This is a genomic window from Streptomyces sp. Ru73 (assembly GCF_002920575.1).
In the GTDB taxonomy this organism is placed as follows: domain Bacteria; phylum Actinomycetota; class Actinomycetes; order Streptomycetales; family Streptomycetaceae; genus Streptomyces.
Window position 1 is genome coordinate 1 of the sequence record NZ_PQSQ01000006.1, and the last position, 112,463, is coordinate 112,463.

At 73.5% G+C, this 112,463-nt stretch carries 101 protein-coding genes, 3 pseudogenes and 1 riboswitch (1 of these 105 running past the window's edge); of the genes and pseudogenes, 61 read left to right on the forward strand and 43 right to left on the reverse strand.

Translation table 11 applies throughout. The features are described from left to right. On the reverse strand, window positions 1-1,004 hold a 1,004-nt coding region (locus C3486_RS04175), incomplete at its 3' end, for a peroxidase family protein (RefSeq protein WP_308461217.1). Between the two features lie 391 nt (window positions 1,005-1,395). Between C3486_RS04175 and C3486_RS04180 the strand changes: the two genes are divergently transcribed. After that, on the forward strand, window positions 1,396-1,812 hold the full coding sequence (locus tag C3486_RS04180; protein WP_103831180.1) for a Fur family transcriptional regulator: 417 nt from the start codon (window positions 1,396-1,398) through the stop codon (window positions 1,810-1,812). A 202-nt stretch (window positions 1,813-2,014) separates the two neighbouring features. Here the strand turns inward: C3486_RS04180 and C3486_RS04185 are convergent, their stop codons facing one another. The 8 genes from C3486_RS04185 to C3486_RS04220 form a co-directional block, all read right to left on the reverse strand. Further along, the gene (locus C3486_RS04185; protein WP_103831181.1) at window positions 2,015-3,007 is read right to left on the reverse strand and encodes a carbohydrate kinase family protein; all 993 of its coding nucleotides are present in this window, start codon (window positions 3,005-3,007) and stop codon (window positions 2,015-2,017) included. Continuing rightward, a complete protein-coding gene (metF, locus tag C3486_RS04190) occupies window positions 2,965-3,969 on the reverse strand; it encodes a methylenetetrahydrofolate reductase [NAD(P)H] (protein WP_103831182.1) in 1,005 nt (334 codons plus the stop codon). Before metF ends, C3486_RS04185 begins: the two co-directional genes overlap by 43 nt. Continuing rightward, entirely contained in the window at window positions 3,966-4,823 is an 858-nt protein-coding gene (locus C3486_RS04195) for an enoyl-CoA hydratase/isomerase family protein (protein WP_103831288.1), read from the reverse strand. Before C3486_RS04195 ends, metF begins: the two co-directional genes overlap by 4 nt. Continuing rightward, window positions 4,820-5,560 (reverse strand): SDR family NAD(P)-dependent oxidoreductase, encoded by a 741-nt coding sequence (locus C3486_RS04200; protein ID WP_103831183.1) that lies wholly within the window; start codon window positions 5,558-5,560, stop codon window positions 4,820-4,822. Before C3486_RS04200 ends, C3486_RS04195 begins: the two co-directional genes overlap by 4 nt. Window positions 5,561-5,583: 23 nt before the next feature. Next, on the reverse strand, window positions 5,584-6,093 hold the full coding sequence (locus C3486_RS04205; RefSeq protein WP_181138437.1) for an iron-sulfur cluster assembly protein: 510 nt from the start codon (window positions 6,091-6,093) through the stop codon (window positions 5,584-5,586). Continuing rightward, window positions 6,090-7,241, reverse strand: a complete 1,152-nt coding sequence (locus tag C3486_RS04210) for a Phenylacetic acid catabolic protein (RefSeq protein WP_103831185.1) — start codon at window positions 7,239-7,241, stop codon at window positions 6,090-6,092. The genes C3486_RS04205 and C3486_RS04210 overlap by 4 nt, the downstream gene beginning before the upstream one ends. Next, window positions 7,241-8,137 (reverse strand): Phenylacetic acid catabolic protein, encoded by an 897-nt coding sequence (locus C3486_RS04215; RefSeq protein WP_103831186.1) that lies wholly within the window; start codon window positions 8,135-8,137, stop codon window positions 7,241-7,243. Before C3486_RS04215 ends, C3486_RS04210 begins: the two co-directional genes overlap by 1 nt. 65 nt (window positions 8,138-8,202) lie before the next feature. After that, on the reverse strand, window positions 8,203-9,243 hold the full coding sequence (locus C3486_RS04220; protein WP_258052586.1) for a 3-oxoacyl-ACP synthase III family protein: 1,041 nt from the start codon (window positions 9,241-9,243) through the stop codon (window positions 8,203-8,205). Window positions 9,244-9,376: 133 nt separating this feature from the next. On the opposite strand from C3486_RS04220, the gene C3486_RS04225 reads away from it, so the two are divergent. Next, a complete protein-coding gene (locus C3486_RS04225; RefSeq protein WP_103831188.1) occupies window positions 9,377-11,176 on the forward strand; it encodes an AMP-binding protein in 1,800 nt (599 codons plus the stop codon). A 64-nt stretch (window positions 11,177-11,240) separates the two neighbouring features. On the opposite strand, the gene C3486_RS04230 is transcribed toward C3486_RS04225, so the two are convergent. Then, window positions 11,241-12,239: a LysR family transcriptional regulator gene (locus C3486_RS04230; RefSeq protein ID WP_258052587.1), complete on the reverse strand. Its 999-nt coding sequence runs from the start codon at window positions 12,237-12,239 to the stop codon at window positions 11,241-11,243. Between the two features lie 396 nt (window positions 12,240-12,635). On the opposite strand from C3486_RS04230, the gene C3486_RS04235 reads away from it, so the two are divergent. From C3486_RS04235 to C3486_RS04275, 9 genes are all read left to right on the forward strand, one after another. After that, entirely contained in the window at window positions 12,636-13,700 is a 1,065-nt protein-coding gene (locus C3486_RS04235; RefSeq protein WP_181138438.1) for an aminotransferase class I/II-fold pyridoxal phosphate-dependent enzyme, read from the forward strand. A gap of 158 nt (window positions 13,701-13,858) precedes the next feature. Then, window positions 13,859-15,229 carry a helix-turn-helix domain-containing protein gene (locus C3486_RS04240; RefSeq protein ID WP_103831191.1) on the forward strand — a complete coding sequence of 457 codons (1,371 nt, stop codon included), beginning with the start codon at window positions 13,859-13,861 and terminating at the stop codon, window positions 15,227-15,229. A 447-nt stretch (window positions 15,230-15,676) separates the two neighbouring features. Continuing rightward, entirely contained in the window at window positions 15,677-17,584 is a 1,908-nt protein-coding gene (locus tag C3486_RS04245) for an FAD/NAD(P)-binding domain-containing protein (RefSeq protein WP_258052588.1), read from the forward strand. Then, entirely contained in the window at window positions 17,581-18,798 is a 1,218-nt protein-coding gene (locus C3486_RS04250) for an MFS transporter (RefSeq protein WP_103831193.1), read from the forward strand. The genes C3486_RS04245 and C3486_RS04250 overlap by 4 nt, the downstream gene beginning before the upstream one ends. Before the next feature lie 116 nt (window positions 18,799-18,914). Beyond that, complete coding sequence (locus C3486_RS04255; RefSeq protein ID WP_103831194.1) at window positions 18,915-19,955, forward strand: ketoacyl-ACP synthase III family protein; 1,041 nt, start codon at window positions 18,915-18,917, stop codon at window positions 19,953-19,955. 3 nt (window positions 19,956-19,958) lie between these two features. Next, window positions 19,959-21,020, forward strand: coding sequence for an isopenicillin N synthase family oxygenase (locus C3486_RS04260; protein ID WP_103831195.1), 1,062 nt, complete (start codon window positions 19,959-19,961; stop codon window positions 21,018-21,020). Continuing rightward, window positions 21,017-22,078: a DMT family transporter gene (locus tag C3486_RS04265; RefSeq protein WP_103831196.1), complete on the forward strand. Its 1,062-nt coding sequence runs from the start codon at window positions 21,017-21,019 to the stop codon at window positions 22,076-22,078. Before C3486_RS04260 ends, C3486_RS04265 begins: the two co-directional genes overlap by 4 nt. A 19-nt stretch (window positions 22,079-22,097) precedes the next feature. Next, window positions 22,098-22,865: an FAD-dependent thymidylate synthase gene (gene thyX, locus C3486_RS04270; RefSeq protein ID WP_103831197.1), complete on the forward strand. Its 768-nt coding sequence runs from the start codon at window positions 22,098-22,100 to the stop codon at window positions 22,863-22,865. A 73-nt stretch (window positions 22,866-22,938) separates the two neighbouring features. Further along, the gene (locus C3486_RS04275) at window positions 22,939-23,526 is read left to right on the forward strand and encodes a TIGR00730 family Rossman fold protein (protein WP_103831198.1); all 588 of its coding nucleotides are present in this window, start codon (window positions 22,939-22,941) and stop codon (window positions 23,524-23,526) included. Here the strand turns inward: C3486_RS04275 and C3486_RS04280 are convergent. Continuing rightward, window positions 23,453-24,019: a PadR family transcriptional regulator gene (locus C3486_RS04280; RefSeq protein WP_103831199.1), complete on the reverse strand. Its 567-nt coding sequence runs from the start codon at window positions 24,017-24,019 to the stop codon at window positions 23,453-23,455. The genes C3486_RS04275 and C3486_RS04280 overlap by 74 nt on opposite strands. Window positions 24,020-24,180: 161 nt before the next feature. Between C3486_RS04280 and C3486_RS04285 the strand changes: the two genes are divergently transcribed. The 4 genes from C3486_RS04285 (at window position 24,181) to C3486_RS04300 (ending at window position 28,150) form a co-directional block, all read left to right on the forward strand. Then, window positions 24,181-25,470, forward strand: a complete 1,290-nt coding sequence (locus C3486_RS04285; RefSeq protein WP_103831200.1) for an MFS transporter — start codon at window positions 24,181-24,183, stop codon at window positions 25,468-25,470. Between the two features lie 68 nt (window positions 25,471-25,538). Further along, a complete protein-coding gene (locus C3486_RS04290) occupies window positions 25,539-26,279 on the forward strand; it encodes a class I SAM-dependent methyltransferase (RefSeq protein ID WP_103831201.1) in 741 nt (246 codons plus the stop codon). A gap of 177 nt (window positions 26,280-26,456) precedes the next feature. Beyond that, the gene (gene metK, locus C3486_RS04295) at window positions 26,457-27,668 is read left to right on the forward strand and encodes a methionine adenosyltransferase (RefSeq protein WP_103831202.1); all 1,212 of its coding nucleotides are present in this window, start codon (window positions 26,457-26,459) and stop codon (window positions 27,666-27,668) included. A gap of 26 nt (window positions 27,669-27,694) precedes the next feature. Further along, complete coding sequence (locus C3486_RS04300; protein WP_103831203.1) at window positions 27,695-28,150, forward strand: PPOX class F420-dependent oxidoreductase; 456 nt, start codon at window positions 27,695-27,697, stop codon at window positions 28,148-28,150. Between the two features lie 55 nt (window positions 28,151-28,205). On the opposite strand, the gene C3486_RS04305 is transcribed toward C3486_RS04300, so the two are convergent. Next, window positions 28,206-29,222, reverse strand: coding sequence for a Gfo/Idh/MocA family protein (locus C3486_RS04305; protein WP_103831204.1), 1,017 nt, complete (start codon window positions 29,220-29,222; stop codon window positions 28,206-28,208). 242 nt (window positions 29,223-29,464) lie between these two features. Between C3486_RS04305 and C3486_RS04310 the strand changes: the two genes are divergently transcribed. Further along, the gene (locus tag C3486_RS04310) at window positions 29,465-30,460 is read left to right on the forward strand and encodes a LacI family DNA-binding transcriptional regulator (protein WP_103831289.1); all 996 of its coding nucleotides are present in this window, start codon (window positions 29,465-29,467) and stop codon (window positions 30,458-30,460) included. 46 nt (window positions 30,461-30,506) lie between these two features. Here the strand turns inward: C3486_RS04310 and C3486_RS04315 are convergent, their stop codons facing one another. Beyond that, window positions 30,507-31,727, reverse strand: a complete 1,221-nt coding sequence (locus C3486_RS04315) for an MFS transporter (protein ID WP_103831205.1) — start codon at window positions 31,725-31,727, stop codon at window positions 30,507-30,509. Window positions 31,728-32,105: 378 nt separating this feature from the next. Here C3486_RS04315 and C3486_RS04320 point away from each other — a divergent pair, with 378 nt between their 5' ends. Together C3486_RS04320 and C3486_RS04325 are read left to right on the forward strand one after the other, a co-directional pair. Continuing rightward, window positions 32,106-32,519: a hypothetical protein gene (locus C3486_RS04320; RefSeq protein ID WP_146074956.1), complete on the forward strand. Its 414-nt coding sequence runs from the start codon at window positions 32,106-32,108 to the stop codon at window positions 32,517-32,519. Window positions 32,520-32,713: 194 nt separating this feature from the next. Continuing rightward, entirely contained in the window at window positions 32,714-33,640 is a 927-nt protein-coding gene (locus tag C3486_RS04325) for a D-alanyl-D-alanine carboxypeptidase family protein (protein ID WP_103831207.1), read from the forward strand. Between the two features lie 85 nt (window positions 33,641-33,725). Here C3486_RS04325 and C3486_RS04330 read toward each other — a convergent pair whose 3' ends face one another. After that, on the reverse strand, window positions 33,726-36,272 hold the full coding sequence (locus tag C3486_RS04330; protein WP_103831208.1) for an ABC transporter permease: 2,547 nt from the start codon (window positions 36,270-36,272) through the stop codon (window positions 33,726-33,728). Window positions 36,273-36,448: 176 nt separating this feature from the next. Here C3486_RS04330 and C3486_RS04335 point away from each other — a divergent pair, with 176 nt between their 5' ends. The 6 genes from C3486_RS04335 (at window position 36,449) to C3486_RS04360 (ending at window position 42,387) form a co-directional block, all read left to right on the forward strand. Next, the gene (locus C3486_RS04335) at window positions 36,449-37,717 is read left to right on the forward strand and encodes a sensor histidine kinase (protein WP_103831209.1); all 1,269 of its coding nucleotides are present in this window, start codon (window positions 36,449-36,451) and stop codon (window positions 37,715-37,717) included. 5 nt (window positions 37,718-37,722) lie between these two features. Next, entirely contained in the window at window positions 37,723-38,457 is a 735-nt protein-coding gene (locus C3486_RS04340; RefSeq protein ID WP_103831210.1) for a response regulator transcription factor, read from the forward strand. Window positions 38,458-38,522: 65 nt separating this feature from the next. Next, a complete protein-coding gene (locus C3486_RS04345) occupies window positions 38,523-39,023 on the forward strand; it encodes a hypothetical protein (RefSeq protein ID WP_103831211.1) in 501 nt (166 codons plus the stop codon). Beyond that, window positions 39,020-39,601: a hypothetical protein gene (locus C3486_RS04350; protein ID WP_258052589.1), complete on the forward strand. Its 582-nt coding sequence runs from the start codon at window positions 39,020-39,022 to the stop codon at window positions 39,599-39,601. The genes C3486_RS04345 and C3486_RS04350 overlap by 4 nt, the downstream gene beginning before the upstream one ends. A 12-nt stretch (window positions 39,602-39,613) precedes the next feature. Next, the gene (locus C3486_RS04355) at window positions 39,614-40,825 is read left to right on the forward strand and encodes an MAB_1171c family putative transporter (RefSeq protein WP_103831212.1); all 1,212 of its coding nucleotides are present in this window, start codon (window positions 39,614-39,616) and stop codon (window positions 40,823-40,825) included. Next, a complete protein-coding gene (locus C3486_RS04360; RefSeq protein ID WP_103831213.1) occupies window positions 40,822-42,387 on the forward strand; it encodes an amidase in 1,566 nt (521 codons plus the stop codon). Before C3486_RS04355 ends, C3486_RS04360 begins: the two co-directional genes overlap by 4 nt. A gap of 267 nt (window positions 42,388-42,654) precedes the next feature. Here C3486_RS04360 and C3486_RS04365 read toward each other — a convergent pair whose 3' ends face one another. Beyond that, a complete protein-coding gene (locus C3486_RS04365) occupies window positions 42,655-43,365 on the reverse strand; it encodes a GntR family transcriptional regulator (RefSeq protein WP_219822185.1) in 711 nt (236 codons plus the stop codon). A 171-nt stretch (window positions 43,366-43,536) separates the two neighbouring features. On the opposite strand from C3486_RS04365, the gene C3486_RS04370 reads away from it, so the two are divergent. From C3486_RS04370 to C3486_RS04390, 5 genes are all read left to right on the forward strand, one after another. Further along, complete coding sequence (locus C3486_RS04370) at window positions 43,537-44,919, forward strand: MFS transporter (protein ID WP_258052590.1); 1,383 nt, start codon at window positions 43,537-43,539, stop codon at window positions 44,917-44,919. Window positions 44,920-45,001: 82 nt separating this feature from the next. Further along, window positions 45,002-45,913 carry a transketolase gene (locus C3486_RS04375; RefSeq protein ID WP_219822186.1) on the forward strand — a complete coding sequence of 304 codons (912 nt, stop codon included), beginning with the start codon at window positions 45,002-45,004 and terminating at the stop codon, window positions 45,911-45,913. Continuing rightward, window positions 45,910-46,908: a transketolase family protein gene (locus C3486_RS04380; RefSeq protein WP_103831214.1), complete on the forward strand. Its 999-nt coding sequence runs from the start codon at window positions 45,910-45,912 to the stop codon at window positions 46,906-46,908. The genes C3486_RS04375 and C3486_RS04380 overlap by 4 nt, the downstream gene beginning before the upstream one ends. Then, entirely contained in the window at window positions 46,905-47,774 is an 870-nt protein-coding gene (locus C3486_RS04385; protein WP_219822187.1) for a sugar phosphate isomerase/epimerase, read from the forward strand. Before C3486_RS04380 ends, C3486_RS04385 begins: the two co-directional genes overlap by 4 nt. Window positions 47,775-47,815: 41 nt before the next feature. Continuing rightward, a complete protein-coding gene (locus tag C3486_RS04390) occupies window positions 47,816-48,586 on the forward strand; it encodes an SDR family NAD(P)-dependent oxidoreductase (protein ID WP_103831215.1) in 771 nt (256 codons plus the stop codon). Between the two features lie 24 nt (window positions 48,587-48,610). Here C3486_RS04390 and C3486_RS04395 read toward each other — a convergent pair whose 3' ends face one another. From C3486_RS04395 to C3486_RS38720, 3 genes are all read right to left on the reverse strand, one after another. Further along, entirely contained in the window at window positions 48,611-49,831 is a 1,221-nt protein-coding gene (locus C3486_RS04395) for an MBL fold metallo-hydrolase (RefSeq protein WP_146074957.1), read from the reverse strand. 169 nt (window positions 49,832-50,000) lie between these two features. After that, window positions 50,001-50,942 carry a TauD/TfdA family dioxygenase gene (locus tag C3486_RS04400; protein ID WP_103831217.1) on the reverse strand — a complete coding sequence of 314 codons (942 nt, stop codon included), beginning with the start codon at window positions 50,940-50,942 and terminating at the stop codon, window positions 50,001-50,003. Between the two features lie 325 nt (window positions 50,943-51,267). Continuing rightward, window positions 51,268-51,369: a putative leader peptide gene (locus tag C3486_RS38720; protein ID WP_374936836.1), complete on the reverse strand. Its 102-nt coding sequence runs from the start codon at window positions 51,367-51,369 to the stop codon at window positions 51,268-51,270. Window positions 51,370-51,636: 267 nt separating this feature from the next. On the opposite strand from C3486_RS38720, the gene C3486_RS04405 reads away from it, so the two are divergent. The 8 genes from C3486_RS04405 (at window position 51,637) to C3486_RS04435 (ending at window position 63,459) form a co-directional block, all read left to right on the forward strand. Next, complete coding sequence (locus C3486_RS04405; RefSeq protein ID WP_103831218.1) at window positions 51,637-52,899, forward strand: ROK family transcriptional regulator; 1,263 nt, start codon at window positions 51,637-51,639, stop codon at window positions 52,897-52,899. A 44-nt stretch (window positions 52,900-52,943) separates the two neighbouring features. Then, window positions 52,944-53,015 (forward strand): putative leader peptide, encoded by a 72-nt coding sequence (locus C3486_RS38725; RefSeq protein ID WP_374936837.1) that lies wholly within the window; start codon window positions 52,944-52,946, stop codon window positions 53,013-53,015. Between the two features lie 214 nt (window positions 53,016-53,229). Further along, the gene (locus C3486_RS04410) at window positions 53,230-54,816 is read left to right on the forward strand and encodes an ABC transporter substrate-binding protein (RefSeq protein WP_103831219.1); all 1,587 of its coding nucleotides are present in this window, start codon (window positions 53,230-53,232) and stop codon (window positions 54,814-54,816) included. A gap of 2 nt (window positions 54,817-54,818) precedes the next feature. Next, complete coding sequence (locus C3486_RS04415; protein WP_103831295.1) at window positions 54,819-55,763, forward strand: ABC transporter permease; 945 nt, start codon at window positions 54,819-54,821, stop codon at window positions 55,761-55,763. A gap of 5 nt (window positions 55,764-55,768) precedes the next feature. Continuing rightward, window positions 55,769-56,656 carry an ABC transporter permease gene (locus tag C3486_RS04420; RefSeq protein WP_103831296.1) on the forward strand — a complete coding sequence of 296 codons (888 nt, stop codon included), beginning with the start codon at window positions 55,769-55,771 and terminating at the stop codon, window positions 56,654-56,656. Next, window positions 56,653-58,551, forward strand: a complete 1,899-nt coding sequence (locus C3486_RS04425) for an ABC transporter ATP-binding protein (RefSeq protein WP_103831220.1) — start codon at window positions 56,653-56,655, stop codon at window positions 58,549-58,551. The genes C3486_RS04420 and C3486_RS04425 overlap by 4 nt, the downstream gene beginning before the upstream one ends. Continuing rightward, window positions 58,548-60,926 carry an arylsulfatase gene (locus C3486_RS04430; RefSeq protein ID WP_103831221.1) on the forward strand — a complete coding sequence of 793 codons (2,379 nt, stop codon included), beginning with the start codon at window positions 58,548-58,550 and terminating at the stop codon, window positions 60,924-60,926. The genes C3486_RS04425 and C3486_RS04430 overlap by 4 nt, the downstream gene beginning before the upstream one ends. Window positions 60,927-61,125: 199 nt before the next feature. Then, complete coding sequence (locus tag C3486_RS04435; RefSeq protein WP_258052591.1) at window positions 61,126-63,459, forward strand: molybdopterin-dependent oxidoreductase; 2,334 nt, start codon at window positions 61,126-61,128, stop codon at window positions 63,457-63,459. 28 nt (window positions 63,460-63,487) lie between these two features. Here C3486_RS04435 and C3486_RS04440 read toward each other — a convergent pair whose 3' ends face one another. Further along, on the reverse strand, window positions 63,488-64,063 hold the full coding sequence (locus tag C3486_RS04440; protein ID WP_103831298.1) for a TerD family protein: 576 nt from the start codon (window positions 64,061-64,063) through the stop codon (window positions 63,488-63,490). 229 nt (window positions 64,064-64,292) lie between these two features. Between C3486_RS04440 and C3486_RS37655 the strand changes: the two are divergent. Together C3486_RS37655 and C3486_RS37660 are read left to right on the forward strand one after the other, a co-directional pair. Further along, a pseudogene (locus tag C3486_RS37655) lies at window positions 64,293-64,517 on the forward strand (ArsR/SmtB family transcription factor); the annotation flags it as partial. A 162-nt stretch (window positions 64,518-64,679) separates the two neighbouring features. Next, window positions 64,680-65,093 carry a tellurite resistance TerB family protein gene (locus C3486_RS37660; RefSeq protein WP_219822190.1) on the forward strand — a complete coding sequence of 138 codons (414 nt, stop codon included), beginning with the start codon at window positions 64,680-64,682 and terminating at the stop codon, window positions 65,091-65,093. Window positions 65,094-65,148: 55 nt separating this feature from the next. On the opposite strand, the gene C3486_RS04450 is transcribed toward C3486_RS37660, so the two are convergent. Further along, the gene (locus C3486_RS04450) at window positions 65,149-65,412 is read right to left on the reverse strand and encodes a GlsB/YeaQ/YmgE family stress response membrane protein (RefSeq protein ID WP_103831223.1); all 264 of its coding nucleotides are present in this window, start codon (window positions 65,410-65,412) and stop codon (window positions 65,149-65,151) included. Between the two features lie 258 nt (window positions 65,413-65,670). On the opposite strand from C3486_RS04450, the gene C3486_RS04455 reads away from it, so the two are divergent. Next, window positions 65,671-65,889: a hypothetical protein gene (locus C3486_RS04455; protein ID WP_103831224.1), complete on the forward strand. Its 219-nt coding sequence runs from the start codon at window positions 65,671-65,673 to the stop codon at window positions 65,887-65,889. Window positions 65,890-65,901: 12 nt separating this feature from the next. Here C3486_RS04455 and C3486_RS04460 read toward each other — a convergent pair whose 3' ends face one another. Further along, complete coding sequence (locus C3486_RS04460; RefSeq protein ID WP_103831225.1) at window positions 65,902-67,449, reverse strand: peptide MFS transporter; 1,548 nt, start codon at window positions 67,447-67,449, stop codon at window positions 65,902-65,904. A gap of 100 nt (window positions 67,450-67,549) precedes the next feature. Between C3486_RS04460 and C3486_RS04465 the strand changes: the two genes are divergently transcribed. Further along, on the forward strand, window positions 67,550-67,846 hold the full coding sequence (locus C3486_RS04465) for a DUF2087 domain-containing protein (RefSeq protein ID WP_103831226.1): 297 nt from the start codon (window positions 67,550-67,552) through the stop codon (window positions 67,844-67,846). On the opposite strand, the gene C3486_RS04470 is transcribed toward C3486_RS04465, so the two are convergent. Beyond that, window positions 67,828-68,805: a DMT family transporter gene (locus C3486_RS04470; protein WP_103831227.1), complete on the reverse strand. Its 978-nt coding sequence runs from the start codon at window positions 68,803-68,805 to the stop codon at window positions 67,828-67,830. The two genes, C3486_RS04465 and C3486_RS04470, sit on opposite strands and share 19 nt — an antisense overlap. Window positions 68,806-68,881: 76 nt before the next feature. Here C3486_RS04470 and C3486_RS04475 point away from each other — a divergent pair, with 76 nt between their 5' ends. The 3 genes from C3486_RS04475 to C3486_RS04485 all read left to right on the forward strand — a co-directional run bounded on the left by C3486_RS04475 (window position 68,882) and on the right by C3486_RS04485 (window position 73,061). Continuing rightward, window positions 68,882-69,718, forward strand: coding sequence for an AraC family transcriptional regulator (locus C3486_RS04475; RefSeq protein ID WP_103831228.1), 837 nt, complete (start codon window positions 68,882-68,884; stop codon window positions 69,716-69,718). Between the two features lie 356 nt (window positions 69,719-70,074). Continuing rightward, window positions 70,075-71,604: a glycine betaine/L-proline transporter ProP gene (gene proP / locus C3486_RS04480; protein ID WP_103831229.1), complete on the forward strand. Its 1,530-nt coding sequence runs from the start codon at window positions 70,075-70,077 to the stop codon at window positions 71,602-71,604. A 254-nt stretch (window positions 71,605-71,858) separates the two neighbouring features. Beyond that, window positions 71,859-73,061, forward strand: coding sequence for a hypothetical protein (locus C3486_RS04485; protein WP_258052592.1), 1,203 nt, complete (start codon window positions 71,859-71,861; stop codon window positions 73,059-73,061). A gap of 71 nt (window positions 73,062-73,132) precedes the next feature. Here the strand turns inward: C3486_RS04485 and C3486_RS04490 are convergent, their stop codons facing one another. Together C3486_RS04490 and C3486_RS04495 are read right to left on the reverse strand one after the other, a co-directional pair. Further along, window positions 73,133-73,339: a DUF397 domain-containing protein gene (locus C3486_RS04490; protein ID WP_103831230.1), complete on the reverse strand. Its 207-nt coding sequence runs from the start codon at window positions 73,337-73,339 to the stop codon at window positions 73,133-73,135. Then, window positions 73,336-74,186, reverse strand: a pseudogene (locus C3486_RS04495) (Scr1 family TA system antitoxin-like transcriptional regulator). Before C3486_RS04495 ends, C3486_RS04490 begins: the two are co-directional and overlap by 4 nt. A gap of 169 nt (window positions 74,187-74,355) precedes the next feature. On the opposite strand from C3486_RS04495, the gene C3486_RS04500 reads away from it, so the two are divergent. Then, window positions 74,356-74,844 (forward strand): ATP-binding protein, encoded by a 489-nt coding sequence (locus C3486_RS04500; protein ID WP_258052593.1) that lies wholly within the window; start codon window positions 74,356-74,358, stop codon window positions 74,842-74,844. Window positions 74,845-74,940: 96 nt separating this feature from the next. Then, on the forward strand, window positions 74,941-75,633 hold the full coding sequence (locus tag C3486_RS04505) for a hypothetical protein (RefSeq protein ID WP_181138439.1): 693 nt from the start codon (window positions 74,941-74,943) through the stop codon (window positions 75,631-75,633). Between the two features lie 142 nt (window positions 75,634-75,775). Here the strand turns inward: C3486_RS04505 and C3486_RS04510 are convergent, their stop codons facing one another. Beyond that, window positions 75,776-76,552: a class I SAM-dependent methyltransferase gene (locus tag C3486_RS04510; protein WP_103831232.1), complete on the reverse strand. Its 777-nt coding sequence runs from the start codon at window positions 76,550-76,552 to the stop codon at window positions 75,776-75,778. A gap of 164 nt (window positions 76,553-76,716) precedes the next feature. After that, on the reverse strand, window positions 76,717-77,298 hold the full coding sequence (locus C3486_RS04515; RefSeq protein ID WP_103831233.1) for a TerD family protein: 582 nt from the start codon (window positions 77,296-77,298) through the stop codon (window positions 76,717-76,719). Between the two features lie 131 nt (window positions 77,299-77,429). Between C3486_RS04515 and C3486_RS04520 the strand changes: the two genes are divergently transcribed. Next, window positions 77,430-78,158, forward strand: coding sequence for a ribonuclease H (locus C3486_RS04520; RefSeq protein ID WP_103831234.1), 729 nt, complete (start codon window positions 77,430-77,432; stop codon window positions 78,156-78,158). Window positions 78,159-78,305: 147 nt separating this feature from the next. Here C3486_RS04520 and C3486_RS04525 read toward each other — a convergent pair whose 3' ends face one another. Then, a complete protein-coding gene (locus C3486_RS04525; protein WP_103831235.1) occupies window positions 78,306-79,148 on the reverse strand; it encodes an alpha/beta fold hydrolase in 843 nt (280 codons plus the stop codon). Window positions 79,149-79,377: 229 nt separating this feature from the next. Between C3486_RS04525 and C3486_RS04530 the strand changes: the two genes are divergently transcribed. After that, a complete protein-coding gene (locus C3486_RS04530; protein WP_103831236.1) occupies window positions 79,378-80,199 on the forward strand; it encodes an alpha/beta fold hydrolase in 822 nt (273 codons plus the stop codon). An 18-nt stretch (window positions 80,200-80,217) separates the two neighbouring features. On the opposite strand, the gene C3486_RS04535 is transcribed toward C3486_RS04530, so the two are convergent. Continuing rightward, window positions 80,218-80,703 carry an STAS domain-containing protein gene (locus C3486_RS04535; RefSeq protein ID WP_103831237.1) on the reverse strand — a complete coding sequence of 162 codons (486 nt, stop codon included), beginning with the start codon at window positions 80,701-80,703 and terminating at the stop codon, window positions 80,218-80,220. 209 nt (window positions 80,704-80,912) lie between these two features. Between C3486_RS04535 and C3486_RS04540 the strand changes: the two genes are divergently transcribed. Then, on the forward strand, window positions 80,913-81,350 hold the full coding sequence (locus C3486_RS04540) for a DUF3662 domain-containing protein (RefSeq protein ID WP_103831238.1): 438 nt from the start codon (window positions 80,913-80,915) through the stop codon (window positions 81,348-81,350). Between the two features lie 9 nt (window positions 81,351-81,359). Continuing rightward, the gene (locus C3486_RS04545; RefSeq protein WP_219822188.1) at window positions 81,360-82,127 is read left to right on the forward strand and encodes a dienelactone hydrolase family protein; all 768 of its coding nucleotides are present in this window, start codon (window positions 81,360-81,362) and stop codon (window positions 82,125-82,127) included. A 22-nt stretch (window positions 82,128-82,149) separates the two neighbouring features. Here the strand turns inward: C3486_RS04545 and C3486_RS04550 are convergent, their stop codons facing one another. Next, window positions 82,150-83,787 (reverse strand): penicillin-binding transpeptidase domain-containing protein, encoded by a 1,638-nt coding sequence (locus C3486_RS04550; RefSeq protein WP_103831240.1) that lies wholly within the window; start codon window positions 83,785-83,787, stop codon window positions 82,150-82,152. Window positions 83,788-84,728: 941 nt separating this feature from the next. Between C3486_RS04550 and C3486_RS38500 the strand changes: the two are divergent. Beyond that, a pseudogene (locus C3486_RS38500) lies at window positions 84,729-85,097 on the forward strand (GNAT family N-acetyltransferase); the annotation flags it as partial. A gap of 446 nt (window positions 85,098-85,543) precedes the next feature. On the opposite strand, the gene thiE reads toward C3486_RS38500, so the two are convergent. Further along, complete coding sequence (gene thiE, locus C3486_RS04560; protein ID WP_103831300.1) at window positions 85,544-86,218, reverse strand: thiamine phosphate synthase; 675 nt, start codon at window positions 86,216-86,218, stop codon at window positions 85,544-85,546. Continuing rightward, on the reverse strand, window positions 86,215-87,051 hold the full coding sequence (gene thiM, locus C3486_RS04565) for a hydroxyethylthiazole kinase (RefSeq protein WP_103831241.1): 837 nt from the start codon (window positions 87,049-87,051) through the stop codon (window positions 86,215-86,217). The genes thiE and thiM overlap by 4 nt, the downstream gene beginning before the upstream one ends. A gap of 3 nt (window positions 87,052-87,054) precedes the next feature. After that, a riboswitch (TPP riboswitch) is annotated at window positions 87,055-87,151 on the reverse strand. A 59-nt stretch (window positions 87,152-87,210) separates the two neighbouring features. Between thiM and C3486_RS04570 the strand changes: the two genes are divergently transcribed. Further along, a complete protein-coding gene (locus tag C3486_RS04570) occupies window positions 87,211-88,587 on the forward strand; it encodes a cytosine permease (protein WP_103831242.1) in 1,377 nt (458 codons plus the stop codon). Window positions 88,588-88,612: 25 nt separating this feature from the next. Here the strand turns inward: C3486_RS04570 and C3486_RS04575 are convergent, their stop codons facing one another. Further along, window positions 88,613-89,548, reverse strand: coding sequence for an AraC family transcriptional regulator (locus C3486_RS04575; protein WP_103831243.1), 936 nt, complete (start codon window positions 89,546-89,548; stop codon window positions 88,613-88,615). A 288-nt stretch (window positions 89,549-89,836) separates the two neighbouring features. Between C3486_RS04575 and C3486_RS04580 the strand changes: the two genes are divergently transcribed. The 4 genes from C3486_RS04580 (at window position 89,837) to C3486_RS04595 (ending at window position 95,471) form a co-directional block, all read left to right on the forward strand. Then, entirely contained in the window at window positions 89,837-91,048 is a 1,212-nt protein-coding gene (locus tag C3486_RS04580; protein ID WP_103831244.1) for a cytochrome P450, read from the forward strand. A gap of 2 nt (window positions 91,049-91,050) precedes the next feature. Next, entirely contained in the window at window positions 91,051-92,100 is a 1,050-nt protein-coding gene (locus tag C3486_RS04585) for a 2Fe-2S iron-sulfur cluster-binding protein (RefSeq protein ID WP_103831245.1), read from the forward strand. 219 nt (window positions 92,101-92,319) lie between these two features. Continuing rightward, window positions 92,320-94,560: an AAA family ATPase gene (locus C3486_RS04590; protein WP_103831301.1), complete on the forward strand. Its 2,241-nt coding sequence runs from the start codon at window positions 92,320-92,322 to the stop codon at window positions 94,558-94,560. A 137-nt stretch (window positions 94,561-94,697) separates the two neighbouring features. After that, the gene (locus C3486_RS04595; protein ID WP_103831246.1) at window positions 94,698-95,471 is read left to right on the forward strand and encodes an IclR family transcriptional regulator; all 774 of its coding nucleotides are present in this window, start codon (window positions 94,698-94,700) and stop codon (window positions 95,469-95,471) included. On the opposite strand, the gene C3486_RS04600 is transcribed toward C3486_RS04595, so the two are convergent. After that, complete coding sequence (locus tag C3486_RS04600) at window positions 95,437-96,732, reverse strand: MFS transporter (protein ID WP_219822191.1); 1,296 nt, start codon at window positions 96,730-96,732, stop codon at window positions 95,437-95,439. The genes C3486_RS04595 and C3486_RS04600 overlap by 35 nt on opposite strands. A gap of 134 nt (window positions 96,733-96,866) precedes the next feature. Between C3486_RS04600 and C3486_RS04605 the strand changes: the two genes are divergently transcribed. Next, a complete protein-coding gene (locus C3486_RS04605; protein ID WP_103831248.1) occupies window positions 96,867-97,325 on the forward strand; it encodes a helix-turn-helix domain-containing protein in 459 nt (152 codons plus the stop codon). A 42-nt stretch (window positions 97,326-97,367) separates the two neighbouring features. Here the strand turns inward: C3486_RS04605 and C3486_RS04610 are convergent, their stop codons facing one another. The 8 genes from C3486_RS04610 to C3486_RS04645 all read right to left on the reverse strand — a co-directional run bounded on the left by C3486_RS04610 (window position 97,368) and on the right by C3486_RS04645 (window position 106,235). Continuing rightward, the gene (locus C3486_RS04610; protein ID WP_103831249.1) at window positions 97,368-97,778 is read right to left on the reverse strand and encodes a VOC family protein; all 411 of its coding nucleotides are present in this window, start codon (window positions 97,776-97,778) and stop codon (window positions 97,368-97,370) included. A 218-nt stretch (window positions 97,779-97,996) separates the two neighbouring features. After that, the gene (locus C3486_RS04615; RefSeq protein ID WP_103831250.1) at window positions 97,997-98,824 is read right to left on the reverse strand and encodes an SDR family oxidoreductase; all 828 of its coding nucleotides are present in this window, start codon (window positions 98,822-98,824) and stop codon (window positions 97,997-97,999) included. Continuing rightward, window positions 98,821-100,488, reverse strand: coding sequence for an FAD-binding dehydrogenase (locus C3486_RS04620; RefSeq protein ID WP_103831251.1), 1,668 nt, complete (start codon window positions 100,486-100,488; stop codon window positions 98,821-98,823). The genes C3486_RS04615 and C3486_RS04620 overlap by 4 nt, the downstream gene beginning before the upstream one ends. Continuing rightward, window positions 100,481-101,179, reverse strand: coding sequence for a TetR/AcrR family transcriptional regulator (locus C3486_RS04625; RefSeq protein WP_103831252.1), 699 nt, complete (start codon window positions 101,177-101,179; stop codon window positions 100,481-100,483). The genes C3486_RS04620 and C3486_RS04625 overlap by 8 nt, the downstream gene beginning before the upstream one ends. Window positions 101,180-101,323: 144 nt before the next feature. Beyond that, complete coding sequence (locus C3486_RS04630; protein ID WP_103831302.1) at window positions 101,324-102,181, reverse strand: hypothetical protein; 858 nt, start codon at window positions 102,179-102,181, stop codon at window positions 101,324-101,326. After that, the gene (locus tag C3486_RS04635; protein WP_103831253.1) at window positions 102,181-103,473 is read right to left on the reverse strand and encodes a VWA domain-containing protein; all 1,293 of its coding nucleotides are present in this window, start codon (window positions 103,471-103,473) and stop codon (window positions 102,181-102,183) included. Before C3486_RS04635 ends, C3486_RS04630 begins: the two co-directional genes overlap by 1 nt. A 53-nt stretch (window positions 103,474-103,526) precedes the next feature. Then, window positions 103,527-105,449 carry a M64 family metallopeptidase gene (locus tag C3486_RS04640; RefSeq protein ID WP_103831254.1) on the reverse strand — a complete coding sequence of 641 codons (1,923 nt, stop codon included), beginning with the start codon at window positions 105,447-105,449 and terminating at the stop codon, window positions 103,527-103,529. 180 nt (window positions 105,450-105,629) lie between these two features. Further along, window positions 105,630-106,235, reverse strand: a complete 606-nt coding sequence (locus C3486_RS04645) for an alpha/beta hydrolase (protein ID WP_103831255.1) — start codon at window positions 106,233-106,235, stop codon at window positions 105,630-105,632. Window positions 106,236-106,307: 72 nt separating this feature from the next. Between C3486_RS04645 and C3486_RS04650 the strand changes: the two genes are divergently transcribed. After that, complete coding sequence (locus C3486_RS04650; protein ID WP_103831256.1) at window positions 106,308-106,691, forward strand: MerR family transcriptional regulator; 384 nt, start codon at window positions 106,308-106,310, stop codon at window positions 106,689-106,691. Here the strand turns inward: C3486_RS04650 and C3486_RS04655 are convergent. Continuing rightward, window positions 106,688-108,163 carry an APC family permease gene (locus C3486_RS04655; RefSeq protein ID WP_103831257.1) on the reverse strand — a complete coding sequence of 492 codons (1,476 nt, stop codon included), beginning with the start codon at window positions 108,161-108,163 and terminating at the stop codon, window positions 106,688-106,690. The genes C3486_RS04650 and C3486_RS04655 overlap by 4 nt on opposite strands. 144 nt (window positions 108,164-108,307) lie before the next feature. Between C3486_RS04655 and C3486_RS04660 the strand changes: the two genes are divergently transcribed. Together C3486_RS04660 and C3486_RS04665 are read left to right on the forward strand one after the other, a co-directional pair. Further along, window positions 108,308-108,940 (forward strand): TetR/AcrR family transcriptional regulator, encoded by a 633-nt coding sequence (locus C3486_RS04660; RefSeq protein ID WP_146074958.1) that lies wholly within the window; start codon window positions 108,308-108,310, stop codon window positions 108,938-108,940. Window positions 108,941-108,980: 40 nt separating this feature from the next. Then, window positions 108,981-110,945 carry an FAD-dependent oxidoreductase gene (locus C3486_RS04665; protein WP_103831259.1) on the forward strand — a complete coding sequence of 655 codons (1,965 nt, stop codon included), beginning with the start codon at window positions 108,981-108,983 and terminating at the stop codon, window positions 110,943-110,945. A gap of 122 nt (window positions 110,946-111,067) precedes the next feature. On the opposite strand, the gene C3486_RS04670 is transcribed toward C3486_RS04665, so the two are convergent. After that, window positions 111,068-111,838, reverse strand: coding sequence for a FadR/GntR family transcriptional regulator (locus C3486_RS04670; RefSeq protein WP_103831260.1), 771 nt, complete (start codon window positions 111,836-111,838; stop codon window positions 111,068-111,070). A gap of 136 nt (window positions 111,839-111,974) precedes the next feature. On the opposite strand from C3486_RS04670, the gene C3486_RS04675 reads away from it, so the two are divergent. Beyond that, on the forward strand, window positions 111,975-112,463 hold the 5' end (the start) of the coding sequence (locus C3486_RS04675) for a M20 family metallopeptidase (RefSeq protein WP_103831261.1). 750 nt of this gene lie beyond the right edge of the window; the window shows 489 of its 1,239 coding nt (coding positions 1-489); its start codon is at window positions 111,975-111,977; the stop codon falls past the right edge of the window.

Sequence of the window (112,463 nt, forward strand, 5' to 3'; positions counted from 1 at the left end):
CCCATGCTCCACTTGGTGGGCGTGCTGGTCCAGGTCACCTCCAGGCCGGAGGTGATGGCGTCCGCGCCCTTGCCGGTGCCGTAGGAGTTCTTCCAGCCCAGGCCCTGCTCCTCGAAGCCGGCGGCCTCCGGGTCGGCGCCCACGGCGTCGGCCGGGCCCGCACCGTGGGTCTTGCCGAAGGTGTGGCCACCGGCGATCAGGGCGACGGTCTCCTCGTCGTTCATCGCCATGCGGCGGAACGTCTCGCGGATGTCGCGCGCGGAGGCCAGCGGGTCCGGGTTGCCGTTCGGGCCCTCGGGGTTGACGTAGATCAGGCCCATCTGGACCGCGCCGAGGGGCTCCTCCAACTCACGGTCGCCGGTGTAGCGCTCGTCGCCGAGCCAGGTGGTCTCCGGGCCCCAGTAGACGTCGTCCTCGGGCTCCCAGGCGTCCACGCGGCCGCCGGCGAAGCCGAAGGTCTTGGCGCCCATCGACTCCAGCGCGACGTTGCCGGTGAGGATCAGCAGGTCGGCCCAGGAGATGTTCTTGCCGTACTTCTTCTTGACCGGCCACAGCAGACGGCGGGCCTTGTCCAGGTTGCCGTTGTCCGGCCAGCTGTTGAGCGGCGCGAAGCGCTGCTGGCCCGAGCCGGCACCGCCGCGGCCGTCGCTGATCCGGTACGTACCGGCGCTGTGCCAGGCCATGCGGATCATCAGCGGGCCGTAGTGCCCGAAGTCGGCCGGCCACCAGTCCTGCGAGGTGGTCAGCACCTCCTGGATGTCCCGCTTCACGGCGGCGAGGTCGAGGGACTCGAACGCCTTGGCGTAGTCGAAGTCCTCGCCCATCGGGTTGGCCACGGGCTGGTTCTTCGCCAGGATCTTGAGGTTCAGCCGCTCCGGCCACCACTGGCGGTTTCCGCCGCCCTGGGTCGGATGCGGGGCGCGCGCCGTGTGCGCGACCGGGCAGCCGCCTGCCTCACCCTCGGTTTTCGGGTCGGTGACGATCGCGTCGTGGTTCTCGGACATGGGGATCCTTCCGGGCCAACCGGGCACTGTGCCGGGCAGTCGGGGTGTGAGCAAGGGGATGGGAGAAGCCAGGGCGCCGGTCCCGTGGGCGGCCACTGCCTCGGCGGGCGAGTGTGCGGCCGTCGGTCACGGCGGTGCTGACTGCCGGTGCGGTGCGGCGTACGAACCCCGCCGCGGCGAGCACTTGAAGGCTTCGCCACGCGCCGTGAAGAGAGGTACGACCCACGCGATCGTCAGTCTCCTGCGTCCTGTCCTGTCCATTGGCGGGTTCCGGAACTGATCCTACGATGGACACAGTCCAAGTCAAGAAGCAGGCCAAACTCATGCGCAGAACCTGCGCACAGCCGTCCACGGACGCCGTGCACCAACCCATACGAAGAGGTGAACCGACTTGAGTGACCTGCTGGAGCGGCTGCGCGGACGCCGCTGGCGGATGACCTCCCAGCGGCGCGTGGTCGCCGAGGTCCTCAGCGGCGACCACGTCCACCTCACGGCCGACGAGGTGCACGCACGCGCAGCGGAACGGCTGCCCGAGATCTCCCGCGCGACGGTGTACAACACCCTCGGCGAGCTCGTCGCGCTGGGCGAGATCGTCGAGGTCTGCACCGAAGGCCGTGCCAAGCGGTACGACCCCAACGCCCACCGGCCGCACCAGCACCTGGTCTGCTCCGGCTGCGGCACCATCCGCGACGTCCACCCCGTCGGCGACCCTCTGGCGGGCCTCCCCGACGGCCAGCGCTTCGGCTTCGCCGTCTCCGAGGCCGAGATCACCTACCGCGGCCTCTGCCCGTCCTGCGCCGCCCGTTAGCGGCCCCCCACCGACCCACCGCCCGCACCCCGGCGGCCCGGGTGCGCCCCGGTGCGCGCGCCGGGGAACACGACCACGCGGTCGTCGGCGCGGGACCGGCCGGAAGTGTGAGCGCCCGGCGCCTGCTTGCCGCGGGGCGTTCGGCGCATCTGCGGGAGGCCGGGCGCGCCGACGCGGACGTGACCGCTCCGGCCTTCCGCCGTCAGGCCGCGGGCGCGGGAACGGCCAGGGCGCCGGACAGGGCGCGGGCCGCCGCCGCGCCGTACGCCGTGGCGATGCGGGACAGCAGCTCACGTGGGGTGACCGAGTACTCCTGGGGGCCGACGGCCTCCAGGGCCGCCGTGGCCAGCGCACAGCCCAGGCGGGCCGCGTCGGTCGGATCGGCGCCCCGGGCCGTCGCGGCGAGGAACCCCGCACGGAAGGCGTCGCCGCCGCCGGTGGGGTCGGCGGGGGAGGCGGTCGCCACGGCCGGCACCGCGGTCCGGCCGCCGGCCGCCGATTCGATGACCACGCCGGCGGCGCCGTGCGTCGTGACCCAGGTGCCGACGCGCGCGAGGACGTCCGCACGGCGCCAGCCGGTGACTTCGGTGAGCAGGGCGGCCTCGTAGGCGTTGGTGAACAGCCAGCGGGCGCCGGTGACGAGGCCGCGTGCCTGTTCCCCGTCGAGGCGGGCGAGCTGCTGCGAGGGGTCGGCGGCGAACGGCAGGCCGAGTTCACGGCACTGGACCGTGTGGCGCTCCATGGCCGCGGGATCACCGGCGGAGACCACGACCAGCCCCGGCCGGTCGGCCGATGCGGCCAGCGGCGCGAGGTCGAGGAGCGCGGACTCGGTCATGGCGCCCGCGTAGAAGGAAGCGATCTGGTTCTGGTCCAGGTCGGTGGTGCACAGGAAACGCGCGGTTCCGAGGTGGTCGGAGACCCGGACGTGCCGGGTGTCCACGCCGTGTGCTTCCAGCCGGTCGCGGTACGGCGCGAAGTCGGCCCCGACCGCGCCGAGCAGGAGCGGGTCCAGGCCGAGCGTCCCCAGGCCGTAGGCGATGTTGGCCGCGGTGCCGCCGTGCCGTACCCGGAGGTCGTCGACGAGGAAGGACAGCGAGACGTGGGCCAGCTGGTCGGGCAGCAGCTGGTCGGCGAAGCGCCCGGTGAAGGTCGTCAGGTAGTCGGTGGCGATGGAACCGGTGACGGCGATGCGCATGACGGCTCTCTCCCTTGGGGGCCGGCGGGCCCACACGCGGCGTACTCGGGCGTTCCCCGGAGGTTCCGGTGGATCTCGAGCGTGGCGGTGGACCGGTTGAGGGTGATGTAGTGCAGGCCGGGCGCGCCTTCGTCGAGCAGCCGCCGGGCCATGGCCGTGGCATGGTCGACTCCGATGCGGTGTCCGGCGGCCGGATCGCCGGCGGCCGCCTCCAGCCTCCGGGCGAGGTCCGCGGGGAAGCGGGCGTTGCTGAGCAGGGCGAAGCGGCGTACCTGCCGGACGTCGGTGGCGGGCATGATCTCGGGAATGATCGGGATGTCGCAGCCGGCGGCGGCCACCCGGTCGCGGAGCCGCAGGTAGTCCTCGACGTCGAAGAACATCTGGGTGACGGCGTAGTCGGCGCCGGCCCGGCACTTGGCGACGAAGTGCTGGATGTCGCTCTCCCAGTCGGGCGAGCGCGGATGGCGTTCGGGGAACGCGGCCACGCCGATGCTGAAGTCGCCCATGGACCGGATGAGTTCCACGAGCTGGGCGGCGTACCGGAAGCCCCGCGGGTGCGGCACCCAGGTGCCCTGCGGGTCGCCCGGCGGGTCGCCGCGCAGCGCCAGTACGTCCCGTACCCCGGCGTCGGCGTACTGGCCGATGATGTGGCGCAGTTCGGCGACGGAGTGCCCGACGGCGGTGAGGTGGGCGACCGGCCGCAGTGTGGTGGCCGCCGCGATACGCGCGGTCATCTCCACGGTGCGGTGGCGGGACGAGCCGCCGGCGCCGTAGGTGACGGAGACGAAGGCGGGCGCCACCGTCTCGACCCGGCGGATCGCCTGCCACAGCGTCCGCGTGCCCTGCTCGGTACGGGGCGGGAAGAACTCGAAGGAGTACGACGGGCGTCCGGTGGCGAGCAGTTCGCGGAGGCCCGGCCGGGCGGGGCGGGTCCGCTCCGGCCGGGCGGTGGCGCTCGTCATGCGGCCGCACCGTCGTCGTCGCCGAACTCCGCCCGTCCCGGGCCGTTCGCCACGAAGGACCGCATGCCGGCCGTACGGTCGGGGGTCGCGAACAGCCCGGCGAAGAGGGACCGTTCGATCTCCAGACCGGCCGTCAGGTCGGTGCGGGTACCTCGGTCGACGGCGGCCTTCGCGGCCCGCAGGGCGTACGCGGGCCCCTCGGCGAGGCGCCGGGCCGTCGCCATCGCCTCGGCCACCACCCGGTCGTCCGGCACGACCCGGTCCACCAGTCCGATGCGCAGGGCCTCCGCACTGTCCACGGCGCGGCCCGACAGGATGAGTTCCTTGGCGCGGCCCAGGCCGACCAGCCGGGGCAGCCGCTGGGTACCGCCGGCGCCCGGAATGACGCCCAGCTGGATCTCCGGCAGTCCGAGCCGGCTGCTCTCCCCGCAGATCCGCAGGTCGGCGGTGAGCGCGAGTTCGCAGCCGCCACCGAGCGCGGCACCGGTGACGGCGGCGACCACCGGCTGCGGGATGTCCGCGACGGCGGTGAAGGCGGCCTGCAGCCGGGCCGAGTGGTGGATCATGTCGGGGTAGCTCATGGCGGCCATCTCTTTGATGTCGCCCCCTGCCGAGAACATCCGCCGACCGCCGACGAGAACGACGGCACGGACGTCCCGGCGGGCCGCCGCCTCGGCCGCTGCCCGCTCCAGGTCGGCCTGGGCGGCACGGTCGAGCGCGTTCACCGGCGGCCGGTCGAGCAGGATGCGGCCGACACCGCCGGAGACCTCCAGCCGGACGGCGGGGCCTCCCGCCGCGTGCGGCCCGCGGTCCTTCGCCTCCCGCGCGGCGGCGGCTTCCTTCGGGTACGTCATGCCCACAGCAGACCTCCGTTGACCTCCAGCACGTGCCCGTTGACGTACGTGGCCTCGTCCGACGCCAGGTAGACGGCGGCGTCCGCGACCTCGTCGGCACGCCCGGGGCGGCCCAGCGCGAAGCGCCGCCGGTACACCGACCACACCTTGTCGTTGCCGGTCAGGTCGCGGCCCATGCCCTCGTCGACGATGCCGGGGGCCAGGGAGTTGACGAGGATGCCCTTCGGCGCCAGCTCCATCGCGGAGACGCGGGTGAACATCTCCACGGCGGCCTTGGTGGCGCAGTAGCCCGCGGCACCGACGGCCACCCGGGTGGCCATGCTGGACGAGACGTTGATGATCCGGCCGGCTCCCTGGGCGGCCATGTACGGCAGGACGGCGTGGGTGCACAGGTACACGCCGTTGAGGTTGGTGGCGACCATCTCCTGCCAGGCGGCGGGCGCGAGCCGGCCTATTTTGCCGTCCCGGCTGACCCCGGCGTTGGCGACCAGGACGTCGATCCGCCCGAAGGCGTCCGCGGTCTCCCGCATGAGCTTCCCGACGGAGTCCTCGTCGGTCACGTCGGTGTAGCAGTACCGTGCGCGGCCCTGCGAGGACTCCAGCAGGGTGTCGATGTCGTGCGGGTTGCGCGCCGCGCACATCACCGACGCGCCCTCGCGCAGGTACCGCTCGGCGATGGCCCGCCCGAGTCCCCTGGTGCCGCCGGTGACCACCGCGACCTTTCCGTCCAGCCTCATCCGCCCCACCTCACTTGATGACCTCACTTGATGTCCCGGGCCGAGCCCAGTTCGTCGAACGCGGAGCCGCAGCTGCGGCACAGGAAGGGCGTCCGGCACACGCTGCCGCCGAACCGCCCCAGGCTCTCCACCACGCCGGAGCCGCAGTACGGGCAGCGGCGAAGCTGCACGGTGGCCGCTTCTCCGCACGCCGGTCCGCGGCCCGCGACGCCGTAACCGCAGCCGCGCAGCGTCCGCAGGCCGCGCTCGGTCACGTGCTCGGCCCGCCAGGCACCCGGCTGCCACACGACGTGCACGGCCGCGGCGGGCAGCACCGTGGCGACCGCTGCCCGCACCGCGCCTTCCATCGCGGCGCGCCCCGGACAGGCCGTCCGGGTGGGTGCGAGCACGAGGTCCACCGCGTCGTCGCGCACGGTCAGGGAACGCAGTACGCCCAGGTCGGCGAGGGTGACGTCGATCTCGGGGTCCCGGACCGCGTACACCGCGGCACGTACCCGGTCCGCCGCGTCCTCCCGGTGCCGTTCCCCCGTCACAGGAACGCCCCCTGCGGATATCCGGCGCGTACCGTACGCAGCTCGGCGAGCACCTCGCCGAGGCCGGTGCGTCCTTCACCGGTGGTGCGGCGGGGCGGGGACGCCGGGAGGGCCGGGACGAGTGCCGGCGGCAGGCCGGTGTCGCGCACCAGGGTGTCGAACTGCTTCGTCAGGCTGTCGGCGGGCGGTTCCGCCGCGGCTCCCCACCCGCTGTCCGCCGCGGCTCCCGGACCGGCGTCCGCACCCGGAGCGGGGAGCGCCGGGGCGCCGAAGAGGGCCGCCGCTTCCCGGCCGGCGGTGTCCAGCGCGGCCGCGATGTCCGCGGTGCGGCCTCGCCGGGCGTACTGGGTGACGCGCGCCGACCAGTGGGCGAGGTGCAGCCGCTGTTCGTCGGCCACCGCGGTCAGCGCCGCCGTGGCGGCGGGGCCGAGGCCCGGCACGTCGAGGGAGCACAGCGCCAGGGCCGCCGCGCCTGCGGCGACGCAGAGCCCGCGGGCGACGGCCCACGGGCGGCCGTCCCGCGCGCTCGCGGTGAGCGCCGTGGGCTGCCACAGGGCCGCCGGGCGGTCGAAGAAGTGCGCGTCGGCCTCCGCTTCGCCGTACCCGAGCAGTTCGAGGAGCGTCCGGGCGTGTGCCAGGTCCTCCTGCGCGATCGAGCCGACCGCGAGGGCCTCCTCCAGCTCCGTGTAGTCCACGGTCCGCTCGGCGAGCCGGTGCGCGTGCAGGAAGAGGTCGTCGGCGAGCGCCGGCCAGAGCGCCGCCGCACCGTCCGGCACGGTGGCGGGCGCGGGGGAGACGGCGGCGGCCGGTGTCTCCCCGGTGTCGCGGTGCAGGCCGGCCCGGCGGCGGCGCCGTTCCTGGGGGAAGGCCGGCAGCCGGTAGGGCATCCGGGACTTGCCGTTGAGCAGGCGGCGGCTGTCGGACTCGGCGGCGTGCACGTCCGCGCGCGGCACCACCCACAGCCGTACCGCGTTGTCGCGCCGGCCGTAGGTGTCGCGGGCCAGCCGCCAGGCCTGTGCCTCGTCCTCGGCGAGGAGCGAACCGACGTGGGCGAGGGGAGTGGTGCTGCCGCTCTGCAGGAACACCTCGAAGACCAGGAGGCCGTCCGGTGCCCGCCGCGTGCCGGGCGTCTCGGGGGAAACGGTCATCAGGCGGCCCTCCCTACGGTGTTGTCGGCGGTGTTCCGGTCGAGGACGCCGCGTACCCAGGCCAGCCGGGCCTCGGAGGCCGGCCCGCCGCCCGAGATCACCCGCTTCACCTCGGCCCAGTCGGGCATGTCGAACTCCCACTCGCCGGGCGCCGTCTCGCGCACCAGCGACGGGTCGACGTGGATGCCGAGGTCACGGAAGACCGGGACGATGCGGGTGAGCCAGCGCTGCCGCAGCTCGTCGTTGCCGTGCGGCTTCAGCCCGGCGAGGTACATCGGGTTGCCGGGCAGGGTCTCGGTGTCCGGGGGGCCGAAATAGGCGAGGACCCGCCGCATCCAGACCTCGAACGCCTCCTGGGTGCGGCGGCGCTGAGCGGCGTCGCCGGAGTGCATCACCTCGTGCGTCATGTCCAGCGCGTGCTGGTAGTGGAAGGACTCCTCGCGTTCGATCTTGCGGAGCGCTCGTGCGTACGGCAGGTAGACGCCCTGCATCAGGGACTGGAACTGCACGATCGCGGCGGAGTTCATCAGCAGCAGGCCGGGCCCGAACTCCTCCCAGCTCTCGAAGTCGTAGTGGAAGATGTTGTGCACCTTGGCGCGGCCCTCGACGTAGTCGACCAGGATGGACTCCCAGTCGGCGCCCAGGTCCTGGGCGACCCGGGCGGCGACGTGGCCGTGGCCGACCTCGTCCTGGACCTTGGCCATCAGCATCTGCTTGCGTGCGAGGCTCGGCGCCCGGCCGAGCCATGCGGCGAACGGCAACACGCCGACCAGTTCGTTGAGCGCCTGCACGGAGGCGAACTTCCGGGCCCCGGCGCGTACGTCGCTGGGCATGGGGTCATTGAGCTCGTAGAGGCGGCGCGGGGCGCTCTGCCGGGTGGGCGGGGATGCGGACATGAACGGACAGCCTTCCTGTCATCGGTGGCGCGAGCGGTGCGGGCGGCGGTGCGTCGGAGCCCGGCTCAGTACCAGGTCAGGACGGCGGCGCCGGCCGTCATGCCGCCGCCGACACCGGCCAGCACCAGGTGCTCGCCGCGCGCGAAGGGCCGGCGGTGGTGCTCGGTGGCGAGGGTGAGGGGGATGGACGCGGCGGCGGTGTTGCCGAAGACGGGGGCGGTCAGCGGCACCCGTGCCGGGTCCACCCCCAGCTCGGCCACGCAGGCCTCCACCAGGCGGGTGTTGGCCTGGTGGAGGATGAAACGGCCCACGTCGTGGAGGCCGAGCCCGGCCTGGTCCAGGGCCGCCGCGATGACCTTGGGCAGGGTGCGCAGCGCGTAGTCGCGCACCGGTCTGCCCTGCATGCGGAAGAAGTGTTCGCCGGCCTCCCGGGCCGCGGCGTCGGACGGCTTGCGGGTGCCGCCGGCGACCACCTCGACGTAGTCGCGGTACTCGCCGTGGGCCTGGAGCTCCAGGCCGCGCAGCCCGTAACCGTGGGGCACGGGACCGAGCACGGCCGCGCCGGCGCCGTCCCCGAAGAGGCTGACGGTGCGCCGGTCGGTCCGGTCCATCAGCGAGGAGTAGAGGTCGGCGCCGACGACCAGCCCGTACCGGCCGGGCATGCGGTGGCCGAGCATCGACTCGGCGACGGCGAACGCGTAGAGGAAGCCGCTGCACACGGCGTTGACGTCGAAGGACGGGACGTCGCTGAGGCCGAGTTCCTGCTGCGTCAGCACCGCGGTGGACGGCTGGGGCTGGTCGGGGGTGGACGTCGCCACGATGAGGACGCCGAGGTCGGCCGCTGCGTCCCCGCTCTCCCGCAGGGCCTGTGCGGCGGCCTCGGCGGCGAGCCGGGACGTCCGCGTGCCGGGCGCCGCGTAGCGCCGTTCGGTGATTCCGGTGCGTTCCTCGATCCAGGCCGGATCGGCCCCGCTCCAGGCGGCGATGCGGGCGTTGTCGACGACATCCGGCGGGACGTGCGCACCCAGGCCCACGATTCCGATCGGCTGCGGAGTGTCCATGGAGAGTTCGGCCCTTCGCGTCGGTGAGCGGTCGGCTGCGGTCATGCAAGCAGTCGTGAAACTGGGTTGTCAATATTGTCATTGACAGGAGGGAAAAGTAGTCAAGTATGGTGCGGGACCGTCAAGTCGCTGTCGCGCTTCCGCCCGTACGGGGGAGCGGAGCCCCAGGAGGCATCGGATGAACACGACCCAGTACGCGACCGGTTCGCCCCGGCCGCCAGCGGCCCTCAGCAGCAACCACGCCGCACACGAGGCCTTCCGGCAGGTGCGGGACGGCCTGCTGCGCCGGGCCGCGGCCGGCAGCGCGTCCGGCACCGCCGCCCTGGACCTGTCCGGGCTGCGCCGGGCGGGCTCGTTCAACTGGGCGCTCGACTGGTTCGACGTGATCGCCCGTGACAACCACAGCGCGGCGCTCCGCGTCGTGACCCACGCGGCCGACGGGCGCAGCCGCACCTCCCGGGTCTCGTACGCCGAACTCGCCGCCCGCTCCACCCGGCTGGCCGGACAGCTCGCCGCCCGCGGCGTCGGCCCCGGCGAACGCGTGCTGCTGATGACCGGCAACCGCACCGAGCTGTGGGAGACGATGCTGGCCGCCTTCAAGATCGGCGCCGTCGTCGTGCCCGTGAGCACCCAGCTGGGCCGGGAGGACCTACGGGACCGCATGCAGCGCGCCGGCGTCCGGCACGTCGTCGCGGAGTCCGCGTACGCCGAGCGTTTCCCGGCCCTGCCCGCGCTCCGCAACCGCGTCGCGCTGGACGGCGGGGTGCTGGGCTGGACGCCGTTCGCCGAACTGCGGCAGGACGGGGCGCCGGCCGCGCCGCGGCCCGAACTCCCCGCCGACGCGCCGCTGCTGTACTACTTCACGTCGGGTACCACCTCGCTGCCGAAGATCGTGCAGCACACGCACAGCAGTTACCCGGTGGGCCACCTGTCGACGATGTTCTGGCTCGGCCTGCGCCCCGGTGACGTGCACGTCAACGTCTCCTCGCCGGGCTGGGCCAAGCACGCCTGGAGCTCCCTGTTCGCGCCCTGGAACGCGCAGGCCACCGTCCTCGCGGTCAGCCAGCCGCGGTTCACGGCGCGCGGGCTGCTGCGCACCCTGAGCGAGGAGCGGGCCACCACGATGTGCGCGCCGCCGACCGTCTGGCGGATGCTCCTCCAGGAAGACCTCGGGCAGTGGCCCGTGACGCTGCGCGAGGCGGTCAGCGCGGGGGAGCCCCTCGACCCGGACACGGTGGAGAAGGTCCGGCGGGCCTGGGGCGTCACCGTACGGGACGGCTACGGACAGACCGAGACCACCGCCCAGATCGGCCACCCGCCCGGCCATCCGGGGCGCCCCGGAGCCATGGGCGTCGAGCTGCCGGGCTACCGGATCGTGCTGGCCGACCCGGTCACCGGTGAGCGGCGCACCGGCACCGCGGCGGAGGGCGAGATCTGCCTCGACCTGACGGACCGGCCGGTCGGGCTGATGGCGGGCTACGCCGATGCCGACGGGCGCCCGTCGGTCCCCGGCACCGACGGGCTGTACCACACCGGCGACATCGCGGTCCGGGACGCCGAAGGGTGGTTCACCTACATCGGCCGCGCGGACGACGTCTTCAAGGCGTCGGACTACCGGATCTCACCGTTCGAGCTGGAGAGCGCGCTGCTGGACCATCCGGCCGTGGCGGAGGCCGCCGTCGTGCCGAGCCCCGATCCGCTGCGCCTCGCGGTGCCCAAGGCGTACATCGAACTGGCCGCTGGGTACCGGCCCGACGCCGACACGGCCCGCGCGCTGCTGGCTCACGCGCGGGCCGGGCTCGCGCCCTACAAGCGGGTGCGCAGGCTGGAGTTCCGCACCCCGCTCCCGAAGACCGAGTCGGGGAAGATCCGGCGGGCGGTGCTGCGCGAGGAGGAGGCGGCCGCCGTGCGTGCCGGCGGTGCGCAGGACTGGTGCGAGGAGCAGTTCCCCGAACTGAGGGCCGCGCCGGCGAGCTGAGGAACGCGTACGGGGCCGCGTGCCCGCCGCTTGTGATGAGCGGCGGGCACGCGGCCCCGGCATGTCACGGTGTGCGACCGGTGCCGCGCCCCGCGCCGGGCCCGTCCGGGCCCGGCGCGGGGCGCCTGAGGTGCGCGGCGGCCGCCTGCTGCGCGATGGCGACGAAGGTGTTCACGAGCGGATGCGCGCCCTGCCGGGGCACGACCAGTTGCAGTTGCGTAGGCGGCGCGCCCACCAGCGGCACGAAGACCACCGAGGGATGCATGTGGGAGTGCGCGATGGATTCCGGTACCACTCCGATTCCGCGGCCCGCGGCCACCGCCTCCAGCCACTCGTCGAAATTGGTGCAGGTGGCCGCGGCGACCGGACGGTTGTCGGCGGGCCATTCGGAGAGCTGGGTCGTGCCGCTCACCGAATTCACCACGAACGGCAGTTCCGGCAATTCGGACCACCGGAGGAGTTCCCTGGAGCTGATCGGTGAGTGGGCCGCGACGGCCGCGATGCGCTGTTCCTCGCCCAGCACGACGACCCGGACGCCGTTCGCCTTGACCCGGCCGCGCACGATGGCCACGTCCGCGTCCCCGCGGTCCAGCCCGGCCAGCGCCTCGTCCTTGCGGATGGGGTCGACGCGCACCCCGGTCTCCGCATGGAAGGCACCCATCGCCTCATGTGCCCAGCTGGCCGGAAAACCCCAGGTGAAGCCGAGTCGCAGTACCTCTCCCGAGCGGTCGGGGCGCAGGGCCTCCTCCAACCGCGGCAGGATCGACGCCAGTTGCCCGTAGAGCCGGTTGCCGGCCGGGGTGAGATCGACGTGCCGGGTGGTCCGGGCGAGTAACCGGACGCCCATGTGTTCCTCCAGCCGCCGGATATTGCGGCTGAGGCTGGGCTGGGACAGATGCAGCTTTTCGGCCGCCCGCGTGAAGTGCCGTTCCTCGGCCAGCAGCAGAAATCCCCGCAGATGATGCAGCTCTATCCCCATGTCGAGGAGGTTACGTAACGACGCCAGGGCCGGGCCGTGCATAGCCGAATTTTTACCCTGCGCCCCGTCCCCGGCGTCGGCCATTTTCCTCACGCTGCGCTTCCTTTCTGGAAGTCCCCTTCCGTTCGGCGTACGGCACGGAGGCCGGGTCATTTTCCGTACGTGCCGGATTGTGCAGACCTGTCGGCATTGCGGATGCACGCTAGCCATTGCGGACGGCGGCAGGGAAATGACTCCCTGTAGCGATTCATGCGGTTCTGACATAAGCGCAGGTGATGGGGATCGGTGTCCGGTCGTGCCGGCGAACGCTCGGCGGCGCCCGATCCATTCGGCTTCCGCATAAATGCGGCGCGGTTGACATTTCCGTTCCGCAACGGGCCCTGCCTAGCATCCGAGGCGTCCGACCGGGACGCGCCTTCCGGCCCGGCGGGCACGAGCCGAGCCGCTACAGCGGATCGCCACAGGGGGAAGGGGAACTCGGTGCGGCACATCAACAGCCGGTCCTGCGACGGGACGTCCGACAGAAACGCGCACGCCCCGCTGCCCAGCGCCGTGCGCGCGGCCCAGGAAGCGCTCGGCTGGGCGGACCCCTCGCTGGGACCGCTCTGCGTGGAGCTCGTCGCGGAGGTCGCCCAGCGCATCGGCGTGGCGGAGGAGAGCGTCGTGCTCGGCACCGGCGGTCCCAGCCTCGCCTTCGCCCTGCTGCGGAGCGTGGCGTGCGGCGCGCCCGGTACCGCCCTCGAACTGATCGTCCCGCACGGCGGTTACGACCTGTACGCGGACCTCGCGCGGCGGCTGCCGGCCGCCGTGTGCACCCGCGTCCCGGCCACCGCCGACGGCCGCCAGGACCTGCCGGCCCTGGCCGCGCGCGCCACCGGCCGGAACTCCGTGATCCTCCTCGGCAATCCGCAGGACCCCACGGGCACGGTGATCAGAGGCGCCGAGCTGTGCCGGTTCCTCGACGCGGTCCCGCCCGAGGCGATGGTCGTCCTGGACGAGACCCACTGGGAGTTCGTCCGCGACCCCGGCTTCACGCCCGCGGCAGGACTGATCAACCGGTACCCGCGCCTCGTCGTGGTCCGCAACCTGTCGGTCGTGCACGGGCTGGGCGGGCTGCGCCTGGCCTACGCCGCCGGCGCCCCCGACCTCATCGAAGTGATGCAGCGCCAGATACTGCCGCACGACGTGAGCATGCTCGCCCAGCTCGTGGCGCTGGCGTCGCTGCGTACGCCCGCCGAGGTGCGGAGCAGGACGGACGCCATCGTGCGCGAACGCGAGCGGCTGCGCGAGGAGCTGCGGCTGCTGGGCTTCCAGGTGCCGCCGAGCGAGACGAACCAGCTGTGGCTGCCGCTGGGCCGGGAGAGCATGCGCTTCGCACTGGCCGGCCGGGCACAGGGCGCCGACATCGCGCTGCGCCCGGGGGAGGGGGTACGGATCACCGCCGGCCCGCCGGAGCACGGCGACCGCGTCCTGCGGGCCGCTGCGGCCTTCGCCTGCGCCTCCGCCACGCCGCGCTGCGACAGTGAGGTCATTGACCGTTTGTGACGTACGCGGCAGGGCAGAAGTGACACGATCAAGCGACGTGTGTGAGTTCATGTCAGCGCATTCGTCACGCGATAGCATGCGATGGGCTTCACAAGCTGGTGAGCGGGCGATCCGGAGCCCCGCCGCCGATACGTGACGAGCAGAAGTGAGGAGGGCCAATGGACCAGCTGTCCTTTGGCCGTCGGCTGCGTGCGCTGCGTCGCCAACAGGCGCTCAGCCAGGCCGAGCTGGGCGGCGGCGAACTGTCCGCCAGCTACATCAGCCTCCTGGAGAGCGGCAAACGCCCGCCCACGGACGAAGTCCTCCTCAAACTCGCCGCGCGGCTCGGCATCACGCCCGACGAACTGATCGGCGACACCGGCATCGCGCGGCCCCAGTCGCCGCTGGACGCCGCGCTGGAGAGTTCCTACGCGCTGTCCAGGGCCCGGCTCGCCCTGCTCACCGGCGACGCGCAGACCGCTCTCGACCGGTTCGCCGAGCTCGGCGGCGACGACACGGCAGCGCCCGCGCTCCTCGCGGACACCCTGCTCGGCAGGGCCGCGGCCCTGGAACGGCTGGACCGGCCCGCCGAGGCCGCAGCGCTCCGCGGCCAGTGGCTGGACACCTTCGGCAGTCAGAACGAGGACTGCGTCCTGCGCACCGAAGTACTGACCGGCCTGCTGCGCTGCCTCCGGGAGAGCGGCGAACTGCGCACGGCCGCCGCGCGGGCGGAGGACGCCCTGCGCGACGCGGAGAGCGCGGGGCTGGCCGGCACGCCGACGGGCCTCGAACTGGCCGGCGTGGTCGCCGAATACCGCTGGGATCTGGGGCAGGACGACGCGGCCGCCGAACTCTGCGAACGGGCCGCGGCCACCGCCGCCACGCTCGGCGGGCGGCGCGAGTGGGCGCTGGCGTACGACACGGCTGCCGAGGCGGCCAGGGCGGCGGGCCGCGGCAGGCACGCCGCCGCGCTCGCCGGACGCGCCGTCGACGCCTGCCGCGACGGAGCCGCCGGGCTGCCCGTCGCCCGGCTGCGCACCGCGGCCGCCGCCGTACTCGCGCGGACCGGCGGCGCGCAGGACGGCTCGCACGCCGACGGTCAGGACCATGATCTCCTGGCGGTGCGGGAGGTGCTCGACGAGTGGGGCACGCCCGTCGACGTCGCGTACGGCGAGGTCGTGCAGGCCGGCCGGCTGCTCGCGGCCGGGGACGCGGCGCGGGCACTGGACCTGGCCGGGACCGCGGAGAAGCGGGTCGGCACCTCCTGGCGGCGCGTCCGGGCCCATGCCCTGCTGGCGCAGGCGCGGGCCGGCTGGGCCCTGGGCGACCGCGGCTCCGCCGACCGGTTCGAGGAAGCGGCCGTCGAGCTCGCGGCCCTCGGCGCTGAGCGCCAGGCGGCCGGCGTCCACCTGGAGCTGGCGGAGCTCCATGAGGCCGACGGCGACGTGCGGGCCGCGCTCGCCTGCTACCGGCGCGCCTCTTCCGTGGCCGGACTCCTGCCGTCCGAGCAGCGGGACCGGCACGAGCAACGCGACGGCATGCGTTCCTGAAACCGGCGCAGGACCACCGGAACCCGTCCCACCGGTTTGCGGCCGGGCGCCTGCCGCCCGGCCCGCGGCCATGCCCCTTCCCTCGTCCGCACGCCACTCATGGCATCTGCTGATGCATTGATGCAGCCGCGCTATAAGTGCGTCTCAAGAGGTATTTCTGTCTCTCCACCGGGTCGGGCACGATGACCTGGAAATGCGATGCACGGGGGAGATGCATGGCGTCACCGGGGTGAAAAATCTGCCGCTCCACGACCGGGAGCAGCCCCTCATCCGCTGCGCACAGGACGCGAACCGCGCCGCGCGGCGGGATTCCGTTCCGCTCGACCACCGTGGCCTTCTCGCCCGGTGCACGTTCCGCCTCTGAGTACGTCCTCGCACCACGGCTCCGCACACGGACGCCGTTTCCGGCACGCCACCGGCACTCCCCCCTGAGACCAGGAGATCTGGGTGAGCACGAGGATGAATGTCGCCGTCATCGGTTCGGGTCCGCGCGGGCTGTCCGTCGTGGAGCGGCTCGCGGCCAGGGTCCGGGTGACACGGGACCGCCCCGGGTCCGTGACGGTCCATCTGATCGACCCCTGCCCCGCGGGGGCCGGTGCCGTGTGGCGGACCGACCAGTCCGGCGTCCTGCTGATGAACACGGTCGCCTCCCAGGTCACGGTGTTCGCCGACGGCACGACCGGGCGGGACGTACCGGTGCTCAGCGGCCCGAGCCTGCACGAGTGGGCCGCCCGCCGGGCCCCAGCCGGCGAGCCGGCGCCCGGACCGGACGACTACCCGACGCGTGCGCTGTACGGCCGGTACCTGCGCTGGGCGCTGCAGTACATCGTGAGCCGGCTGCCGCAGGGCATGACGGTACGGGTGCACGAGGACCGCGCCGTCGGCCTCTTCGAGGACGCGGCGGGGCAGGGCGTACGACTGGCCGGCGGCCCGGCGCTGACCGGCCTGGACGCGGTGGTGCTGGCCCAGGGGCACATCCCCATGACGCCGACGGACACCGAGACGGAGCTGGGCGTGTTCGCCGAGCGCAACGGCCTCCGCTACATCGGCCCGTCCAACCCGGCCGACGTCGACCTGACGGGCATCGCGCCCGGCACCGCCGTCCTGCTGCGCGGCCTCGGCCTCAACTTCTTCGACTACATGGCGCTGTTCACGCGGGGCCGGGGCGGGTCCTTCGTACGGAACGCACAGGACGCGCTGGTCTACCGGCCGTCCGGCCGTGAGCCGGTGCTGTACGCCGGCTCACGGCGCGGTGTCCCGTACCACGCGCGCGGCGAGAACGAAAAGGGCGCACACGGGCAGCACACGCCGCTGGTGCTGACCCCGGCACGGATCGCCCGGCTGCGCCGCCGCGCCGCCGAGCGGGGCGACCTCTCCTTCCGGCGGGACGTATGGCCCCTGGTCGCCAAGGAGGTGGAGGCCGTCTACTACGGCACGCTGCTGCGCGCGTGCGGCACCGCGCCGGCCGGGGTCCGCGCGTTCCAGGACCGGTTCGTGGCCACCGCGGGCTGCGGACCGGACGAGGCCGCCCTCCTCGACGCGTACGGGATCGCGGCGGCGGACCGGTGGAGCTGGCAGTGCCTCGCCGAGCCGTACGCCGGGCGCTCCTTCACCGGCGCCGCCGACTTCGCCGCCTGGGCGCGGGAGTACCTGCGGCGGGACGCCGAGAGCGCCGGGCGCGGCAACGTCTCCGACCCGCTGAAGGCGGCCCTCGACGTGCTGCGTGACCTGCGCAACGAGATCCGCCAGGTCGTCGACCACGCCGGGATCACCGGCCATTCCTACCGGGCCGAGCTGCGCGCCTGGTACACCCCGCTGAACGCGTTCCTCTCCATCGGGCCGCCCCGCCGGCGCGTCGAGGAAGCGGTGGCGCTGATGGAGGCGGGGGTCCTGCGGCTGCTCGGTCCTGGGCTGCGGATCGAGCCGGACGTCGAAGGCCGGGCGTTCCGCGCCACCTCTCCCGTGGTGCCGGGTGAGCCGGTACGGGCCGGCGCGCTGATCGAGGCGCGGCTGCCGGAGACCGACGTCCGGCGCACCGCGGACCCGCTGCTGCGGGACCTGCTGGCGCGCGGCGAGATCACCTCCTTCGTGGTGCCCGACCCGGACGGTCCTGCGTACGACACGGGAGCGCTGGCCGTGACCGGCCGGCCGGGCAACCTGGTCGGCGCCGACGGCCGGGCGCATCCGCGAAGATTCGCGCTGGGCGTCCCGACGGAGGGCGTCCACTGGGTGACGGCGGCGGGCATCCGGCCGTGCGTCGGCTCGGTCACGCTGGCGGACACCGATGCCGTGGCGAGCGCACTGCTGCGGCTGGGGGCGCGGCGTCCGGCGGACCGCGCGGAGGTGGCGGTATGAGCGGCGCGCTGCCCAGGACGGTGCTCGCCGGCCCGGCGGAACCCTCCTCGGACGGCCGGGACGCACGGGCCGGGTCAGGCCGCGGTACCGGCACCGCGTGGCACGTGGCGGTGGTGACCACGCTCACCTCGATGCCGGTCTTCCTGCCGGGCGCCGCCGACAGCCTGATCTGCCGGGAACTGCACTGGCACACGGGCACGTTCGGTGCCCTGCTGGCGGTCTACTGGCTGGGCTCGCTGCTCGGCGCCACCGCCAGCCGGTCGGCCCGGGCGCCGGTGGCTCCCGGCGCTGTGGTCGCGGGAGCGCTGCTGGCCACGGCGGCGGCGCTCGCGGCGGGTGCCGCGGTGCCTGGCGCGGGCCTGTGGGCGGGCGCGGTGCTCGGCGGGTGCGTCTACGGGTTCAGCCAGCCGTACACCAACGCCCTGCTGATGCGCCGCTGCCCGCCCGGTGTACAAGGGCGCGCCTTTGGCCTCAAGCAGGCCGCTGTGCCGGCCGCGACGCTGCTGTGCAGCGTCGCCGTCCCGGTGTTCGCCGTCCCGCTGGGCTGGCGGGCGGTCTTCGCGGGCGGTGCCGCCGTGTGCGGGGCCTATGGGGCGGTGCTGCTGGCGCGGGTACGGCGTGAGCGCGCACCGGAGCGGCGGAGCGGCCCGCGCGGGCCGGTTCCGTGGCACCCGCGGCTGCTGGCGCTGGCCGCCGCTGGGCTGCTGGGGGCGGCGATCGGCAACAGCCTCGGCGGGTTCCTCGTGCTGACGCTGGAGGGTGATGGCTTCTCCCTCGGCACGGCGGGCTTCCTGGCGGCCGGGAGCGCGGGGCTGTCCGTCCTGGCACGGCTCGGCGCCGGCTGGCTGACGGACCGGGCGGGGCACCGGACCTGGCGGCTGCTCGGCGCGATGTTCGCCGTGGGCACGGTGGGCACCGCGCTGCTGGCGGGCGGCGACACGGCCGGCAGCGCCGTCGGTGCGTTCCTCGCCTACGCGGGCGGCTGGGGCTGGGCCGGCGTGCTGCACCACGTCGCCGGTGCCGCGTACCCGGGCCGGGAGAAGCAGGCCACAGCGGTGACGCAGATGGGGGTCTCGCTCGGTGCCGCGGCCGGTCCGTTCGCCTTCGGGCGGCTGTACGAGCAGTTCTCGGGCGGGGCGTGGACGCTCCTGTCGGCGGCGGGGATGGCCGCGGTGGTGTGCGTCGTCGCGGCCCGCCGCGGCAGCCCCGTGTGACAGGTCGCCAGCCATATTTGACTGGCCCCGTATCTTGTCAATGACAGTATTGACAGGGTGCGGGGCCGGCTGCTTGCATAACGGTCGACGGCGGCCCGTTCCGGGAGGGAAGCGCGATGAGATTCGGCACCGACGTGCAGATACGGGCAGTGGGGGCATGGTTCCCGCCGGCCCTGGACACCGCCGAGCGGGCGGTGGCCGAAGGGCGGCTCCTCCCCGAGGTGGCCGAGCGCATGGGCATCACGGCGCTCCCGGTGGCGACGGACGTCTCCGCGCCGGACATGGCCGTACGGGCGGCCCGGACCGCGCTGGAGCGCGCCGGCTGGGAGGGTGGCGAACTCGACCTGCTGGTGCACAGCTGGATCTACCACCAGGGCCACGACATGTGGTCGCCCCCGCACTACATCGCCAAGCTGCTCGGCGCCGCCGACTGCCTGCCGCTCGCGCTCCACCAGGGCTGCGACGGCGGCGGGCTCGCCCTCCAGGACGCGGCCCTCCGGCTCACCGCCGACCCCGGCACCCGCAAGGCACTGGTCGCCAGCTCCGACCGGTTCGTCCTGCCGGGCATCGACCGCTGGAACTTCCAGCCCTCCATGCCGCTCGGCGACGCGGGCACGGCGATCCTGCTCGACCGGTCAGGAGAGCCCGGCGCCGCCTTCACGCTGCGCGCGGTCAACACCTACGTCGCGCCCGAGCTGGAGGTCCTGGTGCGCGGCGACCGGCCGTTCGCCGACATGCCGATGCAGGTCGAGCTGCCGTTCAGCGTCCTGGACTCCGCACGCGCCGGCGCCGACCTGCTCGGCTCGGTCGCGTACGACCACCTGACGAGCCTGGTCAAGGCGACCCTGGACGACGCCGGAATCGGTCCCGACGACCGCAGGCTGCGGTACGCGGTCCTGCCGCGCATCGGCGCCTCCGGGGTGGCGTCCCTCTACCTGCCGGCGCTGCGGGACCTGCTGGACGTCGAGTACCTGCGCTTCGACGACCTGACCGGACACCTGGGCTGCGGCGACTGGGGCGCCGACCTCAACGACCTCTTCGAGCGCCGGCTCCTGGCGCCGGGCGAGATGGCGCTGCTCATCGGCGCCGGCGCCGGTCTCACCTGGGTCTCCGCGATCGTCCAGGCCCCCGAACACGCCACTGAGCAAGGAAGGTGACACATGCTCACTGATTCGACAGCCGGCCCGGCCGGCGCCCCGGCAACGGACGACGCGCCCGTCACCCTCGCCCACGGCTACGTGCCCGTGATCGACACCTCCTCGGCCCGGCAGGGCGACCCGGCACGCCGGGCGCGGGTCGCCCGGGCGATCGGCGAGGTCTGTGAGACGAGCGGCTTCATGGCGGTCACCGGGCACGGGGTGCCCGAGGCCCGTATCCGTGCGGTGTACGAGGCGACCAGGCAGTTCTTCGCCCTCGCGCCGGAGGAGAAGCGCCGGCTGCTCGCCGACCCGGACGACCCGCTGATGCGCGGCTTCGGCGTCGAGGGCAACCTCGCCGCCGCGAACGACGGCGTGGATGCCGAGCAGGCCAGGAAGCTCGCCGACCTCTCCGAGACCTACACCTACAACAGACTCGGCGACGAGGGCGCGACCGGCATCCCGGACGACGCGGCGCCGGGCCTGCGCACCCCCAACAAGTGGCCGGAGCAGGCCGGCTTCCGCGCCGCCTACCTCGCGTACTACCGCGAGATGGAGCTGCTCGCCCGGGAGCTGGCCCGGCTGATGGCGCTGGCCCTCGACCTGCCGGAGAACTGGTTCGACGACAAGATCGATCACCACATCTCGAACATGACGGCCAACTACTACCCGGGCCAGGAGAACCCGCCGCGGCCCGGACAGCTCCGCAAGGGCGTGCACAGCGACTGGGGCCTGCTCACCATCCTTTACCAGGACGGTGCGCCCGGCGGCCTCCAGGTGCGGGACAAGGCGGGCCAGTGGGTGGACGTACCGGCCGTCGAGGGCACCTTCGTGGTCAACATCGGCGACCTGATGGCCGTATGGACCAACGACCGCTGGGTCAGCACCGTGCACCGGGTGGTCAACCCGCCCCGCGAGGTCGCCCACCGCGAGCGCTACTCCCTGCCCTTCTTCCTGCAGCCCAACTACACGGCACCCATCGAGTGCATCCCCACCTGCACCGGCCCTGACAACCCGCCGCGGCATGCCCCGACCACCTCGGGCGCGTACCTCGTCGGCAAGCTCAGCGCCGCCTACGGCATATGAGCGCCGGCAGACGGGGCGTCCGCGCGTGGCGCCCGGCGGCCGCTCCGGGCACGGCAGCGCCCGGAGCGGCCGCCGGCCGGGCGGTGGCCGTCCTCCTCGCCTTCGCGGCCGGTGCGGTGCTGTCCTGGCAGGCCTGGGTGAACGGCAGGCTGGGCGACCGGGTGCACGACGGGGTGGCCGCCGCCGCCCTGTCGGACGGCGCCGGGCTGCTGGTCCTGCTGCTCGTCTGCCCGTGGCTGCCCGCCTTCCGCGGCGGCGTACGCCGGCTGGCGGCGGCCCTGCGCACCCCGCGCGGCGCGCCCGGCAGCCTCCGCCCGCACCACTTCCTCGGCGGCCTCGTCGGTGGTGTCGTCGTCCTCTCCCAGGGCGTCAGCACCGGGGCCCTGGGCACCGCCGCCTACACGGTCGCGCTGGTCGGCGGCCAGACCCTGAGCGGCCTGTGGGTCGACCACTTCGGGCTCGGGCCCGGCGGCGCCTGCCGGGTCACGCCCCGCAGGATCGCCGGCGCCGTGCTCGCCCTGGCGGCGGTGGCCGTCCCGCTGCTCGGCTCGCTGGCCACCGGCGCCGTATGGCTCGCGGTCCTCCCCTTCCTGGCCGGTATCGGGCTGTCCTGGCAGATGGCCGTCAACGGCCGGCTCAACGTCGAGGCCCGCACCCCCTACCCGTCCGTGACCCTGAACTTCCTGCTCGCGGCCGTGGTGCTCGGCATCGCCCTGTGCGTCGACGTCGTGCGCGCGGGCCTCCCGCGCCACTGGCCCGGCGACCCGCTGCTGTACTGCGGCGGACTGCTCGGCCTGGTGTTCGTCCTGGCCTCGGTCCTTCTGGTGCGCCGCATCGGCGTGCTGGTGATGGGGCTGGCCATGGTGGCGGGGCAGACCGTGGGCGCGCTGGCCGCGGACGCGCTGTTCCCCGGCGACACCGGCACCGGACCGGGCGCCGTCCTCTCTTCCCTCGCAGTCCTGCTCGCCGCCGTACTGGCATGCCAGTCGCCGCACGCCACCGCGCGCCCGGCACGCGACGAGCGTCCCTCCCTCGAACCGGAGCTCACGGCTCCCTGACAGAACCAGGCGGACAACCATGACGTCCTTGACCGAATCCCCGGTGACCGTCCCGTCGTTCGACATCGACGCCGACACCGACATCGAGCTGTGCAGCGACATCACGGTCGAGCTGGTGGACCACCGGGCCGACGACATCGGTGTCGTACGGGCCGCTCGGGTGTCCACCGCCGGTGAGCGGGCGCACCAGGAGGAGCGCGGCGACACCTACGCCGCCGGGCTCATCAACTACCTGATGCGCAGCCGCCACGGCAGCCCTTTCGAGCACAACTACATGACGTTCCTGATCCACGCGCCGATCTTCACGGTGCGCCACCTCATGCGCCACCGCACCTGGTCGTTCAACGAGGAGAGCGCCCGCTACCGGGAGATGAGCCCCGTCTTCTACGTGCCCGACGGCGCCCGGCTGCTGCGCCAGGAGGGCAAGCCCGGCCACTACCACTACGTGCCGGGCGCGCCGGGCGACCTGGAGGGCGTGGTGTCCTCGGCCCGTTCCGTGTACGGCGCCGCGTTCCGCGAGTACAGCCGGATGCTGGAGGGCGGCATCGCCCGTGAGATCGCCCGCATGGTGCTGCCGGTGGCCACGTACTCCTCGGTGTACGCGACCTGCAACGCCCGGGCGCTCATGCACTTCCTGGGGCTGCGGACCAACCGGCCCGACGCCGCCTACCCGTCCTCGCCGCAGCGGGAGATCGAGCTGGTGGCGGAGGGCATGGAGGCGGAGTTCGCGCGGCTGATGCCGCTCACGCACGCCGCTTTCGAGAAGTTCGGCCGCGTCAGCCCGTAAGCACCGAACGAAGCGTCGCCGCGGGGGCCGGCGCAGCAGCTGCCCCGCGGCGGCCTCACCGAGGAGGTCAGATATGCGTGTCACGGTGTACGCCGGTTCCGCGCCGGGCAACCGTCCGGTCTTCGCCGAGGAGGCGGGCCGGTTCGCGGCCGGGCTCGCCCGGCAGGGCTGCGAGATCGTCTACGGCGGGGGCAGCGTCGGTCTGATGGGGGTGATCGCCGATGCCGCGCTGGCCCACGGCGGCAAGGTCACCGGGGTCATCCCGCAGTCCCTGGTCGACGCGGAAGTGGCCCACGGCTCCCTCACCGATCTGCGGGTGGTGGACACCATGCAGGAGCGCAAGGCGCTGATGGCGGAGCTGGGGGACTGCTTCGTCGCGCTGCCCGGCGGGGTGGGCACCCTGGAGGAGCTGTTCGAGGTGTGGGCGGGGCTGGTGCTCGGCCACCACCGCAAGCCGCTGATGCTGCTGGACACCGAGGGGTACTGGAACCGGCTGGTCTCGCTGGCGCTCAAGACCGCCAACTACGGGTTCATGAGCGACGAGGAGAGCCGGTCCCTGGTACCCATCCGTACCGCGGAGGACCTGTTCACGACCGTCCGGAACTGGACTCCGCCCCGGCCGCGCTGGTCAGCTCCGTCAGCGTCTGCCGCAGCCAGCTGAGCTCGGCCTTCGAGGTGGCCCGCGCGATGGTCAGCACGCCCCGGCGGAAGGGGTCGTCGATGTCCTGGGCGCGCAGCGGACGGTCGCCCTCGTAGAAGTAGCTGCTGGGCTCGTTCAGGAAGTCCAGCCGCCGCTGGAGGACCTCCGCCTGCGCCGCCGGGTCCGCCAGGTGGCGCAGGAAGGCCAGCAGCACGAACCAGCGGTTCTCGTCGGTGATGAACGGCTCCTCCGGCTTGCGCAGCAGCTCCATGAGCCGTTCCTCGCCCTGCCCGGTGAGGGTCAGCACATGGCGGGGCGCCGCCGCTGCCCCCTGCTCCGGCGAGCGCCGCAGCAGGCCGGCCTTCTCCATGCGCTTGATCGCCGGGTAGAGCGTGCCCTGACTGACCGCGCGCACGTGTCCGGTCAGCCGGGCGAGGCGGACGCGCAGTTCGTATCCGTGCAGGGGCTCTTCGTGCAGGAAGCCCAGGACGGCCAGATCCAGTGTGCTTGACATGGCTCACGAGCATACGACTAGACTCGCCATAGGTCGATACGACATACATAGCTGGCGACATACTCAGCTCACAGAATAGATCGCATCGACATACGCGCAGGCCGGGAACGACGGTCGGTCCGAGCGACCGCGGCCGGTCTCATGGCTAGGAGGTCACCCCCTTGTCCGCCTCATCGAATCCGCAACCCACGGCCCTGGCTCCCGACGACGGGGCCGGCGGCCCGGCGCAGCCCACGGCCGCCGCCACGGCTGCCGATCCGGCGGCCGAGCGGTTCTCCGTCGTACCGCTGCTCGCGCTCTCGCTCTCCGTCTTCGCCCTCTGCTCTGCGGAGTTCGCCCTGATCGGGCTGCTCCTCCACGTCTCCCACGACCTGCACGTGACGGTGGCGACGGCGGGCCAGCTGCTCAGCGCGTACGCGTTCGCGGTCGCCGTCGGCGGCCCCGTCGTCACCGTGCTCACCGCCCGGGTCGCCCCCAAGACCCTGGCCCTCGCGCTGCTCGCGGTCTTCGGCGTCGCCAACGTCCTCGGCGCGCTGGCACCGACCTTCGGCATCCTGATGGGCGCCAGGACCATCGGCGCGCTCACCCACAGCACCTTCGCCGCCGCGAGCATCCTGCTGGCCGTGCGGCTCTCGCCGCCCGGACGGCAGGCGTCGGCCATCGCCTGGGTCGCCGGCGGTCTGGGGCTGGCGACCGTGCTCGGCGGCCCCCTCGGCACCGTCATCGGCGAGGCGTGGGGCTGGCGGGCCACCTTCTGGACGGTGGCGGTCGCGGCCGTCATCGGCGTGCTGGCCATCGGCTTCCTGGTGCCCAACGGCCTGGGCGGCGGCGAGAAGGTGTCCTTCCGCGCCGAGGTCGGCGCGCTCGGCAGGTCCCAGGTCCTGTGGGCGATGGGCGTCACCGTCGTCTCGCAGACCGGCTGGTTCCTGCTCTACAGCTACATCACCCCGCTGCTCCGCCAGGTGACCGGCTTCAGCGAGGGCGTGTCCGCCGCCATGCTCTTCGTCTTCGGACTCGGCGGCTTCATCGGCAACGCGCTGGGCGGCAAGCTCGCCGACCGGTCCCTGCGGGGCACGCTCGCCGGGATGCTCGCCGTGCTCGCCGCGATGCTCCTGCTGATCGGCTTCGGTGCCGGCGCAGCGGTGCCCACCGTGACCGCCGTCCTGCTGATCGGCCTGGCCTCGGGCGCGCTCGTACCGCCGCTGCAGGCCTGGGCGCTGGGCGCGGCGGGCGGCGGCTCGACCCTGGTGCTCGCGGCCAACACCTCCGCGTTCAACCTCGGCAACGCCGCCGGCTCCTGGACCGGCTCGCGGCTCCTCGACTCCGGCACGGCCGTCAACACGCTCGGCTACGTGGGAGCCGCCATCGTCCTGCTCTCCCTGATCGGTGCCCTGGTCGCCCTCCGCGCCCGGCGCACCGCAGCAGTACCGGCCGACGGGGCCTCCGCCTGACGGCCGCATCCCACGCCGCACGCCACGGCCCGCGCGGGCCCCCTGCGGCCCGAGAAGAGAGAATCCACATGAGCGTTGACCAGTACGACGAGATCGGCGTGGCCTACGAGGGCTTCAAGTCGCTGCCGATGATCAGGTACTCCGAACTCCCCAGCTTCCTGGGCATGCTGGACGACGTGATCGGGCGCTCGGTCCTGGACCTGGCGTGCGGCACCGGGTTCTACACCCGGCGGATCAAGGCGCTGGGCGCCGCCGACGTGCTCGGCGTCGACATCTCACCGGCCATGATCGACGCGGCCCGCGCCATCGAGCGGGAGCGGCCGGCGGGAGTGCGCTACGCGGTCGCCGACGTGGCCGCCATGACGCTGCCCGACGCCCCCTTCGACCTGGTGACCGCCGCGTACCTGCTCAACTACGCGGAGAGCGGCACCGCCATGAAGCGGATGTGCGAGGGCGTACGCGGCGCCCTCGCACCCGGCGGCGAATTCCTCACCCTCACCCAGAACCCGGACTACCGCTTCGACGGCCCGTCCACCCGGAAGTACGGCTTCCTGCACGAGTTCGAGGAGCAGGCCGAGGCGGGCCCCCGGGCCTCGATCACCGCGCTCCTGGACCCGCCCGTCACGATCACCGCGCACTTCCCCCGCCGTGACGTGTACGAAAGCGCCCTGACGGCCGCCGGCTTCACGGACATCAGCTGGGAGCCGGTGCACATCGCCCCCGAGGGCATCGCCGCCTTCGGCGACGCCTACTGGGACGACTGGCGCGCCAACCCCACGCTCGAACTGCTGCGCTGCCGCGCGGCGTAGGCGGGGCGCGCCTCGGTCACCAGCCAGTACCCCCACCGGCACCCGCAGACCGCCGGAGTGCTCCGCGAACCCCCGCGACGGAGCACTCCGGCTTCCACCCACCGGTTTCCCCCCGCACCGCACCGTCTTACCCCCCCCCCCCCCGAGCCGGCAGCCGCCGCAACCCCATGGAGCGCCATGTCCCGCCGCCTCTTCACCTCCGAATCCGTCACCGAGGGCCACCCCGACAAGATCGCCGACCAGATCAGCGACACCGTCCTCGACGCGTTGCTGGCCCAGGACCCGGCGTCCCGGGTCGCCGTGGAGACGCTGATCACCACGGGCCAGGTCCACCTCGCGGGGGAAGTCACGACGCGCGGCTACGCCGACCTCGCCGCGCTGGTCCGCGAGAAGATCCTCGCCATCGGCTACGACGCCTCGGACAAGGGCTTCGACGGGGCCTCCTGCGGCGTGAGCGTCTCGATCGGCGCGCAGTCACCGGACATCGCGCAGGGCGTGGACGCCGCGTACGAGAAGCGGGTCGACGGGGACACGGACGCGCTGGACGGGCAGGGCGCCGGCGACCAGGGCCTGATGTTCGGCTACGCCTGCGGGGAGACCCCCGAGCTGATGCCCCTGCCGGTCCAGCTCGCGCACCGCCTCTCGCGCCGGCTCACCGAAGTGCGGAAGGACGGCACCCTGCCCTACCTCCGTCCCGACGGAAAGACCCAGGTCACCGTGGAGTACCTGGGCAGCAAGCCGGTCCGCCTGGACACCGTCGTCGTCTCCTCGCAGCATGCGGCAGGGCTCGACCTGGACGCCGTCCTCGCGCCGGACATCCGCGTCCACGTCGTCGAATCCGTCCTGAAGGAGCTCGCGGAGACGGGCCTGGACCTGGAGACGGACGGCTACCGGCTGCTGGTGAACCCGACGGGCCGCTTCGAGATCGGTGGCCCCATGGGTGATGCGGGGCTCACCGGCCGCAAGATCATCATCGATACGTACGGCGGCATGGCCCGGCACGGCGGCGGCGCGTTCTCCGGCAAGGACCCGTCCAAGGTCGACCGCTCCGCCGCGTACGCCATGCGCTGGGTCGCCAAGAACGTCGTCGCTGCCGGACTGGCGCGGCGCTGCGAGGTCCAGGTGGCCTACGCCATCGGCAAGGCCGAGCCGGTCGGTCTCTTCGTGGAGACCTTCGGCACGGCCACCGTCTCCCAGGCCCGCATCGAGCGCGCCGTCACCGAGGTCTTCGACCTCCGCCCCGCCGCGATCATCCGCGACCTCGACCTGCTGCGTCCCATTTACGCGCCGACCGCCGTCAGCGGCCACTTCGGCCGCGAACTCCCGGACTTCACCTGGGAACGCACCGACCGGGTGGACCTCCTCCGGAAGGCCGCCCACCACCTGTGACGGCACCACCCCCGAGGAGCGAACTCATGCACACCATGACCGACGCCGAATGGAAGGCCTTCGTCAGGACCGGCACCCGCACCGGGAAGCTGGCCGTGACCCGGGCGAACGGCGATCCCCACGTCACCCCGGTCTGGTTCCTGCTCGACGAGGGGGCCGGCACCACCGGGGACGGGACGGCCGTCGACGTGGTCTTCACGGTCTGGGGCGAGTCCTTGAAGGCCCGCGCGCTGCGGCGCACCGGCCGGTTCAGCCTCTGCGTGGACGAGCAGACGGCACCGTACAGCTACGTGCAGCTCAGCGGCGCGGCCACCCTGGACGCCACGCCGTCCGCGCTGCTCGCCTGGGCGACCCGGCTCGGCGCCCGGTACATGGGCCCGGACCTCGCCGAGACCTACGGCCGCCGGAACGCGATGCCCGGCGAGTACCTCGTCCGGGGGCGGGTGGAGAAGGTGGTGGCCCAGGTGGGCATCGCGGAGTGAGCGGCGGCGGTGTGCCCGGCCGCAGGCGCGCGCCCTGCGTGGCGCCCCCGTAGTCCTACCCGGCGCCCCCGTAGAACGCCGGGCGGGGCTTCAGGGCTGTGGGGATGACGTGGCCCGATTCGAGGGCTTCCACGGTGGCGGCGGTGATGACGGTGGCGGCGTAGCCGTCCCATGCGGAGGGGCCGGTGGGGGCCTCGCCCGCGGCGAGCCGGGCGATCCACTCGCGGAACTCGGTGTCGAAGGCGTCGGCGAAGCGGCCCACCCAGTCGGTGAGCACCGTCGTGCTGTGCTGTCCGGCCGTGCGCAGGCCCACCGAGGCCGGGTCGGGCAGCCGTACCAGGCCCTCCTCGCCGACCGCCTCGCACTGGATGTCGTAGCCGTACTGGCAGTTGACGAAGACCTCCAGGTCGATGCGGACGCCCCGGGCGGTCTCGAAGAGCATGATCTGCGGGTCCTTCAGGTGCGCGAACCGCTTGCTCGTGGCACGCGGCGTGACGACCTGCGCGGAGACGATCTCGTCGTCGAGCAGCCAGCGCAGTACGTCGATCTCGTGCACCGCCGTGTCGAGCGCGGCCATGTCGGAGGTGTAGGACTCGGGCACGGTGGGGTTGCGGTGGGCGCAGTGCACCACCAGCGGCTCGCCGATCCGGCCGGCCGCGATGACCTCCTTCATCTGCCGGTAGCCCCGGTCGTAGCGGCGCATGAAGCCGACCTGCACCAGGCGGCTGCCGTGCGCCGTCTCGGCCTCGACGATCCGCAGGCAGTCCTCGGCCGTGGTGGCCAGCGGCTTCTCGCAGAACACCGGCTTGCCGGCGGCGATCGCGCTGAGTACGTGCTCGGCGTGGGTGGGTCCCCACGAGGTGACGAGTACGGCGTCGACCTCGTCCGCCGCGACCAGTTCGGCGCCGGTGGCGTACACCCGGGCGCCGGCCGTGGCCGCTGCCTCCTCGGCGCGTGCGGCGTCGATGTCGGTGACCGCGGTGACCTCGGCACCGGTGACGACGTCGGTGAGGCGGCGGATGTGTTCCCGGCCGATCCAGCCGGCGCCGATGACGCCCACGCGCACAGTCATGGCAGTTCCCTTCTCGGAGTCCCCGGCCCGGTGCCGGCGGCGGCGTACGGGGACTGCCTGGCCCCCGGTCACCACGGAATTATCTAGCGCGCTCTACTAGCGCGCGCTAGGCGAGTACGATGAGCCTTGCGCAAATGTCATGTCAAGAGGTGGTTGCCGGGGGTCCGCGTGCCCGGCCATAGGGTGGGGCGGAGTCGAAGGGCGGTTCTCGGGTGGACAGAGCGGGCAAGCAGCGCCCCACGATGGCCGACGTGGCGGCGAAGGCGGGCGTGTCCCGGGCACTCGTCTCGATCGTCTTCCGCAACCAGCCGGGCGCTGGCCAGGAGACCCGCGACCGGGTGCTGCGGGTCGCCGCCGAGCTCGGCTACCACCCCGACAACGCGGCCCGGCTCCTCGCGCGCGGGCGCAGCCGCACGCTCGGCGTGCTCTTCACCGTGCACCAGCCCTTCCAGGCGGACCTCGTGGAGAGCCTCTACCCGGAGGCCGAGCGCCGCGGATACGAGATCCTGCTCTCCGCCAACGCCCCCGGCCGCGCCGAGGCCAAGTCGATCGAGGCGCTGATCAGCCACCGCTGCGGGGCGCTGATCCTGCTGGGCGCGGCGTCCGGCACCGCCGAACTGGACGCGCTGGGCCACCGCACGGTGGCCGTCTCGGTCGGCCGGCGGGTGCCGGGCGCGTACGTGGACAGCGTTCACACGGCCGAGGGCAAGGGCGTCCGGCAGGCGATGGACCACCTCGTCGCGCTGGGCCACCGGCACATCGTGCACGTCGACGGCGGCCGGCAGTCCGGCTCGGCGGAGCGGCGGCGCGCCTACCGGGACGCGATGCGCCGGCACGGCCTGGCCGACGGCATCCGGGTCATCCCCGGCGCCCACGACGAGGACGCGGGGATCGCGGCCGGCGGCCTCCTGCTCGCCGAGCGCGACCGGGGCCGGTCGTTGCCGACGGCGGTGCTCGCGGGCAACGACCGGTGCGCGATGGGGCTGTTGATGGCCTTCACCCGGGCGGGCGTGGACGTGCCCGGCGAGTTGTCCGTCGTCGGGTACGACGACAGCCACCTCTCCCATGTGATGCCGGTCGGGCTGACGACGGTACGGCAGGACGCGGCCCTGATGGCCGAGCACGCGGTGCGCTTCGCCGTCGAACGCCTGGAGGGCGAGGGCCTGGAGCCGCGCCAGGCGGTGATCGACCCGAAGCTGGTCGTACGGGGGACGAGCGGACCGCCGCGTACGGAGTGAGCCCGTGAGCGGACCACCGCGTACGGCACGAGCCCGGTGACGGGTTTCAGCGGGCTTCGGGCGGTGTGACCACCGTGGCCGCGAGGGCGCAGACGGCGGCGAGGACGAAGGCGGGCGCGTAGCCGGTGGCGGTGATGAGGGCGCCGGTGACCGGCGGGGTGAGCGAAGCGGTGAGGTTCTGGCCGGTGTTCTGCACGCCCATGGCGCGCCCTGCCCAGTCGGGGCCTGCCACCTCGGCGACCTGCGTGAACGACAGGCCGTTGGTGCTCGCTGACAGCCCGCAGGTGAGCACCAGCACCACCCCTGCGGCCCAGCCCGGCCGCAGTGCGCACGCGGCCAGACAGAGCGACAGGATGCCGACGACGAGGGCGAGTTGGCGCATCGGGCGCAGCCGGCTGCCGACCCGGTCCGACCACCTGCCCGCGCCGATCCGGCAGACGGCGCCCGTCAGCTGTCCCACGGCCATCAGCCGGCCGGCGTCCGTGGCCGACCAGTGCAGTACGTCGGTGAGGAATACCAGCCCGAACGCGCCCGCGGTGAACTGTGGCCACACCATCAGCGCGCTGCCGCCGTGGGTCCGCCACAGCCGCGGGTCGCGGTACGGGTTCGCGGCGCGTACGCCGGTCCGCGCGGCGGAAGCGGGCCGGGGCGGATCGGCGACGAACAGGGCGACCAGTACGGTCACCGCGCCGGTGAGCGCGGCGGCGAAGCCGAGCGCGCCGAGGACGCCGCTGCCCGCGGCCAGCGGCGGCACCCCCAGGGCCGCCAGGCCCATGCCGAGCGGGGTGGACGTCTGTCGCACCCCCATGGCCAGGCCGCGCTGTTCCGCCGGGAACCAGCCCAGCACCACCCGGCCGCTGGCCGCCGACACCGAGGCCCCGGCCGCGCCGGCGGCGACGAACATCGCGCCCCAGGACACCGGGCCGTGCACCAGCAGGGCGCCGAGCAGGGCGAGCGTCATCAGCCCCAGCCCGCCGGCCAGCACGCGGCGCTCGCCGTACCGGTCGGCGGCGGCGCCCCACAGGACGAGGGTGAGGAGCAGCCCGGCCGTCGGGCACGCCACCAGGACGCCCGACTGCGTGAGCGTCAGGCCGTCGTCGGCGCGCAGTGTGGGCACCAGGTAGGGCACGCCGTACACGAAGACGAAGGACGCCGTCTGCGCGGCTGTGCCCAGGACGAGCATCAGCCAGCGCCGGCCCGGGTGTTGAGCGGCGGCGGTGTCCTCTCGTGCGGCGGCGGGCCCGGCGGACGGGGTGGGCGAAGCCATGGCGCGTGCTCCTCGTGCTGCGGTCGGAGTCGGACAGTGTGCGGTGGCCGCCGGGCCGTACCCGCACCCCCGGTGCCCGGGCCCGACGACCGTCCAACGTACGCCTGAATCCGTATGGCAAGACGTACTGTCTCGTATTGTGGAAGCTCCTGCGGCCGAATTCCGGTCGGCGGACGGAAGTGCGGGGTGCGCATCGCGCCAATTCGCGGGAAAGGTGCTGGATCGGGGGTTTCCGGGGCATTGGATTCGGGGTGTCCCCGGAATGGCTCCGTGTCCGGGGCCCGGCCCCGGCTCGGAAAAGCGGCGGCCGCGCTTTTTCCCGAGGCTTCTTGTGGCTCACCGGACGGTTCACCGGAGGGGCGTGACGATATGCGGCGGATGGCGAGTGCCGTGGTGGTGGTGCTGGCGGTCGTACTCCTCGCGGGGTGCGAGAGGACGGAGGGCGAGGACCGGGCCGTCGGGTGCGCGAAGTTCGCGCTCGCGGTGTCCGACGCCATCGGCAATCTGGAGCGTTCCGTGCTGGAGTCCGCCCTCGACCAGGACGCGACCGCTTCGGTCAACGCCCTGGACCAGGCGGTCGACCGGCTCACGGAGCGGTCCTCCGGCGCCGAGGTGCAGCAGGCCGCGCTCGCCGTGCGCGAGGCGGCGGACGAGGTACGGGTGGCGCTCGACCAGGGCCGCAGGCCCGACCTGGCGCCGCTCCGGAGTGCTGGTCTGCGGCTGATCAGGGCCTGCCCCAACGGCTCGACCACAGGGGCCACTCCGCCGCAATCCCCGCCGTCCGGGACATGAACGAAAAGAAACGGATAAAAGGGTGTGCGGCGCGGATGTGCGTGCTGCCCGCGCGCATTCTTTGACGAGTCGTTGCTGAGGAGAGGCAACCGTCCGGCCGTGCCGTGGCGTTTTCCGTAGGGGACCTCGTTGTGTCTCATGGGTCCCTTGCGCACCAGCCATGAAAAAGCACGACGAATACGGAGCGTTCCTTCTTGGCCCCCACAAGACTGACCACACGCAAGACCCTCCTCTCCGCAGCGCTCGGCGGCGCACTGCTCGCCGCCTCTCCCTTCGTCGCCCAGGCCGTGGCGGCGCCCGAACCGCCGGCCGTCGCCGCCAAGGGCGCCGCCCTGGTCGACGCCACGAGCGGTGAGACGCTCTTCGCCAAGGACGCGGACACCGCCCGCCCCATGGCCAGCACGGCGAAGATCATGCTCGCCGACGTCGTACTCGACACGCCGGGCGTCGACCTGGAGCGCCGGGTGCCCGTCAAGCAGGAGTACCGCGACTACGTCACCGAGCACGGCTCCAGCCAGGCCGACCTGCAGACCGGCGACAAGCTGACGATCCGCCAGCTGCTGTACGGCGCCCTGCTCCCCTCCGGCGCCGACGCCGCCTACGCGCTCGCCGACACCTTCGGCACCGGCACCACCCCCACCGAGCGCGCGCAGTCCTTCGTCACTCAGATGAACGCGAAGGCTGCCGAACTCCACCTCGGCAAGACGGAGTTCACCACGTTCGACGGTGCGGACGGGGACAACAGCAGCCCGCTCGACCTGGCGAAGCTGGCCCAGCACGCCATGCAGCACGACGCGTTCCGCACGATCGTGGCGGCCAAGGAGTACAAGGGCGAAGCACCGGCGGCCAACGGCCGTACGCGCTACTACTCCTGGGCCAACACCAACCAGCTGCTCGGCTCCTACGACGGGGTCACCGGCATCAAGACCGGCACGACCACGCCGGCCGGCGACTGCCTGGTCTTCTCGGCCACCCGGGACGGCAAGACCCTGATCGGCACGGTCCTGAACGACAAGGACCGGTACACCGACGCGGCGAAGATCCTGGACTACGGGTTCGGTTCGGACACCGCCGAGGACATGAAGCTCCGCAAGCTCCCGGCGGACGCACAGCGCGACTGATCCACGGGGATCGACGGACGCAGCGGAGGGCGCGGGCTCGAAAGGCCCGCGCCCTCCGCATGTCCACGAAGCCGGCCCGCACCGCTCACTCGGTGTCCGTACCGAGCGCCTTGAGGACCGGTACGGTGGCGGCCCGGCGCCCCGGCACCAGCGCGGCCAGCACCCCGATCACGGCGGTCGCAACGCCGCACAGCAGTAGCCGGCCCCACGGCATGGTCAGTACCGCGCCCTCTTGGCTCGCTACCGCCACCGCGCCGACCGCGCTGCCGGCGAGCAGCCCGAGCCCCGCGCCCAGCAGGGACACCACCACCGACTCCAGCCGCAGCAGCCGGCCGACGCCCCGCCGGTCCAGGCCGATGGCGCGCAGCATGCCGATCTCCCGGAACCGCTCGGCGACGGCCATGCCCATGGTGTTGGCCACGCCCAGGGCACCGATCACCACGGTGACGCTGAGCATCGCGTACAGGGTGGTGAGCAGCGGCCCGTAGGCGCGGGCGGCTTCCCGTGCCGCGTCGGCGCGGTCCTGGACGAGCAGTGCCGGATTGCCGAGGGTATTCCTGATCTGCCGCTCGAGGGTGCCGAGTTGACCGGGTTCGGCCGTCACCAGGACGGACGTGAGGGCGTCGGAGGAGAGCCCGCCCGGTCCGGTGCGGCCGGCCCCGGGGAGGGCGCTGAGCGGCAGCAGCGCGGGGGACAGCGCCTCGGGCCCGTCGTACACCGCGACGACGCGGTGCTCGGCCCGCTTCCCGCGCGTCCCGTCGGCCTGTTCCGGTACTCCGGTCACCCGGTCGCCGACGTGCCAGCCGTGCGCGGCGGCGGTCTCCGCCGTGACGGCGATGCCCTCGTCGAGCCGGTCCAGTGAGCCCGCGCGCACGGTGAGGCCGCCGATCCGGCCGACCGTGCCGGGATCGACGCCGATGGCCGGGAGGAAGGAGTCGCCGGCGAGCCGCAGCGGCGCGTCGAGGGTGGGGGTGACGGCTGCGACGTGCGGCAGCCGCGCGACGCGGGCCGCCGTGTCGTCACCGATGTCCGCGAAGTCCACCGCGGTGATGCGCAGTTCGGCCGGCATTCCGGCCGCCGCCTCGCGCGCTGCCATGCCGCTCAGCGAGGACAGGGCGACCGTGACGGCGCTGACGAGGGTGAGCCCGACGGTCAGTGCCATGGCGGTGGCGGCCGTACGCCGGGGATTGCGGCGCACGTTGGCCAGCGCGAGGGTGCCGTGGACGCCGGCCAGCCGGGCCATCGGGGCGCGCAGCAGCCGGGTGACGGCCGGCGCGAGCAGCGGGGTGAGCAGCATCAGCCCGGCGAGCAGCACCGGCACGGCGACGGCGAAGAGGTTGGTGCTGCCAGTGGCGGCGAGCACGAGCAGCACGCCGGCGGCGGTGACGGCGCACCCCGCGCGGTTGCGGCGGCGCAGCGAGGCACCGGTCGGCGGTACGGACGTACGCAGCGCCGCGACGGGCGGCACGGCGGCGGCCCGGCGCGCGGGCACGTACGCCGAGAGACAGGTGACGGCGACCCCGACGCCGAAAGCGGCCAGCAGCGGGGCGGGGGAGAGGGGCTGCAGGGGAGCGGCGGTGGTGGTCACGTCGCCGGTGGCACCGAAGAGGCCGCCCAGCGCGGCGGCGACGCCGATGCCCGCGAGATACCCGGCGACGGAGGCGACCGTGCCGAGCAGCGCCGCCTCGGTCAGCACCAGCCGCAGGACGTACGCGCGGGTGGCGCCGACCGCGCGGAGCAGGGCGTGCTCGCGGGCCCGCGCGGCGCTGAGCATGGCGAAGGTGTTGCCGACCAGGAAGCCGGAGATCAGCAGGGCGATGCCGGCGAAGACCAGCAGCAGGGTGCCGATCTTCCTGGCGTCCGGGCTCGCGGCGGCCTCGGCGTCCAACTGCGCCCGGGGGACGGCCTGGAGACCGGCCGGCAGCAGCTTCGCGGCGCGCGCGGCCAGCACGTCCGGCGAGGTGCCGGGGGCGGCGGTGAGGGTGAGGGAGGCGTAGGCGCCGGGCGCGGGCGCGAACTGCCGGGCGGCCGTTGCGGTGTCGAACGCGGTGAGGGTACCGCCGCCGGCGAGCCGGGGATCGTGCGCGGCGAAGACGCCGACCAGCCGGACGCCGCGGACGTGCCCGTTGACGATGACGCGTACCGAGTCGCCCACCCGGTAGCCCGTCCGGCCGGCGGACCGCCGGTCGAGCGCGATCTCGCCGGGCGCGCGCGGGCCGCGCCCCGCCGTCAGCGGATAGCGCGGGTCGGTGCCGCGCCGGTCCGGTACGTAGCCGACGCCCCCGCCGGCCGAGGGCGGGCCGACCAGCTCGCCGTCCGGGCCCACGAGCAGCGCCCGGCCCTCCAGCGTGCCGCGTGCCGCCGCGGCGCCGGGCAGCGCGGCCAGCCGGCGCCGCAGTTCTTCGTCCGGCCGCGGCGGCCCGGCCGCGTCGTGCGCGGCGTCCGGGCCGGGGCGGACCTCGACGGACACGTCGGGCCGCGCGGCCGTCTGCGCCTCGGTCGTCGCCCGCCGTACGGACTCGCCGTACAGCAGGGACCCGCTGACGCAGGCCACGCCGAGCAGCACGGCGAGGAACGGCAGCGCGAAACGCGTCGAGTGGCGCCGGACGGAGCGCAGGGCGGTACGGAGCATCGAAGGGCCTTCGGTGGGGGAGCGGAACGGGGCGGCGGCCGTTCGCCGGCGCCTGCCGACCGATCATCGGACGCTCCGGAGGCCCGGCGGATCGGCCGGAACGCCGACCCGTTCCGCGGCCACTCGGCCGAATGGCCGAGGCGACGGGCGGCCCGCGACCCGTAGCGTGCCGTGCCATGAACCACTTCTTCGGTGACCGGCCCCGGCTGCGGCAGGCCGTGCGCTGCCTGGTGGCGGGCCTGCTGCTGACCGGCCTGGTCCTGGAGGGGCTGGACACCGGCTCCGTGCCACTGGCGGCGGCCTGGGTCGCCTCCGGCGGACTGGCCCTGGCGGCGCTCGCCGTACCCCGCCACCGCTTCACCCCGGCCGCCCTCGCCGCCGTCACGGCGTCCTGCCTGGTGACGCTGGTGAACACGCAGCTCGCCCAGCGCGCCGAGGTCACCTACGGCTTCCTCGAGACCTGCGCCCTGCTGCTGCTCATCGCCCGCGCGCTGTGGCAGCGGCCGCTGCTTCCCGCCTCGCTGGTGGCGGCCGGCGCGACCGCCGCCACCACGGTGATCTTCCTGCGGCTGTCGGCCGAACAGTGGAGCACCGTGGCCGACTTCGTCCTGCCCGCCACCTGGTTCGGCGCGCTCCTCATGGTGGCCCTCGGCCTGTACCTGCGGCTGCTGGACACCCTCCGGGCCCGTGAGCACGAGGCCGGGCTGCAGGAGCAGCGCCTGGAGTACGCCCGCGAGCTGCACGACTTCGTGGCCCACCACGTCACCGCGATCATCGCCCAGACCAAGGCCGTGCGCTTCGCGTCCGCGGCGGGCAACGCGCCCGAACCGGCCGAGCTGGACCGGATGCTGGCCGGCATCGAGCAGGCCGGGTCGCAGGCGATGGACTCGATGCGCAGCATGGTCTCGGTGTTGCGCGACCCCGTCCGGCCCGCCGCCACCCGCCCCGCCGGCGACCTCGGCGGACTGCGCGAACTGGCCGCCGGCTTCTCCGCAGCCGGCCCGGCCGCCACGCTGACGCTCGACCCCCGGCTCGCCGACCGCGGCCTGCCGCCCGGCATCGGCACCACCGTCCTGCACGTGGTGCGCGAGGCGCTGACCAACGTACGCAAGCACGCCCACGGGGCGACCGGCGTGACGATCGACGTCCGGCTGCACGAGGACGGCACCGAGCGGCGGCTCCGGGTGGCGGTGACCGACGACGGGCGGGGCCGGCCGGCGCCCGGCGAACGCCGCGTCACGACGGACCGGGACGCTCACGGGCAGACGGTCCGCGACGGCCGGCGGCCGGGGTTCGGCCTGATGGGGCTGGCGGAGCGGGCCGAGGCGCTCGGCGGGCGGCTCACCGCGGGCCGGGTGGCCGGCGGCGGCTGGACGGTGGGCGCCGACCTCCCCCTGCCGCCCGCGTCCGCCGAGGCCCGTACCGATGAGCCTCTGCGACCCTGACTGCCATGACGATCAGGGTGCTCCTCGCCGACGACCAGGACATGATCCGCTCCGCCTTCCGCATGATCCTGGCCTCCCAGCCGGACATGGAGGTCGTGGCCGAGGCGGCGGACGGCACCACGGCCGTGGCGGAGGCCCGGCGGCTGCGCCCCGACGTGTGCCTGCTCGACATCCGCATGCCCGGTCTCGACGGACTGGAGGCCACCCGCCTCCTGGCGGGCCCGGGCGTTCCCGACCCGCTGAACGTGCTGATCGCCACCACCTTCGACCTGGACGAGTACGTCTACCGGGCGCTGCGCAACGGTGCCTGCGGCTTCCTCCTGAAGGACGGCTCCCCGGCGCTCCTCGTGGAGGCCGTACGGGCGGCGTCCGCGGGCAACGCCCTGATCTCACCCTCCATCACGGTCCGCCTGCTGCGGCACATGACCCCGCGGGGCGCGGCCGCGGGCCCGGAATCCGGGCCCGCGCGCACGCCGAAGCCCGCACCGGCCGCGGAGGCGGCGGGGGCCGTGGGGCCCCGGAGGCCGGCCCGCCCGGCCGAGCCGCTGACCCCACGCGAGACGGACGTCGCCCGGCTGGTCGCCCGTGGCCGTACCAACGAGGAACTGGCCGCCGAGCTGTACGTCTCCCTCTCCACGGTCAAGACCCACCTCGGCAGCATCCAGCGCAAGCTCGCCGCCCGCAATCGCGTCGAAATCGCGGCCTGGGCCTGGGAAAACGGCCTCTGCGGCGGCGACTGAGGAACCCGGGCTTCCGTCCTGCCGATCGTCAACTATAGTTTAGGGCGATCGAGAGGGAGACGTACGTGGCCGCAGTGAACGACAGAGCCGAGGACGGGACGCCGGAGGAGCACTCCGGGGTCTCCGGTGCCGTGCCCGTGCCGGGCCCGGGGGCTCCGTTCGCCGACCGGCTGAACTTCCTCTTCGACCGGGTACGCGCCCCGGGCGCCAAGGAGTTCAGCAACGCGCACGTGGCGCGGACCATCTCCTCCTACGGCGACGACAGCTTCACCGGCGCCTACATCGGCATGCTGCGCAAGGGGGAGCGGACCCCGACGATCACCCTGGTGCCGCTCCTCGCGCGCTTCTTCGGCGTGGAGGCCGGCTACTTCGTCGAGGACGAGATCACGCGGAAGGTCGCCGACCAGTTCGCGCTGCTCCGCAAGCTCAGCGAAGCGGGCGTGCGGGAGATCGCCCTCCGCGCGATGGGACTGTCCGACACCAGCCGCCGCAAGGTCCTCGAAGCGATCGACGCCGTGCGGGAGTCCGAAGGGCTGCCCGGCGGCCCGGGGGAGGACTCGTCGTGAAGGGCAGCGGAGTGCCGAAGTGGAAGGGGAGCCGGATGTGGCGCAGCCGTCGTGACCGCACGGCCGACGAGGTCGAGCGCCGCAGCCGGGCGTTCGTCGCGGAACTGGACCTCCCGCCCGTCGACAGCGTCCTGGACCTGGTGCCGTTCATGGAGGAACGGTCCGGCCGGTCGCTCCGGCTCATGCCCTTCACCCCGGACCCCGCCGACCCCGACGCACTGGACTCCACCGCGCCCTGCGGCATGTGGCTCGCCACCGACACCACCGACTACGTCTTCTACGACACCGGCATCAGCCGCGCGCACGCCGAGATCATCGTCGGCCACGAGTTCGCGCACATGCTCAAGCGGCACCGCGGCACGACCCCGGCCGGCGCCGGGGACCTCGGCGGTCTGATCACCGGCATCGACCCCCGCACCGTTCAGCTCGTCCTGGGCCGCACCCGCTACAACGAACCCGAGGAGTTCGAAGCCGAAATGCTCGGTTCCCTGCTGCAGGAGCACGTGAGCGCCTCCCGCGCCGCGGCCGCCCGCACCGCGGGGGAAGCCGATCCCATCGCCCGTACGCTGCTGCGCTGACCGGACCGGACCGTGAAAGACATACTCCACCCCCTGTGCCTGGCGATCGCCGGCACCGGGTTCCTCTTCCTCCTCCGTGACCTCGGCCGGAGCCGCCGCGACCGCGCCCTGGTCGCGCTGGCCCTCACGTACGGCTTCTCCGCGATCAGTTACGCCGTCTCCCTCACCTGGGTGTGGGTGCGCATCGACGGGATCCTCGGCACCAACGCCTCCGTCCCGCTCGCCCAGAGCTGCGTGATCCTCGTCTTCGCGCTCCAGGCCACCGTCCTCGCGTACTGGTCGAAGCCGGCCGCCGAGGCCCGCCGCCGCAGCCGCGCCCTGCTCGTCGCGGCCGCCGCCGTCATCGCCGGCATGGCGGTGCTGTTCGCGCTGCTCACCCCGGCGACCACGCGCCCCGCCGACTTCGCGACGTACTACGCGCACGACCCCTTCTACCAGGCGTACGTGCTGCTGTACTTCGGCACGTACACCGTCGCCGAGTGCTACCTCGCCCGGTCCTGCTGGAAGTACGCGCGCACCGCGAGCCGCCCGTCGATCGCCTGGGGCCTGCGCCTCATCACCGTCGGCGCGGTCATCACCCTCGGGTACAGCACCATCCGCATCGGCGCGGTCGTCGGGGCCGAAGCCGGCTTCGGCGTCCGGCAGCTGGACCCGTTCGCCTGGGCCTGCGGCGACATCGGCGCCACCCTCACCCAGATCGGGTACTTCCTCCCCACGCTGGCCCGCCGCACCGCGGCCGCCCGCGACTGGACCACCGCGCACCTCCAGTACCGGCGGCTGCACCGGCTGTGGGCCGCGCTGGACCAGGCCGACCCCGGCATCACGCTGCGCCGCCCGGCCTCCCACCGCGGCGAGCTGCTGCGCGGCCGCAGCGCGCACTTCCCCCTGCTGCGCCGCCGCGTGGAGATCCGCCAGGGCCAGAAGCTGCTGCGCCGGTACCTCGACCCGGCAGCACGCGCCGAGTCCGAGACCCGGCGCGCGGCCGAGGGCCTCACCGGTGCCGACCTCGCCGCCGCCGTCACCGCCGACCAGATCAGCGCCGCGCTCCTGCGCCACCGCGCCGACGAGCCGGCCGCGGCCCCCGCCGAGTACGCCGACGCGGAGCTGCCCCTCGACACCACCGAGGACGAACTGGCCCACCTCCAGCGCGTCGCCGCGTACTTCGTCCCGCCGTCCGCGAGCCCGGCCGTCCCCGCCGGCACCATTTCGGGAGCCCGCTCGTGATCCTCCGCCGCACCCTGCTCACCGCCTCGGCGGCCGTCGCCGCCGCGGCCTCCGCCGTCACCCCGGCCGCGGCCCGTACGCGCACCCGCGCGCCCAAGGCCACCGGCGCGCACCTGTACCTGGCGCCCGCGCACGAGCAGCTGACCGCGCTGCGCCGGGGCACGGTCACCAGCCGGGCCCTGCTGGAGCAGTACCTCCGGCACATCTCCCGGGCCAACACCGGCCTGAACGCGGTCGTCACGCTGGACGCCGACCGCGCCCGCGCGGCCGCCGACGAGGCCGACCGCCACCTGGCCGCGACCGGCAGGCCGCTGGGCGCGCTGCACGGCCTGCCGATGACCGTCAAGGACGCGCTGGAGACGGCGGGGATGCGCACCACCAGCGGTTCCCCCGACCTCTCAGGCCATGTGCCGGACCGGGACGCGGACGCCGTCGCGCGGCTCCGCGCGGCCGGCGCGGTCATCGTCGGCAAGACCAACGTGCCGACGATGTGCCAGGACATCCAGACCTCCAACCCGCTCTTCGGCAAGACGAAGAACCCGTACGACGCGGACAGGACGGCGGGCGGCTCGTCCGGCGGCCCGGCCGTCGCCGTCTCCGCCGGCCTCACCGCGCTGGAGGTCGGCTCGGACCTCGCCGGGTCGCTGCGCCTGCCGGCCGCGTACTGCGGGGTGTACGCGCTGCGCACCAGCTTCGGCATCGTGCCGACCCGCGGCCACATCCCGCGCCCGCCCGGCTGGCTCACCAGCTCCGACATGAACACCCTCGGCCCGATCGCCCGCACCCCCGAGGACCTCGACGTCCTGCTGGACGTGCTCGCGGCCCCGGCCCCGGCCGACGCGGCCGCCTGGAGGATCGACCTCCCGGCGCCCCGGCACAAGCGGCTGCGGGACTACCGGATCGGCGTCTGGCGCGACGACCCGTACTGCCGCGTGGACCGGGACACCCGGGAGCTGCTGGACCGGGTCGCCGGGCTGGTCCGGTCCGCCGGTGCCACGGTCGACGACACCGCCCGCCCGGTGGACCTCGCCGACAGCGACGAGCTGTTCCAGCGCCTCATGTACGCCACGGCGAGCGCGACCGCCACCGACGAGGGGTTCGCCGCCGACGTCGAGGCCGCGGAGAAGACCCCGGCCGACGACCCGAACGGCCTGTACCTGCACGCGCGCACCATGCGGCACCGCGACTGGCTGCGCGCCAACGAGGAGCGCGAGAAGCTGCGCGTGCGCTGGGCCGACTACTTCGCGCGCCACGACGTGCTGATCACGCCGGCCACCCCGACCGCGGCAGTGGAGGACCAGACCGCGACCCCGGTCCCGCAGCGGTACATCACCGTGGACGGGGAGCGGCGGCCGTACTTCGACCAGACGGCCTGGCTGAACATGGCGGGCCACGTCAGGCTGCCGGCCGTCGTCGTCCCCGCCGGGCGGACCGCCGCCGGACTGCCGCTGGCCGTCCAGATCATCGGTCCCTACCTGGCCGACCGCACGGTCCTCGACCTGGCCAAGCACCTGGCGCGGCTGCTGCCCGAGCCGGTGCGGCCACCCTCGTTCACCGCGTGAACGGGGGCACCTGACCCGGGTCCGTCCGGCCTCCACGGGGGTGGGGCAGGACGGGCCCGCACGACAGAGGGCCCCGGGGAGACCCGGGGCCCTCTGTGCTGTCCGCCGGGCCGCGGGCACCTGCGTGGCGCCCGGCCCGTGACGGCACGGTAAGAGCCCGGATACCGACGGGGGATACGGCATCCGGGCAATGATCAGCTTAGCCGGGCGGACTCGGCCGCTGCCACCGGGTCGCGAGAAGTCGCCCCCTCGCGCGGCGCGCCGCGGTCACCGCCCGGCAGCGTCCACGTCCTCCGCGTCCTCCGCACCGTCCGTCGTCGGCCCCTGGAGCCGGGCCATGGCGGAGCTCATGTGCGCGTGCAGGATGGCCAGTGCCGCTTCGGTGTCGGCGCGTTCGATGGCGTCGACGATGGGCGCGTGGTGGGCCGCCGACATGGTGAGTTCGCGCTGTTCGCCGGCCGCGCTCATCACGACGACGCGGGTGGGTCCCTCCAGGTGGCGCCAGGTGGTCACCAGCATCGAGTTCTCCGACAGCTCGCACAGCCGGAGATGGAAGGCGAGGTCGGCCTCCATCTGCGCCGCGAGATCGCCGGGCGACTCGAACGCCTTCTCCAGGCGCTGCAGGGCCTCGCGCAGCGCGGACACCGCCGCGCCGCGGTCGGGGGAGGCGATGACCTGGGCCACGGCGAGCCCTTCGAGGGCCTCGCGGACCTGGAACAGCTCGCGTACCTCGCGCGGGGACAGGGCTCGCACCCGGAGCATGCCCCGGGCGCCCGCGACGACCAGCCCCTCCTGCTGGAGGTGGCGCAGCGCTTCGCGCACGGTGCCGCGGCTGACCGACATGCGGGAGGCGATCTCCACCTCGCCCAGGTGGTCTCCGGGCCGGTACTGACCGGTGGTGATCGCGGCGCGCAGGGCCACCAGGGCGCGTTCGCGCAGCGTCGACCGGTCGAGATTCGGCAGGGCCGGTACGGTCACGGCCGTTTCCCCCTTCAGCGTTGTACGGCTTCGAAAGTCTACTGTCAACAGTCAACTTCCGATCGTCCGAGGCGTTGACAAGCACCATCGCGGCACTCAGTATCGACACCGCCTGTTGACTGTTAACAGTCAACATTGCAGGCAGGTGCACTGCGATCAAGGAGGATCCGCATGGTCAGCTCCATGCCACCGCCCCCGCCACCACCCGCCCGGCCACGGGCCGAGGGCTCACCGGAACGCCGCAGGGTCGCCGTCGGCTGTGGTGTCGGCGCGGTCATCGAGACGTACGACTTCATCGGCTTCGGCACGGCGGCGGCGCTCTACTTCGGGGACGTCTTCTTCCCCGGGTCCGAACCGCTGGCCGCGCTGCTGCTGTCCTTCGCCACGCTGGGCATCGGCTTCGCCGCCCGGCCGCTGGGCGGCATCATCGCCGGCCACCTCGGCGACCGGATCGGCCGCAAGCCGGTCCTCGTCGGCTCCCTGCTGATCATGGGCGTTGCCACCGTACTCATCGGCTGCCTGCCCACGTATCAGATGGTCGGCCTCTGGGCGCCGGTGCTGCTGGTCATCGTGCGCGTCGTCCAGGGCCTCGCCTTCGGTGCCGAGTGGGGCGGCGCCATCCTGATGACCTTCGAGCACGCCCCCTGGCGCAAGCGCGGCCTCTACACCGGCATCACCCAGGCGGGCTTCCCCGTCGGCCTGCTGCTCTCCAACCTCGCCTTCCTGGTCAGCACCCGCACGCTGGACGGCTCCTGGGCCTGGCGGGTCCCCTTCCTGCTCAGCGCCGTACTGATCGCCGTCGGCATCGCCATCCGGCTGAAGATCGACGAATCGCCGGAGTTCGAGGAGCTCAAGGAGTCCGGCCAGGTCGCCAGGAATCCGCTGCTGGAAGTGGTGCGCGAGGACTGGCGCAACGTGGTGCGCGCCTTCTGCCTGCGGACCACCGAGACCGCCGGCTACGCGGTCTCCGTCACCTTCGTCCTGTCCTACCTCGACGACGGCACCGCACCGGACGTACCGGGCACCGTCTCCCTCACGGCCCTGGTGACGGCCGCCGCGCTCGGCATCCTCGCCACCACCGGCTGGGGCGCGCTCTCCGACCGCGTCGGGCGGCGCCCGGTGTACCTGCTGGGCTCGGCGGTCACCCTGCTGTGGGGCGTCCCGATGTTCCTGCTGGTCGGCACCGGGAGCGCGGTGCTGGTCCTGCTCACGTTCGTGGTCAGCTACTGCGTCTGCCAGAACGCACTGGCAGGCGTTCAAGGCGCCTGGTTCTCCGAGCTGTTCGCCACCAAGACCCGCACCGCCGGCACCTCCCTCGCGTACCAGCTCTCCGCGGTCGTCTCCGGCTTCACCCCCATGATCGCCACCGCCCTGTACTCCGCCACCGGCTGGGCGGGCCCCGCCGTCCTGTTCAGCGCGTACGGGCTGCTCGGTCTGCTGGCCACGCTGACCACCCGCGAGACCTGGGGCCCGGCGGACCGGGCGCAGGCCGGCCGTGCCGCGAGCGGAACCCCGGCAACGGTGGCCGCCTCCGCCGGCACCGGCGGCGGCTGACCGGCACCGCCCCGCACACCCGACGGCCCCGGCGCCCGGCGGCCCGGCCCGCCGTTCCCTCTTCACCAAGGAGCACGCAAGAGTGACCACCACCGACCCCGCACCCGCACCCGTGGCCGGCGCCGACGGCTCCGGACCGGCCGGCCGCGCACAACGCCTCGACGCGCTGCGCGACGCGGCGTACCGCATCCGGCGGCACGCCCTGGACATGGGCGAGGTCCAGGGCCAGGGCTACATCGGCCAGGCGCTCGGCGTCGCCGACATCCTCGCCGTCGCCTACAAGGACGTACTCAACCACCGCCCCGAAGAGCCGGGTTGGCCGGAGCGCGACCGCTTCCTGCTCTCCATCGGCCACTACGCCATCGCCCTGTACGCGGCGCTCGCCGAAGCCGGTGTCCTCGACACCGACGAGCTGACGACGTACGGCAGCGACGACTCACGGCTGCCCATGTCCGGCATGGCCTCCTACACCCCCGGCATGGAGATCTCCGGCGGCTCGCTCGGCCACGGCCTCGGCGTCGCGACGGGCATGGCCCTCGGCCTGCGCCACCGGGGCAGCCCGGCCCGCGTCTACAACCTGCTCTCCGACGGCGAGCTGGACGAGGGCTCCACCTGGGAGGCCGCGCTGGCCTGCGCCCACCACGGCCTGGACAACGTCACCGCCATCGTCGACGTCAACGCGCTCCAGGCGGACGGTCCCACCGCGGGCGTGCTGCGCACCGAGCCCGTCACCGCGAAGTGGGAGGCGTTCGGCTGGCGCGCGCTCCGCGTGGACGGCAACGACATCGACGCGCTCGTCACCGCCTTCGACGCCCTGCGTGCCCACCGCGGCTCGCCCTCCGTCCTGGTCTGCGACACCCGCATCGGGCACGGCGTACCCCTGCTGGAGACCCGGGAGAAGGCGCACTTCATGCGGGTCGGCGAGGACGAGTGGCAGATCGCGCGCGACCAGCTGGACCAGACCCACCGCACCCGGAAGGGAACCGACGCATGACCGCCCGCGCAACGGCCGCCCCGCGCAGGCTCACCACCTCGGCGATGATCGCCTCCATCGCGGAGGAGGGCCAGCGCACCACGAAGGCGCCCTTCGGCCACGCGCTGGCCCGGCTGGCCGAGGAACGCCCGGAGATCGTCGGACTCTCCGCCGACCTGGCCAAGTACACCGACATGCATGTCTTCCGCGAGGCCCACCCGGACCGGTTCTTCCAGATGGGCATGGCCGAACAGTCGATGCTGGGCGCCGCCGCCGGCCTCGCGGAGGTGGGCCTGACCCCCTTCGCCTCCACCTACTCCGTCTTCGCCACCCGCCGCGCGTACGACTTCCTCTGCCTGGACATCGCCGAGCCCGGCCTCAACGTCAACGTGGTCGGCGCGCTGCCCGGCCTCACCACCGGCTACGGCCCCAGCCACCAGGCCACCGAGGATCTCGCCATCCTGCGCGGCATGCCGGGGCTGACCATCGTCGACCCGGCCGACTCGGTGGACATCGAGCAGGCCGTACCGGCCCTGGCCGCCACCCCGGGCCCGACGTACCTGCGGCTGCTGCGCGGTGCCGTGCCCACCGTGCTCGACGAGTACGACTACCGCTTCGAGCTGGGCAAGGCGGCGGAGCTGCGCACCGGCCGCGACGTGCTCTTCATCTCCACCGGCCTGATGACGACCCGCGCGCTGACCGCCGCGCAGGAACTGGCGGCCGACCACATCGACGCGGCCGTCCTGCACGTCCCCACCGTCAAGCCGCTGGACACCGAGGCGATCCTGCGCGAGACGGCGAAGGGCCGCCTCGTGGTGACCCTGGAGAACCACACCGTCATCGGCGGCCTGGCCGAGTCCGTCGCGTCCTGCCTGGCGTTCGCCGGCGCGGGCGTGCGCATCGTGCCGATCGGCCTGCCCGACGCGTTCCTGGCCGCGGGCGCGCTGCCCACCCTGCACGACCGCTACGGCCTGTCCGTCGCCGCCATCAAGGCGCGCGTACGGGAGGAACTGTGACCAGCTCCCTTATTGCGGGTCTCGATCCGCGGGTCGGCTGCAGCACCATCACACTGCGCGGCCTTCCCCTGGACCGGGCCCTGCGGCACATCTCGGAGGCCGGTTTCGGCGAGGTGGATCTCGGCGCGCTGCCCGGAGTGTGCGACCACGTTCCCGTACCGCTGCCCGAGGACCACGTCGAGCCGCTGGCCGAGACGGTCCGGGCGAGCGGGCTGCGCGTACGCACCGTCAACGCGGACATCGGCCCGCCGGCAGAGCTGGCGGCGGAGCCCGCGCCCATCGAGGAGCGGCTGCGCCCGCTGGTGCGCCTGGCCCTGCTGGTCGGTGCCCCGGCCCTCACCCTGCCGTGCGGAGCACACGGTACGCACACCCCTGCCCACGAGGAGGGGCCCGCCATTCAGGCGGTCGCACAGGCCCTGTCCTTCGCGGCGCGGACCGTGACCGCCGAGGGACCGGCCCTGTACGTCGAGGCACCGCACCTGTTCCGGCTCTGCCACGACCTGCCCCGCGCCCGGCAGTTGGCAGAGGCCCTGGGCAGTGCGCCGGTCGGACTCGTCCTGGACACCAGCCATGTCGTGGCCGCCGGCGGCGACTGCGTCGAGGCCGCGCGTGCCTTCGGCGAGCGGCTGACCCACGTCCATCTGCGGGACGCCGTACCGGGCGACATCCACCGCAGCATCGGCCGCGGCGACGTGGACTTCGCCGCGCTCATCCACCACCTGGAGGCGGCCGGTTACGACGGCCACTACAGCCTCGAACTCGAAACCCACGACGTACCGGACGACCGGCGCCCCGCCGAGGCCGCCCGGGCAGGCGCGGCGATCTCCGGCCTGCTGCGGGCCGCGCCCCGCCCCACCACCCGCTGAACCACCCACTGAACCACCCACTGAACCCGGAGGACACCGCCATGAGCACCCCCGTCACCCCTGCCCGTACCGCCCTCGTCACCGGCGCCGGATCGCGGCGCGGCATCGGCCGGGCCACCGCGCACGCACTGGCCGCCGACGGCTACCACATAGCCGTCCTCGACCTGGACAAGGATGCCGCGCAGGAAGCCGCCGAGGAGGTGGCGGCGGCCCACGGCGTGCAGGCGCTGGGCCTGGCGGCCGACGTCACCGACGCGGAGGCGGTGCACACCGCCGTGCAGGCCGCCGAGGCCGCGCTGCCGCCGCTCGGCGCGCTGGTCAACAACGCCGGCATCACCTCGCCGACCCGCTTCCTCGACGTCTCGGCCGAGGAGTGGGACCGCATCTTCGACGTCAACGTCCGCGGCACCTTCCTCGTCACCCGCCGGGTCGCCCCCGGCATGGCCGAACGCGGCTTCGGCCGGATCGTCCACCTGTCGTCGGTCTCGGCCGAACGCGGCGGCGGTGTCTTCGGCGGCGTTGCCTACTCGGCCGCCAAGGCCGCCCTGCTCGGCTTCTCCCGCGCCCTGGCCAGGGAACTCGGCCCCGCCGGCGTCACCGTCAACTCCGTGGCACCCGGGCTGATCGACACCGACATCACCGCCGGCAAGCTCGACCCCGCACGCAAGGCCGCCATGATCGAGGACATCCCCGCCCGCCGCGCCGGCAGCGTCACCGACGTCGCCGACGTGATCGCCTTCCTCGCCCGCCCGGCCTCCGGCTACCTCACCGGCGTCACCTACGACATCAACGGCGGGTCGCACATCCACTGAGGTTGCGCTCATCGCCGGGGCCGGTCATGGCCGGGGCCGGCCTCCGGCCCGGTGGCGACGGAGCGGGATGCGGTCGAGGTCGTTGCCCACCACGACCCGGCCGCTGAACCCCCGTTGGGCGCGGCGTCTCCACGACGCGTCGGAGACCAGGAAGGTGTCCGCCGGGACGAGGTGGGTGAGCACCAGGGTGGCGACCCCGCAGCGTTCCGCGAGGGGGCCGATCAGGGTGACGTCGGTGTGCGCAGCGGCGAAGTGGTCGAGCAGCGCCTGGCCGTACCCCGTGCTGTTCCGGTAGAAGTCGAGGTCGATGACCTCGTGCACGAGGACGTCGGCACCGCGGGCCAGCCGTACGACGTTGTCGGACGGAGCGGTGTCCCCGGAGAACACCACCGAACCGTCCGGGGTGTCGAACCGGTAGGCGAAGCACGGGAAGACCAGGCCGTGCGGGACGAGCACGGCGGTGACGCGCACCGTGCCGTCGTCCATGACCAGGAACGGCTCCATGTCCGGAGCCCGGTTCCGCAACGGGTCGGCGCCCACGTCCGGCAGCTCGATCTCGTGCACCCGCGCGGCCCCGCCGGGGCCCGGCGCACCGGACTCGCGCAGGAAGATGTTGCAGCTGTAGGCGTTGGCCTCGACCGACTTGTCCGTCAGGCCCTTGAGGCCGGGGGTGGGGTCGGCCGGGTCGATGGTCGCCGGTGGTTGCGAGCCGTGGGCGGGCGGCAGCGCCCCCGCGGGGCCGGGACCGTAGGCGTCGAAGGGCGTGCGGATCGCGTCCCCGACGTCGTTGACGCCGTGCGCCGCCAGCAGCAGGAAGTTGGCGTAGTCGGCGGTGTGGTCGGCGTGCAGATGGGTGAGGAACACGGAGTCGAGGTCCCGGAACCGCAGCCCGGTACGGCCGTACTGGGTGACGGCCGAGCGGCCGCAGTCGACGACGTGGACCCGGCCGCGTACGGACAGCGCCGAGGCCGTGCCGGTACGGGTCGTGACGGGCGGCGGCCCGCCCGCCGTGCCGAGCAGGAAGAGTACGGACTCGGCGTCGTCGGGCGGCGCGGGGCGGACGGGCGCCGGTGCGGCGGCCGCTGCGGGCTGAGCGGTGCCGAGCGCGGCGGTACCACCGGTGGCGAGCGCCGCGGCCGAGGTGCCCAGCAGCCGGCGCCGGGTGAGCGCCGAGCCGTCGCGTGGGGCGGGGCCGGGCGCTGCGGAGAGTGGGCGGGCAGGCTGCGCACGCTGAGAAGACGACATGACCATGGCTCCCGGGAGGCGTGGACGGGTCCCGGCGAGCATAGAGATAGTTAAGCCCTTAGGGAATGCCCTTGGGGAACGGTCTTCACGCCTCCGGCTTCCGGCGCCGCGGCGGCCCACTGAGGCGTGGGGCCGCCGCGGTGTCGGGGCGGCGCGACCGGTCGGGGTCCTACGCCGCGGTGGTGGCGCCCGAGGCCGGGCCGAAGGCGGGGGCGGGGATGCGCTCGGGGGAGAGCAGGACCGAGGGCCGGCCGTCCACGCCCTTGGGCACGTCGCCGTCGACGGTGACCCGGCGGAGCTTGCGCGGGTGGTCGTCGGAGTCGTCGACGCCGTAGTGCTGCGTGGCGCGGTTGTCCCAGATCGCCACGTCGCCCACCTGCCACTGCCAGCGCACGGTGTTCTCCGGCCGCTCGACGTGGGCCTGGAAGAGGTTCAGCAGGGCGCGCGAGTCGGCGCCGGTGAGGCCGACGAAGCGCTGCAGGAAGTTGCCCAGCAGCAGCGTGCGTTCGCCGGTCTCCGGGTGCACGCGCACCACCGGGTGCTCGGTGCGGAACGTGGTCGAGGTGAAGACCTCGCGGTAGTGGGACAGCTGCTCGGGCACCGGGTTGGGGCGGAGCGCGGCGTAGTCGTAGTCGTTGGTGTGCTCGGCGCGGAGGCTGTCGGCCAGGGCGCGAAGCGGCGCGGGCAGGTTGCTGTACGCGGTCGCGGTGTTGGCCCACAGGGTGTTGCCGCCGTAGGGCGGGATGACGACGGCGCGGAGGATGGAGAAGGCCGGGTAGGCGGGGACGAAGGTGACGTCGGTGTGCCACTGGTTGGCCCGGCCGCCGTGGTCGGAGTCGATGCCGAGGGAGTAACGGCCGTCCGCCGAGGGGACGGTGGGGTGCGCGACCGGGTCGCCGAGGAGCCTGCCGAACGCCTCGTGGCTCTCCTCGTCCAGGTGGTGCTGGTCGCGGAAGAAGACGACCTTGTGCTCCAGCAGGGCGGCGCGGATGGCGGCCACCGTCTCCGGCGCGAGGTCGCCGCCGAGGCGTACTCCGGAGACGACGGCGCCGAGGCGGCCGCCGACCTTCTGCACGGTGAGCTGCGCGGGCGCGGACGTGGTGGAGGTCATGACGGGGGTCCCTTCGGGGAAGCGGGCGGGGGTGAGCGGGCAGGGGGCGGACGGGAGCGGTGCGGGCGGGCATCGGTACGTACGGGCACCGGTGCGGGCGGGTATGGGCGGTCCGGGCGGGTGCCGGTGGTCCGGGCGGTCCGGGCGGTCCGGGCGTCCAGGGTGGTGCGGGAGGTGCGGGCGGCCCGGGATTGATTCGACTCGGAGCGGAAGTAATTACGGCGCGCGGCGGCCGGGACGCGGACGCGCGATGAACGCGTGAGGGACGCGGTGTACGGAGCCGGAAGGAGCAGGGCGCTCAGCCGCAGTGCAAGGAGCAGGGCGCTCAGCGGCAGCGCGTCGCGCCGGAGCGGCTCGTACACGCCGCCGAGGCGAGGCGCCCCAGGTCGATGTGGAGCCGCGGGACGAGAACGGTCGTCGCGGTCATGACCGGGAGCGTGGCAGTGCCCGCGGAAGCGCGTCAAGCGCCGGTGGCCTCCCCGCAGGGCCCGCGCGGATGATTCAATCGGCGTCCGAGCCGGGGCAGTCGTGCCCCGCGCCCACCCCCGTAGAACCCGCTCCCACCTGCGGATACGGCCGGTGCTTACGGGTGGCGGGGGAGCGCGGCCGGCGCTCGGGCACCCGTCGCCGCACCGGCGGCGGAATTTCACACTGCGGCAATACGGCAGCCCGCGGGAACGAGGAAGGCCGACCGATGACGCTTGCCCACCCCGGTCCGCGCATGACGGGTGACGGACGCCGCGAGGCCAACGCCGCCGCCGTCCTGCGTACGGTGCTCGACCACGGCCCCGTGGCACGCAGCGGCATCGCCGGACTCTCGGGCCTGAGTCCGGCGGCCGTCTCCCGGCAGTGCACCGACCTCGCCCGGCTCGGCCTGGTGCGCGAGGTGCCGGGCCTCGCCTCGAGCGGTGCCGTGGGCCGCCCGCAGGTCCCCGTCGACCTGCACACCGCCGACGGCGGCCCGGTCGCCGCCGGGGTGCACATCGGCGTGCCCGCCTCGACGTTCGGCATCGTGGACCTGCGCGGCAGGGTGCTGGCCCGGCAGGTCTTCCCCCACGACGGCATCGCCGCCGAGCAGCTCCAGGACCAAGTACTCGGCGCGCTGCGGGAGTTCGTCACCGCGAGCGCGGCCGGGCGGCCGGTCCTCGGCGTGGGCGCGGCGATGGGCGGCTGGATCGAACCGGGCGGCGGCACCGTGGTCCGGCACGACCTGCTCGGCTGGCGCGGCCGCCCGCTCGGTGCCGCGCTCGCCGCACGGCTGGGGATGCCGGCCGGGGTCGACAACCACGCCCGCGCCATCGCCCAGTCGGAGATCCTGTTCGGACGGCCCGCGGCCCGCCGCAGCCTGGTGCACCTCTTCGTCGGCAACGTGGTGGACGCCGCCGTCGGCATCGCCGGTGTGGTGCACCGCGGGCCCCGCTCGGGCGCCGGTGACGTGGCCCATCTGCCGGTCCCCGACTCCACCGTGGTCTGCGGCTGCGGACGGGCCGGCTGCCTCGGCGCGACCGCCTCCGACACCGCGACGGCACACACCGCGGTGCGCCGCGGCATCCTCCCCGTACCGGATGCCGCGCTGCTGGTGGAGGCCGCGGCGGCCGGGGACGCGCGGGCGGACCGGCTGCTGCGCGAGCGGGCCAGGGCGGTCGGCCGGGCCGCCGCGCTGCTGATGGACGTGCTCAACCCCGACCTCGTGGTGGTCACCGAGATGTCCAGCCTGCGCGAACCGGCGTACCTGGAGGAGATCCGGGGCGCCGCCGTCGACCTCTCGCACGTGTGCGACGACCCGGAACGCGTCGTCGGTCCGCATGCCGGACGGGACGTACTGCCGGTGGCGGCGGGCACCGTCGTGCTCAGCCCGCTGTTCCGGCGGCCGCTGCGGACCGCCGGCGAACCGAGTGCACAGAGCGGCCACACACCCGAAACAATTGACGATGCGTCAGCAATGGGCGCCGGTTGACCTGCCGCGCGGGGCACTGTCATATTGCTCGCGTGAATCCGGACATGCGCCTCGTCGCCCGCAGGCACGTCGACCTCTGTCGGCAGGCCAGCGCGGTCTGTGCCGTCCGTAGCTGATTCCCCCACTTCCCCCTTCTGAAGGCCGGCCGCCCCGCCCGCTCGCACGCGGGCGCCGGGCCGCCGCGAGCCCACTGCGCCAGCGCCGCCGACCCGTCGTGCGTACCCCGGCCCATGCCGGTACACGTGCCGTCGGCCCGTGATTGCTGCCGCAGCGGAACGAACTCGTGGCGCCGGCCGCCCACCCCGCCACCCGACCCCAGGCAGGCCAGCCATGACCGAGCCGTACCCTTCGCCCCCTCCTCATCCGTCCCGGCGCGGCACCCTGCGTGCCGCCGGCGCCGGCGCCCTGCTGCTCGGACTGGGCCTGACCGGCTGCCGTTCGGCGGTGTCCGCTTCGGCGTACCGGGCCGAAGACGGCGGCCCCCGCCGGGGCGGCACCGTCACCGTGGCCATCAACAGCGACTTCACCCCCGCCCTGCTGTTCTCCCAGAGCTCCCAGGCCCTGCAGAACCGGCTGCTGTTCAACACCCTCACCCGGTACGACGACGCGCTGCGGCCGCACCCCGAACTCGCCACGTCCTGGACGTACGCGAAGGACGGCCGCAGCATCACCCTGCGGCTCAGGGACGACGTGACCTACCACGACGGGCGCCGGTTCACCGCCGACGACGTCATCTTCGCGGTGCGCAACCTCCAGGACCCGCAGCGCGCGGCGCAGTTGCGGGCGACCGCTGCCGCCGTCACCGGCTTCGAGAAGCGCGGCGACCACGAACTGGTGCTGAAGCTGGCCCACCCGGTGACCAACCTCTTCGACCTCTTCGAATTCATGATCATCCCGGACCGGCGCACCGTCGACCAGGCCGTCACCGGGCGGACCCTCAACGGCACGGGCCCCTTCCGGCTGAAGAAGTGGAGCCCCGGCGCCGGCCTGAGCCTGACCCGCAACGACCGGTACTTCAAGCCCGGCCGCCCCTACCTCGACGTGGTGGAACTCCGCGTCATCCCGCAGGCCGAGGCACTGATCTCCTCGCTCCGCTCCGGCCAGTCCCAGCTCTCCTACCAGGTGCCGGGCAAGAGCATCCGCACCGTACGGGACAACCCCGACCTGGTCGTCACCACCTACGACACCGGCGCAGGCGCCAGCTACCTCGGCGTGAACACCACCATCCCGCCGTTCGACGACAAGACCGTCCGCCAGGCCCTGGCCTGGGCGGTGGACCGCGAACGCATACTCGAGCAGTCCCTCGGCGGCTACGGCCTGGCCTCCGCGGCGCCCTGGCCCAAGTCGTCCCCGGCCTACACCGAGGCCAACCGCACCCACTACACCCACGACCCCGCCAGGGCCCGCCGGCTGCTGAAGTCCGCGGGCCACAGCAGACTCACCGCGCCGCTGCTCCACCTCGACTCGCCCGAGTCCACCGCCATCGCCGAGGCCGTCCAGTACGACCTCCGGCAGGTGGGCGTGCACGTCACCCTGCAGCCCACCGACCCCGCCACCGGGCAGAAGAAGCTCATCTCGCAGGGCATGCCGGCCCTGTGGACCATGGACCACGGCTTCGCCCAGATCCACCCTGCCACCCTCGCCGTCAGCGCGTACCCCTTCAACGAGGCCAAGAACACCTCCAAGTACCGCTCGCGGCACTACACGAAGGTGGTGCGGGAGGCATGGACCGCCGCCGGTGCCTCCACCGCACGGCAGCACGCACTGGCCCAGCGCGTCTCCGACGTCCTGCTCGACGAGGCGTTCCTCATCGACCTCGTCGTCCAGGGCAGTGTGCAGGTCGCCAGTGCCGAGCTGCACGGCGCCACGCTCAACAAGTTCTTCTACCTCGACCTCGACGACGCCTACCTGGTGTGATCATGCGCAGCTACCTCCTCAAGCGGCTGCCGTCCGCGCTCCTCGTCCTGGTCCTCGCCTCCGTCCTGATCTTCGCCATCCTGCGGCTGATCCCCGGCGACCCCGCCAGCGCCCTGGCCGGGCCCGACGCCGACGCCGCCACCGTTGCGGCCCTCCGCGAACGGCTCGGCCTGGACGAACCCCTGCTCGTCCAGTACGGCGCCTGGCTCGGCGGCCTCGTCACCGGCGACCTCGGCCCCTCGTACGTGATCGGCGGGGACACGGCGGACCTCATCACCGGCGGACTCGGCGCCACCGCCGAACTCACCCTGGGCGCCCTCCTGTTCACCGTCGTGCTCGGCACCGCCTTCGGCGTGCTCGGCGCCGCGTCCCGCAGCGGCTGGGTCCGCACCGCGGTACGCGTCGCCACCACCGGCGCACTGGCCGTCCCGCCGTTCGTGACCGGAGTGCTGCTCGTCCTGCTCTTCGCCGTGGCCGTCCGCGCCCTGCCGGCCGGCGGCCGGGTGCCCCTGCTGGAAGCCCCCGACCTCGCCGTGCAGTACCTGCTGCTGCCGTCACTGTGCCTCGCGCTGCCCAGCGCCGCCGTCGTCGGCCGCTACCTCAAGGACGGCATCGAGCGGGCCCTCGGCGAGGACTACGTCCGCACCGCCACCGCCGGGGGCGTCGCGCCGCGCCGGGTGCTGTGGCGGCACGCCCTGCCCAACGCACTGCCGCCCGTCGTCACCGTCCTCGGCATGCAGACCGGCCAACTCCTCGGCGGCGCCGTCCTGGTGGAGGCCATCTTCGCCTGGCCGGGACTCGGCCAGCTCGCCGAACAGGGCCTCATCCGCCGCGACTACCCGGTCGTCCAGGACCTGCTGCTCCTCCTGGTCACCGTCTTCGTCCTCGTCCAGCTGCTCACCGACCTCGTCTACGCCTGGCTCGATCCCCGGATCAGGTGGGAGTGACCGACATGACCACCACCACACCGGCCCCCGGCACCGCCCCGGCCGCCACGCCCGCCACCGGCAGGACCGCCAGGGCCCGCCGCCACCCCTACCTGGCGGCGCTGCGCACCGCGCGCGGCCGCACCGGCCTCGCCCTCGTCGCGCTGATCGTGCTCGGCGGGCTCCTCGCGCCCCTGCTCACCGGCCACGACCCCACCGAACAGAGCGGCCTGGGCCTGGCCGCGCCCGGCACCGCCGGCCATCCGCTCGGCACCGACGACCTCGGCCGCGACCTGCTCAGCCGGGTGCTGTACGGCATCCGCACCGACCTGGGCGTGATCGCCCTGGCGGTGCCGCTCGGCGCCCTGCTCGGCTGCCTCTGCGCGCTGCCGGCCGCGGCCCACCCGGTCGCCGACACCGTCGTACAGCGCGTCTTCGACCTGATCCTCGCCTTCCCCGGGCTGATCCTCGCGCTCGCCGTCACCGCCGTGCTCGGCCCCGGCCGGCTGCCCGTGATCCTGGTGATCGCCCTCGCTGAAATCCCCGTCTTCGGCAGGCAGTTGCGCGGCGGCATCCTCGTCCAGCGAGAGCGCGAGTACGTCGTCGCCGCGCGCGTCGGCGGCACCTCGGCACCGCGCGCACTGGTCCGCCACATCCTGCCCAACGCGGCCGACCCGCTCGTCGTCCAGCTCGCCCTCTCGCTCACCGTCGCGGTCTTCCTCGAAGGCGCGATGAGCTTCCTGGGCGTCGGCGTCCGGCCCCCGGAGCCCACCCTCGGCAGCGTGCTGAGCCAGTCCATGCCGTACCTCTCCGACGCCCCGCAGTACGCCGCGGGCCCGCTGCTCGCCGTGACCGCGCTCGTCCTCGGGCTGTCGCTGCTGGCCGACGCCCTCAACCGGGAGACCCGCCGATGACCACCGCCCAGACCGGCCCCCTGACCGAGGAGCGGCCCGCGCACCCCGATGCCGCACTGCTGGAAGTACGCGGCCTCAGCGTGGAGTTCACCGGGCCCGACGGCGAGCCCGTGCGGGCCGTGCGCGACGTCTCCTTCACCCTGCGGCGCGGCGAGACCCTGGCCGTCGTCGGCGAGTCCGGCTCCGGCAAGTCGACGACCGCGTTCGCGGCGGCCCGGATGCTGCCCGGCACCGGCCGCGTCACCGGCGGCTCGGTGCTCCTGGACGGCGAGGACCTGACGGCGGCGGGCGAGCGCCGGCTGCGCGCCGTACGCGGCGCCCGCATCGGCATGGTCTTCCAGGACCCGATGACCTCCCTGAACCCGGTGCTCACCGCCGGCACCCACCTGGATGAGGTGCTCCGCGCCCACGGGTACGGCGACCGCGCGGCGCGCCGGGCCCGCGCCGCCGAACTCCTCGGCCTGGTCGGCATCCCCGAGCCGGAGCGGCGGCTGGACGACCATCCGCACCGGTTCTCCGGCGGCCAGCGCCAGCGCATCCTCATCGCCATGGCGCTCGCCGGCGAACCGGACGTACTGATCGCCGACGAGCCCACCACCGCACTCGACGCCACCGTCCAGGACCAGATCCTCAGCCTGCTCACGGACCTGAACCGGCGCACCGGCACGGCCCTCGTCCTCATCTCGCACAACATGGGCGTGGTGGCCCGCACCTGCGAGCGCGTGCTCGTGATGTACGGCGGATCGGTGGTGGAGGACGGCCCCACCGCCGAGGTGCTGACCCGGCCGCGCCACCCCTACACCGCGGGCCTGCTCGCCGCCGTACCCCGGCTCTCCGCGCCCTCGGGCACCCGCCTGACCGGCATCCCCGGCAGCCCGCCCGACCCCGCGCGGCCGCCCGCCGGCTGCGCCTTCGCCGAGCGCTGCCCGCTCGCCGAGGACGGCTGCCGCACCACCCGGCCGCCCCTGGTCACCGTCGCCGAGGGGGTGCGCGCCGCCTGCCCGCCGGCCGCCGCGCGCACGGCACCGCTCGCCGCTCCGGTCGCGGCCGAGCGCATCGACCGCCCCGCACCCGGCGCGACCGTGCTGGCCGCCGAGGACGTACGCAAGGTCTACGGAGGGCGCGGACTCGCCCGGCGGACGACGGGCTTCACCGCGCTGGACGGGGTGTCCCTGACCCTCGCGGCGGGGGAGACCCTCGGCATCGTCGGCGAGTCCGGATCGGGGAAGTCGACCCTCGCCCGCGTCCTGGCCCACGCGCACCCGGCCGACGCCGGCACCCTGCGGCTGCACGGCCGGGACGTCACCCGGCCGTCCCGCGCCGGGCTGCGCGAGGTGCGGCGGTCCGTGCAGATGGTGTTCCAGGACCCGTACGCGTCCCTCAACCCCCGCATGACGGTGGGTCAGGTCGTCGCGGAACCACTGGCGGCCCTCGGTCTCGGCGACCGCCGGACACGGGAGGCGAGGGTCGCCGAGCTGCTCCGGCAGGTCGGCCTCGACCCCTCCGCGGCGGCCCGGCACCCGCGCGCCTTCTCCGGCGGCCAGCGGCAGCGCATCGGCATCGCCCGCGCCCTGGCCCCCGAACCCACCGTCCTCATCTGCGACGAACCGGTCTCCGCGCTCGACGTCTCCGTACAGGCCCAGATCGTCAACCTGCTCGGCGACCTCCAGCGCGACCTGGGCCTCGCCCTGGTCTTCATCGCGCACGACCTCGCCGTCGTGCGCCAGGTCAGCCACCGCATCGCCGTGATGCACCGCGGCCGGATCGTGGAGACCGGCCCCGCCGACGAGGTCTGCGAGAACCCGCGCGACCCCTACACCCGCGCCCTGCTCGCCGCGGCCCCCGAACCGGTCCCCGCCGCGCACCGCGCCCGCCCCGCCGGGACGCCCGCATGACCGGACACCGCAGCCACCACGCCCACCCCGCACCACACCCCACGGAGGCCCGTACCGTGACCACCCGCCGCGACCCGTACGAAGGCTTCCCCGGCCGCGTCGGCCGCACCTTCGCCACCTCCGAGCCCGCCTGGCCGGCGCGCCGCACGGCACCGGACGGTGCACCCAACATCGTCGTCGTGCTCGTGGACGACATGGGCTACAGCGACATCGGCCCCTTCGGCTCCGAGATCCGCACGCCCACCCTGGACCACCTCGCTGACCAGGGCGTGCGGCTGTCCAACTACCACACCATGCCGCTGTGCTCACCGGCCCGCGCCGCGCTGCTCACCGGCCTCAACCCGCACCGCGTCGGCTACGCGCACGTCGCCAACTCCGACCCCGGCTTCCCCGGTTACGGCATGACCATCGCCGAGGACGTCCCCACCCTCGCGGAACTCCTGCACGACCAGGGGTACGCCACCTACGCCGTCGGCAAGTGGCACCTCGTCCGCGACTCCGCCTCCAACGCGGCCGACGACCGCGCCAACTGGCCGCTGCAGAAGGGCTTCGACCGCTACTACGGCGTCCTGGAGGGCCTGACCAGCCTCTTTCACCCGCACCAGCTGGTCCGTGACAACAGCCCCCTCGACATCGACGAGCTGCCCGAGGACTACTACTACACCGACGACCTCACCGACCAGGCGCTCGCCATGATCAAGGGCCTGCGCGCCCACGACCCCGACAAGCCCTTCTTCCTCTACCTCGCGCACAACGCCGTGCACGGCCCCCTCCAGGCCAAGGAGGCGGACCTCGCACGCCACCGCGGCCGCTACGACGAGGGCTGGGACGCACTGCGCGAGGACCGCTTCGCCGCCCAGCTCGCCGCCGGGCTCTTCCCGCCCGGCACCGCACTGCCCGACCGCAACAGCGAGGCCGGGCTCGACGTCCCCGCCTGGGACTCCCTCACCACCGAGCAGCAGCGCCGCTACGCCCGCTACATGGAGGTGTACGCGGCGATGGTGGACAACATCGACCAGAACCTCGGCCGCCTCACCGCCACCCTCGAAGCGCTCGGCGAGCTGGACAACACCGTCATCGTCTTCACCTCCGACAACGGCGGCACCGGCGAGGGCGGCGCCGAAGGCACCCGCTCCTACTTCAGCCGCTTCGTGCACCATCCGCGGCTGCCCGGCGACTGGGAACCCGACGTGGACCGCGACCTGGACCTCATCGGCGGCCCGCGCAGCCTCGTGCACTACCCGCGCGGCTGGGGCATGGCCTCCAATACGCCCTTCCGGCTCTACAAGGGGCACACCTACGCGGGCGGGGTGCGGGTGCCGTTCGTGCTGTCCTGGCCGCGCGGCGTCCGCGAGGGCCGTCTCGTACCGGGGCTGCGCACCCAGTACCAGTACGTCACCGACATCACCCCCACCCTGCTCGACCTCGCCGGGACGCCGCGCCCGGACGCGCGCCGCGGGGTGCCGCTCCAGGAGCCGGACGGGGTGAGCTTCGCGCCGGTCCTCGCCGATCCGGCCGCCGGCTCCACCCACCCCGAGCAGTACTGCGAGATGACCGGCAACCGCAGCTACTACCGTGACGGCCACAAGCTGGTCACCCTGCACCGGCCCGGCACCCCCTACGACGACGCCGAGTGGGCCCTGTACGACCTGCGCACCGATCCCACCGAGATCCACGACCTGGCCGCCGAGCGGCCCGGCGTGGTCAAGGAGCTGTCCGCGGCGTGGGAGCGGGCCGCCTGGCGCAACGGGGTCTTCCCGCTGCCCGACGGCAGCGGCGCGCTCGCCCGCCGCCACCCCGCCGACGAGCGCTGCACCCGGGAGCTGCGGCTGCTGCCCGGCACGCCCGAGCTGGAGCGCTACCGCTCCTCCCGGCTGATCTCGTTCCGCTCCTTCGAGGTCGCCGTGCGGCTGGACCCGTACGCCGAGGGCGACCGGGGCGTACTCGTCTCGCACGGTGACCAGGGCGGCGGCTACAGCCTCTACGTCGAGGACGGCCGGCTGCACTTCGCGTACAACGAATACGGCCGGCTGCACGAGACGGACGCCGGGCCGCTGCCGCCCGGCACCCGCGACATCCTGCTGACCGCCACGGCCGAGGAGGGGCTGCGCTGGCGGTTCGCGCTCACCGTCGACGGCGAAACACGGCCGTCGCCGCGGAGTGTGCACCAGCTCATCGGCATGGCGCCCTTCCAGGGCATCAGCATCGGAGTGGACCGCAAGTCACCCGTTTCGTGGCCGCTCCACGAGCGCCACGGGTCCTTCCGCTACCGCGGCCGCCTGGCGTCGGTCACCTACCGCCCGGGCGCCCCGGGCCCCGACGCGCCGGAGGCCGTGGCGGAAGCGCTGCGGGAGGCGGCAGCGGCCTTCGAGTGACCGGCGGGAGGCGCTGAGGAGTGTCCGGCGGCCCGGTCGGGGGCCGCCGGACACCTACGCCGCACCCCACCCCGTACGCCCATCCGGGCGAGACCCATGCCGCACTTCTGATACCGGTCGCGAAAGCCGGGCACCCGGTCAAGACCACTTGACCTGCTGACCCGCTACCCGCACGACCGCACAGACGTGAGGCGAAACGGTGACCTCGAACACTGGTGACGGCATCCCCCGGCGTTCCCCCACGGCCACGCACTGGGGCAACTACGAGGTCGTCACGGACGGCGACGGCCGCGTGAAGGCGCTGGAGCCCGCCGCGTACGACCCGCGCCCCTCGCCCATCGGCCGGGGCGTGGCCGAGGCACACCACGCACCCAACCGGATCACGCAGCCGATGGTGCGCCGGGGCTGGCTGGAGCACGGCCCGCGGTACGACGGCGGCGGCCGGGGGACCGACTCCTTCGTCCCCGTCTCCTGGGACGACGCCGCCACACTGATCGCCACCGAGCTGGACCGGGTGCGCGAGACGTACGGCAACGAGGCCATCTACGGCGGGTCGTACGGGTGGGGGAGCGCCGGGCGGTTCCACCACGCGCAGAGCCAGGTGCACCGGTTCCTGAACGTCCTCGGCGGCTTCACCTCCTCCGTCGGGTCCTACAGCGCGGCGGCCATGGAGGCGGTGATGCCGCACGTCATCGGCGGCGGGCCGTGGCACGCCGTGGAGCAGGGCCCGCTGTGGCGGGAGATCGCCGACCACGGCGAGCTGGTCGTCTCCTTCGGCGGTCTGGCCGCCAAGAACGCCCAGGCCAACTCCGGCGGGGTCGGCCGCCACCGGTCCGTGGACGCTCAGCGGCGCTGCCGGGACAACGGGGTGGCGTTCGTCAGCGTCTCGCCGTGGCGGTCGGACGCGGACGCCGCGCTGGAAGCGGACTGGATACCCCTGCGCCCCAACACCGACGTCCCGCTGATGCTGGCCCTGTCCCACGTACTGATCACCGAAGGGCTGCACGACGCGGACTTCGTACGGCGCTGCTGCACCGGGTACGAGGTCTTCGAGCGATACGTGCTGGGGCGCAGCGACGGCGTCGTGAAGGACCCGGACTGGGCCGCAGCGCTCACCGGTGTGGACGCCGCCACCGTCACCGCACTGGCCCGGCGGATCGCCCGCCACCGGACCGTCATCAACGTCAGCTTCTCCGTCCAGCGGCAGGACCACGGCGAGCAGCCGTACTGGACGGCCACCGTGCTGGCCGCGCTCTCCGGCTCGATGGGCCGGCCCGGCGGCGGCTTCGCGGCCGCGCTGGGCATCTCGCAGACGGGCGTGGAACGCGAGCGGCACGCCGTCGCGTCCCTGCCGCAGGGCCACAACCCGGTCGAGACGTTCATCCCGGTCGCGCGCGTCGCCGACATGCTGCTGCACCCGGGCGAGCCGTTCGACTACAACGGCCGGCGCCTCACGTACCCGGACATCCGGCTGGTCTACTGGGCGGGCGGCAACCCCTTCCACCACCACCAGGACCTGAACCGGCTGGTCAGCGCCTGGCAGCGGCCGGAGACCGTCATCTGCCACGAGCCCTGGTGGAACCCGCTCGCCCGGCACTGCGACATCGTGCTGCCCGCAGCGACCATGCTGGAACGCAACGACTTCGCGGCCGGCAAGACCGATCTGTCGCTCTCCGCGATGCACCGGGCCGCCGAACCGCCGGGGGAGAGCCGCACCGACTACGACGCGTTCACCGCGATCGCCCGGAAGCTGGGGGTGGAGAAGGAGTTCACCGAGGGCCGCACCGCCGACGAGTGGGTCGAGGAGCTGTACGAGCGGACCCGCGACCGGCTGGCCGAGCGCGAGGTGGAGCTGCCGCCCTTCGCGGACTTCTGGGCCTCGGACCGGGGACACCTCGTCACGCCGCCGCTGCCCGACCGGCCGCACCCCTTCCGGCTGCTGCGGGAGGACCCCGACGCCCATCCGCTGGACACGCCCTCCGGCCGTATCGAGATCTTCTCCCGGACGGTCGCGGACTTCGGCTACGACGACTGCCCCGGACACCCCGTGTGGCTGGAGCCCCGCGAATGGCAGGGGGAAGCGCGCCGCCGCTACCCGCTCGACCTGATCTCGCCGCAACCCGCGAACCGGCTGCACAGCCAGTACGACCACGGCCCGCACAGCAGGGCGGGCAAGGTCGCCGGCCGTGAACCCGTCACGCTCAACCGCGCGGACGCCGAGGCCCGCGGCATCGCGGACGGCGACGTGGTGCGCGTCTTCAACGACCGGGGCGCCTGCCTCGCGGGCGCCGTGCTCTCCGACGACCTGCGCCCCGGCGTCCTGGCGCTGCCCACCGGCGCCTGGTACGACCCGGCCGACGCGGCCGCCGGCGGCCTGGACAAGCACGGCAACCCCAATGTGCTCACCCGCGACCTCGGCACGTCCCGCCTCGCCCAGGGCCCGACGTCCGGCACCACGCTCGTGCAGGTCGAGCGCTACGATGCGCCGCCGCCCCCGGTGACGGCCTTCGAACCGGCCCGCACCCGGCCCTGAGGGCGCGTTCCCAACGGCGTACCGGGCCTCAGACGTTGACGCCGAAGTCCGCCGCGATGCCGGCCAGACCGGACGCGTAGCCCTGGCCTACGGCGCGGAACTTCCACTCGGCGCCGTGCCGGTAGAGCTCGCCGAAGACCATCGCGGTCTCCGTGGCGGCGTCCTCGCTCAGGTCGTAGCGGGCGATCTCCTGGCCGTCCGCCTGGTTGACCACGCGGATGTAGGCGTTGCGCACCTGGCCGAAGTTCTGCGCGCGGGCCTCGGCGTCGTGGATGGAGACCGGGAAGACGACCTTGGCCACGCCGCCGGGCAGCGCCGCGAGGTTCACCTTGATCTGCTCGTCGTCGCCCTCGCCCTCGCCGGTGAGGTTGTCGCCGGTGTGCTCGACCGAGCCGTCCGGGCTCTTGAGGTTGTTGTAGAAGACGAAGTGCTGGTCGGAGACGACCTTGCCGGCCTCGTCGCACAGCAGGGCGCTGGCATCCAGGTCGTGGTCGGTGCCGGTCGTGGTGCGGACGTCCCAGCCCAGGCCCACGAGGACCGCGGTCAGGCCGGGCGCTTCCTTGCTGAGTGAGACGTTGCCGCCCTTGGCCAGGGAAATACCCACGTCGTTCTCCTCCATCGGTGGTCCGTCGTCATGGCCGTACGGAAAATCTACAGCACTGTAGAAGGTCGTTGCTGGGCCCGTCCCGAACCGCTGCCGCGGGCGAGACCGGGCAGGTGGCGGGCGTGCGGCCCATGAGAAGCTGACCTTTTCCGCGCGACCGCCGTGCCCACCGGGCACCGGCGGCCGGCGCGGCGTGCGACAGCGGTGACAGCGCCCTGAGGAGGCGACGATGGACGAGGCGACAGGGGTCTTCCTCAAGGCACTCGCGAGCGACACCCGGCAGCAGATGCTGGCCCAGTTCTCCGGCGTCGGGGAGCTGACCGCCGGGGAGATCGCCGAACGCAGCGGCCTGCGCCCCTCCACCGCCTCCGAGCACCTGCGGCTGCTGCACCGCGGCGGGCTGGTCGAAGCCCGCAAGGAGGGCAAGCAGATCTACTACCGCATCGACGGCCCGACCGTGGACCAGCGGCTGTCGGTGCTGCGCGACTACCTCGACGACTGCCGGCTGCCGCCGACGGACGCGGACGGCACGCCCCTGCCCGTGCCCGCGTACGGCCAAGGACGCCACGGCGGGCGCCCCACCGTCTGGGACCGGCTCAAGGAGTCCGTCTCGGCCATGCAGGCGCAGCTCGTGGCGCGCAAGAACGAGCTGCGCAGCGGAGCGTTCCGCGATGCGAGCATGGCGATGTGCGCGCTGGTCACCGCGGCCGACGGCATCATCGACCCGGCCGAGCTGCGCCGGGTCTCCCAGCTGATCGCCACCAACGAGGTGCTGCAGAACTTCCCTTCCGACGACCTGCAGCGCCGCTTCGAGGAGAACCTGGACCGGCTGACGCCCGACTTCGCCGCGGGCAGGGCGGCCGTGCTGCAGGAAGTGGCCAAGGTGCGGAAGCCGGACGAGGCCAGGGCCGTCATACAGATCGGCATCGTCATAGGCGGCGCCGACGGCCAGTTCGTCGAGAGCGAGCGGGCCGTGGTCCGCGAGGCGTGCCGGGCGTTGGGGCTGGCGCCGCGGGACTTCGATCTGTGAGCCGGGTGAGCCCGGTGCGCCCCGGACCGGGGCGCACCGCGCTCACGGCCGGTGGTCAGCGGCGGGCCAGGGCGCGGTCCAGTGCGGTCACGCCGAGAGCCGCCAGAGCGATTTGAATGATCCACTCGATCCAGTCGACGCCCCTGGTGTAGGCGACGCCCAGGCCCATCGCGATCCAGGCGCCGATGAAGGCGGCGACGATGCCGATCAGCATCGTCCACAGGATGCCGATGTGCTGGCGTCCCGGCACCACGAGCCTGCCCAGGGCGCCGATGACGATACCGATCACGATGGCGCCGATGATGCTTGAAGGTTCCATGCCCGATCTCCCGTCGCCCGGCGTGTGCCGTACGTATGCCCGCCGTACGCCGGGCCAGTCGGCCACCTTTCGGCCGCGCTGACGGCCGGCGCGGGGGCCGTGCCACCGCCCGGCCGCCCACCTCCACCACCGCCGGGCCGTCCCCCGTACGGAGCAGTCGGCGCCGCCGCGTCTCGCCGGGTGCGGCCGGCCGTGAGGGGATGGGGAGAGGCGGCGGCCGCCGTCGCCGGACCCGTTCGGCACAGAGCTGGAGGCAGCATGGCTGAAGAGCGCAGGGACGAGGCAGGCACGGACAGGGAGCGGGAGGCGCGGGAGCGCGACCTGGCCCCCGCCCAGAAGCGCGGGCCCGCCAAGCGCGGCCGGGACCGCAGTGCCGAGGAGGTCAACGCCGACCAGCCGTCGCAGCACGGGGAGCGCCCGGCACCCGCGCGGAAGCATCCCCCGTCGGGCAATCCGCGGCGCACGCCGGAGCAGTGAGCGCGGGCGCCGTCACGGAGCGGCCGGCGGGCTCGGGGCCGCGCCCCGGGCCGCCGTCACCCGGCGGGTGAGCGCGGGCGCCGCGGCCAGCAGCAGGAGGCCGAGGGCCGCGCTCACCCCGCCGACCACGCCGAAGTACTGCGCCGCGTGCTGCCGGTCGTAGAGCCGGACGACCTGCGCGGAGATGCCCTGCGCCGCCGCGTTGGAGGCGAGCCACAGGCCCATCGTGCGGCCGCTGAACGCCGCGGGCGCGAGGCTCGTCGTCACCGACAGCCCGATGGGGGAGAGCAGGATCTCGCCCGCCGTCACCACGGCGAAGCTGCCGAACAGCCACAGCGGACTGCTCCTGCCGGGCTGCAGCGCCGGGTACACCAGCAGCGCGTACGACAGTCCGGCCAGCACCAGCCCCAGCCCGAACTTCACCGGCGCGCCGGGCTGGCGCGGGCCGAGCCGCATCCACAGCGCGGCGGCGAGCGGCGTGAGGCAGATCAGCACGAAGGACCCGGTCGACTGGAACCACGACGAGGGGATCGGGAAGCCCAGCGCGTCCAGGTCCGTGCTCCGGTCGGCGTACTCGGCCAGCACGCTCGCGCCCTGTTCCTGGATGAGCCAGAAGAAGACGGCGGCGACGAAGAGCGGCAGGTAGGCGCGGACGCCGGCCCGCTCGCGCGCGGTCGTGCGGGAGCTGCGCAGCATGTGCGTGAAGAGCACGACCGGCAGCGCGACGGCCAGCACGCTGATGGTGTCCACGACCAGTCCGGCGGTGAGGACGCCCCGGGCGGCCAGGAAGAGGGCCGGTACGGCGAGCGCGACGACGGCCGCCGCCCCGCCCGCCACCGCGCCCGGACGCAGGTCCGCCCTGGTGAGCGGGTTGGCCGGGCGCAGGTCCACCGGGCTGAGGTGGCGCCGGCCGCGTACGTACACCAGCAGCCCGGCGGCCATCCCGACGGCGGCGACGCCGAACCCCAGGTGGTAGTCGTACCGTTGGCCGAGCGTGCCCACCACCAGCGGGGCGAGCACCGCGCCGACGCTGATGCCCATGTAGTACAGGCTGAACCCGGCGTCCCGGCGGGAGTCGTCGGCGGCGTACAGATTCCCCACCGACGTGGACACGTTGGGCTTGAGCAGGCCCGTGCCCGCGACGATGAACACCATCGACGCGTACAGCGCGGGCGCGCCGGCCGGCACCGCCAGGCAGAGGTGGCCGCACATGATCAGCACCCCGCCGCACAGCGTCCCGCGCCACGCGCCCAGCAGCCGGTCGCTCACCCAGCCGCCCGCGATGGCGGCCAGGTAGACGGAAGCGCCGTACACCGCGATCAGCGAGGCGGCGGTGGCGCGGGGGATGCCGAGGCCGCCGTCGGCGACCCGCTCGTACATGTAGAAGAGCAGGATGGCGCGCATCCCGTAGTACGAGAAGCGCTCCCAGGCCTCGGTGAAGAACAGCACGGCGAGCCCCCGGGGATGGCCGAAGAACCCGGTCTCCCGCCCGGTCCGCGTCCCGGCTCCGCCCGCCGGGCCGGGGGTCTGCCGCTGTTGTGCCGCGCGTCGTTCCGTCATCGCCTCGCCGCCTCCGTTCGACCGGACAGCCCCTCCAGTTCCCGTTCGGCACGCGGATATTGCGTTGCGGGGCGGTCTCCCGCGCGGGAGGGTGGCGGCCATGACGGAGACCACCTCGCCCCGGACGCAGGACGGACCCGGCGGCGCGTCGGACGTGACGGCCCTCTTCTCGCGCGGGCGCCTCACGGTCATTCCGCGCAAGACCGCCCGGCGGCAGCAGCTGCTCGCGCACCTCGCGGAGACGCTGTTCGAGCCGGACCGGGCCTACACCGAGCGGGAGGTCAACGAGGCGCTGCGCACGGTCCACGACGACTGCCCGGCGCTGCGCCGGTACCTGGTCACGGACGGGCTGCTGACCCGCGCCAGGGACGGCAGCAGCTACCGCCGCGTCGGCTGACCAGCGGGGGACGGCGCGGGCGACGGCGGCGGGCCGGCCGTCCCGCGCCGCGGCAGCCGCCCCTGCGTCGCGGCGAGTACGGCACCGCACAGCAGCACCGCGGCGCCCGCCGCCTGCACCGGGCCGAGGGACTCGCCGAGGAACAGCGTGCCGCAGAGGGTGTTGACGACCGGCACGGTGAACATCATCAGCGAGGCCGAGGCGGGCCCCACCGCGCCCACGCCGCGGTAGTACAGCAGGTTGGCGACGGCGGCCGCGCCCAGCGCCAGGTACGCCGCGTTCAGCCAGACCCCCGGCGGCAGTTCGCCCCACCGCACGTCCGGCAGGGCGGGCGCCGCGAACAGCCCCAGCAGCACGGCGCCCGCACAGGTGGCGTACGTCGTGGCGCGCAGCGGGTCGACACCGGCCAGCACGCGCGGTCCCGCGAGCGTGTAAGCGGCCCAGCACACCGCGCTGACCAGGAACAGCGCGTCCCCGGCGAGCCGCGAGGGGCCGCCCCCGGCGCTGCCGCCCGCGCCCAGGAAGAAGACCACCGCTCCGGTGAGCCCCGGCGCGAGCCCCGCGAGCCGCGCCCACGAGGCCCGTTCGCGCCCCGTGACCAGCAGGAACAGGCTGGTGAGCACGGGACTCAGGACGGGTATGAGGATGCCGGCGTCGAGCGAGGGCGCGAGCGAGAGCCCCCAGAAGAAGGCGCTGTTGTAGGCGAAGACCCCGAGGACCCCCGCCAGCGCGGCGCGCCGCCCCGCGCCCCGCGGCGCCGGCGCGGCCGCCCGCCGACGGCCGAGGAAGTACAGCGCGGCCAGCAGCGCGAGCGCGGCACCGCCGAAGCGCAGCAGCGCGGCGACCGAGTGCGGCACGTACGCCACCACCGACTTGGAACTGGCGAAGGCGCTGCCCCACAGCACCATCGTCACGGACAGCATCGGATACGGGCTCCGCACGCCCTTCTTCCCTGGCATGCCCCGACTCTGGCGCCCGGCCCCCGGGCCCGTCTTGAACGCTGGTGCGCGCCCGGCGGCGGGCGATAATACGGCCATGGGGAGGCAGGGCACCTGGGTGCGCTACTGGCGGGACGGCACCCGCCCCGTGGAGGCCATGCACGCGCACTTCCGCGACCACGTCTACCCGCCGCACAGCCACGACGGCTACTCCTTCGGCATCACCGACGCGGGTGCGCAGCGCTTCCGCTGCCGCGGCGGGGCGCACACCAGCGGCGCCGGGATGGTGATGGCGTTCAACCCGGACGAGGTGCACGACGGCCGGGCCGCTGCGGAACTGGGCTACCGGTACCGCATCGTGCACCTCGGCCCGTCCGTGGTGAGCGACGTACTCGCCGACGCCACCGACGGCCGGTCCGGAGCGCTGCCGCTGTTCCCCCACCCCGTACTGACCGATCCCGTGCTCGCCGACGCGCTCGCCCGGCTGCACGCCGCGCTGGCCGGCACCACCGACCCGCTCGTCCGCGACGAGCGGCTGACCGCCGCCGTCACCGCGATGACCCGCCGCGGCGCCACCACGGCCCGGCCCACCGCGCTCGCCGTCCGCACCCCCACCGACCGGGCGCGGGCCCAGGCGGCGCGCCGGGCGCGTGCGTACCTCGACGAGCGGTACTTGGAGCCCGTGCCCGCCGAGCGGCTGGCCGCGGCCGCGGGCTGCAGCCGGTTCGCGCTCTACCGTGCCTTCCGTGCCGAGTACGGCCTCGCGCCCAGTGAGTACCAGCGCCAACTGCGGCTGCGCCGCGCCCGGTCGCTGCTGCGGGCCGGCGCCACTCCGGCCGACGCCGCTGCCGCCGCAGGCTTCGCCGACCAGCCGCACTTCACCCGCTGGTTCCAGCGGGTGTACGGGGTGACCCCGGCGGTCTTCCGGGGCTGACCACCCGGTGCGGCGCGGCGCGTGCCCGGGACCGATCGGGTGACGACACGTCGGGCGCGCCCGCGAACTGGATCGTTTGGCTGAACACACGTGGGTAGACGGGGACCAGTGGGTGCTTACGGTACGCACGGCGCGCGAGCTGGCAAAGTATGCCCAGTGGGGCAAAACGGCAATAGGATGACGGCAGCGTGCCAGTCGCTGCGGTCATTCGCGCTCCGGACGGCACCCGCCCACGCCACCCGACCCGACGACGAGTACGCGGAGCCATGAAACACGGGCAGAACGAACGATCCAGGCAAGCGCGCAAGGGAACGCAGTCCGCCGGGTACGGATCGGGCAGCGTACGAACCGAGCGCATGGTGCGCACCCTGCTCCGCCGGCGCAAGCGGTCGGTGGATCCCGAAGACGTCACCGTCGTCGACAAACCCCAGGTCAGACGGGCGGTCTCGGCGGCCGCACTGGGCAACACCATGGAGTGGTTCGACTTCGGTGTCTACGCCTACGTCGCCGCCACCCTCGGCAAGGTCTTCTTCCCCTCCAGCTCGCCCGGCGCACAGGTGATCTCGACCTTCGCGACGTTCGCCGCGGCCTTCCTGGTGCGCCCGCTCGGCGGCCTGGTCTTCGGACCGCTGGGTGACCGCATCGGCCGGCAGCGGGTGCTCGCCGCCACCATGATCATGATGGCGATCAGCACCTTCGCGGTGGGCTTCCTGCCGAGCTACGACGCCATCGGCCTGGCGGCGCCGCTGCTGCTGCTCCTCTGCCGGCTGGTGCAGGGCTTCTCCACCGGCGGTGAGTACGCGGGCGCCACGACCTACATCGCGGAGTACTCGCCGGACCGCAAGCGCGGCTTCCTCGGGAGCTGGCTCGACTTCGGCACGTTCGTCGGCTACTCGCTCGGCTCCAGCCTCGTCACGGTGCTGACCGCCGTGCTCAGCGAGGACCAGATGCTCTCCTGGGGCTGGCGCATCCCCTTCTACGTCGCCGGGCCGCTCGGCCTGATCGGCCTGTACATGCGGATGAAGCTGGAGGAGACCCCGGCCTTCCAGGAGGTCGAGGCCAAGCACCAGGAGGCGCAGAAGGACGGCGCCCTCACCGAGGACCCGGTCGAGCAGGCCCGGATGTCCGGCAAGGGCCGGCTGAAGGAGCTGTTCACCCACCACTGGGAGGCCATGCTCATCTGCATGGGCCTGGTGCTGCTCTACAACGTGACCAACTACATGGTCACCTCCTACCTGCCCACCTACATGACCAGCACCCTCGGCGAACCGAGCCTGACGGCCCAGCTGCTGGTCCTCGGCACGATGGTCCTGGTCGTCCTCACCATCACCACCGTCGGCCGGTACTCGGACCGCTTCGGACGCCGCCCGATGTTCCTCTGGGCGGGCGCCGCGATGGTGGTACTGGCCATCCCCGCCTTCCTCCTCATCAAGCAGGGCGGCATCGTGCTGCCCGCCGTCGGTTGCGTGATCCTCGGCCTGCTGCTGGTCTGCTTCGCGGGCACGAGCGCGTCCACGCTGCCCGCGCTCTTCCCCACCCACCTGCGGTACGGCGGCCTCTCCGTCGCCTTCAACGTCTCCGTCTCGCTGTTCGGCGGTACGACACCGCTGGTCGCCTCGGCGCTGGTGGAGTCGACGGGCGACAAGATGGTGCCCGCGTACTACCTGATGGTGGCCGGCGTCATCGGCGTGATCTCGGCGCTGTTCCTGCACGAGACCGCCGGCAAGCCGCTCCGCGGCTCCTCGCACATGGTCGAGGACGAGCAGCAGGCCCGTCAGCTCGTCGCGCACAGTCGCGTCCGCGCGTCCCGCCGCGCCCGTGAGGTGTGGATCGGCCTCCGCCACGGCCGCCTGCCGTGGCACCAGGACCGGAAGAGCGACGAATAGCCCCATAAGTTCTCCCACTCCGTGCCCGCCGGTCCTGCCCGACCGGCGGGCACGGATGTACTCGAGGGCAGAGTGCGTACGGGTGACGCGGACGGGCGGGGCCGGGGCCCGGTCCAGGGACTACGGTGACCGGTGGGACCGCGGCGGCCGAACGGCATGTCGCGGTCAAACGCATGCGCCAGCAGGGAAGTGAGTGGGACTTGGTTACGCGTCGGCGTCTACTGGCACTGTCGGGCGGGGCACTGGGGGCTCTCGTGGCCGCGGGGTGCTCGACCGGTGAGCAACGCTCCGCGGGGCACGGCGCCGGGCAGGACACCGGCCACGACACCGGTCATGACGCCGCCGGAAGAAGCGCGGCCGCGGCGCCGAGCGGCGCACTGGGGGCCAACTTCAACGAGGACCCCGACAGCGTGACCTTCGACGAGCTGGACGACCTCACCACCGGCTGGCTCCGCGGCTTCGTGCCGATGCCCGAGGTCAAGGAGGACGCCGCCCAGCAGCGCGCGGTCAAGAAGCTGCTGGACGCCGAGCGGCGGGGCTACCGCACGGTGCTGTCCCTGAAGTTCCCGTACAACGACCGGCCGCTGCCCCGCCCGGACAGCCCCGCGATGACCGCGGAACTGGACCGGGTCGACAAGGTCCTGCACGCCGTCCTCGACACCGTCGACGTCCTGGCCATCGGCAACGAGCCGTTCATCGAGAGCGTCCAGGCGGACCGCGACTCGGGCGCGCTCAACGCCTTCTACGAGAAGGTCACGGCGCACGTCATCGCGTACCGCAAGGCGCACTTCCCCAAGGGCTGCCGCACCCGCCTCTACATGGGCGCGCTCAACTTCCTCGACCAGCCGGACAAGCGCACGAAGGCCACCGACCGCTGGCTGGCCCACGCACGCGCCACGCCGGAGATCGAGGGCGCGGACATCCACCCCCACGTGGACGGTCCCGAGAAGGTACAGGCCTACCTCGACTACACCCTGCCGCGGCTCCGCAAGGACCAGAAGTTCCTGGTCACCGAGTTCTCCCTGGTGCGGCTGTGGAAGCAGCACCTGAAGGACACCGTCCCGGCGGAGTACGCGAGCCGCTACCACCTCGCGCCGGACACCCGGGTATGGCAGGTGATCAAGGAAGCGCTGGCACACCCCGTGCCGGAGCGGCAGTGGCAGGACTTCCTCTCCATGAGCCCCTGGTTCGAGAACCACAAGCACTTCCTGCGCAACCAGGTGGGCCGGTTCCGGGACACCGGCCGGCTCGCCGTGGCGACGTACGGCGTGACCCAGGCCGCCGCGATGGCACGGGACTTCGGGCCCGAAAAGGACCCCTGGCTGCTGAACAGCCTCTACGCGAACCGCACCGTGCAACGCCCCGCCGGCGGCCTGCCGGCCCACAACTACGGCTTCTTCGACGACTTCCGCGCCCTCCAGCGGCCGCAGGACCGCCGCCCGGTCAAGAAGTCCTGACGCACGCGAAGGCGGCGCCCCGCCCCGGATCATTGCCGGAGGCGGGGCGCCGCCCGCTGTGCCGTGCGCGGTCAGCCCCGCGCGGCGAACTCCACGAAGGCCGCCCATCCGGCCGGGGCTATGGACAGCACGGGCCCTGTCTTGTCCTTCGAGTCACGGACGTGAATCGTTTCCCTGCTGCGCGCCACCTCTACGCATTCGCCGCCTTCGCCACTGCTGTAGCTGCTCTTGAACCAGGCCCGCTCGGGCAGTGCCCCGGCGCATTCGTTGACGCTCATCTCGCTCCCAGCAGCTTCTCGACGTGGGCCAGCGACTCTCGGGGGGTGAGAGCCTGCGCCCGGATGATTCCATACTGGGCTTCCAGTTCCCGGACACGCTGGCGATCAGTCAGGAGGCGGCTGATGCTCGCCACCTCCACGTACGCCACCCGTTTGCCCTCCAGTGTCTCGATCAAGGTGAAGGGGCCGCTGAGCCCTGCATGGTCCTCGCGGTTGGTCGGCATGATCTGAAGCTCGACGTTGCGCTTCTGTCCGGTCAGCAGGAGGTGCTCCAGTTGCCCCCGGAGGACGTCCTGCCCGCCCAGGGGCGATGGAGCACAGGCTCTTCGACGATGAAGCTCATCAGTGGCGTGGAGTCGCGGGAGAAGATCTCTTGCCGAATCAGGCGGGCGGCCACCCGTTGCTCGATGACCTCTTCCCTGAGCAGCGGGCGACGCATGGTGAACACTGCCCGCGCGTACTCTTCCGTCTGCAACAGACCGGGCACCACGTGGTTGGCGTAGACGTGGAGGTCAACCGCCTCCGCCTCCAACCGCGCCGCATCGCGGAAGAACGCGGGGTACTGCGCCCGCGCGACCTCCTCCTTGCCGGCCTTCAGGACGCCGCCCGCGTCCAGTACGTCGTCCACCTTGTCGATGAACTTCGGCGGCGGGATGCGGCGGCCCTGCTCGAACGAGGCGATCGTGGAAGCGGAGTACCCCGTCAGCGCCCCGAGCCGGGACCGCTCCATCCCCGCGCGCAGGCGGCACAGTTTGAGCTGCTGCCCGAAGACATGCAGCGTGCCCGAACCGGGTTCGTACTCGTGCTCGCCTCCGCCTTCGTGCCCCGACGGCTGCTGATCGTCCATGTGCCGGCCCTTCCGCGCCCTCGCGAGCCACGCTTCGTAGCTCCAACGCGCAGCTCCGTCCACCGGCACGCCGCGTGCCGCGTACAAGACCTCCGCCGACGCGTACAGCCCGTACCCGTCAGCGCGTCCCTGCTGGTCACCGTACGCACCCGCCGGGAGGGTCTTTCGCATGAACGGAGCGATTCCTCCTTACGTGGCAGCGGGGCGTCAACCCGCAGCCGATGGGCGCGACTTCGGCATGCGGTTCACCTCCACGCCCAGAGGCGCACGCCTCGCACGGCGGCTCGTCTCGCACCGGCTCGACGACTGGGGCCACCCGTACGGCTCGGCGGCCAACGAGGTGGTGACCCTCATCGCCGCCGAGCTGGCCGCGAACGCCGTGCGGCACGGACACGTACCGGGGAGGGACTTCCATCTCCGGCTCACCGAAGAGGGCGGCGACAGGCTGCGTGTCGAGGTGACCGATACCCGCGGTGAGCGGATGCCCGGTCCGGTGGCCCCGCTCGCCCCGGTCGTCGGCGGCGCGGCCGAGGCCCCCGCGGACGCCGAGTCCGGGCGGGGGCTGCTCCTGGTCGCGGCGCTGTCCGACGACTGGGGGACGCGACCGCGCGCCGGGGCACCGGGGAAGACGGTGTGGGCGCAGTACCACGCCCGCTGACCGGTCGTGCGCCTGATTCGCGCCCTTGTCGCACATCTCGGCATATGCCACACAGGAGGAGGCGGGGACGATGAGCCGATGGGGGAGGGACGTGCAATGTCGTACGCACGGAGCCAGGGCGGTGCGCGGGGCCACGGCGGCGGGGGACAGCGGGGAGACGGCCGGGGTGGCAGCGGTAGGGACCACGGCGGCGGCTCCGAACCCTCGTCGTGGGCCCGGCGCTGTTTCGGCGAAGCGGCTGCCGCCCTCGCCGCGGCCATACCCGAGCGACTGCTCCGGGCCCACGAGAGGGCCCTCGCCGCGCATCTGGGGGCGGGCCTGAAGCGGCACGGCCCGTACGGGCGGACCCTGCTGGAGGCCGCGCGCGAAGAACTTGCCGAGGCCGCTCAGGCCCTGGGCGGAGATGCCCGCGAGCTGCACGGATACACCTACGCCGTGCTCAACGACCACGTGCTGTTCCCGTACAAGTACGCGGACCGGCCACTTCCGCTGGACCGGGCGCGGATGCCGCACGCGTCCGTGACCCGGCAGCGGCTCTACCACGCGCACGGCCCCGAAGGGCAGGAGGGGCTGTTCCCGTTGGACGAGGAGCTGACCACCGAGGAGTACCAGCAGATGCACGAGGCGTTCGAGGAGCTGGGGCGGACGGCCCGGCTGGTGTCCGTGTTCTTCACGGCCGATCCGGAGGGCGGCATTCACGCCGTTCATTGGGGCAGCGCGCGGCTGGAGCCGGACCACACCTTTGCATGGGAGCCCTCGGAACAGCTGGACCTTCCTGCCCGGAGGTAGCTCTGGAACCAGCGCACCACCGTCACGGCCTGCCGGGGCGGCCCGCGACCCCGCGAGCCGCGCGGAGTGCCGATGGTGCGGCGGTATGCCAACGGGGGGCTGGGACAGGACAGCGGACAGCGGCCGCAGGACCGCCGCCCGGTCAGGGAGCCGTGACGCGGATCTTGGACTGGCCGTGGCGGCGGGTTTCCCAGTCGTCCATGAAGCGGGCCGCGAGGCCGTGCTTCCCGGCGAGGGCGACGAGGGTCTCGGTGCGGTAATAGAAGTCCTCGCGCAGGACGTGGTGTTCGGTCCCGGTCGTGCGGTCGAAGGTGAAGTCGAAGAAGCCGCCGGGGGCCAGTACCCGTCCGACGTGCGCGAGGCACTCCTCGATGACCTCTATCGGGGAGTGCGAGAAGACGCTGTGCGCGTGCACCACGTCGAAGTGCGCGTCGGGCAGGAAGTCCAGGGTCAGGTCCTGCGTGATGGTCAGGTGCGGCAGCTTGGCCTGGAGGCCGTGGCCGGTCAGCGTCTTCTTCGCCGCGACCAGGATGTCGGGGGAGATGTCGATGCCGTAGTAGTTGCCGGTGTCGAGGTAGTCGATGAAGAGCCGGCCGGCGCGGAGGTTGCCGCAGCCGATGTCGAGCATGCGGGACTCCGGCTTCAGGCCGTGCTCGCGGAGGTAGTCGAACTGCATCTCGCCCAGCGCCAGCCAGCGCTCGTGCGACTGGCTGCCGACGGCGGCCTCGGGGCTGCGCCGGGTGTCGGACGCCATGACGGCCCGGTAGTACCCGACGTGGTCGGGGTGCTTGAAGGCGAGCCAGCGGTCCCGGGCGGCCCGCTTCACGTAAGGGGCGATGCGCTGCGGGTGGCCGAGGGCGTACCGCACCTTGTGGGCGAGGGCGGCACGGTTGGCGACCAGGTTCTTCTTCGAGGCCATGGGTAGTACTCCGTACTCCGAGGTGCGGCGGGGTTCGCCGGTGCGTCGGACTATACATGGCGCGTATACATTGGGTGTATAGATGGTCGGAGTGAGGGAAGGAGGGGCGGCGGGGTGGCGGGGGCCGCGGGGTGCATGTTGCCCGGCGGCCCCCGCCCGCGGGATTACAGCAGGCGGCTGATGGCCGGCATCAGGTCCTGGAAGGTGCGGCCGGTGGCGGGCTCGCCGAGGGCCGTCATCTGCCAGGTGGTGCCGGAGCGGTACACCTTCGCCATGATCTGGGCGGAGTGCCGGCCGCCGCCGGTGAGCGTGTAGCGGGCCAGCTCCTGGCCGGTGGACTCGTCGATGAGGCGGCAGTACGCGTTCTGCACCTCTTCGAAGGTCTGGCCGGTGAAGGAGTTCACGGTGAAGAAGATCTGGTCGACATTGGCCGGAACCCGGCGGAGGTCGACCGCGATCGACTCGTCGTCGCCCTGTCCGGTGCCGCCGACGAGGTTGTCCCCGCTGTGCTGGACGGAACCGTCGTTGCTGGTCAGGTGCTGGAAGTAGACGACGTCGACGTACTGGCCGCCGGCGAAGAGCACCGCCGAGGCGTCCAGGTCGATCTCCTTGGTGCCGGCCAGCTTCGCGAAGAAGCCCTTGCGCTGCGCTGCCTGCCAGCCCAGACCCATGCGCACCGCGCTGAGCGCGCCGCCGTCGGACTTGCTCAGGCTGATCTGCTGGCCCTTGTTCAGGTTCACGGACATACGGAGAAGCCTCGCTCGTGTCGGGGTCCCGGCGGTGAGTGGAGCCAGGTCGGAATCTACAGCAGTGTAGAGATCCGGACCGCCGCGTACGGACACGGAGGCCCTGGCACCGGGCACTCCGCCGGGCTGGGATGATCGAGGGTATGGCTGAACGTGTGATCGCCGCGTGTGACGGGGCGTCGAAGGGAAATCCCGGCCCGGCCGGCTGGGGCTGGGTCATCGCGGACGAGTCGGGCGCGCCCGGCCGCTGGGAGGCGGGACCGCTGGGGACGGCGACGAACAACGTCGCGGAGCTCACCGCGCTGGAGCGGCTGCTGACGGCGGTCGGCCCGGACGTCCCGCTGGAGGTCCGGATGGACTCCCAGTACGCGATGAAGGCGGTCACCACCTGGCTGCCCGGCTGGAAGCGCAAGGGCTGGAAGACGGCCGCCGGCAAGCCGGTCGCCAACCAGGAGCTGGTCGTGCGCATCGACGCGCTGCTCGCCGGGCGTGACGTGAAGTTCGAGTACGTGCCCGCGCACCAGGTCGGCGGCGACGTCCTCAACGACTTCGCCGACCGGGCCGCCAGCCAGGCCGCCACCGAGCAGCAGGCCGCCGGCAGCGAGCACGGCTCCCCGCAGCCGCCGCCCGCCGCCGTCCCGGCCCGCCGCGCCGCTCCGAAGTCCGCCGGCGCCAGGTCCGCCGGCGCGTCCGCGGCCGGTGCGTCCAAGCGGCGCGGCGCCGGGTCCGGCCGCACGCTCAAGGCGAAGTTCCCCGGCCGCTGCCGCTGCGGGCGTTCGTACACCGCCGGTGAGACGATCGCCAAGAACTCCGAGGGCTGGGGTCACCCGGCCTGCCGCACCGCGGCGGGCGAGGGCTGAAACGCGGCGGGTGATCTCCGCGGGGGCGGTCCTGCGCCGGCCGGCCCCGGCGGGTGTCCCGTGCGGGCCCGGTCCTGTCGGCGTCCGGCCCCCGTGGGACCCTGTGCCCTCGCCGTGCGGCCGGCGCGGGCACCGGGCTCAGGTGCGTCACTCCGGCGCGGTGAGGAAGTCGAGCAGCGCGGAGTAGAGCGGTACGGGGGCGTCGAGCGGCACCAAGTGGCCCGCCCCCGGGATGAGTTCGAGTCGTGCCCCCGGGATCGCCGCCGCCAGTTCGTGCGCCCTGGCGACCGGGATCCAGGTGTCCTCCGTGCCCCAGCACACGGTGACGGGGATGTCGATGCCGCCGTACTCCCGCTGGATCTCGTCGGTGTAGCGCTGGTCCGCCTGCGCGATCTGCCGGTAGAAGGCCGCCTGGCCCGCCTCGTCGGTCCAGGGGCGCACCAGTTCCTCGGCGACGTCGTCGCGCAGCCCGCGATGGCTCGCCGAGCGGACGTACTCCCGCATCAGGCCGCGGTGCAGCGCGGGCGGCAGCTGCTCGAAGACCGCGGTGTGCGCGCCGACCAGCCGGAAGAACGGCGTGCCCCACGGGGCGAGCGCCACCGGGTCCACCAGGGCCAGCCGCCGGTACGCGGCCCCGTGCAGCAGATGGGCCCGCAGGGCCACGGCGCCGCCGAAGTCGTGTGCGACGACGGCCGGCCGGCCGAGCCCCCAGTGCGCCAGCAGTTCCGTGAAGACCCGGCCCTGGGCGGCCAGTGAGACGTCCTGTCCGGCGTGCTTCTCGGACGCGCCGTAGCCGGGCATGTCCCAGACGAACACCTGGTGGCGCCGTGCGAGCGCGGGCGCGATCCCGTGCCAGACGTACGACGAGAACGGCGTGCCGTGCAGCAGGACCACCGGCTCGGCGTCCTCCGGGCCGAGCCGTGCCCAGCGCACCGTTCCCGCACTGCTGCGGAAGGTCCTGTCCAGCTGCCATGTGCGCGTGTCGGTCAACGAACCGGTCCTTTCGCGGGGCGGCGGGACCCTCGGCGCGGCGAGGGCCACCGGGGGGCATAGCTAAGGAGTGTAAAACATTACAAGCCTTACCGCTGCGGTCCGGGGTGTGGCGGCGTAGGCAAAGTACGCCGGGTGTTCCGCCGTCCGGCCGTGGGCAGCGGCCGCACGGCCGTCTAGGTTCGGTCGTGCCTGCTCACGTCGGCGGACCGGACAACTGGAGGCAGACATGGGGACGTTCACCGCGGCCGACGGCACGGAGATCTTCTACAAGGACTGGGGGAGCGGACGGCCCGTCGTCTTCAGTCACGGCTGGCCGCTCAACGCCGATGCCTGGGACGGGCAGCTGCGCCTGGTGGCCGAGCACGGCTTCCGCGGCATCGCGCACGACCGCCGCGGCCACGGCCGTTCCGGGCAGCCGTGGCACGGCAACGACATGGACACCTACGCGGACGACCTCGCCCGGCTGATGGAGCTGCTGAACCTGCGCGACGCGGTCCTGGTCGGGCACTCCACGGGCGGCGGCGAGGTGGTGCGCTACCTCGGCCGGCACGGCACCGCGCAGGTCTCCAAGGCCGTACTGCTCGGCGCCGTACCGCCGTTGATGCTCCGCACGGAGCACAACCCCGAGGGCGCGCCCGTCGAGGTCTTCGACGCCATCCGGGAGGGGCTGCTGCGCGACAGGTCGCAGTACTACCGGGAGCTGAGCGAGCCCTTCTACGGCGCGAACCGGCCGGGCGCCACCGTGTCGCAGGGCACGCGGGACGCGTTCTGGCTGATGAGCATGCAGGCCGGGCTGAAGGCCGCGTACGACTGCGTCGAGCAGTTCTCCGCCACGGACTTCACCGAGGACCTGCGGCGCATCGACGTGCCCACGCTCATCGCCCACGGCGACGACGACCAGATCGTTCCGATCGGGGCCGCGGCACCGAAGTCCGCTGCGCTGGTCAAGAACGCGGTGCTGAAGGTCTATCCGGGCGCGCCGCACGGCCTCTCGGGGGAGTACGAGCAGACCTTCAACAGGGACCTGCTCGCGTTCCTCGAGGAGTAGCGGCCGGCCGGTATGCGGTCAGGCGGGCGCCGAGCCCGAGCGGTACGCGTACGCCGTGGCCGCGGCGCGGCCCTGCGGCGGGACGTGCGGCAGCTCGCCGGTGAGCCGGTGCCCGGCCGCGGGCGGCGGCCAGGCGGGGCGCTCGTCCGGGGGCAGGGTGGCCAGCGCGCGGGCGACGGTGGGGAAGGTGCGCAGGAGGCTGCCGGTGCCGGTCAGGTGCAGGACGCGCGCGACGTTGTGCCGGACCCCGGCCAGCAGCAGCCGGCCCTGCCGCCGCTCCAGCAGCCACTCCACGCTCAGCAGGCAGTTCAGGCCGCGCGAGTCGCAGAACGTGAGCGGGGAGCAGTCCAGGACGACATGGCGGTGGCCGCGGTCCAGGAAGGTGCCGACGGACGCGCGGAAGTGCTGCTCGGTACAGTGGTCGAGCTCACCGCTGATCTGCAGGACCGCTCCGTCGTCACAGGTGGCGAGCGCGGTCATCTCTAAGCCGTCGGGGAGCGGCATCTGGCTACCTCATCGTGCGGGGGAGATGTGAGCTACTCTCACGTTGGTGACAGTAGCGGGTCTTGTTCCGGGAAAGTGTGCGATTTCCTGCCAGGCACGCTAATGGCCGGAATGCGCGCACGGTGACCGGTCCGTAACGCCGCGATCAGGGCCTTGTGGGCCCCCTCCCGTGCTGCATGAGGCCCGGGGCCCCGGGCACCCGTCGGCGCATGGGACTGCTCACACAATGGGAAGACGCGGTGGAACACTGGGAACACACGCTGGTCAACAGGGTGTTCCGCAGTGATCCGGTGCTGCTGGTCGACGCGCTGCGCCGGGAGTGCGACGACCACGCCGTCGTCTGCAACGAGAACCGGATACTGGTGCCCAACGCCTACGACGTCGAACTCGCACCCTACGTCCACGAGCGGCTGGGTCAAGAGGACGAGGACGTCGCGCAGGCACTGACGGACACGCTCGCCCGGCACGCCGCCGAACACGACTACGAATGGGCGGGACCGCTCACCGTCCACGTCGCCGCATCCGAGGAACCGCTTCCGAACGGGCGCTACCGCATCACCAGCCAGGCTTTGCCGAACATCCCCCCGGATGCGTTCGCCACCCCGGCAAAGGTGCATGATGCACAGGAAGCTTCCGGGACCTCGTAAGGAGAACACGTGGCAGCGACAACGGAATCCGGGCCGGTGACGATCAGCACGGCGGACGGCTCGTGCGACGCCTTCGTGGCGCACCCGGCGGAGGAGGGACAGTACCCCGCGGTGCTGTTCTACATGGACGCCATCGGCCTGCGCCCCGTGCTGGAGGACATGGCGCGCGAGCTGGCCGCGCAGGGGTACTACGTCCTGCTGCCGAACCTCTTCTACCGCTCGGGCCCGGCGCCCGTGGTGGAGCTGTCCGACCTCTCGACCCCGGAGGGCCGGGAGGCATTCTTCGGCAAGGTCATGCCGCTCGTCCGCGAGCTGACCCCCGACCTGGCGCTGCGCGACGCCGAGAGCTACCTCGGCTTCCTGGCCGAGCAGGAGCGGGTCAGGCCCGGTGCGGTGGGCCTGACCGGCTACTGCATGGGCGGCGCGCTCGCGATGCGCACGGCGGCGCGGTTCCCGGACCGGGTGGCAGCGGCGGCGAGCTTCCACGGCGGCCACCTCGCCACGGACGCGCCGGACAGCCCGCACCGGCTGGCCGGCGACATCCGCGCTGAGCTGTACTTCGGCCACGCCTCGCAGGACGACTCCATGAACGCCGGGCACATCGCCGAGCTCGAGCGCGCCCTCGACGCGGCGGGCGTGACCTACCGCTCCGAGGTCTACCCGGACACCGTCCACGGCTTCACCATGGCCGACACCGCTGCGTACAGCGCGTCCGGCCTGGCCCGGCACTGGGAGGCCCTGCGGGACCTCTTCGGCCGTACGCTGAAGCAGGGCTGACGAGGCGCCGGCCGGCGCGGCGCTACCCGGCGCGCAGCACCTGCGCGACGACCGGGCCCGCCGCGTCGCCGCCGTGGCCGCCCGACTGGACCAGCGCGGCGGCCGCGAGGTCGTCGCTGTAGCCGGTGAACCAGCTGTTGGACCGGGTCTGCCCGTCCTTCTCGGCGGACCCGGTCTTCGCGCCCTTGTTCCCGCCGACGCCCGCCATCGCGGCCACGGCCGTACCCCGGCCGACGGTCGCCGCGTGCATCATCTGCCGCAGCTGCCGGGCGGTGGCGGGGGAGAGCGGGCGCGCGGTGGCCAGGGCCCGGTCGTCGAGCGACCGAGGCACCAGGACCGGCTGCCGGAACCCGCCGTTGACGACGGTCGCGGTGACGGACGCCATGGCCAGCGGTGACATCTGGACCTTGCCCTGCCCGATGTAGGAGGCGGCGGTCTCCACCCCGGAGGATTCCGGGACGCTGCCGTCGAAGGACGGCACGCCGGTGTGCCAGTCGGCGCCGAGGCCGAAGGAGTCGCGGGCCGTGCGGCCCAGTGCCGTGCCGGCGGCGCCCCGGTCGTTGAGCGGCTTGACCGCCTTGATGAAGGCGGTGTTGCAGGACTGCGCGAAGGCGTCGGTGAGGGTGCCGTCCGGGATCGAGAAGTCGTCGAGGTTGTGGAAGGTGTAGCCCTCCCAGCTCACGGTCGGCGGACAGGCGGCCTTGCCGGCCGCGTCGCCCACGCCGTTCTCGATCATCATCGCGGCCGTGACGATCTTCATGGTGGAGCCGGGCGCCACTCTGCCCAGCATCGCCGCGTTGTAGCCGTCCGTACGGTTGTTGGCCACCGCCCGGATCTCGCCCGTGCTCGGCCGGACCGCTACCACCGACGACTCCGGGTACGCCTGCACCGCCCGCTCGGCCGCGGCCTGCACGTCCGCGTCCAGCGTCGTGTGCAGCGTCCCCGCCCGACCCTTGCGGAGGGTGAGGAGGGTACGGCCGGGTTCGCCCTCCTCGTTCTCGATGCGCAGCTCGACGCCGCGGGTGCCGCCGGCCTGCTTGCCGTACTTCTCCCGCAGCTCGTCCAGCACCGGCCCCAGCGAGGGATACCGCTCCTTCGTCAGCGGCCGGCCCCGGTGGTCGACGGCCCGGATCTCCGGGTCCTCGGCCGCGCCGGTCACCAGGTACTCGCCCTCCTCCAGTTCCGGGTGCAGCACCGAGGGCCGCCAGTCCACCAGCGGCTTGTGCGTGGTCCTGCCCCGCACGATCCGCAGCTCCGAGGCGTACGACAGGGGAGCGGACCGCCCGTCGTACGACACCTCGGCCTTGACCGTGTACGGCACGGTCGTGCCCTTGCGCTCGCCCGGCGTGATCACCACATGGCTGAGGTGCGCCTGGTCATGGAAGCCGGCCAGCTCGGTCCGGGCGACCGCCCGGTTGTCGGTGAGCGCGGCGGCGGCCGTGCTCTCGCCCTTCGCCCACGCGGCGAGGAACGCCTCGGCCGTCTCGGTCGTCTCGTCGGCGCTCGGCGGTCCGGTCCGCACCGGTGCCGCCTGCGCGGTGCCGCCCGTGCCGCCGTACCCCATGATCCCGTGCACCAGGTTGTAGCCGCAGTACAGCGCACCCCCGGTCACCACCGTCAGCACCCCGCCGACAAGGGTGATCTTCACCCCGCTGCGCATCCGCGCTCCCTCCCCCAAGGGCTCCTTGAACGAGTTCAAGGACGCCATGGGACGCACGGTACGGGGCGGACCGGGTGGACGAGCCGTTCGAACGCAAATCCGTTATCAGATAGCGATCATGGACATTACCGGAACGAGGCGGTCCATGCGGCGGCGCGGCCCGTCTGCTCGGTGCCGAGGGGGCGACGGCGTCCTCCGCCGGATGCGGCACGGCCGCCGGCGGCGCGTCGTACTCCACCGAGCAGTCCACCTCGTGGTGCGCGCACAGCACTTCGGCCAGCCGGACGAGCGCCGCCGTGTCCCCGGTCCGCCCCACCCGGTGCAGATCGACGACGACCGTGCCGCTGCCGGGGCGGATGACGGCGTTGAGCAGCCGCCCCAGATGGGGCTCGGCCACCGGGCGGATCGGGCGGTGCACTTCGATGACGGTGCGGTCGTCGTACCGGCGTACCGCGACCGGCGACGGCCCGGTCCCGTCGGCCGCCGGACGGGCCGCCGCGGCGCCGCCCGCCCCGGCCGGAACCGGCGGCGTACGGAGCCGGTGGCGGACGGAGGCCCACAACGGGTGCAGGGAAGGAGCGGTCCACGTCATCGCGGTCTCCCTCGGCATCAAGACCTGCTGGAACAAGCCGTCGCGGCCCGCCGTGGGGCGGCGCGGGTGGCGACGCGGGAGCGACTGGGATTCTGCCACCGCGCGCGGCCGGCGGGCAGGGCCTGTCGGCCTCTGGACAAGACCGGGAGCGCCTGTTGGGCCCGGCACCGGAGCGCCGCGGGGGCCGCGGCCGGACGCCCGGCGCGAGCGGTGGCTTTCGGCCGTTGCCCGGCCCCGGCGGCCCCCGGTGGCTTTCATGGTCCAGCGGCGCGCCGGCGGCCCGGCGTCCGGTGCGCCGCCGGGCTTCCCCGCCGGCGCCGGCTGTCCCCAGGAAGGGAGAACGTTGTTCATGCTCTCGGTACCCACCGCCTCGGCGGCCACCGGTTCGTACGCCACGTCGATCGCAGACACCGCCGAGCAGGTACGGGCGGCCCGGCGGCTGCGCCACCGGGTCCTCGCCGAGGAGGCGGGGGCGTCGCCGCGCACCCGGCTCGCGGGCGCCGACGCCTTCGACGCGTCGGCCGATCACCTGATCGTGACGGACACGACGAGCGGCGAGGTGGTCGGCACGTACCGGCTGCTGCCGCCGGGGCGCACCGAACGGCTCAGCTCGGAGGGCGCGTTCGACCTGGGGGCCCTGCACGCGCTGCGCGGCCGGCTGGTCGAGGCGAGCCCTTCGTGCGTCCACCCGGACCACCGGACCGGCGCGGTGACCGACCTGATGTGGGCGGGGCTCGCGCGGTACGTCCTGCTGTCCGGTGCCCGCTACCTGGCCTGCCGCGCCGCCGTCCCGCTGGACGACGGCGGCCGGGCCGCCTCGGCCGGCTGGCTGCTCGGCAACGTCAAGCACTGCGCCCCGGCCGACCTGCGGGTACACCCGTACCGGCCCTGGACGCCGCGGGGCGTGAGCGAGCACGAGCCGAGCTACGCGCTGCTGCCGCCGCCGCTCCGCGGCTACCTGCGGGCCGGCGCCTGGATGTGCGGAGCCCCGGCGCACGACCCGGAGTCCGGCGTGGCGGACTTCTTCGTGCTGCTGGACACGGACCGGCTCGACGACCGTTACCGGCACTCCTTCGCGGGGGATAGGGGCCCGTGCGGGGCGGCCGGGCCGGGCCGCACGCGGCGGGTGCGCGGAGCTGCCGTGCCCCGCCGGGCCCCGGCGTGTCAGCTCCGGCCGGCCCAGGCCCCCGCGTACGCGCGCGCCGCGGCACGCGGGTCGGCGGCCGCGCAGATGCCGGAGACGACCGCGCCGCCCGCCGCGCCCGCGGCCCGCAGCAGCGGCATGTCCGCCACGGTCACCCCGCCGATCGCCACCGCCGGGAGCGGGGTGGGCAGCGCCAGCCGGCCGAAGCCCTCGATGCCCAGCTCGGGCGGTGCGTCCGCCTTCGTACGGGTGGCGTGCAGCGCGCCGATGCCGACGTAGTCGACCCGCGCGGGCTCCTTGGCGGCCGCCCGCAGCTCCTCCTCCGTCGCGGCGCTCAGCCCGATCACCGCGTCCGGCCCGACGAGCGCGCGGACGGCGGCCACCGGCAGGTCCGACTGGCCGACGTGCACCCCCGTCACCCGCGCCCCGGCGGCGCGGGCCGCCAGGTACACGTCCACCCGGTCGTTCACGAACAGCGCGACCCGCTCCGGCAGCGCAGCGGCGATCCGCACCACCGTGTCCAGGAAGCCCCGCGCGTCGGTGTCCTTCTCGCGGACCTGCACGGCGGTGACCCCGCCGGCCACGGCCTCGGCGACCGTGCCCGGCACGTCCCGGCCGCACGCGGCGGCCTGCGCCGCGTCCGTGACCAGGTAGACGGAGAGGTCGGGCCGCCCGCCGGCCGGCGTGCCGTTCACGCCCACGAGACCGCCGCCCGCTTGCCGAGCGTCTCCTCGTCCAGGCCGTACAGCGCGTCCAGGAAGGCGGCGGCGAAGCTGCCGGGCCCGGCGCTGCGCTCCGCCGCGACCTCGGCGGCCACCGTGTAGACGGCCACGGCGGCGGCCGCGGCGGCGAGCCGGTCACCCTGCGCGGCGGCGTCCGGCGTGGTCCGCGGGGCGAACGCCGCGAGCACCGCGCCGAGCGCGCAGCCCCCGCCGGTCACCCGGGTCAGCAGCGGGTCCCCGTTGGCGATCCGCACGGTCCGCTCGCCGTCGGTGAGCAGGTCGACGGCGCCGGACACCGCGACCACGGCACCGGTGGCGCGGGCCAGCTCGCCCGCTGCGGCGGCCGCCGACTCGACCTCGTCGGTGGCGTCCACGCCGCGTCCGCCGTCCCCGGTCCCGGCGACCGCGATGATCTCCGAGGCGTTGCCGCGGACGACGGCGGGCCCCTGGGCGAGCAGCTCCCGGGCCAGCGCGGTGCGTACCGGCAGCGAGCCGACGGCCACCGGGTCCAGCACCCAGGGCGTGCCCGCCGCAGCCGCTCCGGCGACCGCCTCGGTCATCGCGGCGCGCTGCTCGGCGTGCGGGGTACCCAGGTTGACCAGTACTCCGGAGGCGGCCCCGGCGAACGGTCCGGCCTCCTCGGGAATGTCCACCATGGCCGGGGCCGCACCCAGCGCGAGCAGGACGTTGGCCGTGAAGTTGGCGACCACCTGGTTGGTGAGGCACTGCACCAGTGGTGTTTCATGGCGTACGCGGTTGAGGGCCTGCCAGGTGACGGCGAGCAGGTCGTCGGCCGGACGCGTCATAGGGGCATTCCTCCGTGACATTCCCTTCGCTGGTGCGATCCAGATCAGGTTCGACGGGTGTGATCTCAGCCCTTGAGATGGGGCACCCCGTGTCTCGTGTGCCTCACCATGCTACCCGCACCCCGTTCCCGAACCGGAACCCCGACCTCTGGAATCCCCATGACCATCGAGAGGCCCGTCTTCGACGGGCGCATGCCCGCCGGCGCCGGCGACCTGTCCGTCGAGCGGCACGGCATCGGCCCGGTGCCCGAGGGCAACCGCTACGGCCGGCCCGGCCGCCTCTTCACCGTCTGGTTCGCGCCCAACCTGACCATGACCGGGGTCTTCACCGGCACCGTGGGCATCGGCCTCGGGCTCGACTTCTGGACGGCGTTCGCCGCCATGGCGCTCGGCACGCTGCTCGGCGCCGCCCCGTCCGCGTACCTCGGCACCTGGGGAAGCCTCACCGGCACCGGCCAACTCCCGCTCTCCCGGCTCGCGTTCGGCAACGGCGTCGTACTGCCCGGCGTCCTGCAGTGGCTGTCCTCCATCGCCTGGGACGCGCTCATCGGGCTCTTCGGCGGGGACGCGCTGGCCCGGCTGCTCGGCTGGCCGTTCTGGCTCGGCGCGCTCACCGTCCTGCTCCTCCAGGGCGTCGTCGGCGTCCTCGGCTACGAGGCCATCCACCGCCTCCAGACCGTGATGACCTTCGTGCTGGGCGCGGCCTTCCTCGCCCTCAGCGTCAAGCTGCTCGACGGCGTCCCGCTGCCCTCGGCCGCCACCGCGCACGGCGCCGACCGGGCCGGCGCGTTCCTGCTCACCACCGCCGTCGCGCTGAGCCTGGCGATCTCCTGGGCCCCGTACGCCTCGGACTTCAGCCGCTACCTGCCGCGCTCGGCGTCCCGGCAGCGGATGTTCTGGTACGCGCTGCTCGGCATGGCCGTCTCCTACCTCTGGGTGCAGACGCTCGGCCTGTGGGCCGCCGGCCTGTTCACCGAGCAGACGGCGGCGGGCGTGCAGAAGCTGCTCGGCGGCGGCGCGCTGGCCGCCTTCGGGCTGCTGGCCATCGCCGCCTCCGCGGTGTGCAGCAACGCCATGAACGACTACAGCGGATCGCTGGCCCTGCAGACGGCGGGCGTCCGCATCCCGCGCCCGCTCGCCGCCGCCGTGGCCGCCGTCCTCGGCTTCCTGCTCGTGCTGTGGATGCACGCCGCCGACACCACGGCCCGCTTCCAGAACGTGCTGCTCTTCGTCGGCTACTGGATCCCCGGCTTCATCGGCGTCGTCGCGGTCGACTGGCTCGCCCGCGCCAGGGCACGCGGCGGCCGCCCGGTCGACGTGCACGAGGAGTTCGCGCGCCCGCAGCCGTGGTGGCCGGCGGTCCTGGCCTTCGTCGTGGCCTTCGCCGCGGCCGTGCCCTTCATGGACACCTCGCTGTACGTCGGCCCGGCCGCCGAGGCACTGCACGGCGCCGACCTGGCGTACTACGTGGCCTTCCTGGTCTCGGTCGCGGTCTACGCACCGCTGCGCCTGCGGAAGTCCGCGGCGCGCGCCTGACACGCGGGCTTCGCCTTACGAAGCCTTACGAACGCAGGGTCTCCGACGGCGAGACCCCGAACCGCCTCCGGTACGCAGCGGCGAACCGCCCGCCGTGGGTGAACCCCCAGCGGGCGGCCACCTCGGCGACGGTGGCGCCCGCGTCGGGATCGGCCAGCTCCGCGTGCACCCGGTCCAGCCGGATGTCGCGCAGCGTGGCCGTGGGGGAGGCCCCGACGTACTTCTGGAAGCCCTCCTGCAGCCGTCGCACGCTCACCCCGGCCACCTCCGCCATGTCGGCCGCGGTCCACGGGCGTCCGGGGTCGTCGTGCAGCTCGTCCAGGATGCGCTTGACGATCCGCGGCCGCAGCGCCGCCCTGGGGTCCTGGTCGGGGACGACCGCGAGGATGAACCCGGTGGTGATCGCGCTGACCATTTGGCGCGCCACCAGCTCGCTGGCCAGCATGGCGTCCACCTGGCGCAGGTCGGCGGAGAGCATGCGGACGAAGTGCAGCCAGCTGCGCGCCGCGTCCGTGCACGGCGCGATCTGCGACGGCAGCGCCCGCGGCCGGGCCGGGGCGGCGAGCACCCGGCCGGTCTCCCGCTCCAGCAGGTCCCGGTCGAACTTCACGCCGACCACCGTGCAGTCGTGGGACCAGCAGGTGATCGGGGTGCGGGTGTCCGGCGGGAAGATGGTGCCCTCGCCCACGCCTGACACCACCGTCCGCCCGGCGCTGCGCGACTCCAGGTGGCCGGAGAGCGGCACGTTGACCTCGTACGCGTCCGGGTAGTCGCAGTCGATCGCCACGTCGGCGCCCCAGCCGATCCGCCCGAGGGTGAGCGGCCCGAGGTCGGTGGTGTGCAGCGAGAGGTTCAGCTCCGGCCCCCGGGACAGCGCCGTCAGCTCGTGCGGGAAGTACGCACTCGTGACGACCTCCGCCGCCTCGTCCCAGTCACCGGTCGTCGTCGTGGTGGTCTTCAACGCCGTCGCACCGCCCTGCCCGTCCTCCGCGAGTGAACGATGTGTAACACGATTCCGGCGTGGCCGGAAAGGGCCGGTGCACCGCCCGGTACGGCCCGTTCCGCGGTGGCGCGGCGCGCCGTCAGGTCCGCCGCGCAATGTGTCTGCGGACCGCGCCGAGCGGATCGACGGACCCCGCAGGCCCGTGCTCTGCTGCCGCTCACGCCGCAGCCGCCGCTGCCGTACGGCACCCGCGGAGGTGCCCCGGCGGCGGTCGCGTGACGTTCCCGAGCAGACGGAGGACAGCCCATGAGCGCAATCCCGCAGTGGATCGAAGACATCACCATGGCCGAGCTGGAACGGAATCCGTACCCGTTCTACGAGCGGCTGCGGGCCGAGGCGCCGCTGGCGTACGTGCCGCTCCTCGGCGCGCACGTCGCCACCACTGCCGAACTGTGCCGGACGGTGGCGAACAGCCCCGACTTCGAAGCCGTCATCACCCGGGCCGGCGGGCGCACCTTCGGTCACCCCGCGGTGATCGGCGTGAACGGCGACGTCCACCGGGACCTCCGCTCCATGGTGGACCCGGCGCTGCAGCCCACCGAGGTCGACCGCTGGGTGGACGAGCTGGTGCGGCCCATCGCGCGGCGCTACGTGGCGGCCATCGAGGACGCCGGGAAGGCCGAGCTGGTCTCGGAGTTCTGCGAACCGGTCAGCGTGCGCGCCCTCGGCGACCTGCTCGGCCTGAAGGACGTCCCCTCGGACAAGCTGCGCGAGTGGTTCCACAAGCTCTCGCACTCCTTCACCAACGCCGCGCTGGACGAGAACGGCGAGTTCGCGAACCCGGAGGGATTCGCGGAAGGGGACGCGGCGAAGGCGGAGATCCGCGCCATCGTGGACCCGCTGATCGACAAGTGGACCGTGCAGCCCGACGACAGCGCCATCTCCCACTGGCTGCACGACGGCATGCCGGAAGGGCAGGTCAGGGACCGGGAGTACATCTACCCGACGCTCTTCGTGTTCCTGCTGGGCGCGATGCAGGAGCCGGGGCACGCGATGGCCTCCACGCTCGCCGGGCTGTTCACCCGGCCCGAGCAGTTCGAGGCCGTGGTGGACGAGCCGGGGCTGATCCCGCGTGCCGTCGCCGAGGGCATGCGCTGGACGTCACCGATCTGGTCGGCGACGGCCCGCACCAACATCCGGGACACCACCGTCGGCGGTGTGTTCCTGCCCAAGGGCTCGACGGTGATGATGGCCTACGGCTCCGCCAACCACGACACCGGCGTGTACGAGGCCCCGTCCGCCTACGACCTGACCCGCCCGCCGCTGCCGCACCTCGCCTTCGGCGCCGGCAACCACGCGTGCGCCGGCATCTACTTCGCCAACCACGTGTGCCGGATCGGCCTGGAAGAGCTGCTGGAGGCGATCCCCAACCTCGAACGGGACACCGGCGCCGACGTCGAGTTCTGGGGCTGGGGCTTCCGCGGCCCGACCGCGCTGCACACGGTCTGGGAGGTCTGAGCATGCCGGCACCCACCGAGACGGCGTTCCGGATCACCACGGCCGCGGGCTCCGAGGTCTCCTGTCGCCCCGGCCAGCCGCTGCTCGACGCCTTCCTGCGGGCCGGCGTCTGGCTGCCCAACTCCTGCAACCAGGGCACCTGCGGCACGTGCAAGCTGCGCGTGACGTCGGGCCGCGTCGACCACGGCGCCTCGCCCGAGCAGACCCTCCCGGCCGAGGAACGCGCGGCCGGGTACGCGCTGGCCTGCCAGGCCACGCCCGTCTGCGACACCACCGTCGAACCGCTCACGACCGGCGACGGGACCGCGGCGGGACACGTCCTGAAGGACTTCCTGGGGACCGTCACCGAGGTCGCGGACATCGCCCGGGACACCCGCCGGATACGGCTGGCGCTCGACGAGCCGCTGGCCTTCTCGGCAGGCCAGTACGCCGAGCTGCGCGTGCCCGGCACCGGTGCGACCCGTCCGTACTCCATGGCGAGCAGCCCGGCGGACCCCACCGAGCTGGAGTTCCACGTCCGCCGCGAACCCGGCGGGCTCGCCACGGACGGCTGGCTCTTCGCGACCGTGCGGCCCGGTGACACGGTCGGGCTGACGGGCCCGCTCGGCGACTTCTGCTTCGATCCGGCCGACGACGCCGACGACGCCGAGGGGATGATCCTGCTGGGCGGCGGTACCGGGCTGGCCCCGCTCAAGTCGATCGCGCGCGCGGCGCTCGGCGCGGACCCGGACCGGGAGATTCACCTGTACCACGGGGTGCGCGGCGCGGCCGATCTGTACGACGGGGAATTCTTCGAGGACCTCGCGCGCCGCCACGCCGGCTTCCATTACGTGCCCTGCCTGAGCGCGGAGGAGTGGGCGGGGCGTACCGGCTATGTGAGCGAGGTGTTCCTGGCGGACTTCCCGGCCTCGTGCCGCGGCTACGCCGGATATCTCTGCGGGCCGCCGCCGATGGTGGAGGCGGGAGTGAAGGCGTTCAAGCGGCGCCGGATGGCTCCGCGCCGCATCCACAAGGAGCGTTTCACCCCGGCCGCCGCGCCGCCCGTCCGGTAGGAATCCGCCCGGAAAAACAACGAACCCCGGTCGCGCTGGCGGCCGGGGCGGACTTCCGCGTATATTGGGAGTTTCGCGTGCCTGAATGAATCCGGGCAGGGCGAAGCTAACTAGGGCTATCTTAACCAGGCGGGAGTCGCATTGTCAATCCAGGTGCCGGGCGGAGAATCGGGCGTACGGCCGGACCGGTCCGTCGACGAGGAGACGCGGCGCGCGGAAATGCGCCGCGAGCAGGAATTCATCGACATGCTCTACGAGCGCCTCGCTGAGCTGCGCGCGGGCGCCGGCGCCACCGTCGAGGGCGCCCTCGCGGTCGCCGACGCGGGCACGATGCAGGCCCGGCTGGAGCGGGACGTGACCGTCGCCGAGCAGGCCGGACTGCTCGCCGCCTTCGACGCGGGCGAGCACGGCCTGTGCTTCGGCCGGCTCTCCTTCCGCGACGGCGCCGACCACCACATCGGGCGCATCGGCATCCGGCGCGACGACGCCGACCGCACGCCGCTGGTCATCGACTGGCGCGCCGATGTGGCGCGCCCCTTCTACCTCGCCACCGGGCACACCCCGATGGGGCTGCGCCGGCGGCGCCACATTTCGACCGAGGGCCGCCGCGTCACGGCGCTGCACGACGAGATCATGGACCTCGCCGACACGGTGCGCAGCGGCCACGAGGGCACCGACGCCGACACCGTGCTGCTCGCCGCGCTGGACGCGGCCCGCACCGGCCGGATGCACGACATCGTGCAGACCATCCAGGCCGAGCAGGACCGCATCATCCGCGCCCCGCACCGCGGCGTCATGGTCGTCGAGGGCGGCCCCGGCACCGGCAAGACCGTCGTCGCGCTGCACCGCGCGGCGTACCTGCTCTACGCACACCGGGAGCTGCTGGCCCGCCGCGCCGTCCTCATCGTCGGCCCCAACCCGGCGTTCCTCGGCTACATCGGTGAGGTGCTGCCCGCGCTCGGCGAGACCGGCGTACTGCTCGCCTCGCCGGGTGAGCTTTTCCCGGGCATCACGGCCACCGGCACCGACACGCCCGAGGCCGCCACGGTCAAGGGCAGTGCGGCGATGGCCGACGCGCTGGTCGCGTACGTACGCGACCGCCAGCGGCTGCCCGAGCCCGGCACCGTCATCCCGCACGACGACGGCGACCTCCTCCTCGACCCGGACATCGTCCTGGAGGCCCGGCACCAGGCACGCGAGACGCGGCTGCCGCACAACCTCGCCCGCCCGCACTTCGCCTTCCGGATCATCGACGCGCTGACCGCCCAGCTCGCCGACCGGCTGGGCGCCGACCCGTACGGCGGCCCGAACTTCCTCGGCCCCGACGACATCGCCCAGCTCGGCAAGGCCGTCGCCGCCAGCCCCGAGGTGCACGCCGCCATCGCCGACCTGTGGCCCGTGCTCACCCCGCAGGAACTGGTCGCGGACTACCTCGCCGACCCGGTGCACCTGCCCGAGGCCGACGCGGCCGCGATCCGGCGCGCGGGCGGCGAGTGGACCGCCGCGGACATCGCGCTGCTGGACGAGGCCGCCGAACTCCTCGGCGACGACGACTCCGCCGCGCAGGCCGCGGCCGAGGCGGAGCGCCAGGAGCGGATCGCGTACGCACAGGGCGTGCTCGACCTCTCGTACGGCTCCCGGACCCAGGAGTTCGAGGACAAGGACGACGAGGAATCGGAGGTGCTGGCCGCGCACGACCTGGTCGACGCCGAACGCCTCGCCGACCGGCAGGAGGAGGCCGACCACCGCACCGCGGCCGAGCGCGCCGCCGCCGACCGCACCTGGGCCTTCGGCCACATCATCGTGGACGAGGCGCAGGAGCTGTCGCCGATGATGTGGCGGCTGCTGATGCGCCGCTGCCCGACCCGCTCGATGACGCTGGTCGGCGACCCGGCGCAGACCGCCGAGCCCGGCAGCTGCGGCACGTGGGAGTCGATCCTCGAGCCGTACGTCGGCGACCGCTGGGAGCACGTGCGCCTCGGCGTCAACTACCGCACGCCCGCCGAGATCATGGAAGTCGCGGCGGCGACGATCCGCGCCGCGTACGCCGGCACCCCGGCCGGCGAAGCCTTCGAACCGCCGCGCTCGGTCCGCTCCACCGGCGTACCGCCCTGGTCCCGGCGCACCGACGACCTGCCGCGCGCGGTCGCCGAGGCGGTCGCCGAGGAGACCGGTACGGAGGGCCGGCTCGCGGTCATCGCGCAGCAGCACCACCACGAAGCGCTGCTGGCCGCCCTGCCCGAGGCGTCCGCCGGCCCGGCCCCCGACCTGACCAGCCCGGTCGTGCTGCTGGACCCGCGGCAGGCCAAGGGGCTCGAGTTCGACACGGTGGTCGTGGCCGAACCGGCCGAGTTCGGCGTGAGCGACCTCTACGTCGCCCTCACCCGGGCCACCCAGCGGCTGGGCGTCGTGCACACGCAGGCGCTGCCCGCCGGCCTGGAGGGGCTGACGGCACGCTGAGGACGGGGGCCGGGGCAGCGCATGCCGCCCCGGCCGTCGACAGCCGAACCCTCATCCCCCTACCCTGTGTTCGTCATTCCGGCCGCTGATCGGAATGACGAACACAGTCGGCGCGCGGCGGAGGGTGGGTGAGCGGCATGGGGCGACTGGTCCCAGCGGTGACCCGGGCACTGGACATACTCGAACTGTTCCTGGAGGCGGACGGCCCGCAGTCGGCCCCCGACGTGGTGCGCAAGCTGCAACTGCCGCGCACCACCGTGCACGAGCTGCTCACCACCCTGGCCGCGCGCTCCTACCTGGTGCCCGTCCCCGACCAGCCGGGCCGCTACCGCCTCGGCGTCCGCGCGTACCAGCTCGGCAGCCGGTACGCCGAACAGCTCGACCTCGCGGCCGAGGGGCAGCGGGTCGCCCGCGAGGTGGCCGCCACCTGCGACGAGACGGTGCACGTCGCCATCCTGGAGGGCGCCGACGTCATCTACATCGCGAAGGTGGACTCCACGCACGCCGTCCGCATGGTCTCGGCGGCGGGCCGCCGGCTGCCCGCGCACTGCACCGCGGTCGGCAAGATGCTCCTCGCCTCGCTCCCCGAAGCGGAGCTGGAAGCGCGCCTCGCCGACCACGAACTCGTGGCCCTGACCCCCGGCAGCATCACGGACCCCGAGGCGCTGCGCACCGAGCTGGCCGCCGTCCGCGAGCGCGGCACCGCCACCGAACACCGCGAGTCCAACCCGGACGTCTCCTGCGTGGCGGCCCCGGTCCGCGACAGCACCGGCCGCGTCGTCGCCGCGCTCTCCATCTCCGTCCCGATGATCCGCTGGACCGACTCCACCGAGTCCGAACTGGCCGAACTGGCCACGAAGGGCGCCAGGGACCTGTCTACGAGCCTGGGGCACAGGGGGACTTGGCGCTGAGCGCCGCCGGGCACCCGGCCCGCGCGTGACGATGCGTCAGCCCGGGCCGGCCACTCTCGGTGCCGCCCTCGGCGCACCCCGCCGGGCTCTCCGCCGGACGCATCGCTGTACGCACCGCCGTACGCCGCGCGACCGCCCAGACCGCGAGTGCGCAGGCGGCGAAGGCCGCGCCGAGGACACTGGAGCCGGTCCAGCCGGCCCTGGCGAAGACGGTCGTCGTGGCGGTCGCGCCGAGCGCGGAACCGAGCGAGTAGAAGAGCATGTAGCCGCCCACGACGCTGCTGGTGCGGTCCGGATGGGCCGTGGTGAGCAGGTGCTGATTGCTCACGTGCACGGCCTGCACGGCGAAGTCGAGGACGACCACGCCGATCACGACGAGCCACAGCGACCAGGACACCTGTCCGACGGCCGCCCAGGACACGGCGAGGAGGGCGAGCGCCCCGCCGGTGACGGCGCTCGCGGACCCGGCATCGGCCCACCGCCCCGCGCGGGCGGCGCCGAGCGCGCCGGCCAGCCCCGCCAGCCCGAACAGGCCGATCTGCGCGGTGCTCAGCCGCCACGGAGCAGCCGCGAGCGGCAGCGCCAGCCCGCTCCACAGCGTGCCGAACGAGGCGAACAGGAAGAACGCGATCAGCCCCCGCGAGACGAACAGGGGCTCGCGGAACAGCCCGCCCAGCGACGTCAGCACCTCTCGGTACGTGGCACGGCCGGTGCGGGTGTCGGGCGGCAGCATCCGCAGGACGAGGCACGCCAGCACCACCAGGAGCACCGCGAGTGCGACGTACGCGCTGCGCCAGCCCCAGAGCGCGGCCAGGCCGCCGACCGCGGCGCGTGCGCCGAGGATGCCGAGGACGACGCCGGACGTCACGACCCCGAGATTGCGGCCGCGCTCCTCGGGCGTGGACAGGGCGGCGGCGTAGGCGACCGTCGTCTGGACGGCGACCGCGAACAGACCCGCCAGGGCCAGCCCGGCGAGCAGCACCCAGGTACGGGTGGCCGTCGCGGCCAGTGCCGCGCCCACCGCGGTCAGCGCCAGGTGCCCGGCGATGAGCCGGCGCCGGTCGACGAGGTCGCCCAGCGGGACGAGCAGGGCCAGCCCCGCCAGATAGCCGAGCTGCCCGGCCGAGACGACCCACCCCAGCCGGGCCTCCGGCACTCCCAGGTCGTGTCCGATCTGCGCGAGGACGGGCTGCGCGGCGTAGACGCTCGCGACGGCGACCGCGCAGACAGCGGCGAACAGTGCCTTCCGGCCGATGGTCAGGCCCATCCGCCTCACCCTCCCCGATCAGTGGTGCGACTCAGTGGTGCAGGTCGGTGCGCTGCGATCAGTAGCAAATCGCAACTGATCGGAGGTTACGGCAGAATGGTTTCGATCAGCAACTCTTTGGAGGTGTGATGACCCGGGACGCACCCCGCGCCGACGACGTGACCTGGACCGATCCGGACTGTCCCGTGGCGCGCACGCTCGATCTGGTCGGCGACCGCTGGACCCTGCTGATCGTCCGCGACGCCATGGACGGGGCGCGGGCGTTCACCGACTTCCAGCAGCGCACCGGCATCGCGCGCAACATCCTCACCGACAGGCTGCGCCGCCTGGTCGAGCGAGGCGTCCTCGACCGGAGGACCGCGCCCTCCGGCAAGCGGCAGCTCTACACGCTCACCCCGGCCGGACGCGACCTGTTCACCGTCATCGTCGCCCTGCGGCAGTGGGGTGAACGCCACGCCTTCGCCCCCGGCGAGCCGCACTCCGTCCTCGTCGACGACCACGGCGCCCCGCTCCCGCAGCTCCGCCCGGTCGGCTCGCACGGCGACCTCGTCGACGCCGAAACAACCTCCGTACGCAAGAACGACTGAGGCGGCGGGCGCCCGTGGGGGATGCGCCCCGGGCGGGCTTCTCTACGGCCGGGCGTACGGCCGGGTCAGGATTTCCATGTTGTGGCCGCTCGGGTCCGCGAAGTACGCGCCCCGGCCGCCGAACAGGTCGTTGGTCCGGCCGGGTTCGGTGTGGCGCGGGTCGGCGTAGTAGGTGACGCCCACCGCTTCCAGGCGGGCGATCATGACGTCGAACTGCTCGTCCGGCACGAGGAACGCGTAGTGCTGGGACTGGATCGGCTCGTCACGCTTCTCGTAGTAGTCGAGCGTCACGCCGTTGCCGAGGTCGACGGGGAGGAAGGGGCCCAGCGGGGCGCCGACCTCCAGGCCGAGGATCGTGGCGAGGAATTCGGCCGAGAGCCGGCGGTCCCGGGCGTAGATGGCGGTGTGGTTCAACTGGACGGCATTGTGCGCGTGCTGCTGTGCGTGCGGCATGAGTGGTGTCTCCGTGTTTCCGGGTCTTGGGTCGCTGAGAGGGGCGCCGAGAGGGGCGCTGTCGCGGAAGACTCGGAAGGAGGGGCGGGGCTCTTGCCCGCCTCGCGCTCACGCCGAGGCCGGGAGCCTCACTCGTGCATGGCCCATGGCCGACCCGGCAGTCACATGAGTGACCTTAGTGATCGGCCCGGGCCATGGCAACGGACTTATCGCCTGCCTTACTTGAGGCCGTGTTTGCGGGAGACGAGCGACTCGGCCTGGCGGCGGGAGAGCAGGCGGCGCAGGGTGAAGACGAGCGGGGCGTTGCTGCCCACGGCGTAGAGCGGTTTGGGTCGGGGCGTCTCGATGGCCTTGAGGACGGTCCTGGCCACGGTCTCGGCGCTGATGCCGGAGGCCTCGTTGCGGTCGAGGCGGGCGGAGACCGTGCGGAACGCGGCGGTGTACGGGGAGCCGTCCGCCAGGTAGCGGGTGCGGCGCTCACTGATGCCCGTGTTGATGGATCCGGGCTCGACGGTGGTCAACCACACACCGTACGGGGAGAGTTCGCGGCGGGCCGCCGTCGCGAACGCCTTGATGGCCGCCTTGGAGGCCACGTACGAGGAGCGGAAGGCGAGCGGGAAGCTGGCCAGCATGGAGCCGACCATGACGACCCGGCCCCGGCGGCGGGCCCGCATGCCCGGCAGCAGCAGCTGGGTCAGCCGTACCGCGCCGAAGACGTTGAGCCGGAAGAGGCGTTCCAGCGCGTCCATCGGGAGTTCTTCGAGCGGCGCGAGCTGGCTCTCGCCCGCGTTGTTGACCAGCACGTCCACCGCGCCCGCCGCCGCGGCGCACGCCTCGATGCTCGCCGGGTCGGTGAGGTCCAGGGCCAGGTACTCGGCGCCGGGCAGCCGGTCGGCCTCGGGGATCTTCTCGGGGCTGCGGCTGGTGGCGATCACGTGGTAGCCGCGGGCCAGCAGTGCCTGGCAGACGGCCCGGCCGATCCCGGAGGACGCGCCGGTGACCAGCGCCGTACGCCGCTCCCCGCCGTGCGGGCTGCCGCTCGTCATGCCAGCCCCTTCGCCAGTGCCCGGCCCGCCGCGCGGCCGGAGAAGATGCAGCCGCCGAGGAACGTGCCCTCCAGCGCGTTGTAACCGTGCACCCCGCCGCCGCCGAACCCGGCCACCTCGCCCGCCGCGTACAGCCCCTCGAAGGGCGTGCCGTCGGGCCGTACGACCTGCGAGTCCAGCGTGGTCTCCAGGCCGCCGAGGGTCTTGCGGGTGAGCAGGTTCAGCCGTACGGCGATGAGCGGGCCGTGCGCCGGGTCCAGCAGCCGGTGCGGCTTCGCCACCCGCACGATCCTGTCCGCCATGTAGGCGCGGGCGTTCCGTACCGCCATCAGCTGCATGTCCTTGGAGTACGCCAGGTCCACCTCGCGGTCGCGGGCCACCACCTCCCGGCGCACCTGGTCGTAGTCCAGCTCCGGGGCGCTGCCCAGCGCGTTCATGCCGGAGACGAGGTCGCGGAGGTTGTCGCGGACGACGAAGTCGGCGCCGTGCTCCATGAACGCGGCGACCGGGCCGGTCGGACCCTTCTTGGTCCGGCCCAGCGTCATCTTGAGGTCCTTGGCGGTGAAGTCGGGGTTCTGCTCGGATCCGGAGAGCGCGAACTCCTTCTCGATGATGGACTGCGTCAGGATGAACCAGCTGTGGTCATGGCCGCCGGCCCGGATGTGCCGCAGGGTGGCGAGCGTGTCGAAGCCGGGGAAGAGCGGCGGGGGCAGCCGCTTGCCGGTGGCGTCCAGCCAGAGGGAGGACGGGCCGGGGATGATGCGGATCGCGTGGTCGGGCCAGATCGGGTCCCAGTTCTGGATGCCCTCGACGTAGTGCCACATGCGGTCGCGGTTGACGATGCTGCCGCCCGCGCTCTCGGTGATCTCCAGCATCCGCCCGTCGACGTGCGCGGGCACCCCGCAGATCATCCGCTCCGGGGCCGGGCCCAGCCGGTCCACCGGCCAGTTCTTGCGCACCAGGTCCTGGTTGCCGCCGATGCCGCCCGAGGTCACGACGACGGCCTGGGCGCGGAGTTCGAAGGAACCGGCCGGCGTCCGCGAGGACTTCACGCCGCGCGCCGCGCCCGACGGCTCCAGCACCGTGCCCCGGACGCCGACCGCGGCGCCGTTCTCCACGATCAGCTCGTCCACCTGGTGGCGGTGCTTGAACGTCACGAGGCCCCGGTGCTCCGCAGCGAGCACCGGCTCGCGGAAGACCCGTACCACCTCGGGCCCGGTGCCCCAGGTGAGGTGGAAGCGCGGTACCGAGTTGCCGTGCCCGGAGGCGAGCCCCGACCCGCGCTCGGCCCAGCCGACGTTCGGCATCAGCCGCAGCCCCAGCTCGTGCAGGTAGGCCCGCTTCTCCCCGGCGGCGAACTGCACGTACGCCTGTGCCCACTGGCGCGGCCAGTGGTCCTCCCGCTCGCGGTCGAACCCGGCGGAACCCAGCCAGTCCTGCATCGCCAGCTCGTAGGAGTCCTTGATGCCCATCCGGCGCTGCTCGGGGCTGTCCACCAGGAACAGCCCGCCGAGCGACCAGAACGCCTGGCCGCCCAGGTTGGCCGCGCTCTCCTGGTCCACGAGCAGCACCTTGCGCCCGGCCCTGGCCAGTTCGTACGTCGCCACGAGACCGGCCAGGCCGGCGCCGACGACGATCACATCGGCCTGTTCGCGCTCACTCATGGGGAGCCCCTTCGCTCTGGGTGCGGTCAGCGGTGCGGTCGGGGGTGCTGTAGGCCTCCACCACGTGCCGGAACAGCTCGTGGCGGCGCCGTCGTACGGCCTCGTCGTCCGGCTCCACCAGGCACTGCACGGTGGTGCCGTCGTGCACGGCGACCAGCGCGTGGCCCAGCCCCGTACGGTCGGTGACCCGCCGCCCGCCGCGGGCCAGCGCGGCCTCGACGATCGGCAGCAGGGTGTCGTGGATGGCCTGTTCGCGCGCTGCCATCACCCGGCGCAGCGACGGATTGCGCAGCGCGTGCGCCGTGAACTCGGCCGTCACGCGGTACCACGCGTCATCGACCGGTACGGCGTCGAGCACGGCGGTCAGCGCCTCGTCGGGGGAGACCGTCTCCAGCGTGCCCAGCCGGTCCAGGGCCTCCCGCAGATCGGCCAGCATCGCCGCCGACCGCTGCTCCCACATGGCGAGGAAGAGCTCGTCGAGCGAGGTGAAGTTGGAGTAGAACGCGCCCCGGGTGTACCCGGCCCGCTCGCACACCTGGTCCACCGTTGACCGCCCGAAGCCCTCCTCGGCGAAGACCGCCAGCGCGGCGTCGAGCAGCCGCTGCCGGGTCTGGGCCCGGCGCCGGGTGACGCGCTTGGGCCCCGTGGGCCCGGAGGCGCCGGTAGGTGCCGCTGTCCGCTGAGCTGTCATGGGCTGGTCCCGCCGTCGGCCGCCGTTCGATACGTGAATGTATTCGATGCGTTCGTGTATCGACAAGGGGTCCGACGCGGGCAGCAGCAAGGGCGGGCGGGGACGTACGACGCCCTCCGCCCGCCCCTTCAGAGCCGCCGCAGGTCAGACGCCCGGCGGCAGGTGCGACGGCCGCCCGCGGCCGCGGGTCACCGCGTACCCGCCGATGCCCGCGAGCGCGGCGAGCACCGCACCGGCCGCGGTCCACAGCCAGCGCGCCGACCACCAGCCGGACGACCAGCCGCCGTCCGGCTCGGGCCGCGCGGCCGACCCCTGCACCAGCGGCGCGGCTAGCGAACCGTCCACGTCCTGCGCGCTGCCCGCGTCCGTGGTGGTCGCGGTCACCGCGGCCTTCACCGGCAGCCCGGTGTCGGCCGATGCGGTGCGCACGGCGGTGAGGCGGACGTAGTACGCGCCGGGCAGCGGGTCGTTCGCCCACGGCTCGGCGTTGGCGCGGACCGTGCGCAGCGTGCAGGACAGCTCGACGGTGGCGGCGTCGGCCGCTGCCGTCCTGGTCTGCGTGCCGTACCGGCAGGGCTGGCGGCGGCGCAGCCCGTCGTAGACGTCCAGCTGCCAGGTGGCGTCGCCGTGCCGGGCGTCGGCGCCGGGCAGGTCGACGGTCGCGCGCACCGTGGCGCCCTCGCCGGCGTCGGCCGGGAACTGCCAGTAGAGGTAGTCGCCGGTGGAGGCCGAGGCGGTGGCCTGCTGGCCCGGCCGGATCACGGTGGCGGTACGGAAGGAGGTGCCGGCCTCGGTGGGCGGCGGCGCGTCCTCGGGATCGGCGGACGCGCTCGCGGAGGCGGACGCGCCGGCGGAGGGGGTGGGGTCCTCGGCGGCCGCCACGGGCACGGCCGCGGCGGGCCCGGCGAGCGCGAGGTCACCCGCCACGGCCGTCCCGAGGAGGGCGGCACCGGCGAGCAGAGCGGCGGACAGGCGCCGCCGTACGGACACTGCGGCAGACATCAGCTGGTCCTCCAGACGGTGACGCGCCAGCGCGAGATCCAGCCCCACACCAGTCCGGCGAGCAGGCCGATGAGCGTGACGGCGATGAGGAACCACCAGCCGTGGCCGAGGCCCAGGAACGCGGCGTCGGACGCGGCGTGCGGCCCGTCCACCACGTCGACGGACAGCTCGACCGGCAGGCCCGGCGTGGTCTTGACCGAGGCGGGCGCGGAGAAGGCGTTGCTGACACGCAGGCAGACGGTCTCGGGGACCGGCTCGCCGTCCGCGTCCTCCGCCGCGCTGCCGTCGTCGGCCTTCGGGTAGCGCAGGCCGGTGGAGAGGACGTCCGTACGCCCGTCACCGGTGGCCTCACCGCGTACGATCTCCCGGCCGCGCAGCGTCGACGCGCGCAGCTGGACCCCGTAGTCGTCGTTGACGGCGCGGTCGGCCGCGACGCTCACCGAGGCGCGCAGCTCCTGGCCGGGGCGCACGTCCACCTTGTAGAAGCGGTGCTCGCCGAACTCCTCGCGGTCGGTGTAGAGCCCCGGTTCGAGCTGCGGGGCGCCCTCGCAGCTGTCCGTGCCCTTCGCCGGTTCGGGGGTGAGGGACGGCTCGACCGTGCGGTGCACCAGCTGCTTGACGCGGCCGGACAGCTCGTCCTTGTGCTGCACCGAGGTGTACGTGCCGCCGGTGGCCTCGGCGATGCAGCTCAGCTGGGTACGCGTCTTGGCGTCCGGCACCAGGCCGAGCGTGTCGATGGTCAGGTGGATGCCCTTGGCGGCCAGTTCACGCGCCACCTCGCACGGGTCGAGCGGCTGGCAGGTGTCCTCGCCGTCGCTGATCAGCACGATGCGGCGGGCGCCGTCGCCGCCCTCCAGGTCGTCGGCGGCCTTCAGCAGGGCCGGGCCGATCGGGGTCCAGCCGGTCGGCGTGAGCGTGGCGACCGCGGTCTTGGCGTCGGTGCGGTCCACCGGCCCCACCGGGTACAGCGCGCGGGTGTCCTTGCAGCCCACCTTGCGGTCGTCACCGCGGTACTCGGCACCGAGCGTGCGGATGCCGAGCTGCACCTCCTGGGGCACCGCGTCCAGTACCTCGTTGAACGCCTGCTTCGCCGCCGACATCCGGGACTGCCCGTCGATGTCGCGGGCCCGCATCGAGCCGCTGACGTCGAGCACCAGGTCGACCTTTGGCGCGTCCTTGGCCGATCCCGTGGTGGCCGGTTCTCCGGCCGCGGCGGTCGCCGGTGCGAACCCGCCCGTCAAACTGACCAGCAGGCCGCAGAGCGCGGCCGCCAGTCGCCTTCTTATGATCATCGCCGGATCATATGGAAACCGGGGCCAACTGCCCAACTCGTGGCATGGCGCGCTTACTGAGGCGGCCTCAGGGTGACGAGGAAGCGCTTCGCCGGGCCGGTGTTGCCCGCCGCGTCCACCGACCGGTACTCGACGGTGTGCGTCCCGTAGTCCGGTGTCGCGTCGTCCCACGGCACGGCCCGTGGCCTGCCGAGCTTTCCGTAGACCAGGCCGTCGATGACGGTGCCGCCGGGCGAGAAGCGGAACGGCGCTCCGGCGTCCGTCGGCCACCCGAAGTACGTGAACCAGCCGTCCCCGTCGACCCGGAACTGCGTCACCACGTAGCCGTCACGGTCATCCTTTCCGGTGAGTTTCATCGTGAAGGGGCCGTCGTACACGTACTCCACCGGGCGGCCGGGGCGGTGCACGGTGCGCAGCGGCTCGGAGAGGTTGTACGCGACGGCGGCCGGGGTGGCGTCGACGGTCCAGGCCAGCCGGGTGGCGGGGGAGGGGCCGGTGCCGGCGACGCGGGCGGTCACCGTGTGGCTGCCGGGCCGCAGCCGGAGCGCCCGCAGGTCCAGGTCGCGGTCGTTGCCGGGGTTCGCCACGGGACGGCCGTCCACCGCCCAGGAGACCCGCGGCACGCCGCGTACGGGGTGGGTGGTGTCGGCGTACACGACGGACGAAGCGCCCACGGGGGCACCGGTCGCGGTGTGACCGGCGAACTCGGCGGCCACGGGCGCCGGGGCGGTCGTCACCGACGGGTCGACGGTCCAGGTCACCGTGCGGGTCAGCGCGGCCGAGCCGCGGAGCGCCGGGTCGCGCACGAAGGGCGTCGGGTCGGTGACGGTGGCCGTCAGGCGGTGCGGCTTCGTGCCGTGTCCGGCGTACCGGCGCAGATCGAGGGAGCGCAGCCCGTCCGTGCCGGGCAGCGGCCTGCCGTCCAGCCGCCAGGAGACGTCGAGTTCACCGCCCGTGGGGTGCAGCGTGTCGACCCACACGGTGCGGTCGGCGCCGAGCGGCGCGTCGTTCGGCGTGTGGTCCTGCACCAGGTTCACCTTGGCGGCGATGGCGTGCGTCATCACCTCCCGCTCGACCTGGTCGAAGGGGTAGCCGAGGGTCTTCATCATCGAATGCGCGCTGGGCCGCCAGACGCCCTTGGTGCTGTACATGCCGCCCTCGTAACGGCCGATCCGGCCGCCGGACGCGCTCTCCTCGCCCAGCCAGCGCCACCACTTCGCGCGCCGCTCCCGCATCTGCCGCTCGGTGAGCAGCGTGTGGTGCGCCGAGGCCGGCTCGCCGTCCGCGTACCGGCCGCCGGGTACGCCCCGCTGGTAGTAGTCGTACTCGTCCTGGAGCCTGCCGAGCGAGTGGCCGATCTCGTGCGGGGTGATCAGCGAGGAGAGCGAGTTGCCGCCGGAGGCGGTGGCGTACGTGCCGCCCGCGCCGCCGTACGTGCCGCTGTGCGCGAGCCCCACGATCTGCCGGTTGGCGGCCGTGGCGCCGGGCACCCGGTCGGCCGCCGCCTTGGCCTTGGTGTCGTCCATCGTGAGCAGCCGCTGCACGGACTCCGCGTCGCAACCGCCCCAGAAGCCCATGTCCAGCGCGGTGTCCCGGCGCGGCGCGTCGAGGTCGGGATCGCAGTCGACACCGGAGTCGGCGGACGGCGTCTCCACCGCCCACACATTGATGTACGAGCGGTACGAGGCGAACGGCTCCGTGCTCCACAGCACGTTGAGGTGCTTCTCGACGTCGGCGCGGAATTCGCCCATCTCCGACGCGGTGTAGCCGTCGCCGAGGAAGACCAGGTTGAAACGCTTCTCCGCGGGGCCCGTCGACTGTACGGGCACCACTGTCGCGGACTCGGCGAGCGCGTTCCCCTGCTGTCCCTCCGCACCCGCGGCGGGCGCCGCGCCCAGCCCGGCCGCAGCCCACAGCAGCCCGGCCGCCACCAGCCCGGCGGCGGCCCGCGCCCTGCCTCCAGCCCTCGTCCTCATGACGACGCCTCCCGAACGGTGTGGCGGGCGCGGCACGCCACCCGCGTACTGGCTCCGTACGGTGGCGGAGCGTACGGGGTGGCCAACGTGCCGTAAAGACGGCCGAGTTGCTCATGTGGCAGTGGCTGATGCCGCCCGTGCCGTTTCCCGGTGCGCCGAAGGGCGGGCGCAGACGTGGCCTCAGCCCGCCCGGAGCAGCGGGCCGTGGCCGGTCTCCGCCGACGGGACGACGGCAGCGAGGGCCTCGGGCAGCGAGGTGACGCCGTCCGACGCGAGGAAGTGGCCCGCACCGGGCACCACCTCGGTGGACACCCCTAGCAGCCGCGCGAGGCGGTCGGTGTGGCCGGTCGGCACATACGGGTCGGCGTCCGACCGGAGGACCGTGAGCCGGCCGATACGGCCGCCGAGCCCCACCACGTCACAGCCGTCCCCGATGTAGGAGTCCAGCTCCGGGAGCGCGGGCAGCCGGTCGACGAACCCGGAGACCAGCACGAGGGTGCCGAGCCGCCACGGGCCCGGCAGCGCACGCAGGTGGCGCAGCACGGTCAGGCACCCCAGGCTGTGCGCCACGACCACGGAGCCCGCGTCGGGGATGCCCACGTCGGCGCGTACGGCCGCCTCCCAGCGCGCGGGGTCCGGGGTCTGCGGGTCGGGGAGGGCCGGGACGGTCGTCGGGATGCCGTGCGCTTGGAGCTGCGCGGCGAGCCGGCCGAACCAGTGGTCTTCGGGGGAGGCGCCGTACCCGTGGATGATCGAGGCGCGCCGCTGAGTTGTTCCAGAGGTCATGCCGCAGGACGGTAGGGCTTCACGTCAGCGTGAAGGTCAAGCCGGGCCGATGAAGCCGGAGGGGAAACGAAGGTGCTGATCAGCGAGCTGGCCGAGAAGGCCGGGGTGAGCGCGCGTGCGCTGCGGCACTACGAGGAGCGCGGGCTGCTGGTCCCGGCCCGCAACGGCAGCGGATACCGGGAGTACGCCGAGTCCGACGTCACGCGGGTCGCGCAGATCAGGGCGATGCTCGCCGCGGGCCTGTCCACCTCGGTCATCCGGCGCTACCTCGACTGCGCGCGCACCGGCGAGCACGGTGTCCACCTGGAGATGTGCCCGGACCTGCGCGCTGAGCTGGATGCCCTGGCCGCGCGCCTCGACGCCGCCCAGGCCGAACTCCGCGCGAAGCGACGGCGGCTGAGCGCGCTCGCGGCGGTGGGCGCGGACGAGCCGACGGCGGCGCGCCCGACCGCCTAGCCGCGCGTACCGGCCGGGCTGTCCTCGCCACGCCCGGCCGGCGGCCGCGGCTGGGGTTCCGTGCCCGGCTCCGGTTCCGGCAGGGCCGGTGTCTCGATGCGCCAGGCGATGCGCTGCTTGTCCTGGACGACGCGCCGGTACACGTACAGCACGACCGACAGCAGCAGGATGCCGATGGCGATGAGCGTGTCCTTCGGACCGCCCTGCCCGGCGAGTGACGGGTGCGTCACGCCGGCGGCGACCACCACCACGTCGATGACCAGCACCACCCAGGCGACCGGTGTCCAGGCGCGGCCGCGGCGGATCGGGCGCGGCCAGTCCGGCCGGTCCTTGCGCAGCAGCAGGAAGGCGGAGACGGCCAGCACGACCGCCACCAGATAGCCGAAGTTGCTGGCGATCAGGATGCTCAGCGGCTCCCCGAGGAGCAGCAGGATCGCGCTGTTCAGTACGGCGTCGAGGGTGAGCGCGCGGCCCGGCACGCCCCAGCGGTTCAGCTGGTCCAGCTGCCGGACGGTCATCTTCTCGCGGGCCAGCCCGTACAGCGCCCGGCCGCCGTCCGCGGTGGTCGAGACCATGCCGAGGAACATCGAGGCGACGAGGATGAGCACGCCCAGCGAGGAGAAGCCGCCGAGCGCCTGCTCGAAGGCGAGCGCGAACGCGCCGACCGGGTCCTCGCGGATGGCGTCCTCGCCGACCGAGCCGACCATCGCGAGCGGCACGACGAAGAAGAGGACGAGGGAGAGGACGGAGGTGGCGCGCAGCGCCTTGGCGGTGTCGCGCACGGTGTCCTTGTACTCGGGCGCGAACGAGGCGCAGATCTCCGTGCCGTACGTGGTCCAGGCGGTGACGTAGAACCACACGAGCAGCGTCAGCCAGCTGCCGCCGTGGTACCAGGTGAGGTTCGCCGCGTGCCAGGAGTGGCCGTTGAGGAAGGGCGCGGCGACGACCACGACGAGGCCGCAGAAGACGATGCCGCTGGTGATCTTCGAGGCGCGTGCGGTGAGCCGCGCACCGAAGTAGTTGCAGGCCCAGGCGGCGAAGACGGCGGCCACGCCGATCAGTTCGGCCGCGCCGACGGCGTGGCCGCCCGGCAGGGTGACCTCGGGAGTGCGGGGCAGCCACTGGGCGGTGACGAGCTTGCCGATCGCCGCCGCGTTGACCGCGATGCTGAACGACCAGCCGATCCAGTAGCCGTACGCGGCGACGGCGCCGAGCGGCGCGAAGTACCGCTTCCAGCCCTCGGCCGCGTACCGGCTGACGCCGCCGGACTTGCCGGGGAACATCGCGGCGGTCTCCGCGAACAGCATGTTCTGCAGCAGGCCGATCAGGGCGCCGCCGATCCAGAGGGCGATGGCCGTCCACGCGCCGATCGCGCCGATGCCGTACCCCACGGTCAGCAGGAGGCCGTTGGGGATCACCAGGGCGATCGCGAAACCGTCGCGCCAGGTGAGGGACTTGCGCAGGTGTGCCATGGTCTGCCGCCCGTCTCTCGGAGGAACCGGACCGGATGGATGTCCGTCGTGCAGCCGTGCCAAAAATGTGTCCGCGGTCACAATAATTGGGTATTATTGGAAGGCAAGAGGCTGGACGGAAAAGATGGTTGAGGGGTGGGCGTCATGACCGGGAGCGAAGTGCCGGAGCGGACCGGGGCGGTGCCGGCGGGGGCGGACGTCCAGCGCGAGCGGATACTGCGCGCGGCCGCCCTCGCCCTCGCCGAGCACGGCTTCGACGCCGCCCGGCTGCGCGACGTGGCCAACTCCGCAGGCGTCTCCATAGGGTCGATACAGCACCACTTCGAGACCCGCGATCTGCTCTTCCGGCACGCCTTCGAGTGGTCGATACGGGAGCTGACCGGCCGCTGGCGGTGCGCGGCTGTCGGCGAGCTGGGCCCCTGGCGCCGCTTCGAACTGCTGGTGCGGGAGCTGACCGGCGATCCCGACCTGACCCGGCGCTGTGCGACCTGGACGGAGTTCTGCGCGAGCGCCGCCCGGCGCGAGGAGCTGCGGGACGGGATACGGCGGGTGCACGACGAGTGGCGGGCCCTGGTCTCCGGCATCCTCGCCGACGGCGTGGCCTCCGGCGAGTTCGCGCCCGTCATGTCCCGGGAGGCGGCGGTCGGCGCGGTGATGGCCGTCGTCGACGGGTGCGACATGGCGGTCGCGGCGGACGGCGGCATGACGGCCGAGCGGTATGCGGAAGTGCTCCTCGGCACGGGCAGGGCGGTGTTCGGGGTGCGGGACGGGGTCTGAGAAGGCACGGCGCGGTGCGGGGGAGAGGGAGGGGTTTCCGATGAGCGGTCAGCACTTTCCGCAGCTGTTCCGGCCGTTGCGGATCGGGTCCGTGACGCTGAAGAACCGCATCGTGTCCTCGGGCCACGACACGGTGCTGGTCAGGGACGGGCGGGTGACCGACGACCTCGTGGCGTACCACGAGGCGCGCGCCGCGGGCGGCGTCGGTCTGATCGTCGTCCAGGTCGCGGGGGTGCACGAGTCGGCGCGGTACACCAGCCACGTCCTCATGGCGACCGGGGACGACTGCGTCCCGGGGTACCGCCGGCTCGCGGACGCGGTGCACCGGCACGGCGCGCGCACCGTCGGCCAGATCTTCCACCCGGGGCGGGAGATCATGGAGTCGCAGGACGGCTCGGCGCCGGTCGCCTGGGCGCCGTCGGCCACGCCCAGCGAGCGGTTCCACGTCATGCCGCGGGCCATGACGGCCGCGGAGATCGACGAGGTGGTGGCGGGGTACGGCGCCGCGGCGCGCCGGCTGCGGGAAGCGGGCTTGGACGGCGTGGAGATCGTGGCCAGCCACGGCTACCTCCCGGCCCAGTTCCTGAACCCCCTGGTGAACCGCCGCACCGACGACTACGGCGGCAGCGACGAGAAGCGGCTGCGCTTCCTGCGCGAGACCATCGCGTCCGTACGCGAGGCGGCGGGGCGGGAGTTCACGGTCGGAGTGCGGCTCTCCGGGGACGAGCTGAGCCATGACGGCCTGTCGTCCGCGCTGGTCGTGGACGTGGCGAAGCGGCTGGCCGAGGACGGCCTGCTGGACTATCTGAGCGTGTGCGCCGGCAGCTCCGCCACGCTGTCCGGCGCGCTGCACATCGCGCCCCCGATGTCCCAGCCCGCCGGGTACACGGCACCGCTGGCCGCCAAGGTGCGGGCGGTGGTGGACATCCCGGTCATGGTCGCGGGGCGGATCAACCAGCCGCAGGAGGCCGAGCGGATCATCGAGGAGGGGCAGGCCGACGCCTGTGCGATGACCCGGGCGCTGATCTGCGACCCCGAGATGCCGGCGAAGGCGGGCACCGGGCGCGCGGCGGACATCCGCGCCTGCATCGGCTGCAACCAGGCGTGCATCGGCCACTTCCAGCGGGGATACCCGATCTCCTGCATCCAGCACCCGGAGACCGGCCGCGAGCGGCAGTTCGGAGTACTGCCGACGATCACGCGCCGGAAGCGGGTGCTGATCGCGGGCGGCGGGCCCGCCGGGCTGAAGGCGGCGGCGGTCGCGGCGGCCCGTGGACACGACGTGACGCTGCACGAGGCGGCGCGCCGGACCGGAGGCCAGGTGATGCTGGCCGAACGGCTGCCGGGACGCGCGGAGTTCGGCGGCGCGGTCACCAATCTGGAGCGGGAGGCACGGCAGGCCGGGGCCCGCATCGTCACCGGGTCACGGGTCGACGGCGACCTGCTGCGGGCCGAGCGGCCGGACGCGGTGATCGTGGCGACCGGTGCACGGCCCCGCAGGCCGGAGCTGGAGCTGATGGACGACCCCGTCGTGCTGGACGCGTGGGACGTCATCCGGGGTGCCGAGGTGCCGAAGGGCCGGGTGGTGGTGGCCGACTGGCGCGGCGACTGGATCGGGCTGGGCGTGGCCGTCCGGCTGGCCGGGCAGGGCCGCAAGGTCACGCTGTGCGTCACCGGCTTCGGCGCGGGCGAGCACCTGCAGCAGTACGTACGCGGTGCGATGCTCGGCGAGGCGGTGCGGGCCAAGGTGGCCGTGGTGCCGAACGTCCGGCTGTACGGCGCGGACAGCGACACGGTGTACCTCCAGCACACCCTGACCGAGGAGCCGGTGCTGCTGGAAGGGGTGGCGTCCGTGGTCCTCGCGCAGGGGCACGAGCCCGCGCCCGGCGTCGAGGTACCCGCGGAACTGCCGCCGGGCAGCCTCATATCCATCGGCGACTGCGTCGCGCCGAGGACGGTCGAGGAGGCGGTACTGGAGGGCCTGCGGGTGGCGGCGGAGCTGTAGCGCCGGTGCCGGCCGCGGCTGGTGCGGGGGCGCCCCGGCGTCCGGCGGTCCCGCCGCGCGGGTTGCCCGCGCAGTTCCCCGCGCCCCCGAAGGGGCACCGCGGCGACCTGTCCGGATGCGCCCTACCCCTCCTCCACAGCGGCTGTCAGCAAGGGGCGGGCCGCGGGCTCGACGTGCTCTGCGTAGTAGGCGTGCAGGGCCTGGCGGGCCAGCCGGGCGGCGTGCGGCGCGTCGCCGGCGCGGATCGCGGCGAGCACCTGCTCGTGGTGGTCGACGGAGCGGGCCATCCAGGCCGCCGCGTCCGCGGCGTCGGCGATCTTGCGCTCGATGATGTCCACCACGGCGTCGTGGACGGCGCGGGCGCAGAGTCCCAGCAGGGCGTTGCGGCTGGCTTCCGCGACGGCCTGGTGGAAGAGCGCGTCGGCCTCGCTGAACGCCCGCAGCCCGGCCCCCGAGCCGGACAGCTCCCGCATGCGGCCGATCAGTGCGGCCATCCGCTCCAGGTCGTCCTCGGTGCGCAGCCGGGCGGCGAGCCGGTTGCTCTCGGCGTCCAGGACCATCCGGAACTGGATCAGTTCGGCGAGGCTGCATATGTGGGAGCGGGTGAGCCGGCCGAGCGCCTGGCTGAGGTTGTCGGCGGAGACGCCGAGCACCTCGGCGCCGAGCGGGTCGCCGGGCCGGGAGCGGATCAGCCCGGCGGACTGCAGGACGCGCAGGGCCTCGCGGACGGTGGAGCGGCCCACGCCGAACTGGCCGACGAGGTCCCGCTCGCCGGGAAGCCGGGAGCCCGGGGGCAGTTCGCCGCTGAGGATGCGCTCCTCGATCTGCTCGGCCACCCGCTGGTAGGCCCGTACCGGCTCGACGGGTGTGAAGGGAGCGTCGAAGGCGGCCATCGGGACCCCGTTCCGTTTTCCGTACCGATTGCTGCTGGTGGCCTCTTGACCCACGCATGAACGTGCTAGCAGAGTACGGGAAATCAACTGGTCTGACCAGTGGACTGGCCTCCCGGCCAGGTGTTTTGGAGGTTGTATGCACGCCGCCCGGACCCACCACCCACCGACCGAGATCGCGATCGACGCCGAAGCGGCCGTCGCCTTCACCCAGGACCTGATCCGGCTGCGTACGGTCAACGCCACCGGCGCCACCGAGGTCGAGCGGCCGGCCGCCGACCTGGTCGCGGCGCTCTTCACCGAGTTCGGCTGGCAGCACGAGGTGGTGGAGGTCGCGCCGGGCCGGCCGAACGTCATCGCCGTCGTCGACGGCAAGGGCGGCGACGGGCCGACCCTGATGTTCGAGGGCCACACGGACGTGGTCACCGAGGGCGACCCGGCGGTGTGGAGCGTCGACCCGTACGGCGCGGAGATCCGCGACGGCAAGCTGTGGGGCCGGGGCGCGGCGGACATGAAGTCCGGCGTGGCGGCCATGATCTACGGCGTGCGGGCGCTCCAGCTGGCCGGACCGTTCCCCGGCCGGATCGTGCTCGGCGTGCTGTGCGACGAGGAAGGCATGATGCTCGGC

Excerpts from the sequence above, each read along its gene's own strand:
- C3486_RS04490 (WP_103831230.1), bottom strand. The coding sequence starts at position 73,339 with ATGAGCGTCAACGAATGCGCCGGGGCACTGCCCGAGCGGGCCTGGTTC.
- thyX (WP_103831197.1), top strand. The coding sequence starts at position 22,098 with ATGACGTCCTTGACCGAATCCCCGGTGACCGTCCCGTCGTTCGACATC.
- C3486_RS04240 (WP_103831191.1), top strand. The coding sequence starts at position 13,859 with ATGGACCAGCTGTCCTTTGGCCGTCGGCTGCGTGCGCTGCGTCGCCAA.
- C3486_RS04280 (WP_103831199.1), bottom strand. The coding sequence starts at position 24,019 with ATGTCAAGCACACTGGATCTGGCCGTCCTGGGCTTCCTGCACGAAGAG.
- C3486_RS04590 (WP_103831301.1), top strand. The coding sequence starts at position 92,320 with ATGCGCCGCGAGCAGGAATTCATCGACATGCTCTACGAGCGCCTCGCT.
- C3486_RS04300 (WP_103831203.1), top strand. The coding sequence starts at position 27,695 with ATGCACACCATGACCGACGCCGAATGGAAGGCCTTCGTCAGGACCGGC.
- C3486_RS04195 (WP_103831288.1), bottom strand. The coding sequence starts at position 4,823 with ATGACGTACCCGAAGGAAGCCGCCGCCGCGCGGGAGGCGAAGGACCGC.
- C3486_RS04260 (WP_103831195.1), top strand. The coding sequence starts at position 19,959 with ATGCTCACTGATTCGACAGCCGGCCCGGCCGGCGCCCCGGCAACGGAC.
- C3486_RS04395 (WP_146074957.1), bottom strand. The coding sequence starts at position 49,831 with ATGTCGTCTTCTCAGCGTGCGCAGCCTGCCCGCCCACTCTCCGCAGCG.
- C3486_RS04630 (WP_103831302.1), bottom strand. The coding sequence starts at position 102,181 with ATGTCTGCCGCAGTGTCCGTACGGCGGCGCCTGTCCGCCGCTCTGCTC.
- C3486_RS37660 (WP_219822190.1), top strand. The coding sequence starts at position 64,680 with ATGCAGGCGCAGCTCGTGGCGCGCAAGAACGAGCTGCGCAGCGGAGCG.
- C3486_RS04185 (WP_103831181.1), bottom strand. The coding sequence starts at position 3,007 with ATGCGCATCGCCGTCACCGGTTCCATCGCCACCGACTACCTGACGACC.
- C3486_RS04595 (WP_103831246.1), top strand. The coding sequence starts at position 94,698 with ATGGGGCGACTGGTCCCAGCGGTGACCCGGGCACTGGACATACTCGAA.
- C3486_RS04505 (WP_181138439.1), top strand. The coding sequence starts at position 74,941 with ATGTCGTACGCACGGAGCCAGGGCGGTGCGCGGGGCCACGGCGGCGGG.
- C3486_RS04225 (WP_103831188.1), top strand. The coding sequence starts at position 9,377 with ATGAACACGACCCAGTACGCGACCGGTTCGCCCCGGCCGCCAGCGGCC.
- C3486_RS04645 (WP_103831255.1), bottom strand. The coding sequence starts at position 106,235 with ATGACCTCTGGAACAACTCAGCGGCGCGCCTCGATCATCCACGGGTAC.
- C3486_RS04215 (WP_103831186.1), bottom strand. The coding sequence starts at position 8,137 with ATGTCCGCATCCCCGCCCACCCGGCAGAGCGCCCCGCGCCGCCTCTAC.
- C3486_RS04320 (WP_146074956.1), top strand. The coding sequence starts at position 32,106 with ATGGCGAGTGCCGTGGTGGTGGTGCTGGCGGTCGTACTCCTCGCGGGG.
- C3486_RS04580 (WP_103831244.1), top strand. The coding sequence starts at position 89,837 with ATGAGCGCAATCCCGCAGTGGATCGAAGACATCACCATGGCCGAGCTG.
- C3486_RS04210 (WP_103831185.1), bottom strand. The coding sequence starts at position 7,241 with ATGACCGTTTCCCCCGAGACGCCCGGCACGCGGCGGGCACCGGACGGC.
- C3486_RS04570 (WP_103831242.1), top strand. The coding sequence starts at position 87,211 with ATGACCATCGAGAGGCCCGTCTTCGACGGGCGCATGCCCGCCGGCGCC.
- C3486_RS04250 (WP_103831193.1), top strand. The coding sequence starts at position 17,581 with ATGAGCGGCGCGCTGCCCAGGACGGTGCTCGCCGGCCCGGCGGAACCC.
- C3486_RS04200 (WP_103831183.1), bottom strand. The coding sequence starts at position 5,560 with ATGAGGCTGGACGGAAAGGTCGCGGTGGTCACCGGCGGCACCAGGGGA.
- C3486_RS04455 (WP_103831224.1), top strand. The coding sequence starts at position 65,671 with ATGGCTGAAGAGCGCAGGGACGAGGCAGGCACGGACAGGGAGCGGGAG.
- C3486_RS04255 (WP_103831194.1), top strand. The coding sequence starts at position 18,915 with ATGAGATTCGGCACCGACGTGCAGATACGGGCAGTGGGGGCATGGTTC.
- C3486_RS04220 (WP_258052586.1), bottom strand. The coding sequence starts at position 9,243 with ATGACCGCAGCCGACCGCTCACCGACGCGAAGGGCCGAACTCTCCATG.
- C3486_RS38720 (WP_374936836.1), bottom strand. The coding sequence starts at position 51,369 with ATGACCGCGACGACCGTTCTCGTCCCGCGGCTCCACATCGACCTGGGG.
- C3486_RS04400 (WP_103831217.1), bottom strand. The coding sequence starts at position 50,942 with ATGACCTCCACCACGTCCGCGCCCGCGCAGCTCACCGTGCAGAAGGTC.
- C3486_RS04370 (WP_258052590.1), top strand. The coding sequence starts at position 43,537 with ATGGTCAGCTCCATGCCACCGCCCCCGCCACCACCCGCCCGGCCACGG.
- C3486_RS04460 (WP_103831225.1), bottom strand. The coding sequence starts at position 67,449 with ATGACGGAACGACGCGCGGCACAACAGCGGCAGACCCCCGGCCCGGCG.
- C3486_RS04665 (WP_103831259.1), top strand. The coding sequence starts at position 108,981 with ATGAGCGGTCAGCACTTTCCGCAGCTGTTCCGGCCGTTGCGGATCGGG.
- C3486_RS04655 (WP_103831257.1), bottom strand. The coding sequence starts at position 108,163 with ATGGCACACCTGCGCAAGTCCCTCACCTGGCGCGACGGTTTCGCGATC.
- C3486_RS04520 (WP_103831234.1), top strand. The coding sequence starts at position 77,430 with ATGATCGAGGGTATGGCTGAACGTGTGATCGCCGCGTGTGACGGGGCG.
- C3486_RS04340 (WP_103831210.1), top strand. The coding sequence starts at position 37,723 with ATGACGATCAGGGTGCTCCTCGCCGACGACCAGGACATGATCCGCTCC.
- C3486_RS04635 (WP_103831253.1), bottom strand. The coding sequence starts at position 103,473 with ATGATCATAAGAAGGCGACTGGCGGCCGCGCTCTGCGGCCTGCTGGTC.
- C3486_RS04290 (WP_103831201.1), top strand. The coding sequence starts at position 25,539 with ATGAGCGTTGACCAGTACGACGAGATCGGCGTGGCCTACGAGGGCTTC.
- C3486_RS04610 (WP_103831249.1), bottom strand. The coding sequence starts at position 97,778 with ATGCCGCACGCACAGCAGCACGCGCACAATGCCGTCCAGTTGAACCAC.
- C3486_RS04500 (WP_258052593.1), top strand. The coding sequence starts at position 74,356 with ATGAACGGAGCGATTCCTCCTTACGTGGCAGCGGGGCGTCAACCCGCA.
- C3486_RS04470 (WP_103831227.1), bottom strand. The coding sequence starts at position 68,805 with ATGCCAGGGAAGAAGGGCGTGCGGAGCCCGTATCCGATGCTGTCCGTG.
- C3486_RS04515 (WP_103831233.1), bottom strand. The coding sequence starts at position 77,298 with ATGTCCGTGAACCTGAACAAGGGCCAGCAGATCAGCCTGAGCAAGTCC.
- C3486_RS04380 (WP_103831214.1), top strand. The coding sequence starts at position 45,910 with ATGACCGCCCGCGCAACGGCCGCCCCGCGCAGGCTCACCACCTCGGCG.
- C3486_RS04465 (WP_103831226.1), top strand. The coding sequence starts at position 67,550 with ATGACGGAGACCACCTCGCCCCGGACGCAGGACGGACCCGGCGGCGCG.
- C3486_RS04450 (WP_103831223.1), bottom strand. The coding sequence starts at position 65,412 with ATGGAACCTTCAAGCATCATCGGCGCCATCGTGATCGGTATCGTCATC.
- C3486_RS04535 (WP_103831237.1), bottom strand. The coding sequence starts at position 80,703 with ATGCCGCTCCCCGACGGCTTAGAGATGACCGCGCTCGCCACCTGTGAC.
- C3486_RS04540 (WP_103831238.1), top strand. The coding sequence starts at position 80,913 with ATGGGACTGCTCACACAATGGGAAGACGCGGTGGAACACTGGGAACAC.
- C3486_RS04265 (WP_103831196.1), top strand. The coding sequence starts at position 21,017 with ATGAGCGCCGGCAGACGGGGCGTCCGCGCGTGGCGCCCGGCGGCCGCT.
- C3486_RS04425 (WP_103831220.1), top strand. The coding sequence starts at position 56,653 with ATGACCACCGCCCAGACCGGCCCCCTGACCGAGGAGCGGCCCGCGCAC.
- C3486_RS04530 (WP_103831236.1), top strand. The coding sequence starts at position 79,378 with ATGGGGACGTTCACCGCGGCCGACGGCACGGAGATCTTCTACAAGGAC.
- C3486_RS04390 (WP_103831215.1), top strand. The coding sequence starts at position 47,816 with ATGAGCACCCCCGTCACCCCTGCCCGTACCGCCCTCGTCACCGGCGCC.
- C3486_RS04550 (WP_103831240.1), bottom strand. The coding sequence starts at position 83,787 with ATGCGCAGCGGGGTGAAGATCACCCTTGTCGGCGGGGTGCTGACGGTG.
- C3486_RS04275 (WP_103831198.1), top strand. The coding sequence starts at position 22,939 with ATGCGTGTCACGGTGTACGCCGGTTCCGCGCCGGGCAACCGTCCGGTC.
- C3486_RS04670 (WP_103831260.1), bottom strand. The coding sequence starts at position 111,838 with ATGGCCGCCTTCGACGCTCCCTTCACACCCGTCGAGCCGGTACGGGCC.
- C3486_RS04330 (WP_103831208.1), bottom strand. The coding sequence starts at position 36,272 with ATGCTCCGTACCGCCCTGCGCTCCGTCCGGCGCCACTCGACGCGTTTC.
- C3486_RS04410 (WP_103831219.1), top strand. The coding sequence starts at position 53,230 with ATGACCGAGCCGTACCCTTCGCCCCCTCCTCATCCGTCCCGGCGCGGC.
- C3486_RS04585 (WP_103831245.1), top strand. The coding sequence starts at position 91,051 with ATGCCGGCACCCACCGAGACGGCGTTCCGGATCACCACGGCCGCGGGC.
- C3486_RS04230 (WP_258052587.1), bottom strand. The coding sequence starts at position 12,239 with ATGGCCGACGCCGGGGACGGGGCGCAGGGTAAAAATTCGGCTATGCAC.
- C3486_RS04510 (WP_103831232.1), bottom strand. The coding sequence starts at position 76,552 with ATGGCCTCGAAGAAGAACCTGGTCGCCAACCGTGCCGCCCTCGCCCAC.
- C3486_RS04660 (WP_146074958.1), top strand. The coding sequence starts at position 108,308 with ATGACCGGGAGCGAAGTGCCGGAGCGGACCGGGGCGGTGCCGGCGGGG.
- proP (WP_103831229.1), top strand. The coding sequence starts at position 70,075 with ATGGTGCGCACCCTGCTCCGCCGGCGCAAGCGGTCGGTGGATCCCGAA.
- C3486_RS04615 (WP_103831250.1), bottom strand. The coding sequence starts at position 98,824 with ATGACGAGCGGCAGCCCGCACGGCGGGGAGCGGCGTACGGCGCTGGTC.
- C3486_RS04310 (WP_103831289.1), top strand. The coding sequence starts at position 29,465 with ATGGCCGACGTGGCGGCGAAGGCGGGCGTGTCCCGGGCACTCGTCTCG.
- C3486_RS04605 (WP_103831248.1), top strand. The coding sequence starts at position 96,867 with ATGACCCGGGACGCACCCCGCGCCGACGACGTGACCTGGACCGATCCG.
- C3486_RS04315 (WP_103831205.1), bottom strand. The coding sequence starts at position 31,727 with ATGGCTTCGCCCACCCCGTCCGCCGGGCCCGCCGCCGCACGAGAGGAC.
- C3486_RS04420 (WP_103831296.1), top strand. The coding sequence starts at position 55,769 with ATGACCACCACCACACCGGCCCCCGGCACCGCCCCGGCCGCCACGCCC.
- metF (WP_103831182.1), bottom strand. The coding sequence starts at position 3,969 with ATGACGAGCGCCACCGCCCGGCCGGAGCGGACCCGCCCCGCCCGGCCG.
- C3486_RS04415 (WP_103831295.1), top strand. The coding sequence starts at position 54,819 with ATGCGCAGCTACCTCCTCAAGCGGCTGCCGTCCGCGCTCCTCGTCCTG.
- thiM (WP_103831241.1), bottom strand. The coding sequence starts at position 87,051 with ATGACGCGTCCGGCCGACGACCTGCTCGCCGTCACCTGGCAGGCCCTC.
- C3486_RS04640 (WP_103831254.1), bottom strand. The coding sequence starts at position 105,449 with ATGAGGACGAGGGCTGGAGGCAGGGCGCGGGCCGCCGCCGGGCTGGTG.
- C3486_RS04430 (WP_103831221.1), top strand. The coding sequence starts at position 58,548 with ATGACCGGACACCGCAGCCACCACGCCCACCCCGCACCACACCCCACG.
- C3486_RS04335 (WP_103831209.1), top strand. The coding sequence starts at position 36,449 with ATGAACCACTTCTTCGGTGACCGGCCCCGGCTGCGGCAGGCCGTGCGC.
- C3486_RS04625 (WP_103831252.1), bottom strand. The coding sequence starts at position 101,179 with ATGACAGCTCAGCGGACAGCGGCACCTACCGGCGCCTCCGGGCCCACG.
- C3486_RS04475 (WP_103831228.1), top strand. The coding sequence starts at position 68,882 with ATGGGGAGGCAGGGCACCTGGGTGCGCTACTGGCGGGACGGCACCCGC.
- C3486_RS04620 (WP_103831251.1), bottom strand. The coding sequence starts at position 100,488 with ATGAGTGAGCGCGAACAGGCCGATGTGATCGTCGTCGGCGCCGGCCTG.
- C3486_RS04405 (WP_103831218.1), top strand. The coding sequence starts at position 51,637 with ATGACGCTTGCCCACCCCGGTCCGCGCATGACGGGTGACGGACGCCGC.
- C3486_RS04305 (WP_103831204.1), bottom strand. The coding sequence starts at position 29,222 with ATGACTGTGCGCGTGGGCGTCATCGGCGCCGGCTGGATCGGCCGGGAA.
- metK (WP_103831202.1), top strand. The coding sequence starts at position 26,457 with ATGTCCCGCCGCCTCTTCACCTCCGAATCCGTCACCGAGGGCCACCCC.